Annotated in this window: 113 protein-coding genes (1 of these 113 running past the window's edge); 62 read left to right on the forward strand and 51 right to left on the reverse strand. The window is 73.9% G+C overall.

The window, feature by feature from the left end; genetic code table 11:
- Nucleotides 1–224: 224 nt before the first annotated feature.
- The 6 genes from AB0L25_RS03230 to AB0L25_RS03255 all read right to left on the reverse strand — a co-directional run bounded on the left by AB0L25_RS03230 (nt 225) and on the right by AB0L25_RS03255 (nt 7,553).
- On the reverse strand, nt 225–1,583 hold the full coding sequence (locus AB0L25_RS03230) for an erythromycin esterase family protein (protein WP_500168111.1): 1,359 nt from the start codon (nt 1,581–1,583) through the stop codon (nt 225–227).
- A gap of 417 nt (nt 1,584–2,000) precedes the next feature.
- On the reverse strand, nt 2,001–2,963 hold the full coding sequence (locus AB0L25_RS03235) for an oligopeptide/dipeptide ABC transporter ATP-binding protein (RefSeq protein WP_500168113.1): 963 nt from the start codon (nt 2,961–2,963) through the stop codon (nt 2,001–2,003).
- Nucleotides 2,963–3,934 carry an ABC transporter ATP-binding protein gene (locus tag AB0L25_RS03240; RefSeq protein WP_500168114.1) on the reverse strand — a complete coding sequence of 324 codons (972 nt, stop codon included), beginning with the start codon at nt 3,932–3,934 and terminating at the stop codon, nt 2,963–2,965. Before AB0L25_RS03240 ends, AB0L25_RS03235 begins: the two co-directional genes overlap by 1 nt.
- An 8-nt stretch (nt 3,935–3,942) precedes the next feature.
- Nucleotides 3,943–4,968: an ABC transporter permease gene (locus tag AB0L25_RS03245; protein ID WP_500168116.1), complete on the reverse strand. Its 1,026-nt coding sequence runs from the start codon at nt 4,966–4,968 to the stop codon at nt 3,943–3,945.
- On the reverse strand, nt 4,961–5,926 hold the full coding sequence (locus AB0L25_RS03250; protein ID WP_500168118.1) for an ABC transporter permease: 966 nt from the start codon (nt 5,924–5,926) through the stop codon (nt 4,961–4,963). Before AB0L25_RS03250 ends, AB0L25_RS03245 begins: the two co-directional genes overlap by 8 nt.
- 16 nt (nt 5,927–5,942) lie before the next feature.
- On the reverse strand, nt 5,943–7,553 hold the full coding sequence (locus AB0L25_RS03255) for an ABC transporter substrate-binding protein (RefSeq protein WP_500168120.1): 1,611 nt from the start codon (nt 7,551–7,553) through the stop codon (nt 5,943–5,945).
- Nucleotides 7,554–7,747: 194 nt separating this feature from the next.
- Here AB0L25_RS03255 and AB0L25_RS03260 point away from each other — a divergent pair, with 194 nt between their 5' ends.
- Nucleotides 7,748–9,454 (forward strand): AMP-binding protein, encoded by a 1,707-nt coding sequence (locus AB0L25_RS03260; protein ID WP_500168122.1) that lies wholly within the window; start codon nt 7,748–7,750, stop codon nt 9,452–9,454.
- Between the two features lie 55 nt (nt 9,455–9,509).
- Here the strand turns inward: AB0L25_RS03260 and AB0L25_RS03265 are convergent, their stop codons facing one another.
- The 5 genes from AB0L25_RS03265 to AB0L25_RS03285 all read right to left on the reverse strand — a co-directional run bounded on the left by AB0L25_RS03265 (nt 9,510) and on the right by AB0L25_RS03285 (nt 13,157).
- Nucleotides 9,510–10,019, reverse strand: coding sequence for a ricin-type beta-trefoil lectin domain protein (locus AB0L25_RS03265; protein WP_500168124.1), 510 nt, complete (start codon nt 10,017–10,019; stop codon nt 9,510–9,512).
- A gap of 142 nt (nt 10,020–10,161) precedes the next feature.
- Complete coding sequence (locus AB0L25_RS03270) at nt 10,162–10,956, reverse strand: SDR family NAD(P)-dependent oxidoreductase (RefSeq protein ID WP_500168126.1); 795 nt, start codon at nt 10,954–10,956, stop codon at nt 10,162–10,164.
- Nucleotides 10,953–11,765 (reverse strand): SDR family NAD(P)-dependent oxidoreductase, encoded by an 813-nt coding sequence (locus tag AB0L25_RS03275; protein WP_500168128.1) that lies wholly within the window; start codon nt 11,763–11,765, stop codon nt 10,953–10,955. Before AB0L25_RS03275 ends, AB0L25_RS03270 begins: the two co-directional genes overlap by 4 nt.
- Nucleotides 11,758–12,000, reverse strand: coding sequence for a hypothetical protein (locus tag AB0L25_RS03280; RefSeq protein WP_026400951.1), 243 nt, complete (start codon nt 11,998–12,000; stop codon nt 11,758–11,760). The genes AB0L25_RS03275 and AB0L25_RS03280 overlap by 8 nt, the downstream gene beginning before the upstream one ends.
- A complete protein-coding gene (locus AB0L25_RS03285) occupies nt 11,997–13,157 on the reverse strand; it encodes a 3-ketosteroid-9-alpha-monooxygenase, oxygenase component (protein ID WP_500168130.1) in 1,161 nt (386 codons plus the stop codon). Before AB0L25_RS03285 ends, AB0L25_RS03280 begins: the two co-directional genes overlap by 4 nt.
- A 158-nt stretch (nt 13,158–13,315) precedes the next feature.
- Between AB0L25_RS03285 and hsaA the strand changes: the two genes are divergently transcribed.
- The 4 genes from hsaA (at nt 13,316) to AB0L25_RS03305 (ending at nt 17,000) form a co-directional block, all read left to right on the forward strand.
- Nucleotides 13,316–14,482 carry a 3-hydroxy-9,10-secoandrosta-1,3,5(10)-triene-9,17-dione monooxygenase oxygenase subunit gene (gene hsaA, locus AB0L25_RS03290; protein ID WP_500168132.1) on the forward strand — a complete coding sequence of 389 codons (1,167 nt, stop codon included), beginning with the start codon at nt 13,316–13,318 and terminating at the stop codon, nt 14,480–14,482.
- 82 nt (nt 14,483–14,564) lie between these two features.
- Nucleotides 14,565–15,437, forward strand: coding sequence for an alpha/beta fold hydrolase (locus AB0L25_RS03295; RefSeq protein ID WP_500168134.1), 873 nt, complete (start codon nt 14,565–14,567; stop codon nt 15,435–15,437).
- A gap of 90 nt (nt 15,438–15,527) precedes the next feature.
- Nucleotides 15,528–15,770, forward strand: a complete 243-nt coding sequence (locus AB0L25_RS03300; RefSeq protein WP_378296587.1) for a DUF6411 family protein — start codon at nt 15,528–15,530, stop codon at nt 15,768–15,770.
- A gap of 27 nt (nt 15,771–15,797) precedes the next feature.
- Nucleotides 15,798–17,000, forward strand: a complete 1,203-nt coding sequence (locus AB0L25_RS03305) for a phospholipase D-like domain-containing protein (RefSeq protein WP_500168136.1) — start codon at nt 15,798–15,800, stop codon at nt 16,998–17,000.
- A gap of 40 nt (nt 17,001–17,040) precedes the next feature.
- Here AB0L25_RS03305 and AB0L25_RS03310 read toward each other — a convergent pair whose 3' ends face one another.
- The gene (locus tag AB0L25_RS03310; protein WP_500168138.1) at nt 17,041–18,213 is read right to left on the reverse strand and encodes an alpha/beta hydrolase family protein; all 1,173 of its coding nucleotides are present in this window, start codon (nt 18,211–18,213) and stop codon (nt 17,041–17,043) included.
- 2 nt (nt 18,214–18,215) lie between these two features.
- Nucleotides 18,216–19,733: an FAD-dependent oxidoreductase gene (locus AB0L25_RS03315; protein ID WP_500168140.1), complete on the reverse strand. Its 1,518-nt coding sequence runs from the start codon at nt 19,731–19,733 to the stop codon at nt 18,216–18,218.
- Between the two features lie 151 nt (nt 19,734–19,884).
- Here AB0L25_RS03315 and AB0L25_RS03320 point away from each other — a divergent pair, with 151 nt between their 5' ends.
- The 3 genes from AB0L25_RS03320 to AB0L25_RS03330 all read left to right on the forward strand — a co-directional run bounded on the left by AB0L25_RS03320 (nt 19,885) and on the right by AB0L25_RS03330 (nt 22,127).
- Nucleotides 19,885–20,499 (forward strand): TetR/AcrR family transcriptional regulator, encoded by a 615-nt coding sequence (locus tag AB0L25_RS03320; RefSeq protein WP_500168142.1) that lies wholly within the window; start codon nt 19,885–19,887, stop codon nt 20,497–20,499.
- Between the two features lie 63 nt (nt 20,500–20,562).
- Nucleotides 20,563–21,312: an SDR family NAD(P)-dependent oxidoreductase gene (locus AB0L25_RS03325; protein WP_500168144.1), complete on the forward strand. Its 750-nt coding sequence runs from the start codon at nt 20,563–20,565 to the stop codon at nt 21,310–21,312.
- Nucleotides 21,313–21,323: 11 nt separating this feature from the next.
- Complete coding sequence (locus AB0L25_RS03330) at nt 21,324–22,127, forward strand: SDR family oxidoreductase (protein ID WP_500168146.1); 804 nt, start codon at nt 21,324–21,326, stop codon at nt 22,125–22,127.
- Between the two features lie 55 nt (nt 22,128–22,182).
- Here AB0L25_RS03330 and AB0L25_RS03335 read toward each other — a convergent pair whose 3' ends face one another.
- A complete protein-coding gene (locus tag AB0L25_RS03335; RefSeq protein ID WP_500168148.1) occupies nt 22,183–23,106 on the reverse strand; it encodes a 3-oxoacyl-ACP reductase in 924 nt (307 codons plus the stop codon).
- A 170-nt stretch (nt 23,107–23,276) separates the two neighbouring features.
- Here AB0L25_RS03335 and AB0L25_RS03340 point away from each other — a divergent pair, with 170 nt between their 5' ends.
- Nucleotides 23,277–24,878, forward strand: coding sequence for an acyl-CoA synthetase (locus AB0L25_RS03340; RefSeq protein WP_500168150.1), 1,602 nt, complete (start codon nt 23,277–23,279; stop codon nt 24,876–24,878).
- Nucleotides 24,871–26,031 carry a steroid 3-ketoacyl-CoA thiolase gene (locus AB0L25_RS03345; RefSeq protein WP_500168152.1) on the forward strand — a complete coding sequence of 387 codons (1,161 nt, stop codon included), beginning with the start codon at nt 24,871–24,873 and terminating at the stop codon, nt 26,029–26,031. Before AB0L25_RS03340 ends, AB0L25_RS03345 begins: the two co-directional genes overlap by 8 nt.
- Here the strand turns inward: AB0L25_RS03345 and AB0L25_RS03350 are convergent.
- Nucleotides 26,015–27,259, reverse strand: coding sequence for an RNA-guided endonuclease InsQ/TnpB family protein (locus AB0L25_RS03350; protein ID WP_500168154.1), 1,245 nt, complete (start codon nt 27,257–27,259; stop codon nt 26,015–26,017). The genes AB0L25_RS03345 and AB0L25_RS03350 overlap by 17 nt on opposite strands.
- A 158-nt stretch (nt 27,260–27,417) precedes the next feature.
- On the opposite strand from AB0L25_RS03350, the gene AB0L25_RS03355 reads away from it, so the two are divergent.
- Nucleotides 27,418–29,583: an acyl-CoA dehydrogenase family protein gene (locus AB0L25_RS03355; RefSeq protein WP_500168156.1), complete on the forward strand. Its 2,166-nt coding sequence runs from the start codon at nt 27,418–27,420 to the stop codon at nt 29,581–29,583.
- Nucleotides 29,580–30,191 carry a PaaI family thioesterase gene (locus tag AB0L25_RS03360; RefSeq protein WP_500168158.1) on the forward strand — a complete coding sequence of 204 codons (612 nt, stop codon included), beginning with the start codon at nt 29,580–29,582 and terminating at the stop codon, nt 30,189–30,191. The genes AB0L25_RS03355 and AB0L25_RS03360 overlap by 4 nt, the downstream gene beginning before the upstream one ends.
- A 38-nt stretch (nt 30,192–30,229) precedes the next feature.
- On the opposite strand, the gene AB0L25_RS03365 is transcribed toward AB0L25_RS03360, so the two are convergent.
- Nucleotides 30,230–30,988 (reverse strand): class I SAM-dependent methyltransferase, encoded by a 759-nt coding sequence (locus AB0L25_RS03365; RefSeq protein WP_500168160.1) that lies wholly within the window; start codon nt 30,986–30,988, stop codon nt 30,230–30,232.
- A 44-nt stretch (nt 30,989–31,032) separates the two neighbouring features.
- Nucleotides 31,033–31,842 carry an alpha/beta hydrolase gene (locus AB0L25_RS03370; RefSeq protein WP_500168162.1) on the reverse strand — a complete coding sequence of 270 codons (810 nt, stop codon included), beginning with the start codon at nt 31,840–31,842 and terminating at the stop codon, nt 31,033–31,035.
- Nucleotides 31,843–32,073: 231 nt separating this feature from the next.
- Between AB0L25_RS03370 and AB0L25_RS03375 the strand changes: the two genes are divergently transcribed.
- Entirely contained in the window at nt 32,074–32,835 is a 762-nt protein-coding gene (locus tag AB0L25_RS03375) for a DUF899 family protein (RefSeq protein ID WP_500168164.1), read from the forward strand.
- 46 nt (nt 32,836–32,881) lie between these two features.
- Here the strand turns inward: AB0L25_RS03375 and AB0L25_RS03380 are convergent, their stop codons facing one another.
- Nucleotides 32,882–33,415, reverse strand: coding sequence for a YbhB/YbcL family Raf kinase inhibitor-like protein (locus AB0L25_RS03380; RefSeq protein ID WP_500168166.1), 534 nt, complete (start codon nt 33,413–33,415; stop codon nt 32,882–32,884).
- 79 nt (nt 33,416–33,494) lie between these two features.
- On the opposite strand from AB0L25_RS03380, the gene AB0L25_RS03385 reads away from it, so the two are divergent.
- From AB0L25_RS03385 to AB0L25_RS03395, 3 genes are all read left to right on the forward strand, one after another.
- Entirely contained in the window at nt 33,495–34,157 is a 663-nt protein-coding gene (locus AB0L25_RS03385; RefSeq protein ID WP_500168168.1) for a GntR family transcriptional regulator, read from the forward strand.
- 101 nt (nt 34,158–34,258) lie between these two features.
- The gene (locus tag AB0L25_RS03390) at nt 34,259–36,535 is read left to right on the forward strand and encodes a molybdopterin cofactor-binding domain-containing protein (protein WP_500168170.1); all 2,277 of its coding nucleotides are present in this window, start codon (nt 34,259–34,261) and stop codon (nt 36,533–36,535) included.
- Nucleotides 36,536–36,545: 10 nt separating this feature from the next.
- On the forward strand, nt 36,546–37,022 hold the full coding sequence (locus AB0L25_RS03395; RefSeq protein WP_500168172.1) for a (2Fe-2S)-binding protein: 477 nt from the start codon (nt 36,546–36,548) through the stop codon (nt 37,020–37,022).
- On the opposite strand, the gene AB0L25_RS03400 is transcribed toward AB0L25_RS03395, so the two are convergent.
- Complete coding sequence (locus tag AB0L25_RS03400) at nt 37,023–37,937, reverse strand: TIGR03854 family LLM class F420-dependent oxidoreductase (RefSeq protein WP_500168174.1); 915 nt, start codon at nt 37,935–37,937, stop codon at nt 37,023–37,025.
- Between the two features lie 32 nt (nt 37,938–37,969).
- Nucleotides 37,970–38,524 carry a TetR/AcrR family transcriptional regulator gene (locus tag AB0L25_RS03405; protein WP_500168176.1) on the reverse strand — a complete coding sequence of 185 codons (555 nt, stop codon included), beginning with the start codon at nt 38,522–38,524 and terminating at the stop codon, nt 37,970–37,972.
- Between the two features lie 139 nt (nt 38,525–38,663).
- Here AB0L25_RS03405 and AB0L25_RS03410 point away from each other — a divergent pair, with 139 nt between their 5' ends.
- Nucleotides 38,664–40,868, forward strand: coding sequence for an MMPL family transporter (locus AB0L25_RS03410; RefSeq protein ID WP_500168178.1), 2,205 nt, complete (start codon nt 38,664–38,666; stop codon nt 40,866–40,868).
- A 21-nt stretch (nt 40,869–40,889) separates the two neighbouring features.
- The gene (locus AB0L25_RS03415) at nt 40,890–41,441 is read left to right on the forward strand and encodes a nitroreductase family protein (RefSeq protein ID WP_500168180.1); all 552 of its coding nucleotides are present in this window, start codon (nt 40,890–40,892) and stop codon (nt 41,439–41,441) included.
- On the opposite strand, the gene AB0L25_RS03420 is transcribed toward AB0L25_RS03415, so the two are convergent.
- Nucleotides 41,438–41,635 carry a hypothetical protein gene (locus AB0L25_RS03420; RefSeq protein WP_500168181.1) on the reverse strand — a complete coding sequence of 66 codons (198 nt, stop codon included), beginning with the start codon at nt 41,633–41,635 and terminating at the stop codon, nt 41,438–41,440. The genes AB0L25_RS03415 and AB0L25_RS03420 overlap by 4 nt on opposite strands.
- Before the next feature lie 169 nt (nt 41,636–41,804).
- Nucleotides 41,805–42,383, reverse strand: coding sequence for a TetR/AcrR family transcriptional regulator (locus AB0L25_RS03425; RefSeq protein WP_500168182.1), 579 nt, complete (start codon nt 42,381–42,383; stop codon nt 41,805–41,807).
- A 91-nt stretch (nt 42,384–42,474) separates the two neighbouring features.
- Between AB0L25_RS03425 and AB0L25_RS03430 the strand changes: the two genes are divergently transcribed.
- Together AB0L25_RS03430 and AB0L25_RS03435 are read left to right on the forward strand one after the other, a co-directional pair.
- Nucleotides 42,475–43,854 carry an MFS transporter gene (locus AB0L25_RS03430; protein ID WP_500168184.1) on the forward strand — a complete coding sequence of 460 codons (1,380 nt, stop codon included), beginning with the start codon at nt 42,475–42,477 and terminating at the stop codon, nt 43,852–43,854.
- 44 nt (nt 43,855–43,898) lie between these two features.
- Nucleotides 43,899–45,434, forward strand: a complete 1,536-nt coding sequence (locus AB0L25_RS03435) for an SMI1/KNR4 family protein (protein ID WP_500168186.1) — start codon at nt 43,899–43,901, stop codon at nt 45,432–45,434.
- A gap of 37 nt (nt 45,435–45,471) precedes the next feature.
- Here AB0L25_RS03435 and AB0L25_RS03440 read toward each other — a convergent pair whose 3' ends face one another.
- Nucleotides 45,472–46,953: an MFS transporter gene (locus AB0L25_RS03440; protein ID WP_500168188.1), complete on the reverse strand. Its 1,482-nt coding sequence runs from the start codon at nt 46,951–46,953 to the stop codon at nt 45,472–45,474.
- 284 nt (nt 46,954–47,237) lie between these two features.
- On the opposite strand from AB0L25_RS03440, the gene AB0L25_RS03445 reads away from it, so the two are divergent.
- Genes AB0L25_RS03445 through AB0L25_RS03470 form a run of 6 tightly spaced genes read left to right on the forward strand, consistent with a single transcriptional unit; the run spans nt 47,238 to nt 52,457 of the window.
- Nucleotides 47,238–47,873, forward strand: coding sequence for an isochorismatase family protein (locus tag AB0L25_RS03445; RefSeq protein ID WP_500168190.1), 636 nt, complete (start codon nt 47,238–47,240; stop codon nt 47,871–47,873).
- Nucleotides 47,870–48,625 (forward strand): maleate cis-trans isomerase family protein, encoded by a 756-nt coding sequence (locus AB0L25_RS03450; RefSeq protein WP_500168192.1) that lies wholly within the window; start codon nt 47,870–47,872, stop codon nt 48,623–48,625. The genes AB0L25_RS03445 and AB0L25_RS03450 overlap by 4 nt, the downstream gene beginning before the upstream one ends.
- Nucleotides 48,622–49,440 (forward strand): alpha/beta fold hydrolase, encoded by an 819-nt coding sequence (locus AB0L25_RS03455; protein WP_500168193.1) that lies wholly within the window; start codon nt 48,622–48,624, stop codon nt 49,438–49,440. Before AB0L25_RS03450 ends, AB0L25_RS03455 begins: the two co-directional genes overlap by 4 nt.
- A 22-nt stretch (nt 49,441–49,462) precedes the next feature.
- Nucleotides 49,463–50,506, forward strand: coding sequence for a 2,5-dihydroxypyridine 5,6-dioxygenase NicX family protein (locus tag AB0L25_RS03460; RefSeq protein WP_500168196.1), 1,044 nt, complete (start codon nt 49,463–49,465; stop codon nt 50,504–50,506).
- Between the two features lie 32 nt (nt 50,507–50,538).
- Nucleotides 50,539–51,732 (forward strand): 4-hydroxybenzoate 3-monooxygenase, encoded by a 1,194-nt coding sequence (locus AB0L25_RS03465; protein WP_500168197.1) that lies wholly within the window; start codon nt 50,539–50,541, stop codon nt 51,730–51,732.
- 50 nt (nt 51,733–51,782) lie between these two features.
- Nucleotides 51,783–52,457, forward strand: coding sequence for a GntR family transcriptional regulator (locus tag AB0L25_RS03470; protein ID WP_500168199.1), 675 nt, complete (start codon nt 51,783–51,785; stop codon nt 52,455–52,457).
- A 4-nt stretch (nt 52,458–52,461) separates the two neighbouring features.
- Here AB0L25_RS03470 and AB0L25_RS03475 read toward each other — a convergent pair whose 3' ends face one another.
- On the reverse strand, nt 52,462–53,493 hold the full coding sequence (locus tag AB0L25_RS03475; protein WP_500168201.1) for a YeiH family protein: 1,032 nt from the start codon (nt 53,491–53,493) through the stop codon (nt 52,462–52,464).
- Between the two features lie 71 nt (nt 53,494–53,564).
- Between AB0L25_RS03475 and AB0L25_RS03480 the strand changes: the two genes are divergently transcribed.
- Nucleotides 53,565–54,566 carry a LysR substrate-binding domain-containing protein gene (locus AB0L25_RS03480; protein ID WP_500168202.1) on the forward strand — a complete coding sequence of 334 codons (1,002 nt, stop codon included), beginning with the start codon at nt 53,565–53,567 and terminating at the stop codon, nt 54,564–54,566.
- Here AB0L25_RS03480 and AB0L25_RS03485 read toward each other — a convergent pair.
- The 3 genes from AB0L25_RS03485 to AB0L25_RS03495 form a co-directional block, all read right to left on the reverse strand.
- Nucleotides 54,514–55,848, reverse strand: a complete 1,335-nt coding sequence (locus AB0L25_RS03485; protein ID WP_500168504.1) for a cytochrome P450 — start codon at nt 55,846–55,848, stop codon at nt 54,514–54,516. The two genes, AB0L25_RS03480 and AB0L25_RS03485, sit on opposite strands and share 53 nt — an antisense overlap.
- Before the next feature lie 113 nt (nt 55,849–55,961).
- A complete protein-coding gene (locus AB0L25_RS03490) occupies nt 55,962–56,771 on the reverse strand; it encodes an SDR family oxidoreductase (RefSeq protein ID WP_500168204.1) in 810 nt (269 codons plus the stop codon).
- Nucleotides 56,768–57,457: a hypothetical protein gene (locus AB0L25_RS03495; RefSeq protein ID WP_500168206.1), complete on the reverse strand. Its 690-nt coding sequence runs from the start codon at nt 57,455–57,457 to the stop codon at nt 56,768–56,770. The genes AB0L25_RS03490 and AB0L25_RS03495 overlap by 4 nt, the downstream gene beginning before the upstream one ends.
- A gap of 84 nt (nt 57,458–57,541) precedes the next feature.
- Between AB0L25_RS03495 and AB0L25_RS03500 the strand changes: the two genes are divergently transcribed.
- Complete coding sequence (locus tag AB0L25_RS03500) at nt 57,542–58,210, forward strand: TetR/AcrR family transcriptional regulator (RefSeq protein ID WP_500168208.1); 669 nt, start codon at nt 57,542–57,544, stop codon at nt 58,208–58,210.
- Nucleotides 58,211–58,321: 111 nt separating this feature from the next.
- On the opposite strand, the gene AB0L25_RS03505 is transcribed toward AB0L25_RS03500, so the two are convergent.
- The gene (locus tag AB0L25_RS03505; RefSeq protein WP_500168209.1) at nt 58,322–58,927 is read right to left on the reverse strand and encodes a TetR/AcrR family transcriptional regulator; all 606 of its coding nucleotides are present in this window, start codon (nt 58,925–58,927) and stop codon (nt 58,322–58,324) included.
- Nucleotides 58,928–59,042: 115 nt separating this feature from the next.
- Here AB0L25_RS03505 and AB0L25_RS03510 point away from each other — a divergent pair, with 115 nt between their 5' ends.
- The gene (locus tag AB0L25_RS03510) at nt 59,043–59,264 is read left to right on the forward strand and encodes a hypothetical protein (protein WP_500168211.1); all 222 of its coding nucleotides are present in this window, start codon (nt 59,043–59,045) and stop codon (nt 59,262–59,264) included.
- Nucleotides 59,265–59,267: 3 nt separating this feature from the next.
- Here AB0L25_RS03510 and AB0L25_RS03515 read toward each other — a convergent pair whose 3' ends face one another.
- Nucleotides 59,268–60,017: a class I SAM-dependent methyltransferase gene (locus AB0L25_RS03515; protein ID WP_500168213.1), complete on the reverse strand. Its 750-nt coding sequence runs from the start codon at nt 60,015–60,017 to the stop codon at nt 59,268–59,270.
- Nucleotides 60,018–60,096: 79 nt separating this feature from the next.
- On the opposite strand from AB0L25_RS03515, the gene AB0L25_RS03520 reads away from it, so the two are divergent.
- The 3 genes from AB0L25_RS03520 to AB0L25_RS03530 all read left to right on the forward strand — a co-directional run bounded on the left by AB0L25_RS03520 (nt 60,097) and on the right by AB0L25_RS03530 (nt 62,965).
- A complete protein-coding gene (locus tag AB0L25_RS03520) occupies nt 60,097–60,648 on the forward strand; it encodes a winged helix-turn-helix transcriptional regulator (RefSeq protein WP_500168214.1) in 552 nt (183 codons plus the stop codon).
- 122 nt (nt 60,649–60,770) lie between these two features.
- A complete protein-coding gene (locus AB0L25_RS03525; protein WP_500168216.1) occupies nt 60,771–61,454 on the forward strand; it encodes a DedA family protein in 684 nt (227 codons plus the stop codon).
- Nucleotides 61,455–61,582: 128 nt separating this feature from the next.
- Nucleotides 61,583–62,965, forward strand: coding sequence for a family 2B encapsulin nanocompartment shell protein (locus AB0L25_RS03530; RefSeq protein WP_500168218.1), 1,383 nt, complete (start codon nt 61,583–61,585; stop codon nt 62,963–62,965).
- A gap of 3 nt (nt 62,966–62,968) precedes the next feature.
- Here the strand turns inward: AB0L25_RS03530 and AB0L25_RS03535 are convergent, their stop codons facing one another.
- The gene (locus tag AB0L25_RS03535) at nt 62,969–64,069 is read right to left on the reverse strand and encodes a serine hydrolase domain-containing protein (RefSeq protein WP_500168219.1); all 1,101 of its coding nucleotides are present in this window, start codon (nt 64,067–64,069) and stop codon (nt 62,969–62,971) included.
- A gap of 119 nt (nt 64,070–64,188) precedes the next feature.
- Nucleotides 64,189–64,641 (reverse strand): GbsR/MarR family transcriptional regulator, encoded by a 453-nt coding sequence (locus tag AB0L25_RS03540; RefSeq protein WP_500168221.1) that lies wholly within the window; start codon nt 64,639–64,641, stop codon nt 64,189–64,191.
- 88 nt (nt 64,642–64,729) lie between these two features.
- On the opposite strand from AB0L25_RS03540, the gene AB0L25_RS03545 reads away from it, so the two are divergent.
- Nucleotides 64,730–65,632: an ABC transporter ATP-binding protein gene (locus tag AB0L25_RS03545; RefSeq protein ID WP_500168223.1), complete on the forward strand. Its 903-nt coding sequence runs from the start codon at nt 64,730–64,732 to the stop codon at nt 65,630–65,632.
- Nucleotides 65,633–65,643: 11 nt separating this feature from the next.
- Nucleotides 65,644–66,444 (forward strand): ABC transporter permease subunit, encoded by an 801-nt coding sequence (locus AB0L25_RS03550; RefSeq protein ID WP_500168225.1) that lies wholly within the window; start codon nt 65,644–65,646, stop codon nt 66,442–66,444.
- Between the two features lie 10 nt (nt 66,445–66,454).
- On the opposite strand, the gene AB0L25_RS03555 is transcribed toward AB0L25_RS03550, so the two are convergent.
- Nucleotides 66,455–67,060, reverse strand: coding sequence for a TIGR03086 family metal-binding protein (locus AB0L25_RS03555; RefSeq protein WP_500168226.1), 606 nt, complete (start codon nt 67,058–67,060; stop codon nt 66,455–66,457).
- A 64-nt stretch (nt 67,061–67,124) separates the two neighbouring features.
- Between AB0L25_RS03555 and AB0L25_RS03560 the strand changes: the two genes are divergently transcribed.
- Complete coding sequence (locus tag AB0L25_RS03560) at nt 67,125–67,901, forward strand: AraC family transcriptional regulator (RefSeq protein WP_500168228.1); 777 nt, start codon at nt 67,125–67,127, stop codon at nt 67,899–67,901.
- Nucleotides 67,902–67,910: 9 nt separating this feature from the next.
- On the opposite strand, the gene casG is transcribed toward AB0L25_RS03560, so the two are convergent.
- Nucleotides 67,911–69,536 (reverse strand): steroid-24-oyl-CoA synthetase, encoded by a 1,626-nt coding sequence (gene casG / locus AB0L25_RS03565; RefSeq protein ID WP_500168230.1) that lies wholly within the window; start codon nt 69,534–69,536, stop codon nt 67,911–67,913.
- Between the two features lie 243 nt (nt 69,537–69,779).
- On the opposite strand from casG, the gene AB0L25_RS03570 reads away from it, so the two are divergent.
- The 13 genes from AB0L25_RS03570 to AB0L25_RS03630 all read left to right on the forward strand — a co-directional run bounded on the left by AB0L25_RS03570 (nt 69,780) and on the right by AB0L25_RS03630 (nt 83,530).
- On the forward strand, nt 69,780–70,541 hold the full coding sequence (locus AB0L25_RS03570; RefSeq protein WP_500168232.1) for an SDR family NAD(P)-dependent oxidoreductase: 762 nt from the start codon (nt 69,780–69,782) through the stop codon (nt 70,539–70,541).
- Nucleotides 70,542–70,639: 98 nt separating this feature from the next.
- Nucleotides 70,640–72,055, forward strand: coding sequence for an ABC transporter substrate-binding protein (locus tag AB0L25_RS03575; RefSeq protein WP_500168234.1), 1,416 nt, complete (start codon nt 70,640–70,642; stop codon nt 72,053–72,055).
- 73 nt (nt 72,056–72,128) lie between these two features.
- The gene (locus AB0L25_RS03580; protein ID WP_500168236.1) at nt 72,129–74,357 is read left to right on the forward strand and encodes an ABC transporter permease; all 2,229 of its coding nucleotides are present in this window, start codon (nt 72,129–72,131) and stop codon (nt 74,355–74,357) included.
- Nucleotides 74,344–75,078 (forward strand): ABC transporter ATP-binding protein, encoded by a 735-nt coding sequence (locus AB0L25_RS03585; RefSeq protein WP_500168238.1) that lies wholly within the window; start codon nt 74,344–74,346, stop codon nt 75,076–75,078. Before AB0L25_RS03580 ends, AB0L25_RS03585 begins: the two co-directional genes overlap by 14 nt.
- The gene (locus AB0L25_RS03590) at nt 75,075–75,812 is read left to right on the forward strand and encodes an ABC transporter ATP-binding protein (RefSeq protein WP_500168240.1); all 738 of its coding nucleotides are present in this window, start codon (nt 75,075–75,077) and stop codon (nt 75,810–75,812) included. The genes AB0L25_RS03585 and AB0L25_RS03590 overlap by 4 nt, the downstream gene beginning before the upstream one ends.
- 7 nt (nt 75,813–75,819) lie before the next feature.
- Nucleotides 75,820–76,167, forward strand: a complete 348-nt coding sequence (locus AB0L25_RS03595; RefSeq protein ID WP_500168242.1) for a hypothetical protein — start codon at nt 75,820–75,822, stop codon at nt 76,165–76,167.
- 141 nt (nt 76,168–76,308) lie between these two features.
- Nucleotides 76,309–77,997, forward strand: coding sequence for a steroid-22-oyl-CoA synthetase (gene casI, locus AB0L25_RS03600; protein ID WP_500168244.1), 1,689 nt, complete (start codon nt 76,309–76,311; stop codon nt 77,995–77,997).
- A 12-nt stretch (nt 77,998–78,009) separates the two neighbouring features.
- Nucleotides 78,010–79,173, forward strand: a complete 1,164-nt coding sequence (locus AB0L25_RS03605) for an acyl-CoA dehydrogenase family protein (RefSeq protein WP_500168246.1) — start codon at nt 78,010–78,012, stop codon at nt 79,171–79,173.
- Complete coding sequence (locus AB0L25_RS03610; protein WP_500168248.1) at nt 79,170–80,108, forward strand: bifunctional MaoC family dehydratase N-terminal/OB-fold nucleic acid binding domain-containing protein; 939 nt, start codon at nt 79,170–79,172, stop codon at nt 80,106–80,108. Before AB0L25_RS03605 ends, AB0L25_RS03610 begins: the two co-directional genes overlap by 4 nt.
- A complete protein-coding gene (locus AB0L25_RS03615; RefSeq protein WP_500168250.1) occupies nt 80,108–81,163 on the forward strand; it encodes an acyl-CoA dehydrogenase family protein in 1,056 nt (351 codons plus the stop codon). The genes AB0L25_RS03610 and AB0L25_RS03615 overlap by 1 nt, the downstream gene beginning before the upstream one ends.
- The gene (locus AB0L25_RS03620) at nt 81,160–81,573 is read left to right on the forward strand and encodes a MaoC family dehydratase (protein WP_500168252.1); all 414 of its coding nucleotides are present in this window, start codon (nt 81,160–81,162) and stop codon (nt 81,571–81,573) included. Before AB0L25_RS03615 ends, AB0L25_RS03620 begins: the two co-directional genes overlap by 4 nt.
- The gene (locus tag AB0L25_RS03625) at nt 81,570–82,745 is read left to right on the forward strand and encodes a lipid-transfer protein (RefSeq protein ID WP_500168254.1); all 1,176 of its coding nucleotides are present in this window, start codon (nt 81,570–81,572) and stop codon (nt 82,743–82,745) included. Before AB0L25_RS03620 ends, AB0L25_RS03625 begins: the two co-directional genes overlap by 4 nt.
- Nucleotides 82,742–83,530: a MaoC/PaaZ C-terminal domain-containing protein gene (locus AB0L25_RS03630; protein ID WP_500168255.1), complete on the forward strand. Its 789-nt coding sequence runs from the start codon at nt 82,742–82,744 to the stop codon at nt 83,528–83,530. Before AB0L25_RS03625 ends, AB0L25_RS03630 begins: the two co-directional genes overlap by 4 nt.
- 44 nt (nt 83,531–83,574) lie before the next feature.
- Here AB0L25_RS03630 and AB0L25_RS03635 read toward each other — a convergent pair whose 3' ends face one another.
- From AB0L25_RS03635 to AB0L25_RS03650, 4 genes are all read right to left on the reverse strand, one after another.
- Nucleotides 83,575–84,405, reverse strand: a complete 831-nt coding sequence (locus AB0L25_RS03635; protein WP_500168257.1) for a maleylpyruvate isomerase family mycothiol-dependent enzyme — start codon at nt 84,403–84,405, stop codon at nt 83,575–83,577.
- Between the two features lie 73 nt (nt 84,406–84,478).
- Nucleotides 84,479–85,840, reverse strand: a complete 1,362-nt coding sequence (locus AB0L25_RS03640; protein WP_500168259.1) for an LVIVD repeat-containing protein — start codon at nt 85,838–85,840, stop codon at nt 84,479–84,481.
- A 68-nt stretch (nt 85,841–85,908) separates the two neighbouring features.
- The gene (locus AB0L25_RS03645; RefSeq protein WP_500168260.1) at nt 85,909–86,112 is read right to left on the reverse strand and encodes a hypothetical protein; all 204 of its coding nucleotides are present in this window, start codon (nt 86,110–86,112) and stop codon (nt 85,909–85,911) included.
- On the reverse strand, nt 86,109–86,663 hold the full coding sequence (locus tag AB0L25_RS03650; protein ID WP_500168262.1) for an ATP-binding protein: 555 nt from the start codon (nt 86,661–86,663) through the stop codon (nt 86,109–86,111). The genes AB0L25_RS03645 and AB0L25_RS03650 overlap by 4 nt, the downstream gene beginning before the upstream one ends.
- Before the next feature lie 12 nt (nt 86,664–86,675).
- On the opposite strand from AB0L25_RS03650, the gene AB0L25_RS03655 reads away from it, so the two are divergent.
- The 4 genes from AB0L25_RS03655 to AB0L25_RS03670 all read left to right on the forward strand — a co-directional run bounded on the left by AB0L25_RS03655 (nt 86,676) and on the right by AB0L25_RS03670 (nt 88,831).
- Nucleotides 86,676–87,485 carry a helix-turn-helix domain-containing protein gene (locus AB0L25_RS03655; RefSeq protein WP_500168264.1) on the forward strand — a complete coding sequence of 270 codons (810 nt, stop codon included), beginning with the start codon at nt 86,676–86,678 and terminating at the stop codon, nt 87,483–87,485.
- The gene (locus AB0L25_RS03660; protein WP_500168266.1) at nt 87,482–87,667 is read left to right on the forward strand and encodes a DUF397 domain-containing protein; all 186 of its coding nucleotides are present in this window, start codon (nt 87,482–87,484) and stop codon (nt 87,665–87,667) included. The genes AB0L25_RS03655 and AB0L25_RS03660 overlap by 4 nt, the downstream gene beginning before the upstream one ends.
- Before the next feature lie 2 nt (nt 87,668–87,669).
- Nucleotides 87,670–87,849, forward strand: a complete 180-nt coding sequence (locus tag AB0L25_RS03665) for a DUF397 domain-containing protein (RefSeq protein WP_500168268.1) — start codon at nt 87,670–87,672, stop codon at nt 87,847–87,849.
- A gap of 97 nt (nt 87,850–87,946) precedes the next feature.
- Entirely contained in the window at nt 87,947–88,831 is an 885-nt protein-coding gene (locus AB0L25_RS03670) for an alpha/beta fold hydrolase (RefSeq protein ID WP_500168270.1), read from the forward strand.
- A 122-nt stretch (nt 88,832–88,953) separates the two neighbouring features.
- On the opposite strand, the gene AB0L25_RS03675 is transcribed toward AB0L25_RS03670, so the two are convergent.
- Nucleotides 88,954–89,280: a rhodanese-like domain-containing protein gene (locus AB0L25_RS03675; RefSeq protein ID WP_500168272.1), complete on the reverse strand. Its 327-nt coding sequence runs from the start codon at nt 89,278–89,280 to the stop codon at nt 88,954–88,956.
- A gap of 40 nt (nt 89,281–89,320) precedes the next feature.
- On the opposite strand from AB0L25_RS03675, the gene AB0L25_RS03680 reads away from it, so the two are divergent.
- Nucleotides 89,321–89,950, forward strand: coding sequence for a TetR/AcrR family transcriptional regulator (locus AB0L25_RS03680; RefSeq protein WP_500168274.1), 630 nt, complete (start codon nt 89,321–89,323; stop codon nt 89,948–89,950).
- A 37-nt stretch (nt 89,951–89,987) separates the two neighbouring features.
- Here AB0L25_RS03680 and AB0L25_RS03685 read toward each other — a convergent pair whose 3' ends face one another.
- On the reverse strand, nt 89,988–90,590 hold the full coding sequence (locus AB0L25_RS03685) for a TetR/AcrR family transcriptional regulator (RefSeq protein WP_500168276.1): 603 nt from the start codon (nt 90,588–90,590) through the stop codon (nt 89,988–89,990).
- A gap of 50 nt (nt 90,591–90,640) precedes the next feature.
- Here AB0L25_RS03685 and AB0L25_RS03690 point away from each other — a divergent pair, with 50 nt between their 5' ends.
- Entirely contained in the window at nt 90,641–91,048 is a 408-nt protein-coding gene (locus tag AB0L25_RS03690) for a DUF4440 domain-containing protein (protein ID WP_500168278.1), read from the forward strand.
- Here the strand turns inward: AB0L25_RS03690 and AB0L25_RS03695 are convergent.
- A complete protein-coding gene (locus AB0L25_RS03695) occupies nt 91,045–92,010 on the reverse strand; it encodes a threonine ammonia-lyase (protein ID WP_500168280.1) in 966 nt (321 codons plus the stop codon). The genes AB0L25_RS03690 and AB0L25_RS03695 overlap by 4 nt on opposite strands.
- Nucleotides 92,011–92,190: 180 nt before the next feature.
- Between AB0L25_RS03695 and AB0L25_RS03700 the strand changes: the two genes are divergently transcribed.
- The 5 genes from AB0L25_RS03700 to AB0L25_RS03720 are packed head-to-tail and all read left to right on the forward strand — an operon-like array spanning nt 92,191 to nt 94,300.
- Nucleotides 92,191–92,535 (forward strand): DUF2089 domain-containing protein, encoded by a 345-nt coding sequence (locus AB0L25_RS03700; protein ID WP_500168281.1) that lies wholly within the window; start codon nt 92,191–92,193, stop codon nt 92,533–92,535.
- The gene (locus AB0L25_RS03705; protein ID WP_500168283.1) at nt 92,532–92,789 is read left to right on the forward strand and encodes a hypothetical protein; all 258 of its coding nucleotides are present in this window, start codon (nt 92,532–92,534) and stop codon (nt 92,787–92,789) included. The genes AB0L25_RS03700 and AB0L25_RS03705 overlap by 4 nt, the downstream gene beginning before the upstream one ends.
- Before the next feature lie 10 nt (nt 92,790–92,799).
- Nucleotides 92,800–93,225 carry an SHOCT-like domain-containing protein gene (locus tag AB0L25_RS03710; RefSeq protein WP_500168285.1) on the forward strand — a complete coding sequence of 142 codons (426 nt, stop codon included), beginning with the start codon at nt 92,800–92,802 and terminating at the stop codon, nt 93,223–93,225.
- On the forward strand, nt 93,222–93,674 hold the full coding sequence (locus AB0L25_RS03715; RefSeq protein ID WP_500168287.1) for an ABC transporter permease: 453 nt from the start codon (nt 93,222–93,224) through the stop codon (nt 93,672–93,674). Before AB0L25_RS03710 ends, AB0L25_RS03715 begins: the two co-directional genes overlap by 4 nt.
- A gap of 5 nt (nt 93,675–93,679) precedes the next feature.
- Nucleotides 93,680–94,300 (forward strand): DUF1707 SHOCT-like domain-containing protein, encoded by a 621-nt coding sequence (locus tag AB0L25_RS03720; RefSeq protein WP_500168506.1) that lies wholly within the window; start codon nt 93,680–93,682, stop codon nt 94,298–94,300.
- Here AB0L25_RS03720 and AB0L25_RS03725 read toward each other — a convergent pair.
- Together AB0L25_RS03725 and AB0L25_RS03730 are read right to left on the reverse strand one after the other, a co-directional pair.
- The gene (locus tag AB0L25_RS03725; protein ID WP_500168289.1) at nt 94,276–94,815 is read right to left on the reverse strand and encodes a putative immunity protein; all 540 of its coding nucleotides are present in this window, start codon (nt 94,813–94,815) and stop codon (nt 94,276–94,278) included. The genes AB0L25_RS03720 and AB0L25_RS03725 overlap by 25 nt on opposite strands.
- Before the next feature lie 113 nt (nt 94,816–94,928).
- A complete protein-coding gene (locus AB0L25_RS03730; RefSeq protein WP_500168291.1) occupies nt 94,929–95,489 on the reverse strand; it encodes a helix-turn-helix domain-containing protein in 561 nt (186 codons plus the stop codon).
- Between the two features lie 97 nt (nt 95,490–95,586).
- Between AB0L25_RS03730 and AB0L25_RS03735 the strand changes: the two genes are divergently transcribed.
- Nucleotides 95,587–96,747, forward strand: coding sequence for a pyridoxal phosphate-dependent aminotransferase (locus AB0L25_RS03735; RefSeq protein ID WP_500168293.1), 1,161 nt, complete (start codon nt 95,587–95,589; stop codon nt 96,745–96,747).
- A 25-nt stretch (nt 96,748–96,772) separates the two neighbouring features.
- Here the strand turns inward: AB0L25_RS03735 and AB0L25_RS03740 are convergent, their stop codons facing one another.
- The gene (locus tag AB0L25_RS03740; protein ID WP_500168295.1) at nt 96,773–97,351 is read right to left on the reverse strand and encodes an NAD(P)H oxidoreductase; all 579 of its coding nucleotides are present in this window, start codon (nt 97,349–97,351) and stop codon (nt 96,773–96,775) included.
- 19 nt (nt 97,352–97,370) lie between these two features.
- Entirely contained in the window at nt 97,371–98,390 is a 1,020-nt protein-coding gene (locus AB0L25_RS03745; protein WP_500168297.1) for an NADP-dependent oxidoreductase, read from the reverse strand.
- A gap of 97 nt (nt 98,391–98,487) precedes the next feature.
- Between AB0L25_RS03745 and AB0L25_RS03750 the strand changes: the two genes are divergently transcribed.
- Nucleotides 98,488–101,706 carry an AfsR/SARP family transcriptional regulator gene (locus AB0L25_RS03750; protein ID WP_500168298.1) on the forward strand — a complete coding sequence of 1,073 codons (3,219 nt, stop codon included), beginning with the start codon at nt 98,488–98,490 and terminating at the stop codon, nt 101,704–101,706.
- Here the strand turns inward: AB0L25_RS03750 and AB0L25_RS03755 are convergent.
- From AB0L25_RS03755 to AB0L25_RS03765, 3 genes are all read right to left on the reverse strand, one after another.
- Complete coding sequence (locus AB0L25_RS03755; RefSeq protein ID WP_500168300.1) at nt 101,703–103,973, reverse strand: FAD-dependent oxidoreductase; 2,271 nt, start codon at nt 103,971–103,973, stop codon at nt 101,703–101,705. The two genes, AB0L25_RS03750 and AB0L25_RS03755, sit on opposite strands and share 4 nt — an antisense overlap.
- Nucleotides 103,970–104,917: a cucumopine synthase-related protein gene (locus tag AB0L25_RS03760; RefSeq protein ID WP_500168302.1), complete on the reverse strand. Its 948-nt coding sequence runs from the start codon at nt 104,915–104,917 to the stop codon at nt 103,970–103,972. The genes AB0L25_RS03755 and AB0L25_RS03760 overlap by 4 nt, the downstream gene beginning before the upstream one ends.
- 262 nt (nt 104,918–105,179) lie before the next feature.
- Entirely contained in the window at nt 105,180–105,413 is a 234-nt protein-coding gene (locus AB0L25_RS03765; RefSeq protein ID WP_500168304.1) for a hypothetical protein, read from the reverse strand.
- Between the two features lie 246 nt (nt 105,414–105,659).
- Between AB0L25_RS03765 and AB0L25_RS03770 the strand changes: the two genes are divergently transcribed.
- On the forward strand, nt 105,660–106,139 hold the full coding sequence (locus AB0L25_RS03770; protein ID WP_500168306.1) for a DoxX family protein: 480 nt from the start codon (nt 105,660–105,662) through the stop codon (nt 106,137–106,139).
- An 89-nt stretch (nt 106,140–106,228) separates the two neighbouring features.
- Here AB0L25_RS03770 and AB0L25_RS03775 read toward each other — a convergent pair whose 3' ends face one another.
- The 4 genes from AB0L25_RS03775 to AB0L25_RS03790 all read right to left on the reverse strand — a co-directional run.
- Nucleotides 106,229–106,600, reverse strand: coding sequence for a cold-shock protein (locus AB0L25_RS03775; RefSeq protein ID WP_500168308.1), 372 nt, complete (start codon nt 106,598–106,600; stop codon nt 106,229–106,231).
- Nucleotides 106,601–106,707: 107 nt separating this feature from the next.
- The gene (locus AB0L25_RS03780) at nt 106,708–107,085 is read right to left on the reverse strand and encodes a hypothetical protein (RefSeq protein WP_500168310.1); all 378 of its coding nucleotides are present in this window, start codon (nt 107,083–107,085) and stop codon (nt 106,708–106,710) included.
- Between the two features lie 37 nt (nt 107,086–107,122).
- Nucleotides 107,123–107,917 carry a S1 RNA-binding domain-containing protein gene (locus AB0L25_RS03785; protein ID WP_500168312.1) on the reverse strand — a complete coding sequence of 265 codons (795 nt, stop codon included), beginning with the start codon at nt 107,915–107,917 and terminating at the stop codon, nt 107,123–107,125.
- 138 nt (nt 107,918–108,055) lie between these two features.
- Nucleotides 108,056–108,842, reverse strand: the 3' portion of a protein-coding gene (locus AB0L25_RS03790; RefSeq protein WP_500168314.1) for an ATP-binding protein. It continues 2,402 nt past the right edge of the window; only the last 787 of its 3,189 coding nucleotides appear in the window; its start codon lies off the right edge, out of view — the gene reads right to left on this strand; its stop codon occupies nt 108,056–108,058.

Below are 108,842 nucleotides of genomic sequence, written 5' to 3' on the forward strand. Positions count from 1 at the left end.
TTCTCCGCTGCCCGCCCCAGGTCCCGGCGCCCCGCACCCTCGGGGTGCGGGGCGCCGAGCGGTTCGGGCGGGACGGGCGCCGGTCGACGGCCCGCAGGTCCGCGCGGCGTTCCCCGTCTCCGGCGGCCCCCGTGTCCGGCGCCCCCTGGTCTCCGACGCCCTCGGTTCGGGAACAGGTCGAGCGTCCTCGATCTGCACGGAGCGCGGGTGCGGGGAGGCGAGGGTCAGCGGAGGGTGGCGGCTCGAATCCGGTCGAGGTGGATGAGGACGTCGTAGAAGGCGGCCAGGGCGACCGGGCGGGGTTCCGTCGGGTAGTCGGCGCCGATGTCGCGCGTGGGACGGGCCCGGTGCAACCAACCGCGGGCGGGCTCGGGGACCGTCCGCATGTCGAGCATGTAGTCCCGGTACCGGGCCCGGCCGAGGGTGTGTTCGTTGCCGCCTTCGGCGGCCGGGCCGATCGTGAAGGGCCGGAGCACGCCGTCGGGGTCGAAGGCGTTGAAGGACCCGTGGTCGAAGGAGAAGCCGATGCTCACGTAGCGGCGTCCGATCTGCTCCCGGATCAGGTCCCCTTGGATCCGGTGCGGGTGTTCGGGACGCGAGTTGCCGTAGGCGACGTGGCCGTTGTGCGCCGAGAGGAGGGTCCTGCCCGTGCGGCGGCTCCACCAGATGGTGTTGTCGGCCATGGCCTTCTCCCGGTGCTGGACGGCTCGCAGCAGTTCGGCCGGGTCGGTCAGGTCGTAGGCGTACATCTCGGCGACCTGCGCGATGAACGTGGCGTACCGGCGGACGGTGGCGTCCGCGCCGTGGTCGCGCAGCAGTTCGCCGACCCGGTTCGCGTCGGCCAGGGCCGCCTTCCGCTCGGTCAGGGGCCTGGCCGGATAGTCGCGCGACCAGGCGTCCATGCCGGCACCGGGGCGCAGGTCACGGTAGAGGTCCCGAACGGTCGGCAACAGGCCGGGGTGGTGCGCGGCGACGTACGTCTCGACCCGCTCGAAGAGTTCGGGGCCGGGGTAGTCGATGTCGTTCCCGACGTACCGGAGCTTGGCGCCGTGGCGGGCGTTGTAAGCGCGCATCCACTGGAAGAGGTCGAGATACTCGCGGGTGTTCCACAGGCGGGTGGCGCCCTGGAATTCTTCCCGCATGATCTGCCCGATGTCGCCGGTGCCGTTCACCACGTAGTCGTCGATGCGCAGGCCCGCCGCCACGTGCACTTCCTGGCTGAACGCCCGGAAACCCTTGGTTTCGACCAGGTACCGGAAGACGCGGTGCTTCATCGTGAAGAACTCCCGCGAGTTGTGGGTGGCCTCGCCCAGGCCGACCACGTGGGCGCCGTCCAGCATGCGGCCCAGGGCGTCGAGGTCGCTCCGGTCGCCGCCGGGCTCGGTGGAACGCAGCGGCTGCGCGTGCGCGTCGATGGCCTTCACCACCTCGCCGGTGGAGGCGTTCGGCGAATGCCGCGACGCGGTCCGGTCATGGGCGGCCGCACGCGCCGTTCCGACGCCCGCCCCGCCTGCCGCGAGCGGGACGGCCGTGAGCCCCGCGGCCAAGGTGATCGCGAGCCTGCTCCGCATGGATCCGCGCATGCCCTTCCTTCCGGTCGTCCGTCAGAAGCGGTTGATGCCTGCCGTGCGGGTCGCGACCGGTTGTGGTGTCGACTGACACGGCCGTGGTGGGCCGCGTCCTCGGTGGAAGCCGACCGGACGCGTCGCGGCGAGGTGATGACGACCTTAGAAAGCCGTCGGGCCGCCGAAATCCCTCCGCAGGACCATTCCGGCGCACCTTTCGATACACCTGGCCGGTGTTGTCCCTGGTCTCTTCGCCTGCCACGCACCTTCACGCCCATGCCACCGTTCGGCACGGTGCTGGTGCGGCTGCTCGACCATCGGCGGCTGTCCGCCGCGCAGCTGCGGCAGGTCTGCGCGCGGGCGGGACCATGCGGCGGGCGGTCCCCGAAGAGTCCATCGACCGGTTCCACCGGGTGGGGTCCTACTGGGGCTGAGTCACGCGTGGTGGCAGGCGATGTGGTGGCCGTCGGCGTGCTCGCGGAGTTCGGGTTCCTCGGCGGCGCAGCGGTCGGTGGCCAGGGGGCAGCGGGTGCGGAAGCGGCAGCCGCTCGGCGGGTCGAGGGGCGACGGGGGGTCGGTGCTCGCGGCGCCGGTCGCCGGTTCGGACGCCTCGGGGACGGACGCGAGGAGCAGCCGCGTGTACGGGTGCAGCGACTCGGTGGCGAGCGCGGACGACGGGACGACCTCGCAGACCTTCCCGAGGTACATCACGAGAACGCGGTCGCTGATGTTCTTGACCACCGCCAGATCGTGCGCGATGAAGATCATGCTCAGCCGGCGTTCGGTCCGGGTGCGTTCGAGCAGGTTCAGGATCTGCGCCTGCACGGAGACGTCGAGGGAGGAGACGGGCTCGTCGCAGATGAGGACGTCCGGGTCCGTCATGAGCGCGCGGGCGATGCAGACGCGCTGGCACTGGCCGCCCGACAGTTCGTGCGGCCGCCGGTCCCGGACGGTCGCGGGGTCGAGCCCGACGGACCGCAGGACCTCGTCGACGCGTTCGGCGGACGGGCGCTTCCCGCGGATCGTCGGGCCCTCGGCGACGAGGTCGCGGACGCGGCGGCGCGGGTTCAGCGCGGCGACCGGGTTCTGCAGGATCATCTGCAGGCGCGCGCGCTGTTCGCGGAGGCGCGCGCGGGGCAGTCCGGTGAGTTCGGTGTCGCCGAGGAGGACCGAGCCCGAGGAGGGCGGGGGCGCCTGCAGGACGGCGCGTCCGGTGCTGGACTTGCCGCAGCCGGACTCGCCGAGGATGCCGAGGGTCTCGCCGTCGAGGAGGTCGAAGCTGACGCCGGAGACGGCGTGCACGGTGCCGCGCCCGGCGGGGAACTCGACGGTGAGGTCGCGGACGGTGAGGACGGGGTCGGCGTCGGGGCGCAGGTGCGCGGTTCCGGTTCCGGCCATCAGGCGCCTCCTCGGGGATGGTGGCAGGCGAACGCGCGGTCGCCGGACGGGACGAGCGGCGGCGCGTCCGTGCGGCACAGGTCGGTGGCGTGCGCGCAGCGGGGCGCGAAGCGGCAGCCGGGCGGCGGCGCGGCCATGTTCGGCGGTGCGCCGTCGATCGCCCGCAGGATCGTGTGGGGCGGGTCGTCCAGGTGCGGGATCGAGGCGAGGAGGGCCTCGGTGTAGGGGTGGCGGGGGTCGTCGAACAGGGTGCGGGCGGGCGCGAGTTCGGCGAGGCGGCCCGCGTACATGACGGCGACGCGGTCGGCGCGGCCCGCGACGACGGCGAGGTTGTGGCTGATGAGGACGATCGCGGTGCCGAGTTCGGACTGCAGGCGGCCGAGCAGGTCGAGGATCTGCTTCTGCACGGTGACGTCGAGCGCGGTGGTGGGCTCGTCGGCGATGAGCAGGTCGGGTTCCCCGGCGAGGGCCATCGCGATGACGACGCGCTGCCGCATGCCGCCGGACAGTTCGTGCGGGTACTGGTCGAGGCGGCGGCGCGGTTCGGGGATGCCGACGAGGCGCAGCAGCTCCTCGGCGCGGGCGCGCGCGCCGGCGTGGGAGCGGCCGTGGCGGCGCAGGCTCTCGGTGAGGTGCCGGCCGACCTTCTTGACCGGGTTGAGGGCGGTGCCGGGGTCCTGGAACACCATGCCGACGCGGGCGCCCCACAGCGCGCGGCGTTCGGCGGGCGCGAGCGCGTGCACGTCCGTGCCGTCCAGCACGACGCGTCCGGACACGGTCATGTCCGGGCCGGTGGTGTAGAGGCCCATCACGGTGCGGCCGAGCACCGACTTGCCCGAGCCGGACTCGCCGACGACGCCGAACATCTCGCCGGCGCGGACGGTGAAGGAGACGCCGTCGACGGCTTGCAGCGGGCCGCGCGGGGTGGCGATCTCGGTGTGCAGGTCCTCGACCGTGAGGAGGGGGGTCATCGTGGCTCCTAGAGCTTCGCCTGCCGGGGGTCCCACCGCTTGCGGGCCTTCTCGCCGACGAGGTTGAACGCGAAGACGGTCAGGAAGAGGGTGACGCCGGGAACGAGCACGATGTGCGGATGGTCGGTGAACGCGTTGTTCTGCTCCCCTTCGGCGATCATGTTGCCCCAGGACGGGTCGGGCGGCTGGACGCCGAGCCCGAGGAAGCTCAGCGACGCCTCCGCGACGATCAGCACCGACACCATGACCATGCCGTAGGACAGCAGCGGCGGGACGACGTTCGGCAGCAGCTCGCGGGTCGCGACCCGCCACCGGGACGCGCCGAGCAGTTCGGCGGCGAGGACGAACTCGCGCTGCGCGAACGCGATGGTGTTCGCCCGCGCCATCCGGATCATGCCGGGGACGGCGAGCAGCGAGAGGGCCATCGCGATGTTGGGCAGGGTCGGTTCGAGGACGGTGCCGAGCGCGATCAGCAGGATCAGCGGCGGCACGGCCAGCAGGGAGTTCGTGAGGACGCCGACGGGCGGGTCGGCGCGCCGCAGGTAGCCCGCGGCGATCCCGACGGCCCCGCCGACGACCGTCCCGATGAGGACGGCGCCGAGCGCGACCACGAGCGACGAGCGGGCCCCGTGGACCAGGCGGGCGAGCAGGTCGAGCCCGAAGTTGTTCGTGCCGAGCGGGTGCGCGGTGGACAGGTCGGGGACGGCCATGCCGGGGGAGTCGAGGGTCGCGACGATGTCGCGGTGCTCGCCGAGCGGCAGCAGCGGCGCGAGGACCGCGGCCGTCACCAGGACGGCCAGCCAGGCGGTGCACAGCCAGAACAGCAGGTCGAAGCCGGGGCCGAAGAGGGCGCGGCCGGCGCGGTCGAGGCCGGCGTACGCCGCGGCGAGGCCGGCGAGGACGGCGCCGAGCTGCGGCCATCCGGTGCCCGCGAGCACGGTGACCGACGCGCCCAGCACGATGAGGCCGGGGACGGCGAGCGCGGCGCCGAGCAGCAGGGAACCGGACCGGGGGGACTTCGGGGCGTCAGACATGGGCCCGCCTGATTCGTGGGTCGAGGAGTGCGTAGGACGCGTCGATCAGCGCGTTCACCAGCACGTAGAGGAGGGCGATGACCAGCACCGCGCCCTGCACCGTGGGGACGTCCCCGGCGTCGGCCGCGCCGATGATCAGCGTGCCCATCCCGGGCAGCGCGAACAGGTGCTCGACGATCACGGTGCTGCCGACGAGCCTGCCGAGGCTGACGCCGAGCAGCGTGACGAGGGAGAACGACGACGGGCGCAGCGCGTCCCGCAGCAGCACGTGGACGGGCGGCATGCCCTTGGCGCGGGACGCGAGGATGAAGTCCTCCCGCAGGGTGGCGATGAGGTCGCCGCGCAGGACCCGCGTGAACGTGGCGACCTCGACGAGCGCGATCGTCAGCGCGGGCAGGAACGCGTGGTAGAGGTTGTCGCCGAGCCCGTCGGACAGCCGCGCCCACTCCAGCCGGGGGAACCAGCCGAGCCGTTCGGCGAACAGCGCGATGAGCAGCATCCCGGCGAGGAAGCTCGGCACCGACAGAATCGCGAAGGTACCCGCGCCGACGAGCCGGTCGACCCGTCCGCCCGCGCGGTACGCCGACCACATGGCGAGCGGGACGGCGACGGCCAGCGCGATGAGCAGCGCGAGGACGGCGAGTTCGAGGCTGACCGGGAGGGCGGCGCCGATCCGTCCGGCGACGTCGTCGTAGGGCGGGACGAACGAGGTGCCGAGGTCGCCGGTGACGGCGTCCCCGACCCAGCGCGCGTACCGGACGGGCAGCGGGTCGGTCAGCCCCATCTCCTCCCGCTGCGCCTGGTATTCGGCGGGCGTGTGGCCCTCGCCGAGGACGGCCACGGCGGGGTCGCCGGGCATCAGGTCGACGAGCGCGAACGCGCCCGTGCTGACGACGAGCAGGACGAGGACGAGCTCGACCAGCCGCCGCACCGCGTCGCGGACGTTCACCCTCGACACCCTCGACACCTCCGGTTCAGTCCCGCGCGAGCCACGCGTCGTCCAGCAGGACCATGCTGTTGACGGTTCCGGTGACGCCGCGCACGCGGTCGGGCCACGCGATCAGTTCGGGCTGCGGCCCGAACACGAGCGCGGGGACGTCCCGGTTCCACTGCTCCTGGATGCGGCCCATCACGGCGCGCTGCGCCTCCTCGCCGTCGGCGCCGCGCAGGTCCTCGATGAGCGCGGACATCTCCGGGGTCGTCGCCATGCCGACGGTGAGGTTGCCCTCGGCGTGCAGGGTCGCGTACATCCGCGCGAACGGGCCCGCCTCGCGCCAGCTGATTCCCCAGCCGGAGACGTCGTAGGTCTTCTTCACCGACACCTTGGTGATCTGGTCGGCGATGGACCGGACGAGGTCGAGTTCGACGTCGAAGCCGACGCTCTCCAGCATCGCCTTCGCGGCGAGGGCGGTGGTGCGGGACGCGGGGTCCTGCGCGTCCAGCCAGGTGACCTTGCCGTCGTAGCCGTCGGCCTTCGCCGCCGCGAGCAGCTCGCGCGCCCGGTCCGGGTCGTAGGGGAGCGGCTCGACGCCGGTGTGCCAGCGGGAGAACCCGGGGAACAGCGCGTTGCTCGCGAGGCCCGTCCCCGGGTAGGCGCGCCGGTAGATCACCTCGGGCTGGAGCGCGAGGTGCATGGCCCGGCGGACGCGCGGGTCGGCGCCGGGGTGGCCGGGGGTGGCGTTGATGACGGCGACGTTGCCGAGCGCGACCATGTTGAGGAACCCGGAGTGGCCGGCCTCGAGCGCGTCCCGGACGATGACGGGGTCGCGGAGGAACGCGGCCTGGATGCGTCCGCTGTCGAGGGTGGCGAGGGCGGCGTCGGGGTCGTCGACGTAGACGAGCCGGACGCGGTCGAGGTGCGGGCGCCCGTCCCAGTAGTCGTCCCGGGCCTTGAGGACCATCTCCTCGTCCGGGGCGTACCGCTCGAACTCGAAGGGGCCCGCGCCGACCGGCCGGAACTTCGCGCCGCCGTCGGACGACTTCGCGACGATCATCCCGGGCCCGCTCGTCAGCATGAACGGGAAGGTCGGCCAGGGGTGCGCGAGCTCGAACACCACGGTGCGCTCGTCCGGCGTCTTTACGGCTTGAACGTTCGCCTTCCACAACGCGGCCTCGTCGGCGCCCTTGCGCACGTACCGTTCGATGCTCCACTTCACGGCGGCCGCGTCGAGCGCGGTGCCGTCGCCGAACGTGACGCCGTCGCGGAGCCGCAGCGTCCAGGTCGTGTCGTCCGCGGCGGACTCGAGGCCCGCCGCGAGCTGCGGGACGACCTCGCCGCTCGCGGGGTCCCAGCGCATCAGGACGTCGTAAATCGCGGCCATCTCGACCCCGCCGGTGGACCCGGCGACGATCGTCTCGGCGGGGTCGAGGAGCCCGGCCTCGGCGTAGGCGGCGAACGTGAGGGTGCCGCCGTCCACGGGGGTTCCGCCGCGGTCCGTCCCGATCATCCCGACCCGGTACTCGGCGGGCTTCGCCTCCTCGCGGGGCGCGCCGCCGCCGGACTGCCAGGCGCACGCGGTCGCCGCCGTCGCGACGGCGAGGACCGCGGCCGCGTGCCGGAACCGTCTGCTCGCGGGTGTGCGCACATCCCTCCCCGGGCCGCCGTCCGGCCGCCGCTTTTTCGCGGGACCGAAACGCCTTCGCAAGTGCGACCGAGATAAACAGCACGGGCCGCGGCCGGCGGCGCGAGTCCCGCTCAGCGGGATCGGCCTGCGCCGCCTCCGGGCGTCCTGCCGGACCCTGCGTAGACGGCCGGCGCCGCCGGGCGGGGAGGAGGAGCATGACCGAGGGCAGGGTGCTGGGCGACGACCGTCCCGCCGACGACCCGACGTTCGCCGGGCTGGTCGCGGCGCGCGGCGAGGACGACCGGACGGGCCTGTCGTTCGAGGACCGGTCGTGGACGTGGCGCGAGGTCGTCGCGGAGGCGCGGCTGCGCGCGGGGCTCGTCCGCGACCTGGCGGGGACGGGGCCGGACCCGTGGCATGTCGGGCTGTTCCTGGAGAACGGGCCCGAGCACCTGTTCTGGCTGCTGGGCGCGGCGCTCGCCGGGGTGCCGGTGGTGGAGCTGAACCCGACGCGGCGGGGCGCCGAGCTGGCCCGCGACATCGCGCACACCGACTGCGGCGCGGTCGTCACCGAGACGGCGCGCGCGTCACTGCTCGACGGGCTGCTCGACGGGCCGGCCGGCGAGCGCGGCGGGACGGGCGAGCGCGGCGGGACGGGCGAGCGCGGCGGGACGGGCGAGCGCGGCGGGACGGGCGTGCCCGTCCTGGTCGTCGACGGCGGCGGGTACGCCGACCGGCTCGCCCGCACGGCGCCGCTCGGCGGCGTCCCGGGCGACGACCCGGCGACCGTGTTCTGCCTGATCTTCACGTCCGGGACGACGTCCGCGCCGAAGGCCGTGCTCTGCAGCCAGCGGCGGCTCGGGCGCATCGCCGTCCAGCAGGCCGCCCGCCGGAACCTCGGGCGCGACGACGTCTTCTACGTCGCGATGCCGATGTTCCACTCGAACGCGCTGATGGCGGGCATCGCCCCGGCCGTCGCCACCGGCGGGCGGCTGGTGCTGCGGCGCCGCTTCTCCGCGTCGGGGTTCCTCCCGGACGTCCGCCGGTACGGCGTCACGTTCTTCAACTACGTCGGCAAGCCGCTCAACTACATCCTCGCGACCCCGGAGAAGCCGGACGACGCGGACAACCCGCTGCGCATCGCGTTCGGGAACGAGGCGGCGCAGCACGACATCGAGGCGTTCGCCGCGCGGTTCGGATGCACGGTCATCGACTCCTACGGGTCGAGCGAGGGCGAGATCCGCATCGGCCGCGTCCCCGGGACGCCGCCCGGATCGCTCGGCGTCGCCGAGGACGGCGTGATCGTCGCCGACCCGGAGACGCTGCGCGAGTGCCCGCCCGCCGAGTTCGACGAGCACGGCCGGATGACGAACCCGGACGACGCCGTCGGCGAGATCGTCGACACTCGGGGCGCCGCGAAGTTCGAGGGCTACTACCGGAACCCTGAGGCCACGGCGAAGCGCGTCCGGAACGGCTGGGTGTGGTCGGGCGACCTCGCCTACCGCGACGCCGACGGCTACTGGTACTTCGCCGGGCGCGGCGACGACTGGCTCCGCGTGGACGGCGAGAACTTCGCCGCCGCGCCGCTGGAGCGGCTGCTCGCGCGGTTCGACGCGTTCGCCGACGTCGCCGTGTACGCGGTCCCGGACGAGCGGGTCGGCGACCAGGTGATGGCGGCGGTGACGCTCGCGCCCGGCCGCCGGTTCGACCCGGCCGCGTTCGCCGCGTTCCTTGCGGGACAGCCCGACCTCGGCACCAAGCAGGCGCCCAGGTACGTGCGCGTGATGGCGGAGCTGCCCCGCACCCCGACGAACAAGGTCGTCAAGCGGCCGCTGCGGGACGCGGCCTGGAACACCGGCGACCCGGTCTACGTGCGCCGGTCGGGCGCGTTCGTCCGGCTGGAGGCGTCCCCGGCCGGGTGACCGGCCGGGTGGCGGGCCGGACGCCCGCCGCGCGCCCGCCCGCTCGCAGTGTCCGTCAGTGCCCGGCGGGCTCGAACGTCCAGAGCTGGTGGTCGTGGTCGGGCCGCTCGGGCACCAGGAAGGCGTGCTCCTCGCCCTCGTTCCAGGTGAGGAGCTGCCCGTCGCTCGCGAGCGAGATGACATAGCGGCCGCCGCCCGCGTGCGTCGCGTACCAGAGCGTCGGCTCCTCGGCGCAGGAGCGCCACGCGACGTTGCGCGGCCACCCGGGGCGCGGGTCGACGCCCAAGCAGTCGTCCGTGGCGGCGTCGCCCGGCGTGGCGCGGAAGACCTGGATGCCGTCCGACATGAGCTCGAAGCGCCAGACGGTGCCGCACGCCCCGACCGTGCCGCGCGCGCCGGGCGCGGCGGGGCCGTTCAGGCAGCGGTCGCCGTGGTCGGTTCTGATCCGGTACTCGCCGGGCGGGTACGGCTCGGCGGACGCGGCGGGGCCCGTCAGGACGAGCGCGGCGCCGCCGAGACCGACCGAAAGGGCGGCGGAAAGGACTGCGGGCAGGCGAAAACGCATGGTGACACCTCCGGAATTGAATAGATGATCACCATGAATCACACCCCGCGGCGCCCTCAAAGTCAACACATAACGTGGTCAACCAATTGCGGTCAGTAAGCGTCGTGCTGGGCGCCCCGGTCGCCGGCCCGCGGCCCTCGGGCTACTTCCCGGACTCCTTCGGGAGCATCCGCTTCATCGCCTCGTGCGCGCCCGCGACCTTCGCCGAGCGCGGGAACCCGCTGCGCTTCTGCGCGGCCTCGTAGTTGCCGCCCGCGACCCAGACCGGCCCGTCGGCGAGGTGCTCGAGGCCCTCGCGGGCGACGTCGTCCGGATCGGCGACGTTCAGGCCCGGGATGTCCATGTTGAGGCCCGCGCGCTCCATCGCGGGCGTGCGGGTGACGCCGAGCACCAGCTCCAGGACGTCCACGCCGTGCTCGCGGAGCTCCAGCCACAGGCCCTCGGCGAACACCCGCCCGAACGCCTTGACCGCCGAGTACACGCTGATCTGCGCCTGCCCCATGTACCCGGCGAGCGACCCCACGAGCAGGATGCCGCCGCGCCCGCGCTCCTTCATCGGCGCGGCGAAGTGGCGGGTCAGCGCGAGCTGCGCGGTGATGTTGAGGTCGATGACGCCCTGGAAGCGGTCGAGGTCGCCGGTGACGAACTCGTGCCCGTAGCTGTTCGCGCCCGCGTTGAAGATCAGCAGCCCGACCTCGATGTCGTCGGTGACCTCCCGGATCGCCTTCAGCGGCTCCGGGGCGACGAGGTCGAGCTCCAGCGTCCGGACCTCCACGCCCTTCGCCCGGACGGACGCGGCGGTCTCGGCGAGCGGGCCGGGCTTGCGGGCGATGAGCACGAGGTTGATCCCCGCGTCGGCCAGCCGGTGCGCGAACGCGGAACCGACCCCCTCCGAACCGCCCGCGACGACGGCCCACGGCCCGTACTTCTCGATCATCCTTCTCCGTCCAGATCGGGGGTCCAGGCGACCCCGTTGATGTGCGAACCGCCGTCCGCGAACAGCGTGTTGCCGGTCAGGTAGCGGGCGTCCTCGCTCGCGAGGAACAGCGCGACCGGCGCGATGTCGTCCTCCGGGTCGCCGAGCCGGCCCATCGGGTTGGCGGCGTCGGCCGCGGCCTCGATCTCCGGGTGCTCGGCCGACATCCGGCGGAACGCGGCGCTCTTGGCGCCCGGGCAGATCGCGTTGACGACGACGCCCGTCGGCGCCCACTCGCGCGCCGCGGTCCGGGTCAGCGTCCGGAGCGCCTCCTTCGCGGAGTTGTACTCCAGCGTGCCCATGTGCGCGTTGACGCCGTTGAGCGAGCACATGTTGATGACGCGGCCCCAGCCGCGCGCCCTCATGTGCGGGAACGCGGCCTGCATCGCCCACAGCGGCCCGTAGTAGCCCATCGCGAAACCCCGCGCGAGCTGCTCGTCCGTCTTGTGCTCGACGCGCCCGACGGTGCCCGCGCCCCACGCGTTGTTCACCAGGACGTCCAGCGAGCCCCACGTGTCGACGGCCGCCGCGACCATCGCCTCGACCTGCGCCCGCACCGTCACGTCGGTGTGGACGAACCGGGCCTGCGCGCCGAACTCGTCCGCCAGCTCGGCGGCGACGCGCGCACCGGCGTCCGCGTCCAGCTCGGCGACGACGACGCGCGCGCCCTCGGCGGCGAACCGGCGCGCGACGCCCCGGCCGATGCCGTCGCCCGCGCCCGTCACCACCGCGACCCGCCCGTCCAACCGGCCGCGGGCCGGGTCAGTCATCGAGGACCTCGATGCCGCCGGTGAGCGCCGCCTCCTGGATGGCCGAACGCAGCGCCGGGCACGTCCCGTGCTCGTCCTCGTCCAGGCCCGTGCACGCGGCCCGCGCCTCCGCCGTCCACTGGATGCTGGTCTGCTCCCAGCTGGACTTGCGGGCCAGCACCTCCCCGGCGCAGCGGCGGCAGCGGACGGGACGCATCGGCGCCCCGTCCAGCCGCTCGTCGGACCGCACCGTCACGCCGTGGCCTCCGCCGCGTCCAGGCGGGCGAGGTTCTCCTCGACCTCCTTCTTCCACGACTCGACCGGACGGGTGGTGTCGATCTCGTACTCGAACCGGTCGGTCATCTCCGGCGCGACGTCGGCGACGTCCACGTAGAACTGCTCGTACCAGCGGCGGAGCTGGTAGACCGGGCCGTCCTCCTCGCACAGCAGCGGGTTGTCGATGCGGGTCTTGTTCTTCCAGATCTCGACGTCCTGCTGGAAGCCCGTCAGGATGAACGCCGACAGCTTCTCCGCGGTCGCCTCGGCCGCCGCGGGCGGCAGCGCGTCGCTGTGCTGGACGATGATCCCCGAGTGCAGCGAGAACGAGTTCTCGTCGATCGGGTAGTGGCAGTTGATCAGGATGGACTTCAGGTCGTAGCCCTCGTAGTGGTACGTCAGCTCGTCGATCATGAACGACGGCCCGTGGTACGTCGCGACCGAGGTGTTGCCGAGCATCCGCGGCCCGCCGCCCCCGCTGCCGCCCTCGCGCTGCCGGCGCGAGTCCTCCCGGGTCACGCCCTTCATGATCTGCGTGGCCGTGTGGCCCTCGAAGACGTTCTTGAAGTACGTCGGGAACGACTGGTGGATGTAGAAGAAGTGCGCCATGTCGACGACGTTGTCGATGACCTCGCGCGCGTTCGTGTGGACGATCTGCTCCGTCCAGCGCCAGTTCGTCCAGTCGTCGCGGGTGGCGCCCTCGATGACGGGGATCGTGACGTCCGCCGGGGGCTGCTTGCCCTCCGGGTCGTTCCAGACGAACAGGAGCTGGTCCTGCTCCATCGTCGGCCAGGCGGCCGTGCGCGCGCGCAGCGGCACCCGACGCGAGTACGGGATGCCCTTGCAGCGGCCGTCGCCGCCCCAGCGCCAGTCGTGGAACGGGCACGCGATCGTGTTGCCCTTGACGGTGCCCTGGGACAGGTCCCCGCCCATGTGCCGGCAGTAGCCGTCCAGCACGTTGATCTTGCCGTCCTCGCCCATGAAGACCACGAGCTTCTGGCCGAACCCGTTGATCGTGTGCGGCTTGCCGTCCTTGAACTTCTCGGCGAGGCCCAGGCAGTGCCATCCTCGGGCGAACCGGCTGGAAATCGCCTCGGCCTCGATGCGGCGGATCGCGTCCGACTCGGCAGCGGTCACGGTGGATCATCCCTTCGGCTATGGACGAGATGGTTCGCACGCTATGTCGCAGGTCACGCCGTCCGGGGTCCGGTCCCGCTGGCCGGGACGTCTCCGCGCGCCCGTCCGGCCCCCGTGGTGTCCTGCACGAACCGGACGAGGAGGACAGGAGCGGGCAGATGAGCAGTGAGGTCCTGGACGCCGTGCGCGGACTGCTGCCGGGCATCGCCGAGCGGGCCCGGACCGTGGACGAGAAGGGCCGCATCCCCGCCGACACCATCCGGAAGCTGACCGACGCGGGCATGTTCCGGCTGCTGCAGCCCGCCCGGTACGGCGGCGCCGAGGGCGACCCCGTCGAGTTCTACGCCGCCGTCCGGGAGATCTCCGGCGCCTGCGGCTCCACCGGCTGGGTGACGGCCGTCCTCGGCGTCCACTCGTGGCACCTCGGCCTGTTCCCCGACTCCGCGCAGCGCGAGGTGTGGGCCACCGGCCCGGACACGCTCGTCGCCTCCTCCTACGCCCCGATCGGCCGGCTCACCCCCGTCGAGGGCGGCTTCGAGATCTCCGGCCGGTGGGCGTTCTCGTCCGGCTGCGAGTTCGCGTCCTGGGTGCTGCTCGGCGGGCTCGTCGTCGGCGCCGAGGGCCGTCCCGTCGACTTCATGACCGTCCTGCTGCCCCGCGCCGACTACGAGATCCGCCAGGTCTGGGACTCGATGGGCCTGCGCGGCACCGCCAGCGACGACATCGTCGTCGAGCGCGCGTTCGTCCCGGCGCACCGCGCGATGCGCAACTACGACCAGGCGCGCCTGCGCGCCCCCGGCCGCAAGGTCAACACCGGCCCCCTCTTCCGGCTCCCGTTCGGCACGATCTTCACCACGACGGTGTCGTCCAGCGTCATCGGGATGGCCGCGGGCTGCTACCGCTCGTACGTGGCGCAGATGCGCGACCGGATCCGGCTGAGCCTCGGCGGCGGCCGCTTCGTCGAGGACGAGTTCGCGCAGGTCGCGGTGGCCCGCGCCGCCTCGGAGATCGACGCGGCCGTCCTGCAGACCGAACGCAACATGCGCGACGTGCACGCCCACGCGGTGCGCGGCGAGGAGATCCCGATGGAGCTCCGCCTGCGCGCCCGCCGCGACCAGGTGCGCGGCACCGAGCGCGCCATCGAGGCCATCGACATCCTGTTCAAGACCGCCGGCGGCAACTCGCTGCGCCGCGGCCACGTAATCGAACGCGCCTGGCGCGACGCCCACGCGGGCAGCGTCCACGTCGCCAACGACGTCGAGCGCGCCCTGTTGATGTACGGCCGGGGCGAGTTCGGCCTCGCCATCGAGGACAACCTCGTCTGACCGCCGCCCGTCCGCGGTCCCCGCGGCCCGCGCGTCCCCGCGCGCCACGATTGCCGGTGGGGACGGCGGGTAGTGCGCGTCAATGATCTTCAAAGGTTTCACCCTGGACAGGATCGATGTCGGCGAGGTCGAGCTGCGGGTCCGGCACGGCGGCTCCGGTCCGCCGCTCGTCCTGCTGCACGGCCATCCCCGCACGCACGCGACGTGGCACAAGGCGGCGCCGCTGCTGGCCGAACGCTTCAGCGTCGTGTGCCCGGACCTGCGCGGGTACGGGAGATCGGGCAAGCCGCCGACCGACGCCGAGCACGCGCCCTACTCCAAGCGCGCGATGGCCGGGGACGTCGTCGCGCTGATGCGCGTACTCGGGCACGACACCTTCGCGGTGGCCGGTCACGACCGCGGCGCGCTGGTGGCGTTCCGCACCGCGATGGACCATCCCGGTGCGGTCACCGCGCTGGTGGCGATGGACGGGCTGCCGGTCGTCGAGCACCTGGAGCGCTGCGACGCCCGCTTCGCCGAGGCCTGGTGGCACTGGTGGTTCTTCGGCCAGACCGCCAAGCCCGCCGAGCGGATCATCAACGCGGATCCCGACGCCTGGTACGCCACGACCGGCGAGCACATGGCCCCCGAGGCATGGGACGACTTCCGGGCCGCGATCCACGACCCGGCGACCGTGCACGGAATGCTCGAGGACTACCGGGCGGGCCTGGGCATCGACCGTCGGCACGACGAGGCCGACCGCGCCGCCGGTCGGCGCGTTCGGTGCCCGACGCTCGTGCTGTGGTCGCGTCGGGACGACCTCGAGGATCTGTACGGCGATCCGGTGAAGATCTGGCGCGCGTGGGCGGAGGACGTCCGCGGCGGGCCCATCGATTCGGGCCATCACATGGCCGAGGAGGCGCCGGCCGAGGTGGCCGCCGCGGTCGGCGGGTTCCTGGGCCGCCTCGCCGGGTGACGGGGGTGTGGTCAAGGTGGCGGAATGTCTTTGTTTGTCCGGGGTAAAGCGTCGCCAGACGTTGAAGGACACTCTGGAAGGGGCGAGAACATGGCGGTCGTCGCCATCGTGGGCGTTTGCGCGGTACTGCTGGTGCTGGCGTTCCTGCTGCCGCGGCTTTCGCGGCATCCGCAGCGGGGGACCCAGCGGGCGCTGGGGTTCGGATCGCGGGCGGGATCCTCGGCGCCGGGGCCGCTCGGGCGCCTGCTGAGCAAGCCGTTCCGGTCGTCGTCGCGGGCCGTCGGGCGCAGCGGGTCCGCGGGGCGCCGCGCCCGGTTCCGTTCGCCGTTCTGACCGTCGACCGATGACGCGGGAGGGCGCATGACGATCACCCACGACCAGGGCGCGCGGGACGGCGCCGGGGAGCCGGGCGGCGAGGCGGTGCGGCTGCGGCGGCGGCTGGAGCGGCTGCTCGGGGTCGCCGCGACCGAGGGCAACGCGGTGGAGCCGCTGCGCAACGGCGACGAGATCTTCCCGGCGATGCTGGACGCCATCGCGTCCGCCGAGCACACCGTCGACATGATGACGTACGTGTACTGGCGGGGCGACATCGCGCGCCGGTTCGCCCGCGCGCTGGCGGACCGCGCCCGCGCCGGCGTCCGGGTGCGGCTCCTGCTGGACGGCTTCGGCAGCCACCCGATCGAGAAGGAGCTGCTGGACGCCATGGACGCGGCGGGCGTCACGGTCGCGTGGTTCCGGAGGCCGCCGTACCTGTCGCCGTTCAAGCAGAACCACCGGTGCCACCGCAAGGTCCTGATCGTGGACGAGCACACGGCGTTCACCGGCGGGGTGGGCATCGCCGACGAGTGGAAGGGCGACGCCCGCAACAGCGGCGAGTGGCGCGACACCCACGTGCGGGTGCGCGGGCCCGCCGTGGACGGCATCGCCGCGGGATTCGCGCAGAACTGGGCCGAGTGCCACGACGACCTGTTCGACGAGCGCGACCGGTTCCGCCCGCACGACGCGGCCGGCGACGCGGTCGTCCAGGTGGTGCGGGGGTCGGCCAGCATGGGGTGGCAGGACATGCAGACCCTCATCCGGGTGGTGCTGGAGTCGGCGCGGCACCGCCTGCGGCTGGCGACGGCCTACTTCGCGCCGGACGCCTACTTCACCGACCTGCTGTGCCGCACGGCGCGCCGCGGCGTGGCGGTGGAGATCCTGCTGCCGGGGGAGCACGCCGACAAGCGGGTCAGCAGGCTCGCGGGGCAGCGGCACTACGACGAGCTGCTGGACGCCGGGGTGCGGATCGCGCAGTACCGGCCGTCCATGCTGCACACGAAGATCATCACGATGGACGGCGTGGCATCGCTGATCGGCTCCACGAACTTCAACCGGCGGTCCCTCGACCACGACGAGGAGATCATGCTCGCGGTCATCGACCCGGAGGTGACCGCGCGGCTGGACGACCACTTCACCCGGGACCTGGCGGTCAGCGACCCGATCGACCCGGTGCGCTGGCGGCGGCGGGGCGCCCTGCACCGGGTGAAGGAGGCGTCGATCGTTCCGATCCGCCGCTTCCTGTGAACCGCCGGGCCCGCGGTGCCGGCCGCGGGCCCGGGGACGGTCAGCAGCCGGACGGCGGGGTCTCGCCGTCGCGCAGGCGCTCGACGTACCGCAGGCCGTCGGTGAACGACGCGTCGAGCAGCGCGCGGTGGTCGGCGCCCTCGTACTCGCGGTAGGCGATCGTGTCGTGGCGCTCGCAGAGGTCGCCGAGCAGCAGCTTCGTCGCGTCCGGGGAGACCAGCGTGTCGGCGGTGCCCTGCTGGACGAGCGTCGGCACGCGCAGGTCGAGGCCCGTGGGCTCCTGCGAGCGCAGGTACGCGACGAGCGGGCCCAGATCGGCGTCGGGCTTGAAGACCTTCGTGGGGTCGAAGCCCTCGGCCATCTTCCGGAGCCCGTAGGTGCACGTGGACGTCCGGGCGGCGTCGAGCATCGGGAGGGCCTCGTCGGTCAGCAGGTCGTCCGGGACGATCGCCGGGTCGGCGGCCTCGGCGCCGGTGAGCAGGACGAACAGGAACGGCATCGCCGCCTGCGCGCCCGGGAGCCCGGACCGCACGTATTCGGGGGTCGCGCTGGTCTGCGAGCCGGGCGCGAGCGCGAGCGCCCCCTGCAGGCGCACGTCGCGGGGCGTCTGCCGCGCGGCGGCCGTGAACAGCGCCGCGTGCCCGCCCTGGCTGTGCCCGGCGACGTACCAGTTCCGGCCGATGCGGCGGTCGAGGCCGCGGGCGGCGCGGACGATGTCGACGACGGCGTTCGCTTCGCTGCGGCCGTGCATGTACGGGTGCCCGCCGGGGGTGCCGAGGCCCTCGTAGTCGGTCTGCACGACCGCGTACCCCTGCGCGACCCACCGGTCGAGGTACCGCTCGGTGAACGCGAGGTAGTCGTGCGCGGGGCCGTCCGCGGTGTCGGCGGAGGGGGCGCACACGTCGGCGGTGCCGGTCGTGCCGTGCGCCCAGCTCAGCACGGGCCAGCCGCCGCGCGGCGGCGTCCCCGCCGGGATCGCCACGGTGCCGGTCACGGTGATCGGCCGGCCGTTCGCGCCCTCCGACGTGTACGTGACCGTCCGGTTGGCGGCGGCGCTCGGCAGTGCCGCGGTGCCCGTGACCGGGCCCGCGGCCAGGAGGCGCCCGCGGTGGCCGGGCGGGACGTCCGCCTGCGCGGGCACGGCGGCGCCGAGCGTCGCGGCGCACGCCGCGGCGGCGGCGAGCCCGGCGGCCCGCGTCCTGATCGATGCCATGTTCACTTCTCCTCGGATGCCATGTGCTGCACGGCCCGGTACGCGAACGCCATCCCGGTCCCGATCGGGACGCCCGGGCCCGGGTAGACCGGGCCGGTGAAGGAGGCGGTGGTGTTGCCCGCCGCGTACAGGCCGGGGATCGGACGGTCCGACGCGTCGAGCACGCGGGCGTCGGGGTCGATGCGGAGGCCGCCCTTGGTGCCGAGGTCGCCGACCACCATCCGGGCCGCGTAGAAGGGGCCCCGGTCGACGGCGACGAGGCCGTGCCCGCCGCCGGTGAAGTACCGGTCGTAGGGGTCCTCGCCCCGGTGGAAGTCCGCGTCGACGCCCGCGGCGGCGAAGCCGTTGAACCGGTCGACGGTCGCGGCGAGGGCCGGGCCGGGCACGCCGATCTTCGCGGCGAGCTCGTCCAGCGTGTCGGCCCGCACCCAGGTCCCGGCGGCCAGGTGGGCGTCGGGGTCGGCGGCGGGGATCGTGATGGCCGGCGCCCCCGTCGACTTCGCGTCGAAGACCAGGTGCAGGGGGCCCTGCGCGGCGGCCATCTCGCGGCCCATCCGGTCGTAGGGGAGCGACTCGTTGGCGAACCGCCGGCCCGTCCCGTCGACGATGAGGCCGCCGCGGAACCCGAGGGTGAACGCGGCGCGGCCGTCCGGGTCGACGAGGCCGGGGCAGAACCACGCCTCGTCCAGGTCGCCGGTGGCGGCCCCGGCGGCGACGGCCGCCGCGATCGCGTCGCCGGTGTTCGCGCCGTCCGGCGCCATCGTCCACTCCGCCGACCCGGCCACCTTCCGCTCGGCCCGCAGCTCGGCGGACGACTCGAACCCGCCGGCCGCGAGCAGCACCCCGTGCCGGGCCCGCAGCCGCACCGGCCCGTCCGGCGTGTCGGCCTCGACACCGACGACCCGCCCGTCCTCGACGACCAGCGAGGTCAGCGCCGTCCGGGTGCGGACGTCGCCGCGCCCGGTGTTCGTGAACGCCAGCAGCAGCCGCCCGATCAGCGCCCGGCCCTGCACCAGCGGGGCCGACGGGTCGTGCGGCAGCCCGGCGCGGTCCCGGTCGACGGGCGGACGGACGAGCGCCGCGAGGTCGCCGAGCCGTTCGGCGGGCACGGGCAGCGGGACGAACGACCGGCCCCGCGCGGTGCGGCCCGGCGCGTCGTAGTACTCGGGGAACGCCTGCCATTCGAACTCGATCGCCGGGTCGCTCTCCAGGAACTCGACGACCCGGGGCGCGGCCTCGAGGAACGCCTCGCGCAGCGCGGCGGGCCCGTCCCCGAGCAGCGCCGTCAGGTAGGTGCGGGCCGACTCGGTCGAGTCGTCGTCGATCCCGGCGCGGCGCTGCACCGGGCTGCCCGGCAGCCAGATCGACGCGCCCGCGTAGGCGCTCGTCCCGCCCAGCAGCGCCGTCTTCTCCAGGACGGCCGTGCGCCGCCCGCCCGCCGCGGCGGCGAGCGCCCCGGCGAGCGCGCCCGCGCCCGATCCGGCCACCACCACGTCGTACTCGTCCGTCCATTCGCCCACGTGACGTCCCCTTCGCGATCTCGGCGCGGCAAACGTAAGCGCGGTGCGGCCGTGCGGGCCCGCGCGTCCCACTGAGCGGTATCGACGTGCGGCGGACCGTTCCGGGCGGCTAGATATGGTCGTGTCGGGACGCGAGTCGGAGGGGGAGATCGTGGCGAGGATCGCGGCGGCGAGGCTGTCGGCCGAGCCCAGCTCGCCGGAGCAGCACGACCGGCGGCAGCGCATCCTGCGCGCCGCCATGCGCATCGGCGGCGAGAAGCCCCTCGAACGCGTCCAGATGCACGAGGTCGCCAAGGCCGCCGGGGTGGCGATCGGCACGCTCTACCGCTACTTCCCCTCGAAGGTGCACCTGTTCACCGCGGTGATGGCCGCGCAGGTGGACCGGTTCGGGGAGGGCGTCGGGCCGCCGCCGCCCGGCACCGACCCGGAGGACGCGGTCGCCGACCTGCTCGTCGCCGCGAGCCGCACCCTGATGGCGCAGCCGCTGCTGTCGGCGTCGATGCTGCACGCGGCGAACAGCGCGAACGTCGCGACCGTCGTCGACACCGCCAAGATCGACACCACGTTCCAGGAGATCGTGCTGCTGGCGATCGGCATCGAGGTGCCGACGGCGCAGGACGTCCGGCTCGTGCGGCTGCTCATGCAGTGCTGGTACGGGGTGCTGCAGATGAGCCTGAACGGGCGCGCGTCCATGGCGGATGTGGAGAGCGACATCCGGATGGCGTGCCGGCTGCTGCTCGCGCCGCGCTCCAACGCGGCCGGCTGACGCGCGTTCCGCTGGCCGGGACCGCACCGGCCGTCCCGTCCGGGCCGTCGTTACCGTGCGGTCATGAAGCGCTATGACGGTGTGAAAGTACTGCTCACCGGGGCCGCGTCGGGCATCGGGCGGGCCACCGCGATCCGCCTCGCGAGCGAGGGCGCCGCCCTGTACGGGGTGGACCTGTCCGCGGACGGCCTCGCCGGGACGGCCGCCGCGATCACCGGCCCGGGGACGATCGCGACGCGCGTCGCCGACGTCACCGACGAGCCCGCCGTGATCGGCGCCGTCCGGGACGCGGTCGCGACGCTCGGCGGCATCGACGTCCTGGTGAACGTCGCGGGCATCCACAAGACCACGCCGCTGGGCGGCCTGACCGTCGCCGACCTGACCCGCCTCTTCCAGGTGAACCTGGTCGGCACCGCGCTGTTCTGCCGCGAGGCCGCGCCGCACCTGCCGGACGGGACGGGCGCGATCGTCAACGTCGCGTCCCTGTCGGCGGTGCAGGGCAACCCGTACATGTCGGCGTACTCGGCGTCGAAGGGCGCGGTGCTGTCGTTCTCGCTGAGCCTCGCCGCCGAGCTGAGCCCGCGCCGCGTGCGGGTGCTGTCGGTCTCGCCGGGCGGGATCGACACCCCGCTGACCAGGGCGCCCGACATGTTCCCCGCCGGGGTCGACCCGACGTACTTCGGGCGGCTCGCGCCCCCGTTCGGGCAGGGCCGGGCCGAGCAGATCGCGGCGGTGATCGCGTACGCGGGCTCGTCCGACGCCGCCTACCAGACCGGCGTCGACCTGCGGGTCGACGGCGGCTCCCACATGTGAAGGAGACCCCCATGACCGCAGCGACCACGACGTCAACGACGGGACGCACGATCGCGATCAGCGGCAGCGCCTCCGGCATCGGCCGGACCCTCGCGGAGACGCTGCGCGGCCGCGGCGAGGCGGTCATCGGCGTCGACCTGCGCGACGCGGACGTGTGCGCCGACCTCGGCACGCCGGAGGGCCGGGCCGCCGCCGTCGCCGGCGTCCTCGACCGGTCGGGCGGGACGCTCGACGGCGTCGTGGCGTGCGCGGGCGTGTCGGGTCCGACGCCGCTCACCGTCACGGTCAACCACTTCGGCGCCGTCGCCCTGCTGGAGGGCCTGCGGCCCGCGCTCGCCCGCGCCGCGCGGCCCCGCGCCGCCGCCGTCGGGTCGATCTCCGGGACGCAGCCGGTGGACGACGACGTCCTGCGGGCCTGCCTGGACGGCGACGAGCCCGCGGCGCTCGCGGCGGCGGCGAAGGTGATCGAGCGCGGCGCGGGCAACCGGCTGTACCCGTCGTCGAAGTCGGCGCTGGCCCGGTGGCTGCGCGCGGCGTCGGTCTCGCCGGAGTGGGCGGGCGCGGGCATCCCGCTGAACGCGGTCGCGCCGGGCGTCGTCCGGACGCCGATGAGCGAGCCGCTGTTCGCCGACCCGAAGATGCGCGAGGTGATGGACCGGGCCGTCCCGATGCCGCTCAACGGGTACGCCGACCCGGAGGTCGTCGCGGAGGCGCTCGCCTGGCTGATCTCCCCGGCGAACTCGCACATGGCGGGCCAGGTCGTCTACGTGGACGGCGGCGCGGAGGCGTCGCTGCGCGGGCCCGGGGCGTACTGACGCGCGGACGGCCGCCCCCGTCCGCGCGACGCGGGGGCGGCCGTCGGGCCGGGGGTCACCGCGGCCGGTTGGTGCCCGTCGTGTCGAGCGCGGCGACGTCCCACGCGGCGTACGTGCGGCGCGGGTCGCGCTCGTCGAAGTACGGCGTGACCTGCGCGGCGAACTCCTCCGGGGAGAACACGCCGCTCTCGGCCGTGAACTTCCGCTCCACGGTCGGCGCCGCCATCAGCGCGACCATGTCGCCGTACACGACGAACACCTGCCCGCTGATCTTCTCGGCGGCGGGGGACGCGAGGTAGCCGACGAACGTCCCGACCCGCTCGGGCGCCATGACGTCCAGGCCGCCGGGGGAGGTGCCCTCGCCGAACGACGCCTCGGTCATCGCCGTGCGCGCGCGGGGGCAGATCGCGTTCGCCCGCACCCCGTACCGGGCGAGGCCCTGCGCGGTGGACAGGGTCAGCGCGACGATCCCGGCCTTCGCCGCCGAGTAGTTCGGCTGCCCGGCGGACCCGAACAGGAACGCCTCGGACGCCGTGTTGATCACCCGTCCGTACACCGGCCCGCCCGCGGCCTTGCTCGCGGCCCGCCAGTGCACGGCGGCGGCGCGGGACACGGCCGCGTGGCCCTTCAGGTGCACGCGGATCACGTCGTCCCAGTCGGACTCGGACAGGTTGAACAGCATCTTGTCGCGCAGCACGCCCGCGTTGTTGACGACGACGTCCAGGCCGCCGAACGTCTCCACGGCCGTCTGCACCAGCTTCTCGCCGAGCGTCCAGTCGCCGACGTCCCCGGCGACGGCGACGGCGCTGCCGCCCGCGTCGCGGATCTCGCCGGCGACGTCCTCGGCGGCCGGGCCGATGTCGTTGACGACGACGGCCGCGCCCTGCCCGGCCAGCGCGAGGGCCTCGCTGCGGCCCAGTCCGGCGCCCGCGCCGGTGACGATGGCGGTGCGCCCCGCCAGGGTGAGGTCAGCGTTCATCAGGACTCCCGTCGGTGTTCGCGATGACCCGACGGAGGCTAGTACGAATTCTATTTTTGCGGCCGGTCAGATCCCGCTCAGCGGGCCGGGAACCCCCGCTCCGACCGCCGCGAACCACTCAGTGGGACTGATCTTGTCCGGCAACGAGAATCAATTCTAACTTCGGTCCCATGACGCTTCAGCTGGCGACCCTCTTCGAGGCCGTGGCGGCGGCCGTCCCGGACCGCCTCGCCCTCGTGTGCGGCGACCACCGGGCCACCTTCGCGGAGCTCGACCGCCGCGCCGACGCGCAGGCCGCACGGCTGCGGGCGTCCGGCATCGGGCCCGGCGAGCACGTCGGCCTGCACCTGCTCAACGGCCCCGAGTACGTCGAGGCGCTGCTCGCGTGCGTGAAGGCCCGGGCCGTCCCGGTCAACATCAACTACCGCTACACCGACCGGGAGCTGCACCACCTGTACACCGACGCGGGCCTCGCCGCCCTGTTCGTCGGCGCGGAGTTCGCGCCCGCCGCCGCCCGCGTCGCCGCCGACTGCCCCGCGCTCCGCCTCGCGATCGTCGCGGGGTCCGCCGACGGGGCGTCCTGGCCCGAACGGGTCGCCGTCGCCGCCTTCGCGGACGTCCCGGACGGCTCGGCCGCGCCGCGCGACGGGCGCTCGCCCGACGACCGGTTCATCATCTACACCGGCGGCACCACCGGCCCGCCCAAGGGCGTCATTTGGCGGCACGAGGACTTCTACATGGCCGCGCTGCGCGGCGGGAACCACTACGGCGAGCCGCACCGCACCGCCGAGGAACTCGTCGCCGCCGCCGCGTCCGGCCACCCCCTCACCTACCTGGTCACCGCGCCGCTCATGCACGGCGCCGCGACCTACAACCTGCTGACCGCGCTGCTCACCGGCTCCGCGACCGTGCTGATGCGCCGCTTCGAGCCCGTCGAGGCGCTCCGGCTCATCGACCGCGAGAAGCCGCTGATCGTCATGGTCGTCGGCGACGCCATCGCCCGCCCGCTCGCCGACGCGATCCGCGCGCACGGCGCCGCGTTCGACCTGTCGTCGTTCAAGGTGCTCGGGTCCGGCGGCGCGATCCTGTCCCGCAGCGTGCAGGAGGAGTTCGCCGAGCTGATCCCGGACCTGCACGTCAACAACGGGTTCGGCGCCTCCGAGTCCGGCGTGGACGGCACCATCGCGGTCGGCGCCGACGGCCTCATGCGGCTGTCGCCGAACCCCCGCGTCACCGTCGTCGACGCCGCGCTGCGTCCGCTCCCGCCCGGATCGGACGAACCGGGCTTCATCGCGCGCAGCGGGCACGTCCCGCTCGGCTACCACAACGACCCCGAGAAGACCGCCCGCACGTTCCCCGTCATCGACGGCGTCCGCTGGTCGATCCTCGGCGACATGGCCCGCGTCGAGGCCGACGGCACCGTCGTCGTCCTCGGCCGCGGCTCCGGCTGCATCAACACCGGCGGCGAGAAGGTCTTCCCCGAAGAGGTCGAGCAAGCCCTCAAGGCCCACCCCGCGGTGCTGGACGCGCTGGTCGCGGGCGTCCCCGACGAGCGGTTCGGCGAGCGCGTCGCCGCCGTCGTGGAGGCCCGCCCCGGCACGGCCCCGACCGCCGACGAACTCCGCGCGCACTGCCGCGACCACCTCGCCGGCTACAAGATTCCGGCACTGATCACGTTCACCGGCGCGGTGATGCGCTCGCCCAGCGGCAAGGCCGACTACCGCTGGGCCAAGCGCGTCCTGACCGGACAGGAAGGAAGCCCCCATGCCTGAAGCCGTCATCGTCGACGCCGCCCGCACCCCGGTCGGCAAGCGGCACGGCGCCCTGTCGGGCCTGCACCCGGTGCAGCTCCTCGGCGCGACCCAGAAGGGCCTCCTCGACCGGCTCGGCGTCGACCCGGCCACGGTCGGGCAGGTCGTCGGCGGCTGCGTCACCCAGGCCGGGGAGCAGGCGAACAACGTCACCCGCAACGCCTGGCTGTACGCGGGCCTCCCGTACACGACCGCCTGCACCAGCATCGACTGCGCGTGCGGCTCGTCCCAGCAGGCCGTCCACCTCGTCGCCGGGCTCATCGCCGCGGGAACGATCCACACCGGCATCGGCTGCGGCGTCGAGGCGATGAGCCGCGTCTTCCTCGGCCAGGCCCTCACCCCCGAGACCGGCAGCCCCATGCCGGACGGCTGGGACTTCGACTACCCCGACCAGTTCACCGCCGCCGAGCGCATCGCGAGGAACCGGGGGATCACCCGCGCGGACGCCGACGCGCTCGGCCTCGAGTCCCAGCGGAAGGCGGCCCGCGCCTGGGCCGAGGACCGCTTCGCGGGCCAGATCATCGAGATCGACGCGCCCGTCATGACCAAGGAGGGCCCGACCGGCGAGACCGCCACCGTCGTCCGCGACCAGGGCCTCCGCGAGACGTCCCCGGAGAAGCTCGCCGCCCTGAACCCGGTCATTCCGGACGGCATCCACACCGCGGGCAACGCGTCGCAGATCAGCGACGGCGCCGCCGCCGTCCTGCTGATGTCCCGCGAACGCGCCGCCGAACTCGGGCTGCGGCCCCGCGCCCGCATCGTCGCGTCCACCATGGTCGGCTCCGACCCGCACTACCACCTCGACGGCCCCATCGACTCGACCCGCGACGTCCTCGACCGCGCCGGCATGAAGCTGTCCGACATCGACCTCGTCGAGATCAACGAGGCGTTCGCGTCCGTCGTGCTGTCCTGGGCGGGCGTCCTCGGCGCCGACATGGACAAGGTCAACGTCAACGGCGGCGCCATCGCCCTCGGCCACGCCGTCGGCTCCACCGGCGCCCGGCTGATCACCCAGGCCGTCAACGAGCTGGAGCGCGCCGACCGCTCCACCGCCCTCGTCACCATGTGCGCGGGCGGCGCGCACTCCACCGCCACCATCATCGAACGGATCTGAGCTTGGCTTCCTCCCCCGCCTGAAGGCGGGGGAGTCCAGCGGTCGCCCGCTGGGTTTCCTGCTTCACCGACGACCGCCCCGTCCGGGAGGACTCCCGTTGAGGTCTCACACCGTCTCCACAGGCGGACACCGCCAGCCCGGCGGCCAGAATGTTGCGCGCCGCGTTCACGTCGCGGTCATGTACCACGCCGCAGTCGCACGTCCACTCGCGGACGTTCAGCGGCATCTTCGCCGCGACCGTGCCGCAGGCCCCGCACAGCTTGGAGCTGGGGAAGAAGCGGTCGATCACGACCAGTTCGCGCCCGTACCAGGCGCACTTGTACTCCAGCATCGTCCGCATGTCCCGCCACGCCGCGTCACCAATGGCGCGGGCGAGCGTGTGGTTTTTGACCATGTTGCGGACGTTGAGGTCCTCGAGCACGACCGTTTGGTTCTCACGGACGAGCCGGGTGGTCAGCTTGTGCAGGAAGTCGCGGCGCCGGTCGGTGATCCGGGCGTGGATTCTGGCGACCTTCCGGCGGGCCTTCTCACGGTTCGCCGAGCCCTTCGCCTTGCGCGACAGCTCTTGCTGCGCCTTCGCCAGACGGGTGCGGTCACGCCGCTCGTGCCGGGGATTGGTGATCTTCTCCCCGGTGGACAGGGTCACCAGGGACGTGATCCCGGCGTCCAGGCCGACAGCCGCGCCGGTGGCCGGGGCCGGGGCGATGGTGTCCTCGCACAGCAGGGACACGAACCAGCGGCCGGTCGCGTCGCGGGACACGGTCACCGTGGTCGGCTCCGCCCCTTCGGGGAGGGGACGGGACCAGCGGATGTCCAGGGGCCCGGCCATCTTCGCCAGCGTCAGCTTCCCGTCGCGCCATGTGAAGGCGCTGCGGGTGTACTCGGCCGACGCGCGGGATTTCTTCTTCGACTTGAAGCGCGGGTACTCGGCGCGCTTGGCGAAGAAGTTCCCGAACGCCGTCTGGAGATGGCGGAGCGCCTGCTGGAGCGGGACCGAGGACACCTCGGCCAGGAAGGCGAGTTCCCCGGTCTTCTTCCACTGCGTGAGAGCGGCGGAGGACTGCACGTAGGAGATGCGGCGTTGCTCGCCGTACCAGGCCCGCGTGCGCTCCTCCAGCGCCTTGTTGTATACCAGGCGGACGCAGCCGAACGTGCGCGACAGCTCGGCCGCCTGCTCGTCCGTGGGATAGAAGCGGTACTTGAACGCCCGCTTGACCTGCCGCGCCATGCCTCACAAGCTATCAGTTTCCATGTGAGCGGCCGGTGTCGGCCGGTGGGTGCAGACGCCGCATCGCTCTGGCGGCGATTCGTCTTTCCCTGCACTGCTCCGCAGGAGCTTCGTTTCCTCCCCGGCCTGAAGGCCGGGGTATCCACGAAGGGATCCCGATGACCATCGGACTGACCGAGGAGCACCGCGACCTCCGCGACGCCGTCCGCGCCCTCACCGCCCGGCAGGTCACGCTGGCCGCCGTGCGCGCCGCCGTGGACGCCGACCGCGAGAAGGTCCCGCCGTTCTGGGACGACCTCGCCGCCCAGGGCCTCCTCGGCCTGCACCTCCCCGAGGACGCCGGCGGCGCCGGGTACGGGCTGCTCGAACTCGCGGTCGTCCTCGAGGAGCTCGGCCGCGCGATGACCCCCGGGCCGTTCCTCCCGACCGTCCTCGCGAGCGCCGTCCTGCACCGCGCGGGCCACCGCGCCCACCTCGCGGGCCTCGCGTCCGGCGCGACGCTCGGCGCCGTCGGCCTCCGCCCCGGCGGGCTCGAACTGCGCGCCGATGGAACGTTGCACGGGACGTCCGAGCCGATCATGGGCGCGCACCTCGCGGACGTCCTCGTCGTCCCCGCCCGCGACGGCGACCGGACGGCGTGGGCCGTCCTGGCGGGCGCGTCCGCCGAGGAACTCCCGAGCCACGACCTGACCCGCCGCCTCGGCCGCCTCCACGCCGACGGCCTCGTCCCGGACGCGACGCTCGACATCGACGCCCGCGCCGTCCTCGACCTCGCGGCCGTCCTGTTCGCCGCCGAGTCCTCCGGCCTCGCCGACTGGACGACCGCGACCGCCGCCGAGTACGCGAAGGTCCGCGAGCAGTTCGGCCGTCCGATCGGCCAGTTCCAGGGCGTCAAGCACCGCTGCGCCCGCATGCTCGCGCACGCCGAACAGGCCCGCGCGTGCGCGTGGGACGCCGCCCGCGCGCACGACACCGCCGACCCCCGCGAGGCGTCCCTCGCCGCCGCCGTCGCCGGCGCGACCTCCCTGCACGCCGCCTTCACCACCGCGAAGGACTGCATCCAGACGCTCGGCGGCATCGGCTTCACGTGGGAGCACGACGCGAGCCTGTACCTGCGCCGCACGCAGACGCTCCGCGTCCTCCTCGGATCCACGGCCGACTGGCGCCGCCGCGTCGCGCGCCTCACCCTCGACGGCGTCCGCCGCGAACTGTCCGTCGAACTCCCGCCCGAGGCCGACGCGATCCGCGCCGAGATCCGCGCCGAACTCGAACCCGCGAAGGCCCTCACCGGCAAGGAACAGATCGACTACCTCGCCGGCCGCGGCTACACGTCCCCGCACCTCCCGGCCCCCTGGGGCAAGGGCGCGGACGCCGTCACCCAGCTCGTCATCGCCGAGGAGATGCGGGCCGCGGACCTGCGCGCCCACGACATGATCATCGGCAACTGGGTGGTGCCGACGCTCATCGCGCACGGCTCGCCCGCGCAGCACGAACGCTTCCTGCCGCCGTCCCTGCGCGGCGACGTCCGCTGGTGCCAGCTGTTCAGCGAGCCCGGCGCGGGCTCCGACCTCGCCGCGCTGAGCACCCGCGCCGAGAAGGTCGACGGCGGCTGGAAGATCAGCGGCCAGAAGGTGTGGACGTCCATGGCCCGCGAGGCCGACTGGGGCATCCTGCTCGCCCGCACCGACGCGTCCGTCCCCAAGCACAAGGGGCTGTCGTACTTCCTCCTCGACATGACGTCGCCCGGCATCGACATCCGCCCCCTCCGCGAGCTGACCGGCGACACCCTGTTCAACGAGGTCTTCCTCGACGGCGTGTTCGTCCCGGACGACCTCCTCGTCGGGCGTCCCGGCGACGGCTGGAAGCTCGCCCGCACCACCCTCGCGAACGAGCGGGTGTCGCTGTCGAACGACTCGTCCCTCGGCAGCGGCGGCGAGGCCCTCCTCAAGCTCGTCCGGACGGACGACGACGAGCGCCTCACCACCCTCGGCGGCATCCTCTGCGACGCCCAGTCGAGCAGCCTGTTCGGCCTCCGCACCACCCTCCGCTCGCTCGCCGGCGGGCAGCCGGGCGCCGAATCGTCCATCGGCAAGCTCATCGGCGTCGAGCACATCCAGCAGGTCTGGGAGACGGCCGTCGACTGGATCGGCCCGGACGCCCTCACCGGCGAGGGCCCCGGCGGCATGCAGGACCCCACGTGGATGTTCCTGAACTCGCGCAACATGTCGATCGCCGGAGGCACCACGGACGTCCAGCTGAACATCATCGGCGAACGCATCCTCGGACTGCCCCGCGACCCGCAGCCCACCGGGAGGCCCGCGTGACGATCGACCTCCAGGCGTCCCCCCGCCGCTGCGGCGTCGACGCCGCCTCCGCCGCCGCCCGCCGCGTCATCGCCGCGCTCGTCCGCGCCGGGGACATCTCCACCGCCGACATGGCGGACGTCGCCGACCGCCTCAACGCCGTCGCCGACGACCTCGAAGCATCGGCGCCACCGCTGGAGGACCGCCTCGTCGACATGTGGCGCGGCGACGGCAACACCCGCCACGACCCGGCCACCGGCCCCGAGAACCCCCTCGCCCCGCCCCTGGAGTACACGGGCACCCCGGACGGCGGCATCGAGGCCACCACCACCCTCGACCTCCCGTACCAGGGCCCGCCGTCGAGCGTCCACGGCGGCGTCTCGTCCCTCCTGCTCGACCACACCCTCGGCGTTGCGAACGGCTGGGCCGGGACGTCCGGCATGACCGCCGAACTCACCCTCCGCTACCACCGCCTGACGCCCCTGTTCGAACCCCTGACCGTCTCCGCCCGCCAGGTCTCCGTGGACGGCCGCAAGATCCGCACGATCGGAGCCATCCGCCACAACGGCCGAGACTGCGTGACCGCCGAGGGCCTCTTCATAGCCAAATACCCACCCCGCCCCCGCTGACCGCCCGGCTCCGAGCCCCGCTCGGAGCCGGTCGCCCGTCACCCGCCGGGCTTGCGGGCCTCGAAGAGGACGCGCGTCGAGTGGGCGACGAACGGGCCGTCGGCGCGGATGCCCGCGTCGAGTTCCCGCAGCCGCTCCCGGTACTTCTCGACCGTGAACCCCGGGACCGTCCACACGACCTTCCGCAGGAAGTGGACGACCGCCCCCACGTCGAAGAACTCCATCCGGAGCCGCTCCATCCGCAGGTCGACCACCTCGAGCCCCGCCGCCTCGGCGTCGGCCCGCTCGACGTCCGGGTGCCGCATCTGCTTCGCGTCCGGCTGCGGGCCGAGGAAGTACTCGACGAGCTCCCACACCGTCCCGGGCCCGACGTGCTGGGCGAAGTACGTCCCGCCCGGCCGGAGCACCCGCGCGATCTCGTCCCACCACACCGTCGCCGGATGCCGGCTGGTCACCAGGTCGAACGCCCCGTCGGCGAACGGCAGCGGCGGCTCGTCCGGGTCCGCCACCACGACGACCCCGCGCGGATGCAGCAGCCGGGTCGCCTTCGCGACGTTCGGCGGCCACCCCTCCGTGGCCACCATCGTCCGCGGGAACGCCTCGGCCCCGGCGAGCACCTCGCCCCCGCCCGTCTGCACGTCGAGCGCGGCCCCGACCTCCCGCAGCCGGCGGCTCATCGACCGCTGATACCCCCAGGAAGGCCGCTCCTCGGTGGCCCGCCCCTCGAACCAGGAGAAGTCCCACCCCTCGACGGGCGCCGCCTCGGCCTCCGCGACCAGATCATCGAACTCGCGCACCCGCCCATCATCCCCACCCCCGCAACGGGTTTATCGCGCGCCCGTCAGCCGTCGGTTCCGCGGGTCAGGCGGGGGCCGAGGAACGGTAGCTGGTGGGGGAGCATCTTGCGGCGGAACGCCGCGTCGTGGCAGCCCGGGTAGATCCCGCCCTCCGGGTGCTCGCCCGCGTCGCGCAGGGTCGCGAGGAGCCGCTCGGTCGGTTCGGCGAAGGAATCGTGGCTGCCGCACGCGGCCCACACCGGGATCCCCGTCAGCCGCCGTGCGTACGTGCGGGCGTCCGTGTCGTCGATGGCGGGTGACGTCGCCACGACCGCGGCCACCCGCGCGCGGCCCAGGTCCGCCGCCAGGCGCAGGGCGCCGTCCCCGCCCATCGACCAGCCGAGCAGGCCCAGGCGTCCGGTCTGCAACCCCTGGTCGGCCAGGAAGGGGAGCAGGTGGCCGGTGACGAGGCCGTCGAGGTACCAGCGGTCGACGGAGGCCACGGCGAACGGCGGCGTCCCCTTGGCCACCGCGTCGGCCAGGTAGTTCTGGATCGCGTACACGTCGAAGGGCGTGCGCGCGTTCCCGCCGCCGCCGTGCAGCAGGACGGCCACGGGCAGCGGCGAGCCGGGACGGGCGCCGGGCGGACGGCCGATCACGGCGCGAACGGACTCGCCGCCCGCGCGCAGGGTGTGCTCCTCCACCGGTCCCGTCGGCCCCGCAGGGGGAGCGGGCATCTCATCGCACCGGCCCAGCGCCCGCGCCGCGCGCTCCCTCCCGGGCAGAACGCCCGCTTCCACCAGCGCCGCGGTACCGCCTCCGGCCGCCAGCACGCCCGCCGCGACCAGGAAGCCCCGTCGCGATACGCCGCTCATGCCATGGCCCCCATGCCCCGAAAGTAGCCACTTTCGTGATCTAGTGCCGGAGAACGCTGCTTCCGAGGTCTTTGCGCATCACCGGCCATCCTTGCTCCTCTTCGGCCAGGGGCGCGTGCCCTTCGGACGTCCCGGACGGGTGATCGGAACCGAGTCGCCGGTCGCGATGAGTTCGGGGCGGGGTAGGAGTCTGCCCGAACGACCAATGCGCGAGAGATCACGGAGGACACCATGACCGACGAACTGCCCGGGCGTCCGCCCATTGTCGACATGGCCACCTGGCAGGCGGCCCGGGACGAGCTGCTGGTCCGCGAGAAGGCCCACACCCGCGAGGGCGACGCGATCGCCGCGGCGCGCCGCCGGCTGCCGATGGTGGAGTTCGACGGGACGGTCGAGATCGTCGGGCCCGGCGGCCCGGTGCCGTTCATCGACCTCTTCCAGGGCCGCGAGGAACTCGTCGTCTACAAGCACATGTGGTATGACGACGCGCCGCCCCAGGGGCAGTGCGAGGGCTGCACCACCACGGTGTGGCACATGAAGGACGCCGTCTACCTCAACGCCCGCGGCGTCTCGTACGCCGTCCTGACGACGGGCCAGTGGGACGAGGTCGCCGCCTACGTCGACTTCATGGGCTACACCGAGCCCTGGTACTCGGTGCGCGACGTGGACGAGCCGGTCGGCGGCCCGATGGGCTACGCCACCAGCTTCCTGCGCGACGGCGACCGCACGTTCCTCACCTACTCCACGACGGGCCGCGGCACCGAGCCGGTCAACGGCTCCATGGCCCTGCTCGACATGACGCCCTACGGCCGCGGCGAGGCGTGGCAGGACAACCCCGAGGGCTGGCCCGAGGGCGACGTCCCGTGCTGGTACTGGCGCTCGGACGCGGACGGCAACGCCACCTGGGGCCCGACCAGCCGTCCCGTACCGCAGTGGACGCGCCCCGGCGCGACCCCCGTCGAAACCCTCGGCCGCACCGGCCCGTACCACTAACCCCGCCGCCCGCCGCCGGAGGGAGGCGGCGGGCCGCGGGGTGGGGTCAGGCGGGGGTTTCGGCGGTGGCGATCAGGGTCGCGCGGCCGAGGATGTGGCCGGCCATCGTGAAGCCGAGGAGCGCCGGGGTGGCGTCGGACGGGACGCCGATGGACGCGACGTCGAGGGCGTGCACGACGACGAAGTAGCGGTGCGGGCCGTGGCCGGCGGGCGGGGCGGCGCCCATGTACCGGGCGGCGCGGGCGTCGTTGGGCAGCTGGTAGGCGCCTTCGGGGAGGCCGGAGCCGGTGTCGTCGCCCGCGCCCGCGGGCAGTTCGGTGACGGTGGCGGGGATGTCGGCGACCGCCCAGTGCCAGAAGCCTGATCCGGTTGGGGCGTCGGGGTCGTACACCGTGACGGCGTAGCTCTTGGTGCCCTCCGGGGCGCCGCTCCAGGACAGGTGCGGGGAGACGTCCGCGCCGCCGGGGACGCCCGCGGCCCACTGCTCGGCGGGCCAGGCGCCGCCGTCGGCGACGGTGTCGCTGGTGACGGTGAAGGCGGCGGCCTCGGGCAGGCGGGCGAAGGGGTCGTTGGCGCTCATCGTGAGTCCTCTCGATCGGGTGTGGAATCGACAGTAGCAGAAAAAATCGATTATTCGCGCGATCGTCTATGCTCGTGCCATGACACAGACAACCGCCGCGGGGAAGCAGATGCTGTCCGAGCAGGTCTACGCCCGCCTGCGGGACGCCATCATGCGGGGGGAGTACGCGCCCGGCGCGGCGCTCAAGCCGCAGGAGCTGGCCCGGCAGCAGGGCGTGAGCCTGGCCGTGGTGCGGGAGGCGCTGGTGCGGGTGGTCGGCGACGGGCTCGCCGACCGGCTGCACAACCGGGGCTTCGCGGTGCCCGCCTTCTCCGACCGGCGCTGGCAGGAGATCGCCGAGGCGCGGCGGACGATCGAGCCGGTCGTCCTGCGCATGTCGATCGAGCGCGGGGACGTCGACTGGGAGGCCCGCGTGCGGGCCGCGCACCACCGGCTGGCCCGGACCCCACCGTACGGGCCGGACGGCGGCCACTACACCGAGGAGTGGTCGGAGGCCCACCGGGTGTTCCACCGGACGCTGCTGGAGGGGTGCGGCAACCCCGTGCTGCTGGAGACCTTCGATCGGATGTGGACGGCGAGCGAGCTGGCCCGCCGCTGGTCGGCGCACCGCAATCCCGGGCGGGACGGCGTGGCGGAGCACCGCCGGCTGGAGGAGGCGGCGCTGGCCCGCGACGCCGACGGGGCCGCCGAGGTGCTCGTCCGGCACCTGACGCTGACGGCGTCCGGGCTGACCGGAGCGTGACGGGAGTGTTATTGGCGATCCGCCAATAAGGGTTCCCGGGGCGGGGCCCGGTGTGCGATGCTGCGCGCGTAAGTGGTCAGTTACCACACCGGGAGGCCGCCATGGAGGACGGACCGGGCCTGCGGCGCCGGAGGTTCCTCGGCTATCTGGTCACGGCGCCGACGCTGGCGGTGGCCGTGCAGTGGACGGGGGGTCCGGCGGCGGCGAGCCCGACGCCGCCGCAGCCGGAGGAGATCTTCGACGTCGGCGATCTGGTGAAGCTCGCGGCGGCGCCGACGTCCGGGCTGGTCGCCGTCCAGGTGGGCGAGGACGGGACGGTCTCGTTCGCGCTGCCGCGCGCGGAGGTGGGGCAGGGGATCACGACGGCGGTGGCGATGCTGATCGCCGAGGAGATGGACCTGCCGCTGGACAAGGTGCGGGTGTCGCTGTCGGACGCCCGGCCCGAGCTGCTGTTCAACCAGTTCACCGGCGGTTCGACGTCGGTCCGCTCGCTGTACGGGCCGGTGCGGACGGCGGCGGCGATCGCCCGGGAGCGGCTGGTGGCGACCGCGGCGCGGGCCTGGAACGTGGACGCCGCCGGGCTGACGACCGCGGACGGCGCGGTGCACGGGCACGGCCGCCGCGCGACCTACGGGTCGCTCGCGAAGGCCGCGGCGGTCACCCGCACGGTCCGGGTGTCGGCGACGCCGAAGGACGCCGCCCGGTTCGCGGTCGTGGGGACGCCGACGACGCGGGTGGACGCCCTCGACGCCGTGACGGGACGCAAGCGGTTCGCCATGGACCTGGACGTTCCGGGCGCGCTGCCCACGATGGTGCGGCGCGCCCCGACGATCGACGGGACGGTCGCGTCGGTGGGCAACGCGGCGGCGGTGGCGGCGATGCCGGGGATCACCGACGTCGCGGTGCTGGAGCACGGCGTGGCCGTGCGGGGACGGACGTTCGGCCAGTGCATCGACGCGGTGCGGGCGCTCGAGGTGGCGTGGCGTCCGGGGCCGGTGGCGGGGGAGTCGGACGACACGGTGCTGGCGAAGCTGCGGCGGGCGGTGCCGCGGGTGGGCGGGGCGCCGCTGTTCAGCCGGACGGTCGACGCCGAGTTCGCGTTCATGTTCGCGAGCAACTCGCCGCTGGAGCCGGACGTCGCGATCGCGGACGTCCGTCCGGGGAGCGCGGAGGTCTGGGCGAGCCTGAAGGTTCCGGGCGACGCGCAGGCGGAGATCGCGAAGCGGCTGGGCCTGCGGGTGTCCCAGGTGAAGGTGCACGTGGTGGAGGGCGGCGGGTCGTTCGGGCGGCGGCTGCACCCGGACGCGGCGGTCGAGGCCGCGGAGATCTCGAAGAAGATGGGCAAGCCGGTCAAGCTGTCGTGGTCGCGGACGGACAGCGTCCGGCAGGGGCGCGTGCATCCGATGTCGGTCTCCCGGGTGCGCGCCGCGTACCGGGGCGGGGACGTCGTGTCCTACGAGCAGCGGCACGTGAGCACCGAGACCAGCTTCAGCCACGGTTTCGGCGACATGGTCAGCGCCAACGCGGCCGACATCCCGGTCGTGGTGAACGACGCCATCGCCCAGGTCTTCTTCCACCTGAGCCAGTCGTCGCCGTACAAGTTCGGGTCGACCAAGCAGACGCTGACCGAGATCCCGCTGGAGTTCAAGACCGGCAGCATGCGCAACGTGTACTCGCCGAACGTCGTGTGCGCGCGGGAACTCGTCGTCGACCGGCTCGCCGCCGAGATGGGCAAGGACCCGGTCGAGTTCCGCCGCCAGTTCCTGGACGACGCCAAGCTGCGGGCCGTCCTGGACCGGGCGGCCTCCGAAGGCGAGTGGGGACGGGCGCTGCCCGCGGGCGTCGCGCAGGGCGTCGGCCTCGCCGGCGAGTACCGGTCGGCGTGCGCGGTGCTCGTCGAGATCGACTGCCGTCCCGAGACCGTGAACCGCCCGATCCGCAACGGCGTCACCGGCCCGCGCGTGACCCGCGCGCTGGTCGTGGTGGACGTGGGCCTGCCGATCAACCCGCGCGGCCTGGACGCGCAGATGATCGGCGGCCTCAACGACGGCATCGCGATGGCGCTGACGTCCAGCCTGCACATGCGGGACGGCGTCCCGCTGGAGGGCAGCTGGGACAACTACTTCTACACGCGGCAGTGGAACACCCCGCTGGAGACGCGCGTGATCGTCATGCCGCCGAGCGAGGACGAGCCGGGCGGCGCGGGCGAGCTGGCGGTGGCGCCCGCCCTCGCGGCCGTGGCCTGCGCGTACGCCCGCGCGACCGGGACGATGCCGACCCGGTTCCCCATCAACCACGAGACGCTCGCCTTCGAGCCCTTCCCGTTGCAGCCGTCCACCCCGCAGTCCCCGGTCGACGGCCTGGACCGCGCGTTCTAAGGAGCCCGACGTGCCGACCCATACCTTCCGGCTCAACGGCGAGCAGATCACCGTGGAGGCCGAGGACGACGTGCGCCTGCTGTGGGTGCTGCGCGACCTGCTCGGGGTCACCGGCCCCAAGTACGGCTGCGGCATCGGCGTCTGCCAGGCGTGCACGTCCCACGTGAACGGCAAGGCGGTCAACGTCTGCTCGGTGCCGGTGTCCCGGATCGGCCCGGACGACGAGGTCGTCACGATCGAGGGCCTGCCGGGCACGGTGGGCCGCGAGCTGCACCCGATGCAGGAGGCGTGGCTGGAGCACGACGTCGCGCAGTGCGGCTACTGCCAGCCGGGGCAGATCATGTCGGCGGTGGCGAAGGTCCGGCAGGTCCGCGCGGAGGGCCGCGACATCACCGACGCCGACCTGGACGAGCTGCGCAACATCTGCCGCTGCGGCACCTACGCCCGCATCCGCGACGCCATCAGGTCCGGCGCCGAGCGGATGTGATCAGCGGTTCTCGAGGGGGAGCAGTTCGGCGGCGAACGCGTCGAGGAAGTCGCGGCGGGCCGTGACCGGGCCCGCCGGGCGGACGACGAACTTCGACAGGCCGACGTCGACGAACCGGCGGACGCGGTCGCGGGCGTCGTCCCAGCCCAGGCAGAGGAGGGCGCGCGGGTCGGCGACGTCGGGGCGGTCCTTGCGGAGCCGCGCCAGCAGGGCGTCGACCGCGCGTTCGCCGGCGCCGTCCGGGACGACCGTGAGGTAGGTGCCGTAGTGGTCCTCCTCGATCGCCCGTCCGGCCCGGTCGGCGGCGCGCACGATCCGGGCGCGGCACGCCTCGGCGTCGGCCGGGGTGACGGTCGCGCCGAGCCAGCCGTCGCCGAGCCGTCCGATCCGGTCCATGGCGGCGGGGACGCGGCCGCCCAGCCACAGGTCGAGCGGCTTGGCGGGCAGCGGCGCGACCGACGCGTCGTCGAGGTGGAAGTACCGGCCGTGGTGGGTGACGGACGGTTCGGTGAGCAGCGCCCGCACCACGTGCAGGGCCTCCTCGAACACCTCTGCGCGGGGCCCGTCCGGCACGGGGTAGACGGGACGGTCGGCGCGCCGCGCGGGGCGGACGCCGAAGACCGGCAGGACGCGCCGGGGCGCGAGCGCGGCGAGCCCGGCGAGCTGCGCCGCGACGACCGCCGGGTTGCGTCCGGGCAGCACCAGCACGCCCGTCCCGACCTTCAGCCGTTCGGTGCGGCCGACGGCGTAGGCCATGCCGATCAGCGGATCGACGGTGTTCGGCGCGGCCGCCAGGTCCGACAGCCACAGCGAGTCGATGCCGCGCGCCTCCAGGTCGGCCGCGAGGCCGGCGAGCCCGGGGTCGTCCGGCGCGCCGCGTTCGGGCACGTCCCCCACACCGATGCGGATCTTCACCCCGCCATCAGACCTCCGCGCACGTCACACGGTCAAGGGGCCGTCCCGGTGGTCAGGCCGCGCAGGGCCAGCTCGACCCAGCGGCGGCGGGCGGGCTCGGGGACGTCGTCGTCCGGAAGGGTGCTCATCAGCAGCACCACGTCCCCGACGGTGACGTCGGGGCGCAGGGCGCCCTCCGCGCGCCCCGCCTCGATGACGCGGGAGAGCCCGGCGAGGGCGCGTTTCTCCAGGTCGGGGCGGTCGGCCATGCCGAGGTTGCGCAGGGCGGCCTTGACCCCGCGGTCCTGGCCGACGGCGTCGGCGGCCCACTCGAACAGGGTGGTCAGCTCGGTGACGGCGGCGCCGCCCGCGTCGACGCGCGCGACGGCGGCGTCGAGCGCCTCGAACATGCGGGCGGACATCTCCTCCACGATCGCGGCCACGAGGTCGGCCTTGGTGGGGAAGTGCCGGTAGAGGGTGCCCACGGCCACGCCCGCCTCGCGGGCGATGTCGTCCATCCCGGCGCGCTCGCCGCGGGCGGCGATCAGCGTGCGCGCGGCGCGCAGGATGTTGGCCCGGTTCCGCGCGGCGTCGGCGCGCAGCCCCATGGACTCACCGTCCCTTCACGGTCGCACTCAACATGAGCTATGGTTCACTATATATGGTGAACCTTGGTTCATGTTAGGCGTCCCCTCGGAAGCGCGGCCGAAAGCACGGCCTGCTTTCGCATGCCCGAATGAGGAGAACATGTCCGCACTCGCACGCTGGTGTTACCGGCGGCGGCTCGTCGTCGTCCTGGCCTGGCTGGCCGCCCTGGTCGGGCTGGGCATCGCGTCCCAGACGGCCGGCACCGCCTACAGCACCGACCTCGCGCTGCCCGGAACCGAGTCCAAGACCGCCCTCGACCTGCTCCGGCGGGCCACGCCCGAGCAGTCCGGATCCACCGCCACCGTCGTGTGGCGGGCGGAGCGCGGGACGGTCCGCGACGCCGCCGTCCGGGAGAGGATGTCCGCCGCGCTCGACGAGATCTCCCGCCTCCCCGAGGTCGGGGACGTGCGCGGCCCCTACGCGCGGGGCGGGGACGGGCAGATCAGCGAGGACGGCCGCACCGCCTACGCCCACGTCGCGTTCGGCGCGCAGACCGAGGCGCTCGCGCCCGAGGACGTCCAGCGGGTCGTCGACGCCGCTCGGGAGGGCGCCGCCGACGGCGTCCGCGTCGAACTCGGCGGCCCGGCCCTCACCCGCATCGACGAGCCCAGCACCGGCACCGCGGAACTGGTCGGCGTCGTCGCGGCGGCCGTGGTGCTGTTCCTGGCGTTCGGGTCGCTGTTCGCCATGCTCCTGCCCCTCGTCACCGCCGTCGCCGGGCTCGGCACCGCGATCCTGACGATGGGCCTGCTCAGCAACGCGTTCACGCTCGCCGACCTCACCCCCACGCTCGGCACCCTCATCGGGCTCGGCGTCGGCATCGACTACGCGCTGTTCATCGTCACCCGCCACCGCGCCGGGCTGCGGGCGGGACGCGGCGTGGAGGAGTCGGTCGTCGCGGCCGTGACGACGTCCGGACGGGCCGTGCTGTTCGCCGCCGCGACCGTCGTCGTGTCCCTGCTCGGCATGCTCGTCCTCGGGCTGTCCTTCCTGAACGGCGTGGCGATCGGGGCCGCGCTGACGGTCGCGCTCACCGCCGTCGCCGCCGTCACCCTGCTCCCGGCGATGCTGGGCTTCCTCGGCACCCGCACGCTCGCCCGGCGCGAGCGGCGCGCCCTCGCCGAGCGCGGTCCCGCCGCCGACACCGAGGCCGCCGGCCTGTGGGCGCGCTGGGCGGGCGCGGTGCGGCGCCGCCCCCGGGCGCTGTCCGCCGGGGCGCTGCTGGTCATGGCCGTCCTCACCGTGCCGGTGTTCGGGATGCGGCTCGGGTCGTCCGACCAGGGCAACGACCCGGAGTCCAGCACGACCCGCGCGGCCTACGACATGCTCGCCGCCGGGTTCGGGCCCGGGTTCAACGGGCCGCTCTACCTGGTCGCCGAGGTGCCGGACGAGCGCGGCCGCGCGGCGCTCGACGCGCTCGCCCGGGACGTGCGCGGCGCCGCGGGCGTCGCGAGCGCGACCGCCGTGCCGATGCGGGACGGCGCGTCCGTCGGCGTCGTCGAGGTGGTCCCGACGAGCGCGCCGCAGTCGCCCCGGACGTCCGAGCTGATCGAGCGGCTGCGGGACGACACGATCCCGGACGCCGAGCGCGGCACCGGCCTGCGGGTCCACGTGGGCGGCGAGACGGCCGTCAACGACGACTTCGCCGACGTCCTCGCGGGCCGGATGCCGCTCTTCGTCGGCGTCATCGTCGGCCTCGGGTTCCTCCTGCTGCTCTTGGCGTTCCGCAGCCTGGTCGTCCCGGCGACGGCCGCGGTGATGAACCTGTTCGCGGCGGGCGCCTCGATCGGCGTGGTCGTCGCGTTCTTCCAGTGGGGGTGGGTGTCCGAACCGTTCGGGCTCGGCACGGGGCCGGTGGAGACGTTCCTGCCCGTGCTGATGCTGCCCGTCCTGTTCGGGCTCTCCATGGACTACCAGGTGTTCCTGGTCAGCCGCATGCACGAGGAGTGGACGCGCCACCGCGACAACGGACGGGCCGTGATCGTCGGGCAGGCCGCCACCGGGCGCGTCATCACGGCCGCCGCCACCATCATGATCGCGGTGTTCGCGGCGTTCGTCCTGGGCGGCCAGCGGGTGATCGCGATGTTCGGCACCGGCCTCGCCGTGGCCGTCGCGCTGGACGCGTTCGTCCTGCGCACCGTGCTCGTCCCCGCCGTGATGCACCTGCTCGGCCGCGCCAACTGGTGGCTGCCGCGCCGGCTGGACGCGCTGCTGCCGCGCCTGTCGATCGAGCGGCCCGCCGGACCGCCGCCCGAGCCGTCCGTCCCGGCCCGGACGGACGCCGAGCCGCAGCGGCAGGCGTGACCGCGCCCGTAGGGTGGCGGCGTGACCGACTTCTTCGCCGGGGACACCCGCACCGACCGGCCCGCGCCCGGCCCGCTCGCCGCCCTCCGGTCGGTGCGGGCGACCCGCTGGTTCACCGGCGAGGACGTCGACGACGCCACCCTGCGGGAGATCCTCGACACCGCGCGGTGGACGGGGTCGGCGCGAAACCGGCAGCCGTGGCGGTTCCACACGGTCCGTTCCGCGGAGACCCGCCGCGAGCTGAGCGAGTGCGGCGCGTACGCGCTGCACCTGCGCGCCGCCCCGGTCGTCGTCCTGCTCGCCCTCGACCGGAGCGGCGCGGACGCCGAGTTCGACGGCGGCCGCGTCGCCCAGACGATCGTCCTCGCGGCCCACCTGCTGGGGCTCGGGTCGTGCCCGGTGACGTTCTTCCCGGAGGCCGACAGCGCGCGCGCCACCGTGATCGCCGGGTTCGCCGAGCCGTGGCGGGTGCGGACCGGCATCGCCCTCGGCCGCCCCGCGCCGCGCCCGTCCGGCACCTCGGCGATCCCGACCGGACGCCACGACCTCGGCACCCTCTGGACGTCCGACTAGCCGACGGTGACGACGAGCGCCACCGTCACCATCAGCGCCATGAGGGCCCCCATGGCCACCGACGCCGCGCACCCGTGGTCGCCCGCCGCGGCCACCAGCGTCACGATCGCCCAGGCGATGGCGGCGAGCCCGGCCACCTCCCACACGGTCCACGGGGGCTGGAACGGCGGTGCCGCCAGGATGCCGGAAGTCATGCGCGGCCTCGTTTCGGTCGTCTCGGGGACCAGACCCTAGGCCGCGGCGGGAAAGCGCGGGCGGCGCGGCGGTGAACATCGGCCGGTGGGGCCGCGGTCAGCGCCGCTCCTCGTCCATCTCCAGGTACGCACTCGCCACTGAGCCCTTCCACGGCCGACGGCGTCGAGGCTAGCCCGTGAGGACGGACAGGGCCGACTTCGTCACCGCGTCCGCGGCGTCCTCGGCGGCGAGGCGTCCCGCGCGCACCTCGTCGGCGGCGCCGTGCACGAGGTAGTGGACGGCGCCCACCAGCCACGCCTCGGGCAGGTCGGTGCGGATCACGCCCTCGTCGCGGCCCCGGCGGACGAGCTCGGCCACGCGCCGGGCGGGCGGATCGTGCAGCTCGCGCACCCGGCCCGCCGGGAGCACCCCCTCCGCGGCGGCCAGCAGCGAGCCCGACTCGGCCACCAGTTCCCAGCTCGACGCGAGCAGCCTGCCGATCGCCGCGCGGGCGTCCCCCGACAGGTCCACGGCCGCCAGGACCGCCTCGCCGTCGCGGAGCGCGTCGGCGAGCGCGGCCTCGACCAGGTCGGCGCGGGTGCGGAAGTGCCCGTACAGCGTCATCCGCCCGACGCCCGCCGCGCGGGCGATGTCGTCCGTGCTCGCGTTCGGGTCGGAGCCCAGCAGGGTGCGGGCGGCGGACACGATGCGGGCGATGCTGCGCTCGGCGTCGGCCCGGCGCCGCGGGCGGGCGGAGGGTGCGGTCATGGAAACACCCTAACTCGTACGGCCATGTTTGAGTTATGGTGGCCGCAGAACTCGTATTCAGATGTACGAGTTACTGCACCGGGAGGATCCGATGACCCAGTCGCCCGCGATCTCGCCGCATCCGGCACGGTGGCGCGTGCTCGGCTTCCTCGGGGTGGCGCAGCTCATGCTGATCCTCGACGTCACGGTCGTGGCCATCGCGCTGCCCCACATCGAGACCGACCTCGGCGTCGGCCGCGAGGCCCTGACCTGGACGGTCAGCGCCTACACCCTCACGTTCGGCGGGCTGATGCTGCTCGGCGGGCGCATCGCGGACCTGGCCGGCGCCAAGCGCGTCATGCTCGCCGGGCTCCTGCTGTTCACCGCCGCGTCCCTCGTCACCGGCCTCGCCGGATCCGCCGCCGTGCTGCTGGCCGGGCGCGTCGCGCAGGGCGTGGGCGCGGCGCTGCTGTCGCCCGCCGCGCTCTCCCTGGTCGTGGCGCTGTTCGACGGGGACGAGCGCAACAAGGCCCTCGGCGTGTGGTCCGCGCTCGGCGGCGGCGGGGCGGCCCTCGGCGTGCTGCTCGGCGGCCTGCTCACCGCGGGCCCCGGCTGGCCGTGGGTCTTCCACGTCAACGTGCCGATCGGCCTGGTGATCGCCGCCGCCCTCGCCGTCCTGCTGCCCGCGCCGCCGCCCGCCGCCGCACGGGGCCGCGTCGACGTGCCCGGCGCCGTCCTGGTGACCGCCTCGTCGGCCGCGCTGATCTACGCGCTCATCGCGGCCGGCGAGGACGGCTGGCTCACCGCCCGCACCGGATGGCTCGTCCTCGCCGCCGCCGTCGGCTACGCGCTCTTCGCGCTCTGGCAGCGGCGGGCCGCCTCGCCGCTGATGGACGTCCGGCTGCTGGTGCGGCGCCCGGTCGCGACGGGCGCGTTCCTCATCTTCATGGCGACGGCCCTGATGATCGCGGTGTTCTTCCTCGGCACGTTCTACTTCCAGCACGCCCGCGACTACGGCGCCCTCCGGACGGGCCTGCTGTTCCTGCCGGTCGCGCTCGCGACGATGCTCGGCGCGAACGCGACCGGGCGGGTCATCGGCCGGTGGGGCGGCCGGGCGCCGGCCGTCGCGGGCCTGCTGGCCGCGGCGGCGGGCCTGGCGGCCCCGGCGGTCTCGCTGAACCCGGCCGTCGTCGTCGCCGGGGTGGCGTTCGCGGCGGCGGGCACCGGCGCCCTGTTCGTCGTGGCCTCGGCGACCGCGCTCGGACGCGTCGCGCCCCACGAGGCCGGGATCGCCTCGGGCATCGTGAGCTCGTTCCACGAGTTCGGCGCGTCGTTCGGCGCCGCCGTCGTCTCGAGCGTCGCCGCGGCGAGCCTCGCCGGGACCACGCTCGACGGCTTCACCGAGGCGTTCACCCTCGCCGCGGTCGCCGCCGCCGTCGGCGCGGCCGCCGCGCTGCCGCTGACCCCCGGCCGCGCCCCCGAGCCCGCCTAGCGGGGACGGGGTGGTGTCGGGGGGAAGCGGTAGAACTGCCCGCCATGGACGATCACCAGAGGGAGGCCGTGTTCGGTGTGCTGCTGGACGCGGCCGAGAAGATCGTGCGGGACGCGCCGGACGGCTGGCGGCGGGCGTGGGTGCGCGAGTACGCCACGCCGACCGGGGCGGGGAGCACCGGCAGGTGGTACGAGACGGACGACGGCGACGCCGAGCTGCGGGGCTCCCTCCGCGTGCGGAAGCTGTACGAGCTGAGCGGCGCGGAGGGCGAGGTGATGGCCGACCTGCTCGTCGAGCCGTCGGGACGGTTCGAGGCGCTGTTCGGGCGGTCGGTCTCGCGCTCCCTGTACGAGCGGGACCGGGTCCGGTACGTGCTGCGGCCGGACGTCCTGCCGGCGCAGCCCGGCGCCCTCGAACCGCCCTGCGCCAACCCGACGTTCGCCGGGGACCCGGACGAGGCCGTCCGGCTGTTCCGGGAGTACGTGCGCAAGCGGGAGGAGATCCTCGGCGAGGAGGAGTTCCTCCCCGAGCCGCTGCCCGCCGGCGAGCGGGCCGCGCTGCTGGACGGGTTCGACGGCGGGCTCCCGCCCGACCTGCTGGCCCTGTACGGCGAGGCGGACGGGGACGAGGAGACCGGGATGTTCCACAACCATCCGTGGTTCGACCTGGAGTCCACGACGACCGTCCGGCACGACGAGCGGTGGACGTGGGCGGTGGACCCGCTGTGGTCGATGCCCGGCGGGACTCCGCCCGGGGCGATCCGGCGGTGGGTGAGCAGCCCGAAGTGGGTGCCGTTCGCGACGAGCACCGGCGGTGACTTCCTCGCCGTCGACATGGACCCGGGGCCGGACGGGCGTCCGGGGCAGGTCATCCGCATGGGGCGGAACTACGGGGGCGCGCCGATGCTGGTCGCCCCGTCCGTGACGCACATGCTGCGCGCCCTGGTGCGGGCGCTCGACCGGGGCGACTACTGGAACGACGACGGCCACCTCGACGTGAACGCGAAGCTCCCGAGCTACCTGGACCCGGACCGGTCGTTCTGGCGCGGGAACGCGCCGATCCCGGCGAAGCCGAAGCGGCTCGAGCACCTCGCCGTCGACAAGGTCCGCGACCTCGATCTGAGCGCCGTCCGCGACGCGCCGCACCTGCGGACGGTGACGCTGTTCGGCGACGGGCCCGCCGACCTCGGTCCGCTGCGCGACGTGCCGCTGGAGGCGCTGCGGGCCGAACTCGACGCGGTGGACCTGGACGTCCTCGCCGGGCACCCGACGCTGCGCGCGGTCCGGCTCCGGACGAGCGAGCCCGTCGACCTCGGCGTGCTGCGGACGTTCCCGCGCCTGGAGGGGCTCGACCTGTCCGGGGCGGTCGTCCGGGACCTCGGCGTGCTCGGCGACCTGGACGGGCTGCTCTCGCTGACGCTGTCGCCGGAGCAGTGGCGCGAGGTCGGCGCGGTGCCGGGCCCGGCCACGGCGGAGCTCGCGGGCGACCCCACCCCTGGGCAGGTGCGGGAATGGGCCGGACGGTTCGAGCCCGACGAGGGGCTCGGCGCCCCCGAATACTTCGAGGGACGCGTGCGGTGACGTCCCGGGCGGGGCGCCCGGCCCCGCCCGGAACGCGTCACGCGGGCTTGCCTCCGGCCATGGCCGGGACGGACGCGTCCGCCTGCAAGGGCCCGGTGCGGCGGACCCCCAGGTAGAGGAACGCGCTGCCGAGGACGAGCGCCGCGTCGAGGTAGATCGCGGTCGTCCAGCTCCCGGTGGCGTCGCGGAGGGCGCCGCTGACGACGGGGCTCGCGACGGCGCCGATCTCGGCGATGAGGTTCCACATGCCGAACGCCGAGCCGTGGTTCTCCGGCCGCACCAGGTCGGCGGTCAGCGCCTGCGACATCGGCTGGACGGCGTTGAGGAACAGGCCCGTGCCGAACATCAGCGCGCCCATGACCCACAGCGACGGCTCGCCCGCGATCTGCAGGTAGACGCCGAACAGCAGGACGAGGACGCCCTGCCCGATCGTCGCGCCGATGAGCAGGTTGCGGCGGCCGAGGCCGCGGCGCTGCGCGACGTCCGACAGCCAGCCGCCGACGGGGAAGCCGATGATGCCCGCGCCCGCGTTGAACGCGGCGGTGAGGCCGGCCTCGACGAGGGAGCTGTCGGCGGCGGACGACACGATCGCGACCGACCAGTAGCCGAACAGCCAGATGCTCCACAGGATGGAGATCGCCGCGATGTAGATCAGCATGGTGTCGCGGTCGCGGAGCGCGGACGCCATCTGGACGCCGCGGCGGCGCTGCATGACCGCGACGATCGCGAGGGCCAGCAGGATCTGCAGCACCGCGGCGAGCCACTCGGGGACGCCGAGCCGGTCGCTCGCCCAGAACAGCGCCATGATCAGCGCGCAGAACACGGCGGCCATGGCGGCGAGCCGGGCGAACGGGGCGCGCAGCCGCAGCGGGCGCTGCACGAGCCGCCGCATGAAGCGCCACATGAACGCCGAGAGGATCAGCGTCAGGCCGCCGAACACCAGGAACGGCAACTTCCACGCGTCGTTGCGGCCGAGGACGTCCTCGCCGAGGTCGAGCAGCGGCGGTGCGGCGATGTTCGCGACGGTCAGGCCGAAGGCGAGGCCGGTGATGGCGACGCCGAGGCCGAGGCTGCGCTTGTGCTCGGGGGTGTGGGTGACGACGAGGGAGCGGTCGTTGGAGTAGAACGCGCCCTCGCCGAGCCCGGTGATCACGCGCAGCGCGACGAACGTGAACAGGCCCGCGAAGATGCCGCTGACGACGGTGGCGACGCCGGCCCACACGAACGAGACGGTGAGGACGGCGGCGTGGCCGTAGCGGTCGCCGAGGTGGCCGCTCGGGAGCTGGGTGAGCATGTAGCCCGCGAAGAAGAGGCTGCCGATCAGGCCGCCGAGGGCGTGCGGGTTCTCCGCCGCCTGCAGGAAGTCGACGTCGTTGTCGATCATCCAGGTGACCACGGGGCCGGTGATCGCGCGGTCGGCGTAGGCGAACAGCCAGCCGGCGAACAGGACCAGCCACAGGGTCCGGTAGTGGGGGACGGACGGGGTGGGGGCGGGTGGACGGTCTTGAGCGTTCACCATGTCGACCTCGCTCTAGACGCTTGCCGGTGGACGCGTGCGGGGCGGCACGGCCATCCGGCCGATGGTTCCGAGGATGGTCGTATGTTTAATGCAATCCTGTCAAGAGTTCGTCGGGCTGGCTGGGTGAGGGGAAGTGAATTCGCCCTCTAAAAGGTCGTTTGAACTGCAAGTATGTCCCCATGTTGGGGCTCTGTCGTGGGTGGTCGTCCCGGCCCTTGACGGCTGGATTTAATTAAATCTATGGTGACGCTCGACCGAGGCGAGGGCTTCGGAGAGGAGCGTTGATGACCGACGACGCACACGACCGGGACGCACACGACCGGTACGTCCGCGCCGGGTTCGGCGGGACGGTCCGGCGCGGGCGCCGCCCGGCGCTCGTGGTCGTGGACCTGCAGCGGGGCTTCACCGACCCGGCCGTCCCGATCGGCGCCGACATGCCGGACGAGATCGCGGCGGCCGGGCGGCTCGTGCGGGCGTTCCACGCGGCCGGGGCGCCCGTCGTCTTCACGACCATCGCCTTCGCCGAGCACGCGCCGAGCGCGTGGCTGGACAAGGCGCCCGGGCTGGGCGTGCTGCGGCGCGGGAGCGCGCTGGTCGAGATCGATCCGCGGCTGCCGCGCCGGGCCGAGGACCCCGTGGTGACCAAGACGGCCGCGAGCGCGTTCTTCGGCACCGACCTCGCGGGGCTGCTGCGCGCCTACGGCGCCGACACCGTCGTGCTGTGCGGCGCCACGACCAGCGGGTGCGTGCGGGCGACGGCCGTCGACGCGGTGCAGTACGGGTTCCCGGCGCTGGTGGTCGCGGACGCCGTCGCCGACCGCGTCCGGTCCTCGCACGACACGGCGCTGGTCGACGTCCAGGCCAAGTACGCCGACGTCGTCTCGCTGGACCGGGCGCTCGACTATGTGGAGGGGCTGTGAACTACCGCCGGATCGGCCTGATCGTGCCGAGTTCCAACACGACGATGGAGACGGAGGTCCCCGAGCTGCTCGCCCGGCGGCCGGGGGACGAGCGGTTCACCTTCCACTCGTCCCGCGCCGTGCTGCACACGGTCGACGCCGCGTCGCTGCGCGCGATGGCGGGCCAGGCGGACCGGTGCGCGGCCGAGGTCGCCGACGCGGGCGTGGACGCGATCGCCTACGCGTGCCTGATCGCGGTCATGGCGCAGGGGCCGAAGGCCCACGAGGACGCGGAGCGGCGGCTGCGGGACGCGGCGGCGGAGGCCGGCTGCGACGCGCCGGTGACCAGCAGCGCGGGCGCGCTCGTCCGCGGCGTCCGGCGGCTCGGGCTGTCGAAGATCGCGATCGTCGCGCCGTACGCGCCGGAGCTGACCGACATGGTCGTCCGGTACTTCGACGCGTACGACATCGCGGTGACGGCCGTGCGGAGCCTGTCGGTCACCGACAACCGCGCGGTCGGGCGGCTCGACCCGCGCGCGCCGCTGCGGCACGCGCGCGACCTGGACCTCGGGGACGCGCAGGGCGTCGTCCTGTCGGCGTGCGTGCAGATGCCGTCGCTCGCCGCCGTCACCGAGGCGCAGGACTCCCTCGGGCTGCCGGTGTTCTCGGCCGCGACCGCCACCACCCGGGAGCTGCTGGACGCGCTCGGCCTCGACCCGCGGGTGCCCGGCGGCGGCGCGCTCCTCGACGGCCCGCTGGAGGCGGCGCCGTGATCGAGCCGAAGGGGACGAGCGAGTTCGTGACCGCGGGCGGGCTGCGGCACCACCTGCTCCGGTACGGCGACGGCGCCCCGCTCGTCATCGTCCCGGGCATCACCAGCCCGGCCCTGACGGCCGAGTTCGTCGCGCTCGAACTGGCCCGCGACCACCGCGTGTACGTGCTGGACGTCCGGGGCCGCGGCCGGTCGGACACGCCGCCCGCCGGGAACTACACGCTCCGCCACTACGCCGACGACCTCGCGGGCGTGATCGGCGCGCTGGGGCTCGCCGACCCGATCGTCCTCGGGCACTCGATGGGCGCCCGGATCGCCGCCGCGTGGCGGGTGCTGCACGGCGAGCCGTCCGGCGCGCGCGCCCCGCTCGTCCTGGCGGACCCGCCGCTGTCCGGCCCGGGGCGCGGCCCGTACCCGACGAGCTGGGAGTCGTTCCGGACGCAGCTCGACGAGGCGCGGCGCGGCACCACCCCCGAGGAGATGCGGCGCTTCTACCCGAAATGGCCGGAACGGGAGCTGCTGATCCGCGCGCAGGAGCTGCCGACCTGCGACGCGACGGCGGTCCGCGAGACGCACGAGGGCTTCGAGACCGAGGACTTCTTCCCGTACTGGGAGCGGATCCGGCGCCCCGCCGTGCTGATCCGCGGCGGCGCGAGCCCCGTCGTGACCGACGCGGGCGCCGCCGGGCTGCGCCGCGCGAACCCGGACGTCCCCGTCGTGGACGTGCCGGGCGCGGGCCACATGATCCCGTGGGACGAGTTCGCCGGGTTCGTCGCCGCCGTCCGCTCCTTCCTGCACGAGAACCGCACGCCATGAACCGCACGACGGGAGGCTCACGATGATCGACCAGGTGGCGTTCACCGACCTGTGCCGCAGGCAGCTTCAGCTGAGCGGCGTCCACGAGGGCGAGTCGGTGACCGTCCTGTCGCAGGGCGACGAGCGGATGAACTACGCGGACGCGTTCCTGAACGCGGCGCAGTCGCTCGGCGCGAAGGCGTACCACATGCGGCTGCCCGCGCCCGCCGCCGCCGGGGGCGCGTGGGCGGTCGGCGCCAGCGGGCTCGCGGGCAACCCGGAGGCCGTCGAGGCGCTGAAGAACTCCGACATGCTCATCGACCTGATCTTCCTGCTGTTCTCGAAGGAGCAGATGGCGATCCAGGCCGCCGGGACGCGCGTGCTGTCGGCCGTCGAGCCGCCGGAACTGCTCGCCCGCCTGTTCCCGACGGAGGAACTGCGCGAACGGGTCGAGGTCGGGCAGGAACTGATGCGCAAGGCGCGCTCCCTGCGGTTCACGAACGCGCTCGGCACCGACGTCACGTACCGGCTCGGCCGCTACGACGCGATCACCGAGTACGGGTACACCGACGAGCCCGGCCGCTGGGACCACTGGCCGTCCGGCTTCGTGTTCACCGGCGGCGACGACGACGGCGTGGACGGGCGCATCGTCCTCGCGCCCGGGGACGTCCTGCTCCCGTTCAACGGCTACGTGCAGAGCCCCGTCGAGATCACCGTCGAGAAGGGGTTCATCACCGACATCCGCGGCGACCTGGACGCGCGGATGCTCCGGTCCTACATCGAGTCGTTCGACGACCCGCGCGGCTACGGCATGTCGCACGTCGGATGGGGCCTCAACGAGAACGCGCAGTGGCACGGGCTGCTGCCCCCGGCGTTCCCGGGCGGCATGGGCATGGAACCCCGCGCGGTGTACGGCAACGTCATGTTCTCCATCGGGCCCAACAACGAGCTGGGCGGACCCAACGACACCGCCTGCCACTTCGACATCCCCATGCGGGACTGCAGCCTCTTCCTGGACGACGAACCGATCATCCTGGACGGCGACGTCGTCGTGCCCGAGATGCGGCCGGCGTCCCGCCGCGCCTGAGACCCCCAACAGAACCAGGAAGGAAGCCGTTCGTGGCTCGTGAACTGCACACCACGGTCGCCATCGTGGGCGCCGGTCCCGCCGGACTCACGCTGGCGAACCTGCTGCAACGCCGCGGGGTCCCCTGCGTCGTCCTCGACAAGTTCAGCCCCGAGGCCATCCGCGGACGCGCGCGCGCCGGCCTGCTCGAACACCGGACCGTCGAGCTGATGGACAAGATGGGGCTCTCCGAGCGCCTGCACAAGGAAGGCGCCGTCCACCACGGCTGCGAGTTCCGCGTCGAGGGCGAGAGCTTCTTCGCCGACTACTCCGCCATGTACGACAACAAGCCCCACTACGTCTTCCCGCAGCAGGAGGTCGTCTCCGACCTGCTGGACGGCTTCGAGGCCGGCGGCGGGACCGTCCTGTACGAGACGACCGCCACGAAGGTCCTCCAGTGGGAGGACTCCCCGCGCGTGGAGTGCGCGGACGGCACGGTCGTGCGCGCCGAGTTCGTCGCAGGGGCCGACGGCCAGCACGGCGCGACCCGGGCGTGCGCGCCGTGGGAGCTGTTCGAGGAATACCGGATGCAGCACGAGTTCCGCTGGCTGACGCTCCTCGCCGAGGCGCCGCCGTCCGCCGACTCGACGATCTACGCCGTCCACCCCGCCGGGTTCGCCGGGCACCTGCTGCGCTCCGACACCGTCACCCGCTTCCACCTCCAGGTCCCGTTCGACGACACCGTCGACGACTGGCCCGACGACCGCATCTGGCACGAGCTGCGGATCCGCCTCGCGCAGCCCGGCTGGACCCTCAACGAGGGGCCCGTCTTCAGCAAGAACATGCTGGAGATGCAGAGCAAGGTGTGCGAGCCGATGCGGCACGGGCGCGTGTTCCTGCTCGGCGACGCCGCGCACATCATCACGCCGTCCGGCGGCAAGGGCATGAACCTCGCGATGGCCGACGCCGCCGAACTCGACGCCGTCCTCGCCCGCTTCGCCGAGACCGGGGACGAGGCGGACCTCGACGTCTACTCCGCGCGGCGCCTCCCCGACATCTGGAAGGCGCAGGAGTTCAGCCACGCGCTCATCCACATGATGCACACCTACGAGCCCGGGTCCCCCGACGCGGCGTTCCGGCAGAAGCTCCAGCGGTCCCGGCTGTGGCAGCTCCAGCACTCCACCGCGTACGCCCGCAACTTCGCCGAGAGCTACATCGGCCCGCCGCTGGGCTGGCCGTTCACGTGAGGCGCCCGTGGGATCATGGGGGAGGTGAGCCGAACCGCTGAGGAGGTCCCGTGGGGTCGACCGGGTCGGGCCGCGCGACCGGCCCGCACGAGACGCTGACCGACTTCGCCGCCGACGAGATCCGCAAGCGCATCGTGCTGGGCTGGCTGCCCCCGGGCGCCAAGCTGCGCGTCGACCCGCTCGCCGCCGAACTCGACGTCAGCCGCGTCCCCGTCCGGGAGGCGTTCCGCGAACTCCTCGCCGAGGGCCTCGCCGAGGTCTACCCGCGGCGCGGCGCCGTCGTGTCGGACATCCGCCGGCACGACGTCGAGGACGGCTACCGCATGCTCGAGGAGGTGGAGGTCATGGCGGCCGAACGCGTCGCCGCCACGGCCTCCGCCGAGACCGCCGCGCGGATGCGCCCCCACCTGCTGCGCCTCAAGGAGCTCGCCGCCGACCCCGACCCCCTCGACCACCTCCTCGCGCACCGCGCGTTCCACTTCGAGGTGTTCGCCGCGCTCGGCCCCGGCATGCTCCGCCGCACCTCGCAGATGCTCTGGCACGCCTGCGAGCGCTACATCAACGCGTCCGCCCGCGGCGACCGCCTGCAGCAGGCGTACCAGGAGCACGCCGAGCTCGTCCGGTTCTTCGAGGCGGGCGACACCGTCGGGGCCGTCGCGATGACCCGCATGCACGTCGCGCACGGCTGCCAGGCCGCCCTGCGCGGGCTCGGCTTCGACGAGTAGCCCGTCACGCGCCGAGGACGGTCAGCGCCCCGAGCGACACGCCGCCCACCAGGGCCGTCGAGAGCGCGCCGAGCACGAGGCCGCGCCGTCCCGCCCGCAGCAGCGTCCCGATGCGCACGGACGTCCCGAGCCCGAACATCGCGGCGGCCAGCAGCACCGTCGAGACGTCCTTCGCGCCCGCCAGGGCGGCGTCCGGCAGGACGTCCGCGCTGCGCAGCGCCATCGCCGCCAGGAACCCGACGACGAACGGCGGCACGATCGGGGGCCGCGCCCCCGCGCCGCCCGACCGCCGTTCCAGGACGCCCATTCCCGCGACCATCGGCGCGAGCAGCACCACGCGGGTGAGCTTCACGATCACGGCCGTCCCCACCGCCGCCGCGCCCGCCGGCGACGCGGCCGCCACCACCTGCGCGACCTCGTGCACGCTCAGCCCCGCCCACATCCCGAGCGCCGCGCCGTCCAGCCCGAACACCCGGGTGCCGAGGAACGGGACGAGCGCGATCGCCGCGCTCCCGTAGACCGTCACGAGCGCGACACCGCCCGCGACGTCCTCCCGCTCGGTCCGGGTGACGCCGTCCATCGCCGCGATCGCCGACGCCCCGCAGATCGAGAACCCCGTCGCGACCATCAGGCCGAGCCCCCGCGACACCCCGACGAGCCGCCCGAGCGCGATCGTCCCGGCGAACCCCGCCGCGACCGTCACGACCACGACGGCGAGCATCCCGGGGCCGAGCCGCAGCACCTCCGCGAGGCTGAGCTGCAGCCCGAGGAGCACCACCCCGGCCCTGAGGAACCTCCGCGTCGCCCACTCCAGGCCGTCCGCCGTCGCCGCCGGCAGCGCCCCGCCCACGGCGACGCCCAGCAGCACCGCGATCGTCAGCGCGCTCACCGCGGGCACGAACCCGCCGAGCACCATCGCCGCGCCCGCCCCGGTCGCCGCCACCGACACCCCCGGCCCGGCGGCGGCCCACCGGGCCCGCGCGCCGCGGGCGCCCGTCGTCCGGCGGTCTTCGGCCCGTTCGCGTTCGGTGTCCATGCAGCCGAGCCTCCGCCCGTCCGGACGATCCCGGTACCGGGCGGTTCGACCTCACGTCATAGCCTGGGGGCATGACCGCGCCGCCGGACGTCGAATCGCTGCGGCTGCTCGTCCTGGTCGCCGAGCACGGCAGCCTCACCGCCGCGGCCGCCGAACTGCGCGTCAGCCAGCCGTCCGCCAGCAAGCGGCTGTCGCGCCTCGAACGGCGGCTCGGCCTCCGCCTCGTCGACCGCACCCGCCGCGGCTCCGCCCTCACCCCCGCCGGCCGGCTGGTCACCGGGTGGGCGCGGCGCGTCCTGGACGACCTCGCCGCGCTCACCGACGGCGCCGAGGCCCTCCGCCGCGAGCGCACCGGACGGCTCACCGTCGCGGCCAGCCTCACCGTCGCCGAGCACCTCCTGCCCGCCTGGATCGGCGACCTCCGCCGCGACGACCCCGACCTCCACGTCGGCATGCAGGTGACGAACTCGACCCGCGTCTGCGAACTCGCCCGGCACGGCGACGTCGACATCGGCTTCATCGAGTCGCCCGGACGCCCGTCCGGCCTGCGCAGCCGGGCCGTCGCGGGCGACCGGCTCGTCCTCGTCGCGCCGCCCGGGCACCGCTGGGCCCGCCGCGCCCGTCCGGTGCCGCCCGCCGAGGTCGCCGCGACCCCGCTGATCAGCCGGGAGGCGGGCTCCGGCACCCGGGAGGCCGCCGTCCGGGCGATGGCCGCCCGCGACCTCGAACTCGCCCCGCCGCTGCTCGAACTCGGCTCCGGCACGGCCGTCCGCAACGCCGTCGCCGCCGGCGCCGGACCCGCCCTGATCAGCGAGCTCGTCGTCGGCCCCGACCTCGCCGCCGGAACCCTCGCCGAGATCCCCATCGAGGGCATGACGCTCGAACGTTCGCTCCGCGCGGTCTGGCGCACCGGCACCACACCCACCGGCCCCGCCGCCGCCCTCCTCGCCCGAGCCCGCCGCCCCCGCCGGTCCGGCGCAGGCCGTCAGAGCGAACCGTGCCCGGGGGTGGACCGATCGATCACCGGCCGCTCTCCAGCGGGGCGGGGGTCCGAGCCGCCCTGGGCGGGGTGAAGGTGCAGGGCAGGCGTTTGTAGCCGTTGATGAATCCGGACAGGAGCCGGTCGGGTTCACCGACGGTGATGTCGGGGATGCGGGTGAACAGTTCGCGGAACATGACGGTGATCTCGCGGCGGGCGAGGTTGGCGCCGAGGCAGAAGTGCGGGCCGGGACCGCCGAACCCGAGGTGGGGGTTGGGAGAGCGGGTGATGTCGAAGCGGTCGGGGTCGGGGAAGACCGTCTCGTCGCGGTTGCCGGACCCGTAGAACAGCATGACCTTGTCGCCCTTGCGGAACCGGTGCCCGCCGAGCTCGTGGTCGCGGGTGACGTTGCGGCGCATGAAGATGACCGGCGTGCTGATCCGGACGATCTCTTCGACCGCGCCGCCGATGCGCCGGTCGAAGTCGGCCAGGAGCAGGGCGCGCTGGTCGGGGTGGTCGGTGAGAAGCTTCAGGCCGTGGGCCAGGGCGGTGCGGGTGGTCTCGTTCCCCGCGACGACCAGGAGCAGGAAGAACGCGGCGAACTCGCGCGGTGACAGTCGCTCCCCGTCGATGTCGGCGTTGACCAGGGCCGAGGTCAGGTCGCCGGTGGGGTGGTCGCGGCGCCGGCGGCCGATCCGGGCGGCGAGGCGGTGCAGTTCCCAGCCCGCCCGGGCGACGGTGCCGAGCATCCGGACGGTCCCCGCCCGGCTCATGGTGAGGGTGTCCCGGTCATAGGCCACGGCGGTGCCGACGTACTCGGGATCGGTGTAGCCGACGATGATGTTGGTGAGCGCGACCACCCGCCGGTGGTGGCGGGCCGGGATGCCGAGCATGTCGCAGATGACCTCGACCGGAAGCCGGACGGCGGCGTTGGCGACGAAGTCGCACGGTCCCCGCGCGATGAGTTCGTCGACGATGCGGGTGGCGCGGCGGGCGATGTCGTCCTCGGTCTTCGCGAGCATTCTGGGGCTGAAGGCGCGGGCGACGACCCGGCGGATCTTGGCGTGCCGCGGGTCGTCCATGTCGATCATCGAGGTGAAGTACCTGCCCATCCAGGCGGGCATGTCGGTCGGGCTGGTGGCGCTGGGCTCGCTGCTGAACACCTCGGGGCGCCGGCTGATCTCCACGATGTCGGCGTGCCTCACCACCGCCCAGTAGCCGGGGCTCCGCCGCAGGAACGGCACCTTGGGCAGCGCGTACCGCGTGAGGCCGGGACGGCTCCGCAGGTCGCGGAACGCCGCGTCCCGTTCGGCGAGCGGCCTGGCCCAGAACCGCAGATCACTGAGGTCGCCGGGTGCGGGGTCGGTCATCGGCATCGGCATCGCCGCTCCTTGTTCGTGTTCATCGTCGATGGCCCGGGGTCCGGTCGGGCCGTGCTCCATCGGCGGTCGGGCAGCCGGCCGTCCGTCCCGGCCGGGCGGTCGGCCGGTCAGGGCCCGGCGCGGTCGAGGTAGGGCTTGCGCAGGTCCGCGTCGTGGTCACCGGGTGGACGGTGGCGGGTGACGACCCGTTTGAGGGTCTCCAGAGCGGGTTCGGGGAGGGCCTGCTCGAGCACGCCGACGGGGGCTAGCCAGCGCGGCACGGTGACCTCGCGGCGGCGGTGCCGGGCGCTGGCGACGATCGCTTCGGCGACGTCCTCGGGGGCCAGGATCGGCTGCAGATCCAGGGACACGCCCGCGGTCAGTTCGGTCCGGGTCGCCGCGGGCAGGATCGTGGTGAGGGTGACCCCGGTACCGCGCAGTTCTGCGCGCACCGCCCGTGACAGCGCCACCACCGCGACCTTGGTGGCGCAGTAGACCGCGATCCCCGGAGTGGTCACCTTGCCCGCCATGGACGCCACGTTCACGATGTGGCCGCGCCCGCGCGCGGTCATCGCGGGCAGGGCGAGATGCACACCGTTGACGACCCCGGTCAGATTGACGGCGATCTCGCGGTGGTGGCCGGCCAGCGCCTGGTCGGTGAAGGGCCCCAGCCGCATGATCCCGGCATTGTTGACCAGCATGTCGATCGGCCCGTCGGTGCGGGCGGCGTCCAGGAAGGCACGGAAGGACGACGGGTCGGTGACGTCCAGGTGGCGGCCGGTGACGCCGAGGTCGGAGGCGGTCGCGGCGGTCGCGTCGGCGTCCACGTCACCGATCCACACCCGGGCGCCCTCCGCGGCCAGCAGGGCGGCGGTGGCGCGGCCGATCCCCCGGGCGCCGCCGGTCACGCACACGACCGCGCCGTTCAGGGCGATCATGCCCGCAGCCCGGCGACCGGCTCGCGCAGTGCGAAGTGGGCGATGGTGCGGATCTCGCCGCCGCGCATCGTCAGCAGCGCACGGCCCAGATACAGGCCCGGCAGCAGCTCGACGATCTCGTCGCGGGTGCGTTTGATCGGGAACGTGCGCACGCCGGGGTTGCGGTACTCCGGGACGCCGTAGTCCAGCGCCACGACGGGGATGCGGGGCTCGATCAGTCCGGTGCCCGGCGCGTAGGTGAAATCGAACCCCTCCATCGCGTCGCCGACCCTGCGCAGCCCGCCGTAGGCGGGGGCGACCACCCGCATCGCGTACCGGGCCAGCGGGACCAGCCGGTTGAAGCCCTTCCCGGACGCCGCGTCGAAGGTCTTGCCCGTCCAGGTCGGGTTGATCGCGATGAGCGGGTTCGCGAGCGCGGCCTCCGGCACTCCGAACAGCCGGCCCACGATGAGCCCTTCCAGCTTCCCATCGATCTCTCCTGGGGGAAGGCCGCGGGAGAACAGCGCGGAGATCGCGGCCCTGTCGTCCTTGCGCGACAGTTCCCGCAGGTAGTCCCATCCCGCGACGCGGGCACGGGACGGCGAGTCGGCCGCGAGCCCCCGCAACTCGTCCAGCAGCGGATCACCCGACGCCACGGCCGCGCCGCCCGGGCGGGGCACGGCGGCGGGGACACGTCCAGCGGTCATGCGAACCTCCAAGTCCTTATCTGGTACTTTTTTGTACCAGATAAGGATCCGGAGCTGTCAAGGCCGAGCCCGCCGGATGCGAGCATGGACCACGTGGCATACGAGACGGCTCGGCCGCGCGCCTACGGGGGGCGGTCCGGGGACGAACGCAAGACCGAACGGCGTCTGCGGCTCATCGACGCGGCCCTCACCTCCATGGCGGCCGGTGAATGGCGGTCGGCGACCGTCGCCCACCTGTGCACCGCGGCCGGGCTCAACAAGCGCTACTTCTACGAGAGCTTCACCAGCCTCGACGAGCTCGCCTCGGCCGCGCTCGACCGGATCGCCGAGGAGGTCGGCCACGCCGCCGTCACCGCCTTCGCCGCATCCGCCGACCGCCCGCTGCGCGACCAGGCCCACGCCAGCATCGGCGCCGTCGTGCACGCTCTGGCCGACGACCCCCGCAAGGCCCGGGTCCTGTTCGGCGCCACCGCCGGGCCGCCGGAGGTCCTGCGGCACCGCACCGCCGTCGTGCAGGGCCTGACCCGGATCCTCCTCGATCACGCCCGCACCATCCACGGCGTCGAACTCGCGGTCGACAGCCTCGCCCGCGTCGCGCCCCCGTTCGTCGTCGGAGGCACCGCCGAGACCATCCTCGCCTGGGTCAACGGCACCCTCGACGTGCCCCTCGACACCCTCATCGACGACCTCACCACCCTGTGGCTCATCACGGGGAACGGCGCCGCCGAACACGCCCGCCACCGCAGTTCGTAGCGGCGGCGCCCGGCCCGTCCGGGGCAGGGCCCCGGACGGGGATGTCCCGGCTCATGACCCGGGCCGCACGCCGGCTCGGCATCGGCGGGCGCCGGCCCGCGGCGGGCGCGGTCAGCCGGGCTGGGTGAGGACGGTGTCGATGTGGTGGTCGAGCACCGCCTTGGCGGCGTCGGGGGAGCGGTGGCCCAGCGCGACGTCGACGCCGAGGCCGGTGGCGAGCGTCCAGCAGATGTCGGCGGCGACGCGGTCGTCGCCGCGGGCCGGGGCGCCGCGGGCGGCGCGGGCGGCGGCGATGAGGCCCGCCGTGAACGACAGCAGCGCGTCGTCGCCGGGCGCGAGCACGGCGGCCATGGCCGGGTCGGACACCGCCTGCCCGAGCACCGCGACGGACAGCCGCAGCAGCCGCAGGCCCTCCTCGTCGCGGGCGAGGATCGCGTAGAGGCACTTGCGCAGGATCGTCTCCGGGTCGCCCTCGGCGCCCGCCGCCCGGATCGACGCCTCGATGCGGGCGTCGAGCGCCCGGACCGCGCGGGCGACCGCGTCCGCGACGAGGTCCGCCCGCGTCGCGTAGTAGTGCTGGACCTGCCCCATGGAGACGCCGGCCTCGGCGGCGACCCGCCGCAGCGTCACGCTCTCCAGCCCGCCGCGGACCGTCAGCGACCACACCGCCTCCGCGAGCCGCCCCCTGCGCTCCTCGTGATCGACGACCTTCGGCACGCGCCCTCCCGTTTTCGCAATGCACGCGCATTGCGACCGCTCTCCCCGCCGGTTACCATGCAGGTGCATTGTAACCGTGGGCGCGGCTCGCGTCCCGTGCCACCAGGGGGTTCCGATGAAGTTCGACGTGCTGCAGATCGCCGGGATGCTCCTCCTCGTCCTCGGTGCCCAGGGGGCGATCCGCCTGCTCGCCGACCGCGACGAGGCGGGTTTGCTGGGCGGGCTGCCCGGCGGGTTCCCGGCGGCCCTGACCGCCTACCTCGCCGCGACCCTCGCCGGGATCCTGCTCGCGGGCTGGGCGCACGGCCGGGCCAAGGCGCTCGGCCGCCGCCGGTGACCGTCAGGCGCGCTTGCGGGCGTGGCCGAGGTAGGTGACGACCGGCGGGCCGTCCGGGTCCAGGACGAACCCGGCCATCGCCGCGCCCTCGTCGTCGCCGACGGCGCCGCGGCGGCGGGCCAGCACCGTGCGCACGAGGCCGACGGCGCTCGCGGGCTTGAAGCCGCAGACGTCCTCGGGATGCAGGCCGTGCCGGGACAGGACGGCGGCGACGTCGGACGGGCGCCGCAGCCGGGCGCTCGCGTAGCGGCCGGGCGGCATGATGCGGGTCCACGGCAGGCGCTGGAAGGCGCCGAGGTAGACGAGCTTCGCCGGGACGGTCCGGTTCACGGTGTCGTACGCGAGCGCGCCCCCGGGCCGGAGGGCGCGGGCGGCCAGTTCGACGACGCGGCCGAGGTCGCCGGTGATCTCGAAGGTGTCGGCCGCGTACACGAGGTCGAAGGACGCGGGGGGCACGTCGAAGTCCTCGGCGCGCGCGGTGCGGTGCACGACGGTCAGGTCCCCGGCGGCGGCCTCGGCGATGCGGGTCGCGGCCGGGGACGGGTCGAGCGACGTCACGTCCATGCCGGCGCGCGCCATGCCGCGCGGCAACTCGCCGGTGCCGCCGCCGAGGACGAGCGCGCGGCCCCGGGCGAGCCCGTGCTTCGCGAGGTAGGCCATGCGCACGTCCTGGAAGGCGACGGCGCGCAGGCGGCGCCCGTCGACGGCCCCGGGGCGGGTCGAGTCGAGTTCGATGAGCGGTGCGGTTCCCATGCCGGACGTCCTCTCGATCGTGAGTTCCCTCAGGATACTCACTGAGTTCCCTCAGGGAACTTCGGGTAGCCTGCGGGGCATGACCCGCACCCCGCTGTCCGACGCGGCCTGCTCGATCGCCCGCGCGACCGACCTGTTCGGGGACGCCTGGACCGCGCTGATCATGCGCGACGTCCTGATCGGGATCACCCGGTTCGACGACCTCGCCCGCGACCTCGGCATCTCCCGCAAGGTCCTCGCCGCACGCCTCGCGCGCCTCGTCGAGGAGGACGTCCTGACCCGCGAGCAGTACCAGGACCACCCGCCCCGCGCGCACTACCGGCCGACCGAGAAGGGCAAGGAGCTCTACCCGGTCCTGCTGGCGCTGATGAACTGGGGCGACCGCTGGTACGCGGGCGAGGCGGGCCCGCCCGCGCGCGTCCATCACCGCGACTGCGGGCACGACACCGCGCCCGTCCTCGCCTGCGCGCACTGCGGGGAGCCGCTCACCGTGGACAACACCGACCAGCGCCCCGGCCCCGGCGGCCGCATCGGCCCCGCGACGCGCGTCCTCGGCCCCCTCCTCCTCGAACGCGCCGCCGCCGCCGGGCGCCCGCCCGCGGACCCGGGAACTCGTCCGGCAGGGGGGTGACGCGGGCCCGCGACCCCGCCTTTGGTCGGGGATCGGGCGAGGCCGGTCACCCTTCCGGCCGAGACGGAACATCATCTTCCCGGCGGATTCCGGCAAGCCCGGCTTCGCGGACGATGGGATGAATGGAATGGATCACGGAGTGGGTCCAAGGGCTGAGCGACCTGCCCTTCCCGCTGCTGCTGGCGGTGGCGGGGGTGCTGGCGTTCGCCGAGTCCGGCCTGGGCGTCGGATCGGTCGTCCCGGGGGAGACCGCCGTCGTGATCCTCGGCGCCGCGTCCGCCGACCCGGCCCGCTACCCGCTGATGCTGCTCGTCGTCGCGCTGGGGGTGACGGCGGGCGACCACGTCGGGTACTGGCTCGGCCGCTCGAACGGCGAGCGGATGCGGGAGACCCGCGCGGTGCGCCGCCTCGGCGTCCGCCACTGGGACCGCGCCACGGCGGCCCTCCGCCGGTACGGCGCCGCCGCCGTGTTCGTCACCCGGCTCGTCCCGGTCGTCCGGACGCTCACGCCCGCGGCGGCCGGGGTCGCGAACGTCCCGTACCGCCGCTTCCTGCTCGCGTCGCTCGCCGGGTCGCTGCTCTGGTCCGCGGCGTTCGTCAGCCTCGGCGCGTTCGCGGGCGCCTCGGCGTCCCGCCTGGAGCAGCTCCTCGGCTGGGGCGCCTGGATCCTGTTCGGCCTGGCCGCGGCCCTGGCCGCCGCGGTGCTCCTGATCCGCCGCCGCACCCGCCGCACCGAGCCTCCCGAGCCGGTCGGGGAACCGGTCGCGGTCGTGGAGGTGCCGTGCTCGGACGCCGCGTCCGCCTGACGGCCGTCCCCGCGGTGACATGTGGGTGTCCCGCGGGTGCGCCTGCCCGCCCCGGTCGGCCATAGAGGCCCCGCGAACGCGCAGCGTAGCTTCTCGGTGGCACATCGTGATGCGACGGAGGGCGACCGATGACGAACGGTGGGACCGGCACGCGGCTCAGCCTGGGGACGGACGCCGCGCGGAACCTCGCGACGACCACCAAGACGCGGCCGCAGATGCAGGGCGTCTCGTCCCGCTGGCTGCTGCGGGTCCTGCCGTGGGTGCAGGTCTCGGGCGGGACGTACCGGGTGAACCGGCGGCTCGCCTACCAGGTGGCGGACGGACGGGTGACGTTCGTCAACACGGGCGCGCAGGTGCGGGTGATCCCGGCGGAGCTCGCGGAGCTGGCGCCGCTGCGGGGGTTCGCGGACGCGCGGGTGCTGGAGGTCCTCGCGGGACGGTGCGTGCAGTCGGAGTACGCGGCCGGCGACGTGATCGCGGAGGCGGGGCGCCCGGCCGACCGGGTCCACCTGATCGTGCACGGGAAGGTCGTCCGGCTGGGCGACGGCGCGTACGGGACGCCCGCGCGGCTGGGCGCGCTGGCCGGCGGGGAGTACTTCGGCGCCGAGGCCCTCACCGACGAGGACGCCGTGTGGGGCGCGACGGCGAAGGCGGCGACGGGCTGCACGGTGCTGTCGCTGACCCGGGAGGCGTTCGCGGAGGTGACGCGGAACTCGGCGGCGCTGCAGGAGCAGCTCGAACGGTTCCGGGAGTCGGGCCCGCCGGCGGTGAACAAGCGCGGCGAGGCGTCCGTCGACGTCGCGTCCGGGCACGCGGGGGAGCCGCGGCTGCCCGGCACGTTCGTCGAGTACGAGGCGGAGCCGCGCGAGTACCCGCTGAGCCTGGCGCAGACGGTGCTGCGGGTGCACACCCGCGTGGCGGACCTCTACAGCAGGCCGATGGACCAGGTGGAGCAGCAGCTCCGGCTGACGATCGAGGCGCTGCGGGAGCGCCAGGAGCACGAGATGGTCAACAACCGGGACTTCGGCCTCCTGCACAACGCCGACCCCCGGCAGCGCCTCACCACCCGGAGCGGCCCGCCGTCGCCCGCCGACCTGGACGAGCTGCTCGCGCGGCGGCGCGGGACGCGCGTGCTGCTCGCGCACCCGAAGGGCATCGCGGCGTTCCTGCGCGAGTGCACCCGCCAGGGCGTCTACCCGGCGCAGACCGAGGTGGACGGCACCCGGGTGACGGCCTGGCGGAACGTGCCGCTGCTGCCGTGCGACAAGATCCCGGTGAGCCGCACCGGGGTCAGCTCGATCATCGCGATGCGCACCGGCGAGGACGACCAGGGCGTCATCGGCCTGCACAAGACCGGCATCCCGGACGAGCGCGAGCCGGGGCTGTCGGTCCGGTTCAAGGGCGTCGACGACCGCGCGATCAGCTCGTACCTGGTCGGCGTCCACTTCTCGGCGGCCGTCCTCGTCCCCGACGCGCTCGGCGTCCTGCACGACGTCGAGACCGCCCGCTGACCGCTAGTCGTCGCAGAGGGCCGCGTCGAAGGCGTCCTTGACGCGCTGCTCGCCGGTGTCGCTCAGGCCCGGCTTGACGTTCACCATGACGGTCGCGGTGCGGCCGTCGCCGGTCGCGCCGGTGAGGGTGCTGAAGCCGATGATGTCGCCGGCGTGCCCCCAGCCGGGCGCGCCGCACGACCTCGGGAAGCGCCGCAGGCCGAGGCCGTACTCCGGGCTGACCTCGGTCGTCCGCTTCATCTCGCGCAGCGTCTCGGGGCGCAGCACCCGGCCGCCGAGCAGCGCGGCGTAGAACCGGTTGAGGTCGGAGGCGTCCGACACGATGTCGCCGCCGCCCCAGGCGGGGGACGTGTTCAGCCGCGTCCGGTCGAGCAGTGTGCCGTCCATCCGGACGTACCCGCGGGGGTGCGGCGACGGCAGCCCGGTCGCGTCGCCGGGTGCGCCGGTGTCGTCCAGCCGCAGCGGGTCGAGGACGCGCCGCTCGACCACGTCGGCGAGCGGGTCGCCGGTGACCTTCTCGACGATGAGCCCGGCGAGGAGGTAGCCGGTGTTGGAGTAGGACCAGCCGGTGCCGGGCGCGAACTCCGGCGGGTGGGCGAGCGCGAGGGCGAGCAGGTCGCCGCGGTCGTGCTGTTCGAGGGGGTTCTCGACGACGTGGCCGATGCCGAGGTGCTCGAGGAAGTCGGGCAGGCCGCCGGTGTGCTGGAGCAGCTGCCGGACGGTGATGTTCCGCCCGTCGTTGCCGTTGCCGCGCACCGTTCCGGGCAGGTACCGCTCGACGGGCGCGTCCAGCTCGATCAGGCCGTCCTCGACGAGCAGCAGCACCGTCGTCGCGGTGAACGTCTTGGTGATGCTGCCGACCCGCCAGTGGCCCCGCTCCGGCATCGGCGCGCCGGTCCGGACGTCTCCGACGCCGCTGGTGAGGACGGTGCGTCCGTGCCGGTCCCGGATCGCGGCCAGCGCGCCGGGCGCCCCGTCCCGCGCGGTGAGGGTGTGCAGCAGCCGGCGGAGCCGGGGCCGGTCCTCGCCGGCCGCGGCGGGCACCGCGGTCCCGGCCGCGACCAGCCCGGCGAGGCCGGCGACGGCGATCGCCTTGCGCAGCATGGTGTTCTCCTGTCGCTCGGGGGAGCATCACGCTACGAGCGGCCGGGGCGGACGGTCGTCCCGCGCGGGTACCGGTTCCGGTCTGGCTCCGCGGGTGGCGGTGCCGCGCGGGGCGGGTATCAGCCGTCGCGTTCGGCGCGCCAGCGGTCGATGAGCGCGGGCAGCTCGCGGAACATGTACCCGTAGAAGTCGCGCATCTCGTGCAGGCGGCGCGCGGCGGGGGTGTCCTCGCCGGCGGCCTCGATGCCCCGGTCGGCGGCCTCGAACATGGCCTGCACCATGCCGTTCTGCGACGACATGAGGGTGGCCCAGGCGCCCTCGCGCATCCGGTAGTGCTCGCGGCGGCTGCCGGGCGCGGGCGCGCGCTCGATCAGCCCGACGGTCGACAGCATCTTGATCGCGCCGGACACCGAGCCGGAGCTGATGCCGAGCCGCTCGGCGAGCTCGCCCGCGGTGACGCTGTCGGCGTCGGCGAACATGAACGCGGCCAGCACCCGCGCGGTCGACTTCTGCAGGCCGCCCTGCGTGAGGACCAGGGCGAGCCGTTCCGCCGCCTCCGTCGTGTCCGCCAAGGTCGTCCCCTCTTCGTTCCGGTGCATACGGAATCTTAACACCTTGGAATCTTCAGAAATTTCTGAAATCAATGCTATCGTCGGCGGCATGGACACGGTGATCGACATCGACCGGCTGACCAAGACCTACGGCTCCCGGCGCGGCCTGGACGACCTGACGCTGAGCGTGCGCGCGGGGGAGGTCTTCGGCTATCTCGGCCCGAACGGCGCCGGAAAGTCGACGACGATCCGCCTGCTGCTGGACCTGATCCGCCCGACGTCCGGGACGGCGCGCGTCCTCGGCCTCGACCCGCGCGCGGACGCCGTCGCGCTCCACCGCCGCATCGGCTACCTCGCGGGCGACTTCGTCGTGGACGGGCGGCAGAAGGCCGGCGAGTGCCTGACGTTCCTCGGCAACCTGCGCGGCGGCGTCCCCGCCGTGCGGATCACCGCGCTCGCCGACCGCCTCGAACTGGACCTCGGCGCCCGCGTGAAGAGCCTGTCGAAGGGCAACCGGCAGAAGGTCGGCCTGATCCAGGCGTTCATGCACGAGCCCGAGCTGCTGATCCTGGACGAGCCCACGTCCGGCCTCGACCCGCTGGTGCAGCAGACGTTCCTCGACATGGTCGCCGAGGCGCGGGCGGACGGCCGCACGGTGTTCATGTCGAGCCACGTCATGAGCGAGGTGGAGGCCGTCGCGGACCGCGTCGCGATCGTCCGCGAGGGACGGCTCGTCGCCCTCGACACCGTCGCCGACCTGCGCGCCCGCTCGTACCTGCGGGTCCGGATCACGTTCGCCGACCCGGTGCCCGCCGCCGAGTTCGCGCTCCCCGGCGTCACCGGCCTCCGGGTGGACGGGACGGTCCTCACCTGCGACGTCGACGGATCACCGGACGCGCTCATCAAGGCGGCGGCCCGGCACACGGTCGTCGGGCTGCGCGCCGACTCCCAGGACCTCGAAGAGCTCTTCCACACCTACTACGCGCGGGGCGAAGCCGCCCCCGCGGCCTGAAAGGCACGACGATGACCACCCTGGCCGGCACGTTCAGCCGCTCGGTCTTCTCCAAGACCCTGTACGACAACCGGCGCGTCTTCGCCGTGTGGGCCCTGGCCACGGCCCTGCTCGCGACGATGTACGCGGCGTTCTACCCGCAGATGACGGCGGACACCGCCGCCACGGTGCCGGACGCGATGAGCGGGTTCGGCATGGACGACCTGTCCTCGGCCGCCGGATACCTGCAGGGCCCGGTGTTCGGCCTGCTCGTCCCGCTGCTCGCGACGTTCTACGGCGCCGCGACCGGCGCCCGGATGATCTCCGCCGACGAGGAGAGCGGGCAGCTGGACCTGCTGCTCGCGCACCCGGTCGGCCGGACCCGGCTGCTGCTCCAGCGGTTCGCCGCGCTCGCCGCGGGCGCGGTGGCGATCGCGGCGGCCGTCCTCGCCGGGCTGCTCGCGGTCCGGACGGGCGCCGGCCTCGGCTCCGTGGGCACGGGCGGGTTCGCGGCGCAGGCCGCGCACCTCGCCCTGCTCACGCTGCTGTTCGGCGGCCTCGCCACCGGCATCGGCGCGGCCACGGGCAAGGGCCGGGCGCCGGTCTTCGGCATCACGGCGGGGATCGGCGTCGCCTCCTACGCGGTCAACGGGTTCGCCCCGCAGATCGGCGCGGAGTGGCTGCGGAACCTGACGCCGTTCCACTACTACATCGGCGGCGAGCCGCTGAAGAACGGCTTCCGGCCGGCCGACGCGGCCGTCCTCGCCGCCGTGACGCTGCTGGTCATGGCGGTGGGCGCGTGGCGCTTCACCCGCCGCGACCTCGCCCGCTGACCCGTCCCGGTCAGGCGGCGCGCCACCCCGGGTCCCGGCCGGACGCGCCGAGCGCGCGCTCGAACGCGGGGGCGTCCGCCGGCACCGGCACCGGGTCGGCGAACCCGTCGTACTTCCGGTAGAGGTCGCCGTGCTCCTCGACGACGCCGAGGACGAACTCCCCGGCTTCGGGCGACACGCGGATCTCCGCCCCGACGCTGCGGGCGACGTCCCACCCGTGCACGGCCATCTCCTTGATGACCATGGACGCGACGTCGACGGCGGGCGCGGCGCCGCCGCCGAAGTCCACGTCGCCCTCCCACACGGCCGGGTCGGCCCAGGCGGCGACGGCCCGGTCGAGCTGGGCGGCGTACTCCTCGGCCCACGACGCGCCGGCGGTGAAGTCCCGTTCGGTCAGTTCCTCGGGAAGCGGCTTGCGGAGCGCCCGGTGCTCCAGGCCGTGGGAGGTGTAGAGCACCCAGTGGTTCACCAGCGTCCGCAGGTCGTAGTCCGCGCACGGGGTCGGGTCGCCGAGCCGGTCCGGACCGGCGGCGGCGACGGCCCGCGCGACGCGCGCGGCCTCGGCCGCGCACTCCTTCATGTACGCGTGGAAGCGCTCGATGTCCTTTTCGTTCATGTGTTCGACCCTAGGTGCGCGCGGGCGGCGGTCTCTTGGAGAAAAGCGCCAATATCCTGGGCGCATGGGCGAGTTCGGACGGGGCGTGCTGTACCCGCACAGGCAGGCGTCCATCGTCGACCTGCAGCGGCGGCCGCCCGGCGCGGGCCTGCGGGGGATCGTGGAGCACTACTGGCACGTCCGGTGGCGCACGCCGGAGCCGTACGACACGAAGGTGCTGTCGCACCCGAGCGTCCACCTGGTGTTCGAGGAGCCGGAGCCGCTGGTCTACGGCGTCGACCGCGACCTGTTCGTCCGCCGGCTGGAGGGGGAGGGGCAGGTCCTCGGCGTGAAGTTCCGGCCGGGGTGCTTCCGGCCGTTCGCCGGACGGCCGGTGATCGGGCTGGCCGACGGCCGGTTCCCGGCCGCGGAGTTCTTCGGGCCCGAGGTCGGCGACGCGAACCGGGAGATCCTCGGCACGACCGACACCGACCTGATGGCGAAGGCGGCCGGGGAGTTCCTGCTGCCCCGGCTGCCCGCCCCCGACCCGGTCGCCGCCGAGGTCGCGGAGATGGTCGAGCGGCTCACCGCGTCCCCGGCCGTGTTCCGCGTCGGGCAGGCCGCCGACCTGCTGCACGTCTCGCCCCGGACGCTCCAGCGGCTCTTCGCCGAGTACGTGGGGGCGAGCCCGAAGTGGGTGCTGCGGCGGGCGCGCCTGCACGAGGCCGCGACCCGCGCGGACCGGGGCGTCCCGGTCGACTGGGCCGCGCTGGCCGAGGAACTGGGCTACTACGACCAGGCGCACCTCGTCCGCGACTTCACCGCGGCGGTCGGGGAGCCCCCCGCCCGCTACGCGCGCTGACCCCCGGGCTCAGCCGGACGTCTCGATCTCGCGCCGGACGACCTTGCCCGTCGCGTTCCGGGGCAGCGGCTCGGTCGTGAGGCGCCACCGCGACGGCACCTTGTAGTACGCGAGGCGCTCGCGGGCGAACGCCGCGACCTCGTCCTCGGCCGGGACGGCGTCCGCGAACACGACCACGGCCATCACCTCCTGGCCGAGGTCGGCGTGCGGGACGCCGAGGACGACGCACTCGCGCACGCCCGGGAACTCGGCGAGGACGTTCTCGATCTCCGCCGGGTACACGTTCTCGCCGCCGCGCAGGATCAGGTCGGAGCGGCGGGTGGTGAGCCGCAGCCGCCCGCCCTCGACCATGCCGATGTCGCCGGTGTGCAGCCACCGGTCCGCGCGGATCGCCTGGTCGGTGGCCTCCGGGTCCTTCCAGTAGCCGAGCATGTTGTAGGCGCTGCGGACGCACACCTCGCCCTCGACGCCCTCCGGCAGCGCGTTGCCGTCCGGGTCGCGGATCTCGAGCCGGACGCCGATGACCGGACGGCCGAGCGTCCCGGGGGCCTCGGCGAGGTCGGCGGGCGTCGCGGTGGCGACGCCGGTGCACGACTCGGTGAGCCCGTAGCTGTCGACGAGGGCGTCCTTCGCCGGCGGGAACACCGCCCGCAGCCGGTCCTTGAACGCGGGCGACGACGGGGCCGTGGCCAGCGAGAACGCGGTCAGCGACGACAGGTCGTACTTCGTCGCGGCGCCGTGCTCGACGATCCGGTGCGCCATCGTCGGCACCGCGCCCCAGTTCGTCACGCGCTCGCGCTCGATCAGCCCGAGGACGGCGTCCACGTCGAACCGGCCCTCGTGCATGATCACGGCGGAGCCGGTGGCCAGCCGCGGGACGGCCAGGTTGTGCAGGCTCGCGATGTGGAACAGCGGGAGGACCAGCAGGTAGCGGCGGTCGGCGGGGTCGCCGGGGACGCCCATCGCGCGCATCAGCGCGTCGTTGAACCGGTGGTACTCGATCACCGAGGTGAGGTTGCGGTGCGTGTGCACGGCCCCCTTCGGGCGTCCCGACGTCCCGCTCGTGTAGAGGATGACCGCCGGGTCGTCCTCGGCGGCCTCCGGGACGCCCAGCGCGGCGAGGGTCGCGTCCGGGTACCGGGCGGCCAGCGCGGGGACGTCGTCCTCGACGGTCAGCACCCGCGCCCCGGTGGTGCGGGCCGCGCGCTCGGCGTCGGCGATGACCAGCACGGGCTCGGTGTGGCCGAGCGCGTACTCGATCTCGGCGGGCGTCCACCAGGCGTTGTAGGCGACGACGATGCCCCCGGCGGCGAGCACGGCCCAGAACGCGAGGATCCACTCGGGGGAGTTCGCGGCGTTGATCGCGACGCGGTCGCCGGGCCGCACGCCGTGGTCGTCCCGCAGGGCCTTGGCGAGCGACGCGGCCCGCGCCGCGTGCTCGGCGAAGGAGATGCGGCGGGTCGCGGTGACGATGTAGTCGCGGTCGCCGTACGCGGCGGACGCGGCCAGGACGGCGCCGAGGTTGCGGGCCCGCCCGGTGAAGACCGGCAGCCGGGTGCCCAGCACCTCCTCCTCGCGGAGCTCGAACTCGCCGCCGGGGCCGGTCAGCCGCTGCACGATCTCCATCGCCGTCATGGGTCCTCCTCGCTCGCGTTGCCGCAGATTCTCATCCGCCCGGCCGGAGGCACCAGAGCATTCCGCTGAGCGGGACCGGCGTTTCCGCAGGGGCGCGCACCGGGTTCCCGGTGAGCGGGACTGGGCGGCCCGCGTGGCGCGCCTCACATCACGATGGCCGCTACCAGGGCCGCGGCTCGCCGGAACCGCGGGTCACCTGGTCCATCGCCACACACCAGGGTCATCGAACCGCGGGAGCGCAGCATGGGAACCCTCGACGACAAGGTCGCGATCGTGACGGGCGCCGGGCAGGGCGTGGGGCAGGGCATCGCGCTGGCGCTCGCGTCGGAGGGCGCCGCGATCGCGGTGCTCGGCCGGACCGCGGCGAAGCTCGAGACGACGTGCGAGCTCGTGCGCGAGCGCGGGGCGCGCGCCGAGCCGTTCGTCTGCGACGTCGCCGACACCGACGCGATCCCGGGGCTCGTGGACGCGATCGCGGAGCGGCTGGGCGGCGTCGACATCCTGGTCAACAACGCCTACTCGGGGAAGTACGGGCCGCTGCTGGAGATGAGCGACGCCGACTTCCAGAAGGGCTTCCGCACCGGCCCGTTCGCGGCGTTCGCGTTCATGAAGGCGTGCCACCCGCACATGAAGGCGCGCGGCGGCGGCAGCATCGTCAACCTCGTCACCTCCGCGATGGTCCGCTGGGACCCGCAGACGTACGGCGCGTACGCGGCGGCCAAGCAGGCGCTCCGGTCGCTGACCAGGACGGCCGCCGCCGAGTGGGGCCCGGACGGCGTCCGCGCGAACTCGATCGCGCCGCACGCCCTCTCGCCCGGCCTGCGGAAGTGGGCCGACGCGTTCCCCGAGGCCGCCGAGGAGTTCCGCAAGACGATCCCGCTCGGCTACATCGGCGACTGCGAGCAGGACATCGGCCGGGCGGTGCTCGCGCTCGTCCAGCCCGACCTGCGCTACCTGACCGGCGCCACGATCCCGCTCGACGGGGGCCAGGCCTTCTTCGGCTGACGCCGGCGCAGGGACGGCCGCGCCGGGACGCGCCGAGGACGCGCCGAGGACTTCGCCCCCCGCCATCACCACCCCCACCCACTAAAGGAGACGACCGGATGAAGGTCGACAAGATCGGACGCCTCGCGGCGGGTGCCCTCGCCGTGGCGCTGGTGGCGTCCTGTACCAGCGAGCGGTCCGGGACCGCGCTGATCCAGGGCGGCGGCGCGGACGGCGGCGGGCAGGCCGCCGCGTCCGCCGAGAAGTTCGGGACGCTGCCGTCGCCCTGCGGGCCGGGCGACGCGAAGGGCGCCACCGACCAGGGCGTCACCGACGACGCCATCACGATCGGCTACGGCGACGACCGGGGCTTCGCGTCCGCGCCGGGCCTGTCGAAGGAGATGGGCGACGCCGTCTCCGCGCTGATCGACTGGTGCAACGGGCAGGGCGGCATCAACGGCCGCAAGATCGAGGGCAACCAGTACGACGGCGCCTACATGCACGCCGCGAAGGTGATGCAGGAGTCCTGCAAGCAGGACTTCATGCTCGTCGGGCAGGGCTTCGCGATGGACGACGCCGCCGAGCAGTACCGGGTGGCGTGCAAGCTGCCGACGGTCGCGGGCTTCACGGTGGGCCCGAACGCGGCGATGGGCCCGATGAAGTTCGAGGCCGTCCCGTACCCGGTGGACCGGATGAACATCGGGTCGCTGCGCATCGCGCAGGAGATGTGGTCGGACTTCGACGGGAAGACGGACGTGCTGCTGTCGACGTCGCCCGCGGTGACGACCGGGACGAACAAGGTCAAGTCGGCGATGAAGCAGGTCGGCGTGGAGCCGCTGGAGTGCGGCGTCCGGCTGAACGACGCGGGCGAGAGCGGCTACATGCCGTTCGCGCAGAAGATCAAGGAGTGCGGCGCCGGGTACCTGTGGTCGTCCGACAGCCCCGACCCGGGCCAGTTCAGCCTGCTGGAGTCGGTGAAGCGGGCGGGCGCCGAGCCGAAGTACCTGATGGAGGCGACCTGGTACAGCACCAAGGTCTCCGAGTGGAACAAGGGCTCGGGTGCGGGCGACAACCTGCACGCGGGCATGATCTTCCAGCCGTTCGAGAACGCCGCCGAGGTGCCGGCGGTCGAGCAGTACATGGACCTCGTCGAGGCGAAGGACGGCAAGGTCGCGCTGCTGGGCATGCAGGCGACGTCGTCGTTCCTGCTGTGGGCGACGGCCGCCGACGAGTGCGGCTCCGACCTCACCCGGCAGTGCGTCGTCAACGAGCTGGCGAAGATCCACGAGTGGACGGGCGGCGGGCTGCACGCCCCGACCGACCCGGGCGCCAACAAGCCCGCGAGCTGCGCGCTGGTCGTGAAGCTGACCGGCGAGAAGTGGGAGCAGGTCTTCCCGAAGGAGGCCGGCGAGTTCTCCTGCGGTGACGACTACGTGGTGGAGACCGACCCCAAGACGTGGGGCACCGAGCTGAACGACGACCGGACCTCCACGAAGTTCCTGACGGACGACGTCATCAAGCCGCAGACCTCGTGAGGCGCACGGTGACACGACCGGCGCCACGACCGGTGGCGCGACCGGTGGCACGACCCACGGGAGGGACTCGCGCATGACGACGTTCCTGACGTACACGATCCTGGGGCTCGTCCTGGGCGCGGTGTACTTCATCGCGGCCTCGGGACTCGTCCTTACCTACAACACCTCGGGCATCTTCAACTTCGCCCACGGCGCACAAGCCATGTTCGGAACGTTCCTCTACTGGCAGTTCACCAACGTGTGGGGCTGGCCGGTCTGGCTGGCGCTGGTCATCGTGGTGGGCGTGGTCGGCCCGGCGATGGGCGCCGCGCTGCACGCGGTGATCATGCGGGGGCTGCGCGGCACCGCGGAGGTCACGAAGATCATCGTGACGGTGGCGGTGCTCCTTGGAACGGTCTACCTCGCCCAGTGGGCGTGGAACCCGGACGAGGCGTACACCGTCGACATGTTCTTCGGCGGCGGCGCGAAGATCACCGTCGCCGGGGTGGTGGTCCGCTGGCACGAGATCGTCTGCCTGGCCGCCGCCGTGGCGATCGCGGTCGGGCTGCGGATCCTGTTCACCCGCAGCCGGACGGGCGTGGTGATGCGCGCGTCCGTCGACGACCCCGACCTCGTGCGGCTGAACGGGCACGACCCCGAGCGGGCCGCGATGCTCGCGTGGGCCCTCGGGTCCACGCTGGCCGTGCTCGCCGGCGTCCTGATCGTCCCGATCAGCGGCGGCGGCCTGGACGCGAACATGCTGACCCTGCTGGTGATCGACGCGTTCGCGGCGGCGATGTTCGGACGGCTGCGCAGCATCCCCCGGACGTTCGCGGGCGCGATCGTCCTCGGCCTCGCGGCGAACTACGTGCTCGCGTACATGCCGTCCGCCGGGACGTTCGCGGGCAACCTGCGGGTGTCGCTGCCGATGATCCTGCTGTTCGTCGTGCTGGTCGTGCTGCCGCAGGACCGGCTGCGGGGCGCGGCCGTCCGGACCCGGGAGCGGTACCGCCCGCCGACGGTCCGGTCGGCGGCGGTGTGGGGCGCCGTGCTCGTCGCGGTCGTCTACCTGTACAGCCTGCTGCTGTCGGACGGCGGCGTCTCGACGCTCGCGCTCGGCATGTCGTTCGCGATCATCGCGCTGTCGCTGACCGTCCTCACCGGCTACGCGGGCGAGCTGAACCTCGCGCCGCTGGCGTTCGGGGCGGTCGCCACGGTCGTCGCGTTCCACTTCGGGGTGCGGGGCAGCGGCCTCGCGGCGCGGCTCGGGGTGCACGGCGTGCTGCTCGGCGTGCTCGCCGCGGCCGTCGTCGGCGGGCTGATCGCCCTCCCGGCGCTCCGCCTGCGCGGCCTGTACCTGGCCCTGGCGACGATGGCGTTCGGGGTGTTCCTGTCGAACATGGTGCTGCGCGACACCACGCAGCACGAGCTGTTCGGGGTGACGTTCACGCTGTTCCCCGGCGGTTCCCTCGTGATCCCGCCGCCGAAGCTCGGCCCGGTCGACCTGCGGGACGGCACCACGTTCCTGATGACGGCGACCGTCCTGTTCGCGCTCATCGCGATCGGCCTCGCGGCCCTGCGCGCCGGCGGGTACGGGCGGCGGCTCGCGGCGATGAAGGACAGCCCGGCGGCGACGGCGATGCTCGGGCAGAACCTCGTCCGGCTCAAGCTCGGCGTCTTCATGATCTCCGCGGCGATCGCGGGCCTCGGCGGCATCTTGATGTCGGCCGCGACCGGCACCGTCGCGCAGGAGAACTTCACCTTCACCGTGAGCCTCAGCCTGCTGATGCTCGTCGTCGTCGCGGGCATCGGCTACATCAGCGGCGCCCTGTTCGGCGGGCTGATGGCGGGCGTCGGCGGCGCGGTGCTGGTGGGGACGTTCGGCGACCTCGCCCTGGAGCACGAGGGCCCCGCCGAGATCTTCACCGCGCTCAGCCACCTCGTGATGGTGCTGACGGCGCTGGTGGGGATGGGCGTCGGCAAGAACCCGAGCGGCGTCGTCCACGACATCGTCGAGGGCTACCGGGCGATGCGCGGCGCGAAACCGCTCCTCTACGGGGCGGCCGCGTTCGGGGCCGTCCTCTACGTCCTCGCGGTGACCGGCGTGATCGGCTCGTGGACGTTCTCCCTCATCGCCCTCAGCGTGGTCATGCTCCTGCCGGTCGTCGGCCGCATGGTCCTGGAAGAGGGACGCAAGCGGGAGACGCCGCTCGAACTGCTCGGCGTGGACGAGCCCTACACCGACGACGTGCGCGCGCGCCTGGACCAGGAACTCGGGCTGCCCGTCACCAGCGTGAAGGGAGAGGTCAGTGCCACTGCTTGAGACACGGGGCGTCACCGTCCGGTTCGGCGGCAACACCGCCGTGGACGACGTGAGCCTGACCGTCGCCGAAGGGCAGATCACCGGGCTGATCGGCCCGAACGGCGCGGGCAAGACGACGATGTTCAACACCATCACGGGCCTGCAGAAGCCCGCGTCCGGACAGGTTCTGCTGGACGGCGCCGACATCACCAAACTGCCCCCGGCCAAGCGCGCGCGGCGCGGCATGGCGCGCACGTTCCAGCGGCTGGAGCTGTTCCTGTCGCTGTCCGTGCGCGACAACGTGCGCGTCGCCGGGGACGTCCGGCGCAGCACCGGACGCCGCAGGCGGTTCGACCTCGAAGCGGAGACCGACCGGATCCTGGAGCGCACCGGCCTGACCGACATTGCGGACCAGGAGGTGTCGGACATCCCGATCGGGCGGGCCCGCGTCGTCGAGGTCGCCCGCGCGCTGATGACGTCCCCGCGCGTCCTCCTCCTGGACGAGCCCGCGTCCGGGCAGACGGAGCAGGAGACCGAGGCGTTCGCCGAGATGCTCACCGGCCTCGCCGCCGACGGCCTCGCGATCTGCCTCGTCGAGCACGACCTGCCGCTCGTCATGGGGCTGTGCTCGATGATCCATGTCCTCGACTACGGCGCCCTGATCGCGTCCGGCACCCCGGCCGAGATCAAGGAGTCCCCCGAGGTCATCGCCGCCTACATCGGGACGGAGGAGGCCGCATGACGGACATGGAGGCCGAGGTGGGAACGGCGGCCGTCGCGGAACCCCTGCTCGAACTGCGGGGCGTCCACGCCGCCTACGGCGCCATCGAGGTGCTGCACGGCGTGGACCTGGCGCTGCGGCCGGGGTCCCTGCTCGCGCTGCTCGGCCCGAACGGCGGCGGCAAGTCCACCACGATGCGCGTGTGCGGCGGCCTGCACGCGCCGTCCCGGGGCGAGCTGCGGTTCGCGGGCCGGAAGATGAACGGCGTCACCGCGCAGCGGGCGGCGCGGCTCGGCGTGTGCTCGATCCCGGAGGGGCGCGGCGTCTTCCCGAACCTGACCGTGCGGGAGAACCTGTGGGCCGCCACCGGGACGGGCGCCCGCCGCGAGGACGTCGAGGAGAAGGCGTTCGCCCGCTTCCCGATCCTGGCGAAGCGGCGCGACCAGCTCGCCGGGTCCATGTCCGGCGGCGAGCAGCAGATGCTCGCGCTGTCGCGCGCGCTCGGCACCGACCCCGCGGTGCTGCTGCTCGACGAACTGTCCATGGGGCTCGCGCCCATGATCGTCTCGAAGATGTACGAGACGGTCGCCGAACTGGTCGAGGGCGGCCTGTCGGTGCTGGTGGCCGAGCAGTTCGCCCGCGCGGTGCTGCCGATCGCCGACACCGCCGCCCTCATGCTCCACGGACGGGTCGTCGCGGCCGGCGCGCCCGCCGAGATCGAAGACCGGCTGTCCAGCGACTACCTGGGAGGTTGACGCGACCATGCTCACCGAGGAACGACGCGAGCAGTTCAAGAAGGACGTGGCGGACGAGCGGCTGAGGACCGACCAGTCCCGCCACGACGGCGCGCTGCGCATCGTCGGCGCGCTGCTGATGATCACCGGGGTCGTCGGCGCGTTCGTCTGCTACAACATCTCGCTCGCGCAGGACGACATCCGCAACGTCGGGTCGCTGCACATCATGGCGACCGGCTTCGTGGGCGTAACCGTGCTCGGCGCCGCGCTGTACGTCGCCGCCGTGCTCGCGCGCGTCCTGCGGCTGTGGCTGCTGCGCCAGCTCGTCGAGTCGCAGGCCCGCGCCGACCAGCTCACCGCCGCCCTCAAGGGCTGACCGGCGGGGCCGCGCGGCGGCGCCCGTCGCTCCCAGTGAGCGGGATGTCCGGACCGTCCGGGCATCCCGCTCATTACGTTCGAGCCAGTCGCATCACGTGTTGACGGAGGATCCATGACATCGCCAGTTCCCGGAGCGCGCGTGTCCGAGGGGGCCGTGTCCGAGGGGACGGGGCGCACCGAGACGATCGCCGGACTGCTGCTCGCACGGCTGGGCGACGACCGTCCCGGCCTGCGCAGCCGCGACCGGACGTGGACGTGGGACGAGGTGGTCCGGGACGGCGCGGCCCGCGCGGCGCTCGCCCGCGAGCTGCGCCTGGACGACCGGCCGTTCCACATCGGCGTCCTGCTCGACAACGTGCCCGAGTACGTCCTGTGGCTCGGGGCCGCCGCGCTGAGCGGCGCGACCATCGTCGGCATCAACCCGACCCGCACCGGCGCCTACCTGGAGCAGGAGGTCCGGCACACCGACCTGCAGCTCGTCGTCACCGACGCGGCGGGCGCGAAGCTGCTCGACGGCCTCGACATCGGCGTCCCCCGCGACCGGTTCCTGCTGGTCGACGACGACGCGTACGCGTCCCGCGTGGCCGCGCACGCGTGCGAGCCCGCGGCGGACCCGTCCGTCACGCCGACCACCCAGATGCTCCTGCTGTTCACCTCCGGGACCACGGGGGCGTCCAAGGCGGCCCGCTGCTCGCAGGGGCGGCTCGCCGAACTGGGCCGGAACAACTCCGCCAAGTACGACATCAAGCGCGACGAGATCTCGTACTGCCCGATGCCGCTGTTCCACGGCAACGCCCTCATGGCCCTGTGGGCGCCCACGCTCGCCGCCGGCGGCTGCGTCTGCCTGACGCCGAAGTTCTCCGCGTCCGGCTTCCTCCCGGACGTCCGGTTCTACGGCGCGACGTTCTTCACCTACGTCGGCAAGGCCATCGGCTACGTCCTCGCCACCCCGGAGAAGCCGGACGACGCCGACAACACGCTCACGCACGGGTTCGGCACCGAGGCGTCCCCCGAGGACAAGGCCGAGTTCCACCGCCGCTTCGGCGCCCGCCTCGTCGAGGGCTACGGCTCCAGCGAGGGCGCCGGGATGATCAAGCGCGACCCGGCCACGCCGCCGACCGCGTTCGGCAGACCCGCCCACGACGGCGTCCGCATCGTCAACCCGGAGACCCGCGAGACGTGCGCCCCGGCCGTCCTGGACGAGCACGGCCGCGTCCTCAACGCCGAGCAGGCCGTCGGCGAGATCGTCGACGTGCACGGCGCCGCGAAGTTCGAGGGCTACTACAAGAACCCCGAGGCCGACGCCGAACGCGTCCGGCACGGCTGGTACTGGACCGGCGACCTCGGCTACGTCGACGGCGACGGCTTCCTCTACTTCGGCGGCCGCTCCGGCGACTGGATCCGCGTCGACTCCGAGAACATCTCCGCGCTGCTCACCCAGCTCGTCGTCCGCCGCCACCCGAAGATCGTCGACGCGGTCGCGTTCGGCGTCCCCGATCCGCGCTCGGGCGACCAGGTCATGGCCGCGATCGAGATCCCCGAGGGCGTCGCGTTCGAGGACCTCGACCTCGCCGCGTTCCTCGCCGCGCAGGACGACCTCGGCACGAAGGGCGCGCCCCGGTTCGTCCGCGTGTCCCACGCCCTGCCGACCACCGGCTCCGGGAAGCTGCGCAAGAAGGAGATGCAGCTCGAGGGCTGGCGCACCGCCGACCCCGTCTACCGGTGGACCGGGCGGGGCGCCCCCTCCTACGTCCTGATGACCGACGACGACAGGACGGCGCTGCGCGAGGAGTTCGTCGCCAACGGCCGCCGCCGCTTCCTCCCCTGAAAGAGAGCCGCCATGGACCTGCGCGAGACCGCCGAACATCGGAAACTGAGGGCCGAGCTGCGCGCGTACTTCGCGAACCTGCTGCCCCCGGACGTCCGCCGCCGCGCCGGCGAGGAGGGCGTCGGCGGCGACCGGTTCCGCGAGATCGTCAAGCGGCTCGGCGACGACGGCTGGCTCGGCTACGGCTGGCCGGCCGAGTACGGCGGCCAGGGCCGCTCGACCGCCGAGCAGTACGTCTTCTTCGACGAGGTGCAGCGCGCCGGGCTGCCGTTCCCGTTCGTCACCGTCAACACCGTCGGCCCCACCCTGATGCGGTTCGGCACCGACGAGCAGAAGAAGACGTACCTTCCGGGCATCCTGTCGGGCGACGTCGTCTTCGCGATCGGCTACACCGAACCCGACGCCGGCACCGACCTCGCGTCGCTGCGCACCCGCGCCGTCCGCGACGGCGACTCCTTCGTCGTCGACGGCGGCAAGGTCTTCACGAGCGGCGCGAACACCGCCGACCACGTGTGGCTCGCCGCCCGCACGAACCCGGACGCGCCGAAGCACAAGGGCATCTCGATCCTGATCGTGCCCACCGACGCCGACGGGTTCTCGTGGAGCCCGATCCAGTGCGTCGGCGGCATGGTCGTCACCGCGACGTACTACAACGGGGTGCGCGTGCCCGCGTCGTCCGTCGTCGGCGACGTCGACGGCGGCTGGGGCCTCATCACCACCCAGCTCAACCACGAGCGCATCGGCCTCGCCGCGCTCGGCGGCCGGATGATCCGGCTCTGGGAGGACGTCGCCGCGTGGGCCCGCGAGGAGGGCGTCATCGACGTGCCGTGGGTCCGCCGGGACCTCGCCCGCACCCACGCGAAGCTCGAGGCGATGCGGCTGATGAACTGGAAGATGACGATGGCCGTCGAGCACGGCACCCTCACCGGCGCGCAGGCCGGGGCGGCGAAGGCGTACGGGACGGAGACGCACATCGACGTCCAGCGGACGCTGACGAACGTGCTCGGCGCCGCGGGCCGGATCCGTCCCGAATCGCCGGGCGCCGCGCTGCACGGGCAGATCGAGCAGCTCTCCCGGCAGGGCATCGTCAACACGTTCGGCGGCGGCGTCAACGAGGTCCTGCGGGACATGGTCGCCGTGCAGGGCCTCGGCCTCCCCCGGGGGAAGCGCGCATGAGCGCCGCCGACGAGTACGAAGCGCGCCTCCAGGCGTTCGTCGGCCGCGAGCTGGTCTCCCGCCGGCCCGGCCAGGACCCCGTGAACGTCCCCATGATCCGCCACTGGGTCGAGGCGATGGAGGACGACAACCCGGTCTACCTCGACGACGAGGCGGCCCGCGCCACCGGGCGCGACGGGATCGTCGCGCCCGCCTCGATGGTCCAGGCGTGGACGATGCGGGGCTACGCCGCGACCGTCCGTCCCGACGCGGACCGCTCGCCGTTCGACGAGCTCGTCGACCTGCTCGCCGAGGGCGGGTACACGTCCGTCGTCGCGACCGACTCCGACTTCGAGTTCGTCCGGGAGCTGCGGCCCGGCGACCACGTCAGCGTCGAGGAGCGCGTCGAGTCGATCTCCCCGGAGAAGAAGACCGCCCTCGGCACCGGCCGGTTCGTCAGCACGGTCAAGACGTACCGGGACGCGGACGGCGAGGTCGTCGCGACGCAGCGGTGGCGGACGCTCCGGTTCCGCCCGGCCGAGAAGAAGGCCCCGAAGCCGCCGCGCCCGCGGCCCGCGATCAACCCCGACAACGCGTTCTGGTTCGAGGCCGCCCGCGAGCACCGCCTCGTCATCCAGCGCTGCGCCGAGTGCAAGTCGCTGCGGCACCCGCCCGGGCCCGCCTGCCCGCAGTGCGGCTCGTTCGCGTGGGACACCGTCGAGTCGTCGGGCGACGGGCACGTCTACACGTTCACCGTCAACCACCACCCGCGGCACCCCGCGTTCGACTACCCGCTGGTCGTCGCCGTCATCGAGCTGGCCGAGGGCACCCGCCTCATCGCGAACATGGCGGGCGTGGCCCCCGCGGACGTCGAGGTCGGCATGCCCGTCGTCCTCGACTGGCTCGACGCCGACCCCGACCTGTCCCTGCCGATCTTCCGCCCGAAGGAGAGCTGATGGACTTCACCCTTGGCGAGGAACTGGAAGCGGTCCGGGACCTGGCCCGGCAGATCCTCACCGACCACACCGCGCCCGAACGGCTCCGCGCCGCCGAGGCGACCGGCGTCGACGAGCCGCTCTGGAAGGAGCTCGCCGCCGCGGGCCTGCTCGGCGTGGCGCTCCCCGAGTCCGCGGGCGGCGCGGGCCTCGGCGTCTCCGGCCTCGCGATCCTCCTGGAGGAGCAGGGCCGCACCGTCGCGCCCGTCCCGCTGTGGCCCGCCCTCGTCGCGGGCCTCACCCTCGCCGAGCACGGCACCTGCCCCCCGGAGATCGTCGACGGCACCCTCCGGTACACGCTCGCGCTCGAGGAGTTCGGCCTGCGCGAGCCGTCCGAGCCGTCCTGCCGGGCCGTGCCGGACGGCGACGCCTGGCGGCTCACGGGCACGAAGGCCGTCGTGCCGTCCGCGTCCGCCGCGCAGCGGATGCTCGTCTCCGCGACCGCCCCGGACGGGCCCGCGCTGTTCGCCGTCGACACCGCCGCGCCCGGCACGGCCCGGGAGGACGCCCGCACCACCGCGCACGACGTCGCGGGCACCGTCACCCTCGACGGGGCCCCGGCCGAACGCCTCGGCGACGGCGCCCTCGGCACCGCGCTGCGGCTGTCCCGGATCGCCCTCGCCGCCGTCCAGCTCGGCGTCGCCGAGGGCGCCCTGCGGCTGACCGCCGACTACCTCGCGGGCCGCGAGCAGTTCGGCCGTCCGCTCGGCACCTTCCAAGCCGTCCAGCACCAGCTCGCCGACTCCTACATCGAGATCGACGCCCTCCGCGTCTGCCTCTGGCACGCGATCTCCCTCGCCGCCGCCGGGGAGGACGCCGAGCAGGCGACGCTCGTCGCGAAGTGGTGGTCGGACGAGGGCGGCCTCAACGTCGTGCACCGCACCCAGCACCTGCACGGCGGCATCGGCGTCGACGTCGACTACCCGATCCACCGGTACTTCCTGTGGGGCAAGCAGATCTCCGGCACCCTCGGCGGCGCCTCCGCCGACCTCGCCCTCCTCGGAGCCGCCCTGTGACCTCGAACGCCGCGAACGCGTCCGTCGGCGACGAACTGCCGCCCCTCGACGTCCCGCTCACCCGCACCATGATCGTCGCGACCGCCATCGCGAGCCGCGACTACCAGGACGTCCACCACGACCCGTTCCTCGCCGCCGAGCGCGGCTCGAAGGACGTCTTCATGAACATCCTCACGACGAACGGCCTCGTCGACCGCTACGTCACCGCCTGGGCCGGGCCCGCGTGCACGATCAAGGCGATCCGCATCCGCCTCGGCGCGCCCAACTACCCGGGCGACACGATGCGGCTCACCGGCACCGTCACGGCCCGGGACGGCGACGACGTCGAGATCGCCGTCAAGGGCGTGAACGGGCTCGGCCCCCACGTGACCGGCACGGTCGTCGTCCGACTGCGAAGGAACGAGGCATGAGCGTCCTGCCCGGGGCCGCCGCGATCGCCGGCATCGGCGCCACCGAGTTCTCCAAGGAGTCCGGCCGCAGCGAGCTGCGCCTCGCCTGCGAGGCCGTCCTCGCCGCGATCACCGACGCCGGCCTCCAGCCGTCCGACGTGGACGGCATGGTCACGTTCACCGCCGACACCAGCTCCGAGATCCACATCGCCCGCAACCTCGGCATCGGCGAGCTGAAGTTCTTCTCCCGCATCGGCCACGGCGGCGGCGCCGCCTGCGGCACCGTGCAGCAGGCCGCGATGGCCGTCGCGACCGGCGTCGCCGACGTCGTCGTCTGCTACCGCGCGTTCAACGAGCGCTCCGGCGTCCGCTACGGCCTCGGCCAGGCCGACCGTCCGATGGACGTCAGCGCCGACCGCGCCGCGTACTCGTGGATGACGCCGTTCGGGCTCAACACCCCGGCCCAGTGGGTCGCGATGTTCGCCCGCCGCTACATGCACGAGTACGGCGCGACCAGCGAGGACTTCGGCCGCGTCGCCGTCGTCGACCGCAAGCACGCCGCGAAGAACCCCGCCGCCTGGTTCTACGAGCGCCCCATCACCCTGGAGGACCACCAGGCGTCCCGCTGGATCGCCGAGCCCCTCCGCCTCCTCGACTGCTGCCAGGAGAGCGACGGCGGCCAGGCCATCGTCGTCGTGTCCGCCCAGCGGGCCCGCGACCTCCCGCACCGCCCCGCCCTCATCTGGGGCGCCGCGCAGGGCTCGGGCAACGACCAGCACATGATGACGAGCTACTACCGGTCCGAGATCTCCGGTATCCCCGAAATGGGTCTCGTGGGCCGCCAGCTGTACGCGCAGAGCAAGCTGACGCCGTCCGACATCCAGGCGGCGATCCTCTACGACCACTTCACCCCGCTCGTACTGCCGCAGCTCGAAGAGCTCGGCTTCTGCGCGAAGGGCGAGGCGAAGGACTTCATCGCCGACGGCAACCTCGAAGTCGGTTCCCGCCTACCGGTCAACACCCACGGCGGCCAGCTCGGCGAGGCGTACATTCACGGCATGAACGGCATCGCCGAGGGCGTGCGGCTCCTGCGCGGAACCTCCCCGAACCAGCCCGGCGACGTCCACCACGTCCTGGTCACCGCCGGCACCGGCGTCCCGACCAGCGGCCTGATCCTGGGAGCGGACGGATGAGCGACTGGCGCGGCCGGACCCTCGGCACCCGCGAGGCGGCCTACGACGAGACCCGCGCGATCCTGTACGCCCTCGCCGTCGGCGCCCCCGCGAGCGCGCTCGACCTCGTGTTCGAGAAGGACCTGCGCGTCCTCCCCACGTTCGCGCTGACCCTCGCGCAGTGGGCGCCGGACGAACTCGGCCCCGCGGGCGCGTTCGACATGACCACCGCCGTCCACGGCTCGCAGCGCCTGCGCGTCCGCGAGGCGCTGCCGTCCGCGGGCGCCGTCGCGATGACGGCCCGCGTCGGCGAGGTCTGGGACAAGGGCCGCGCCGCGGTCTTCGAGGTCGTCGTCGAGAGCGAGTACTTCGACGCCACGTGGTCGATCTTCGCGCCCGGCGCGGGCGGCTTCGGCGGCGAACGGGGCCCGTCCTCCGGGCGGCGGCCGTCCGGCGACCCGGACCGCGCCCTCACCCTGCGGACGTCCCCGAACCAGGCGGCGCTCTACCGGCTCCTGGGCGACCGGCACCACATGCACATCGACCCCGAGGCCGCCAAGGCGGCCGGCATGCCCCGCCCGTTCATGCACGGCCTGTGCACGCTCGCCGCGATCGTCCTGCCCGTCGCGGACGCCTACGAGAAGCACCCGGCCGACCTGGCCGAACTCGACGGCCGCTTCGCCGCCCCGGTCTTCCCCGGCGACGAGCTGACGATCGAGACGTGGCGGGAGCCGGACGCGATCCTGTTCGAGGCCACCGCCGGCGACCGCACGGTCATCTCGGGAGGCCGAGCCGTCTTCGCCTGATCGGCGGCGTCGACCGGGCGACCATGTTCGATGCCGGGCGGGTACTAGGCGACGACCGCGAGCAGGGCCGTGGCGGCCGCGGTGAGCTCCGCGTCGCCGCTCGCCTCCGATCGGCGGCGGGCCTCCTCCACCGTGATGCCTCTGGTCGCCAGCCGCCAGAAGGCGTCCTGGTCCATCGAGACGCGTGCGGTCGGCTCCTCCTCGGGGTCGGCGATCCGCCATCGTCCGTCCCGCCGGACCGCGTCCCACCGTCCGCCCGCCGGGCCGAGCACGTCCAGGCGGACGGTGCTGCCTTCGGGCCGGTCGTGCATGCGCAGGGCGTGCGGCAGGCCGCGCGCGAAGACGTCCAGCACCGGAGCCATGAGCTCGGGTTCGGTGGCGCCCGGAACCGCGACGGCGTCGCGGACCTGCTGCTGGTGGACCCAGAACTCGGTGTACTCGCGGCCGATGTCCAGCCAGGCGGGGCTGTCGACGTCGGCGGCGGCCCAGGAGACGTTCAGGTCGGCGGCGGCCTGGAGGTCGCGTTCGGCCCACATGGCGTCGATCCGCGGCCCCAGCTGATCCAGCAGTTCGATCATCAGCTGCGGGCTGAGCTGCCGGGACGCCCGGACGAACTCGTCGTTCGTGCGCTCCAGGTACGCGGGAAGCGTCTCGTCATCGGCGAAGATCGCGCCGCCGTACCCGTCGCGGCTGCCCGACAAGCGCCGCATGTAGTCGTTGAGCACGTGGCCGACGACGTCGTGCACGTCCCACCCGGGGCATACCGTCGGCACGGCCCACTCGTCGGGACCCAGGCTCCGAAGCAGGTCGAGCATGGCCTGCCGCTCGCGCGGGAAGAGCGGACGGACGTCGATGACCGGACCGAAGATCATCATGACGCGACCCTACCGGCCGGCCGCCGTCCTCCACACGCCGTTTCCGGCACGCGCGCCCGCTGAACCACCGTGGTCAGGTGCGGGGGCCGGTGTAGCGCAGGATCCACAGGCCCTGGTTCTTGTCGGAGATGTAGATGTGGCCCCGGCGGTCCACGACCACGTCCTCGGTCTGCGCCACCAGGTCGCCCTCGGGCATCGGCCCGTACCGGCGGGCCGGGTCCGGCGGCACGAAGTAGCCGACCTCGCGCGGCAGCCGGACGTTCGAGACGTCGTAGACGCGCAGCCCGGCGTTGAAGTGCGCGATGTAGAACAGGTCGCCCTGCCGCTGCACGTCCGGATGGTGCTGGTGGTGGTTGATGTTGTGGGGGCCGCTCCAGCCGCCCCGCGTGGCGAAGTCGTCGTACGGCGCGTCCGGCGGCGGGACCGGGACCGGCAGCGTCGACAGCAGCCAGGGCTCGGCCGGGTCGGAGATGTCGACGATGGACGCGTGCGGCGCCGGGCCGGCGCCGTAGGAGACGTCCTCGGAGTTGGCGAACGCGATCTTGCGCCCCGGCACCGGCAGCACCCCGTGCACGCCGAACCTCGAATGGAACGGCGGGCTGAAGCTCAGCCCGCCCACCCGGCGCGGCCGCGAGACGTCCGAGATGTCGAGGACCACCAGGCCCGCCCCGCCGTACGGCAGGTACACGTGCCTTCCGGCCGGGTACGCGGGCCCGTGCAGCGACACGTCGCCCGCGTCGCCGCAGCAGAACCCGTGCGAGTGCGGCTCGCGGTCCGTGGGGTCCCCGGCCTCCCCGTCGCGCTGCCCCGGCACCCACCAGCGCCCGACCTCACGCGGACGCCGCCGGTCCGCGATGTCCAGGATCACGTAGATGTTCCCCGAGAACCCTTCGAGGCCCGCGGCCAGATGCACGTACCGCCCGCCCGGGTACAGGTTGCGGTGCGTGCCGGTGCCGCCCGTCCGGTAGTGGCTCAGCCTGCGCGGACGCACCGGGTCCGCGATGTCCCAGATGTAGACGCCGTCCTCGAAGTCGGCGCCCGGGTCACCGCCGAAGTCGGGGAAGACCCGCTCCAGCGCGGTGACCATCGTGTCGCCCGACAGGTCGACCTGGAGCGTCCAGGTGTCGTCCGGCCCCTCGACGAACTGCACCACCTCGGGGCGCCGCGGGTCGGTGACGTCGACGACGCTCCACCCGCTGTGCCAGAAATGCCCGGTGTAGAGGTACCAGCGGCCCCGCACCTGACGCACCGCCATCTTGAACGCGGGCCGGTGCTCGAGGTCGTTGTACCCGATCGCCTCCACGTTGTGCGCGTACGCGCCGCGCGGCGGCCTCGGCGCCGACGCCGCCGCCGGTTCGATCCCGCCCATCCCGAGCGCGGCGGCCCCCGTCAGCGACGCCTGCAACGCGCGCCGCCGTCCGATCTCCTTCGCCATGATCAGCCTCCTCGCAGGCCATCGAAGGGGCCGCGGCATAAAACCCCCTTAAAACCGCATCCGGCGCGTCATGCGGGCCACCGCGTCGGCACCATCCGGTGCGTCGGCGGAGGAAGGGAATCCGCGCGGCCGATCGCGTCGACCAGCCCCCCGACGGACGAGGCCGCGACGTGCGTCCGTCCGATGGCCCGCCAGACGCCGTGGACGTCCCGGGTGATCGCCCATCCGGGGAGCAGGTGCCGCAGGAGTTCGAGGACGAGGCCGTCGCTCACTCCACGTGAAGCTTCGCCCACGCGACCTTCCCGCCCTCGTTGAGCTCCCGAACGCCCCACGAGTGGACGAGCCCCGACACCAGCAGCAGCCCCCGCCCCGACGTCCCGCCGTGGTCCGGGGGCCGAACGACCGGGCGTCCCGCACCCGCGTCCCAGACCTCGATCACCACGAGCCCGTCCCGTTCGTCCCGGAACACCCGTACGACGATCGGCCCCTCCCCATGCCGATAGCCGTTCGTGACGAGCTCGCACACCACGAGCCGTCCGGTGTAGTCGTCCCGAACGCCCCATTCGCGGAATTGCTCCGCCACGAACCTCCGCGCCACCGAAGCCGCCCGCTCGTCCGCCTGCAAAACGAGCGTGGGAACCTCGGGTGCCGGTGTTGTGAGTGTCATCGATGAGCCCTTCTGCTCGCGCTCCATTTCGCACGCCATTGAGCCACCAGGCGTGTACCGTGCGTAACAAAGCACTGGAGTCCTGGCCCCAAGTCGCGCAGTCGGCTCCCTCCGCGGTTGAGTCTGGTTGAGGCGTGCTTGGGCCCGTGCCCCCATGGGAGACGCCGCATGAGCAGTCGACGTAGAAGGAGCTCGACCAGTCCGACGCTGGTCGCCTTCGGAAGGCGCTTCCGGCGCTTCCGCGACGCGAAACACTTGACGCAAGAGGCGCTCGCGGCGCGCGCGCACAGCGGCGCCGGTGTTAAGGCCCAGTACATTGGGGCGATCGAGAATGGACGGGCGAGATGCACCGAGAAGTTCGCCGCCGAAATGGATGAAGTTCTCGATGCGCAGGGGGAACTGCTCGGGCTATGGCGCGATCTCGCCATGGACTCGGCGTTCCCCGTATGGTTCGACTGGGTGGCCGTCGAAGGTGAGGCCGTCGTGCTCACCTCCTACAGCCTCGCCGTCGTCCATGGGCTGCTGCAGGTGCCGAGCTACGCAGCGGCGATGCTGCGCGGCGACAATGACGCGGTGAGCGCACGCATGTCCAGGCAGGCGATCTTCACGCGGTCGGATCCGCCACCCCCGGACGTCTCATTCCTCCTGGACGCGCAGGTGCTCACGCGGCCGGTCGGGGAGCCGTGGGTGATGGTGGAGCAGCTCGAACACCTCGCCGCGAGGATCGAAGACGGAATGCAGATACAGATCGTCCCCTCGGACGGGACGCACCTCGGCAACACCCATTCGTTCACGATCGCCACGCTCGAAGACATGCAGCAGGTGGCGTACGTGGAGACGATCGCGCGGGGATACACCATGTCCGAACCGTCCGATCTTGTAGCCTTCGGCAGGGCGCTCCGACAGGTCCAGGGCCTTGCGCTCCCGGTGGCGCAGTCGTTGGACGAGATCCGTACCAGGGTGGAGGCGTGGAAATGAGCGACGTCGTCTGGCGCAAGGCGAGCCAGAGCACCTCGACCGGAGGCGAATGCGTCGAACTGGCCGATTTTCCTGGGAAAGTCGCCGTCCGTGACAGCAAGGACCCGGACGGGCCGAGGCTCGTCGTCCGCCGGGAGGCGTTCGCGGTGCTTGTGGCCGACTTGAAGCGCTCGGGGACGTGAATATGTACCGGGGAGCCTGGCGAAAGTCGAGTCACAGTAGCACCAGCGGTCAGTCCAACTGCGTAGAGGTTGCGGACGTCCTCGGCAACATCGCCGTTCGTGACAGCAGGGACCCTGACGGGCCGATGCTCGTCGTCTCCCGGGAGGCGTTTGCGGGGCTGGTGGCTGGTCTGAAGCGGTGACCTGTCGTTCTGGATGCTCTGGCTCTGTGGGCGGGGGCCAGGGTGTCCGGTGGGTGGAGGCGCGTGAGCGAGGTGCCTTGCTCGTGGGGTGGTGGTGATGGTGGGGGCGCGGGTCGAGTTGCCTGTTGGCGATGGTGTGCTGGCGGGGGTGGACTTCGGGGGCCGGGGGCCCGGGGTGTTGCTGGTCCACGGCAGTGGCCACAACGCGGCGGTGTGGGCCGATGTGGCGGCTCGTCTGGTGGGGCACTGCCGTCCGGTCGCGGTGGACCTGCGCGGGCATGGGCGCAGCGCGCCGACGTCGAGCACGCCCGAGCAGTACTGGCGGGACCTCGGCGAGGTGCTGACGGCCTTGGGGTGGGACCGTCCCGTGCTCGTGGGGCACTCCACCGGCGGGTACGCCGTGACGGCGGCGGCCGCCGGGCCGGTGGACGCGGCGGCGTTGTGCGTGGTGGACGGCATGGTGCTCGACGACCGGGACACGGTGATGCTCGGGCGGGACCGGTGGCGGAGCCCGGAGGCGGCCGAACGGCTGCGGGAGATGTTCCGGTACGGCTGGCGGGCCGACGAGCAGGAGATGCACGCGTACGTGGAGCAATGCGTGCGCGAGGCCGGGACCGACTGGCTCAACGCCGGGGCGCGTCCGGAACTGGTGCGCGAGGTCGCGCGGCGAAGCTTCCTGCGGGGTGCGGACGGGCTCTGGGAGCGCCGTCCGACGGTCGAGGAGATCGCCGTCGTCAGCGCTTCGGACCCTCGCGCGGTCGTCCATCCGAGCGTGGACGTGTACGCGCGGGTCGGGTGCCCGATCACGTTCGTGCTGCCCGGCAAGGGCTTCTACGCCGAGCGGCGGGACGAGGTGCGGGCCGTGGTCGACGCCGCCCCGGACCGCGAACTGGTCGAGATCGAGGCCGGCCACAACGTGCCGATGACGCGGCCGGACGTTCTGGCCGAGGTCATCGTCGATCTGGTGCGCCGCCACGCCTGACCGGCGTGCTCCAGACGGCCGATCCTCGCCGCGCCCCGCAACGCGGTGAGAGGACCGGCCGTCCGTGAGACAAAAATACAGCACCGTCTTTTTGGTTGAGGTCGACTTGCGCGGGTTCGCCGTCAGGCGGACTCGGTGGGGAGGCCGGCGGCCACCCAGTCCTCGATGCCCTCGCGGTACTTGCGCACGTCGGTGTAGCCGAGGGCGGTGAGGCGGTCGGCGACCTGGCCGCTGTTGGGGCAGGCCGGGTTGGAGCAGTAGGTGACGATCGCGGCGTCGCGGTCGGGGAGCAGCGCCGGAGCCTGCGCGTCCACGTCGTCCCGGACGAGCGGGACGGCGCCGGGCAGGTGCTGCTTCGCGTAATACTCGCCGCCGAGCGCGTCCACGACGGTGACGGCGCCCGCGTCGATCGCGGCCTTCAGTTCGTCGCGGGTGATGAGTGCGGTCATGGCAATACCTCCAGAGCGAGAACGGACTATAGTCCGGTTCATGGCTCAGGACAGTACCGGACCGCAGTCCGCTTCCGCAATGCCGCTGGAACTGCTGCGCACGCCGCCGCCCAAGGAGCGGGCGGACGCGGCGCGGAACCGGGCGGCCGTGCTGGACGCGGCCGCGAGGCTCTTCGCCGAGCGGGGCGTGGAGGCCGTGACGATGGACCAGGTGGCGACCGCGGCGGGGGTCGGCAAGGGCACCCTGTTCCGGCGTTTCGGGGACAAGGCGGGGCTCGCCGCCGCGCTGCTGGACGCCCGGGAGCGCGTGTTGCAGCAGGCGGTGCTGGAGGGGCCCCCGCCGCTCGGCCCGGGCGCGCCGAACGCGGAGCGCGCCGTCGCGTTCGTCGACGCCTACCTCGACTACCTGCTGGAACACGTCGCGCTCGTCCGCATGTCGGAGACGGCGGCGCCCGGGGCCCGGTACCGGATCGGCGCCTACCGGTTCTGGCACCGGCACCTGGCGATCCTGCTGGACGGATCGCCCGACCCCGAGCACGCGTCGCACGCCGTCCTCGCGGCGCTGGCGGCGGAGCACGTGGCGTCGATCCTGCCGGACGTCGGCGAGGAGCGGCTCCGCGCGGGCGTCCGGCGGCTCGTCGCGAGCGCCGGAACCGCGGACCCCGCTTAGCGGGACCGACGCGGCGCGCCGGCCACCCGGAGTTCGGCTATGCCTCTCCGGCCGCGGTGGTGAGCGCGGCGAGGTGGGCGTCCAGGAGGCGGGTCTGCCGCTCGGGCGGGAAGTCCTCCGGGCTGAACAGCGCCTGCACGATGAGTCCGAGGGTGAACGACTGGAGGGCCGCGGCGAGGTCGTCCGGGTCGGAGGGGGGCAGTTCGCCCAGGCGTTGTGCCGCCTGCACCTGGCGCCGGATCCGCTCGCGCGAGCGTGCGTAGCGGGCCGCGTGCGCGGCGGCGAGGTCGGGGGCCGCCAGCGCGGTGTCCCACGAGCTGATCCAGATCCGGTTGTCCGCGGCGGCCTCGGGGGTGGACGGCAGCATGTCCAGCAGCATCGCGCGCAGCGCGCCGAGGCCGTCGGGCCCGGCGTGTTCCCTCCGCGTCGCCGTCCGGTGCTCGTCCAGCAACGTCAACGCGTACGAGACCAGGTCCTTCTTGCTCGGAAAGTAGTGCGTGAGGAGGCCGGTCGTCGCGCCCATCTCCGTGGCCACCGCCCGCAGCGTCAGGCCGCCGAACCCCTGCGCGGCCAGGACCCGCCACACCGCCCCGGACACGTCGCGGCGTCGTGCTTCGTGGTCTCCCTTGTGGCGCGGCATGGCGCCAGGGTACATTCACATAACGCTTGTTACGGAAACCTGGAGGCCCCGTGGACGCCGACGTCAAGGACGAACTCGACCGGATGATGCGCACGCTCTTCGGCGCGTTCGCGAACACCGGCGGCAGCGGGCCGAACCTCGGCGTCATCCGGGAGATGTTCATCCCGCAGGCCGTGATCATCAAGAACGTCGGGGGCGAGACCGAGGTCTACGACCTCGACTCGTTCATCGCCCCCCGGCAGGAGATGCTCACCGACGGGACGCTGACCGAGTTCTCCGAATGGGAGATCACCGAGCAGACGGAGATCTTCGGTTCGATAGCGCACCGGTTCAGCGCCTACGGCAAGTCCGGCTTTCGTGACGGCGAATGGTTCGAGGGCTCCGGCCGGCAGACGACCCAGTTCGTCCGGACGAACGCCGGCTGGAAGATGACCTCCGCGGCCTGGGACGACGTCTAGAGCCCGCCGGGCCCGATCCAGCGGCGGTAGGCGTCCATGTCGACGTTGCCGCCGCAGACGACGGTGACCACGTGCCGGCCGGCGAAGCGGGCGCGGTCTTCGAGGATCGCCGCGATGCCGAGCGCGGCGGACGGCTCGACCACGAGGCCGGCGTGGTCGAACAGCAGCCGCATGCCGGCGACGATCGACGACTCCCGCACCAGGACGGCGTCGTCGGCCACCGCGAGGAGGTCGTCCAGGACGGCCGGGATCGGACGGCGGCCCGCGACGCCGTCGGCGATGGTGTCGGTCGCGTCGGTGGTGACGACGCGCCGCCGGTGCCACGAGTACGTCATCGCCGGTGCCCCCAGCGGCTGGACGCACACCACTTCGGCCTCCGGGGCGCGGGCCTTCACCACGTGACCGACGCCGGTGGCGAGCGCTCCGCCGCCGAGCGCGATGAGGACGGCGTCGAACGGCGCGTCCGCCAGTTCCAGGCCGATGGTCGCGGCGCCCTCGCAGGTCTCCAGGTCCAGGCTGTCCTCGACGAGACGGACGCCGTCGTGCCGCGCGATGGCCGCCGCGCGGTCGCGGGCCGTGTCGAAGTCGCCGTCCACCAGTTCGAGCCGGGCGTCCAGCGCGCGGATGCGGTCGAGCTTGGCGGCGGGCGCGAAGCGCGACGCCACCACGGTCACGTCGAGTCCCCGGGCGCGGCCCGACCACGCGAGGGCCTGGCCGAGGTTGCCCGCGCTCGCGCAGACGGCGGCTCGCGGGCCCTCGGCGGCGAGCCGGCTCGCGACGACCTCGGTGCCGCGCGCCTTGAAGCAGCGCACCGGGTTCGCCGTCTCGAGCTTGATGCTCACCGCGCACCCGAGGACGCGCTCCAGCGCCTCGCAGCGGTACAGCGGACTGTCGAGGAAGACAGGATCGATCACCCGGCGAGCGGCCCGGATGCGGGCGCCGTCGAGGCGCGTCTCGCTCACGGTGCGACAGCGTAGCGCCGGTGGAGGCCGGTGGACCTCGTGGCACGGTTGTCGATGTTGAGTTCTTGAAGCCTCGGGTTGATATTCTTAAGCTCCTCGCGTTGACTCCTTCAAAAACTCAAGATACAACTGAACCACGCGCAGGCTGCGAGAGGGGGGACGCGGGTGGAGTGGCAGGAGTTGACGGACCTGACGCGCGGGCGGGCGTTCGTGGTGGAGCGGGTTCGGCTGGTCGACAACGGGGTCGCGGTCGAGGGGGAGTTCGAGCCGCCGCAGCTCGCCCAGCTCGACGTGGACGACCAGGTGTTCGTCGCCGCGTTCGTGCGGGCGCACGGCTCGATCAAGGAGATGGAGCGGATCTTCGGGGTGAGCTACCCGACGGTGAAGGCCCGGCTGAACCGGATCTCCGAGCGGCTCGAGTTCGTCGACACCGATCCGGCGCCCTCCGGCGCCGACGTCGTCGAGCGGCTGCGGCGGGGCGAGATCGGCGTCCAGGAGGCGCTGGACGAGTTGGAGGGGCCGTGATCCCGCAGCTGGTGTCGGTGCGGTATCGCGGGCGCGGCCGTCCCCGGCGGCTGTACGTCCCGGTCGTGCCGGTGGCGCTGGTGCTGTCGCCGCTGCTGCTGCTCGCCGTGGCGGGCGGGCTGGTCGCGTGCGTGATCTTCCGGGTGAGCCCGGTGGGCGCGCTGTGCGGCGCCGGGCGGCTGCTGTGGGCGCTGCCCGGCACCCGGGTCGAGTTCGAGCAGGGCGGAACGGCCGTGCTGGTGAGCGTCAGGTGAAGGAGAGACGATGAACGAGCAGCGCCGCCAGATCCTGGAGATGCTGGCCGAGGGCAAGATCAGCGCGGACGAGGCGGAGCGGCTGATCGACGCGCTCGAGCGGGCACGGCCCGAGCCGCCGGCGGCCGAGTCGCGTCCGAAGGGCCGCCCCAAGTACCTGCGCGTGGTGATGAGCTGGACGGACGACGCGGGCGGCGAGCCGGGCCGCATCAACCTCCGCGTCCCGCTGCGGCTGCTGCGCGCCGGGGTCCGGCTGGCGAGCCTCGTCCCGCCGCAGGCGCTGGACAGGGCCAACGCGGAGCTGGACAAGGCGGGCGTGCCGATCGACCTCGCCGAGCTCAAGCCGCAGCACCTCGAAGCGCTGATCGACGAGCTCGGCGACGTCCTCGTCGACCTGGACGACCCCGGAACGAAACTGAAGGTGTTCTGCGAATGACGACGCATGCGATTCACGTGCGGGGCCTGGAGAAGTCCTACAAGGACCTGAAGGTGCTGCGCGGGCCGGGGATCACGGCGATCCACGTCAGCGTGAACGTCACCAGGACCAGCAGGCCCGCGACCGCGAGCGACACCAGGTTGGCGACCAGCGAGGTCAGCACGTGCGGCCTCTCGGCGAGTTCCCCGGACGGGGCGTCCGCGTTCGCCTACCCGATCATCTTCCTGCCGTTCCTCAGCTCGGCGTTCGTCCCCACCGACACGATGCCCGGCCCCGTGCGGGCGTTCGCCGACAACCAGCCGGTGACGTCCATCATCGACACGATCCGCGACCTGTTCGCGCAGCAGCCGGTCGGCGGCGAGATCTGGACGGCCCTCGCCTGGTGCCTCGGCGTCCTCGCCGCCGCCTACGCCCTCGCGAACGCCGCCTACCGCCGGAAGATCGCGTGAGCCCGATGCTTCCGGAACTCCCCGAACCCCCGGCGCCGCGCGCGTCCGACGCCGACCGCGACCGGGCCACCGAGCTGCTGCGCGCCGCCGTCGCCGACGGCCGGCTCGCCCCGGACGAGTTCGACGAGCGGCTGGGCGCGGCGCTGACCGCCCGCACCGTCGACGCGCTGGCCCCGCTCACCGCCGATCTGGTCGCGGCGCCGGGCGGCGCGCTCGTCCCGGCACCGGCCGAGGTGCCCGACCTGCTCACGATCACCGAGAAGCACGGCACCGTCCGCCGGGACGGCCGGTGGACGCTGCCGCGCCGGCTGGTGCTGCACACCGCGTGGTGCGCGGTGCGGCTCGACCTGACGAGCGCGCTGCGCGGCGCGTCCGAGCTGGTCGTCGAGCTGCGGGTGCGCGGCGGCGACGTGGAGCTGCTGCTCGCGCCCGACATGCGGGTGGACGCGAACGACCTGTCGGTGCGGCACGGCGCGCTGACGATCGACAGGGACGCCGGCGGCTACACGCCCGAGGCCCTGCACGTCCGCCTGGTGGGCCGGATGCGGCACGGCCGCGTGCACGCCGGGTGGCGGGCGCCGCGGCCCGCCGCCGGGGACGGTCAGCGGAGCGACGCGTCGAGCTGACGCATCAGCTCGCCGGGCCGCGCCCCGCCCGGGGGCGCGGCCGGGTAGCGGCGGAGGACGTCCACCACGGCGGGACGGGCGAGGGCCCGCGCCGCCGCGAGGTGCTCGGCCCCGGCGGCGGGATCGTCGCCCGCGGCGAGCTCGAACGCCCGCGCCGCGTGGGCGGCGGCCCCGAGGATGTGCTTGACCTGCGTGGCCTTTGCCAAGGGGTGCAGGTAGGCGGCGCCGGCCGCGGCAAGTGCGGCGCGCGCGGCCTCGCCCGCCGCGGCCTGCCCCGCGTCGCGGGCCTCCTGCGCCGCCCGGTGCGCCGCCCACGCCGTGTCGCGCAGCACCTTGGCCCGCCGGGCCCCGTCCGCGAACGCCCGCGCGGCGTCGAGCGCGGCGCGCGGACGCCCGTCGCCGGGACGCGCGCACTCGAAGATCGCCAACGCGGGGGCCGCGCACGCCGCCGCGAAGCCCGTGACCTCGCGGAGTTCGGACATGGAGAGTTCGATCGACGCGGCATCGTCCGCCATGGCACCGGCCTTCAACGCGGGGAACGGGGGCACTTCGACCGTATCGTTGAACCCCCGGTGTAACCTTCGGCGGCGTTTTCGGCGTCTGTCGGCGACGAACCTTAAAACGGGAGTCACTCGGGAGGTGGCGCACCAACCGGGTGGCGCACCACCAGGACCGCCTCCACGTGCCCGTCCGGCGCCGCGTACAGGTGCGGGACGTCCGCGGGCCACCGCGCGTGGCCGCCCGGCCCCACGGCGACGGGCGCGGCGGTCGCGCCGACCCGCGCCGTGCCCGCCAGGACGATGATGTGCTCGGTGCTCCCGGGGGTGTGCGCGGCCGACTCCTGGACCGTCCCGGCGCGGATCCTGATCCGGTACACCTCGCTGACCGCCGTGCCGTCCTCGAAGCGCTCGGTCAGGACGGCCTCGACCGCGTCCCCGCTGATCGGCGCGCTCATCGGGACGCTCAGGACGGCGCTCAGCGGCAGGCCGAGCGCGGACGTGAGCGCGTACAGCGTCTCGAGCGTGGGGTTGCGGCGGCCCGCCTCCAGCTCCGACAGCGTCCCCTTGCCGATCCCGGACCGGCGGGCCAGTTCCGACAGCGAGAGGCCCCGCCCGGCGCGCAGGTCCCGCAGCCGGTTCCCCACCCGGCGAGCCGGGTCGTGCCTCTCCTCGCTGGTGTCTCCCCGCACCGCCGTTCCCCTCACCGTTGACCGCCGCGCCGCGTCGACCTAGTGTTCCACATACGGAACGTTCTGTTTATGGAACGACGGCGAGAGGGAGGGCATCGTGAGCGTGTCGCGGCTGCGTCACATCCCGGGGATCGGCGTGGACCGGATGGGGGACGCGGCCGACGCCGCCGCCGACCCCGACCTTCTCCGGCTGGAGAACCTCGACACCGACGTCCGCCCGCCGCGGGTGGCGCTGGACGTCACGCGCGCGGCGATCGACGACGACGACGCCAACAGCTACCTCCCGTTCCAGGGGCACCCGTCCCTGCGGGAGGCGGCGGCCGCGCACGTCGGGCGGATCGCCGGGCGCGCCTACGACCCGGTCACCGAGTGCGTCAGCGTGGCGGGCGGCCTCAACGGCGTGCTGAACGTGCTGCTCGCGACGGTCGAGCCCGGCGACGAGGTGGTGATTTGCGATCCGGTCTACGCGGGGCTGGTCAACCGGATCCGGCTGGCGGGCGGCGTGCCCCGGCACGTGCGGTCGGTGCCCGGCCCGGACGGCTGGAGCGTCGACCCGCGGGAACTCGCGGACGCCGTCGGGCCGCGCACCGCGGCCGTCCTGGTGATGGCCCCGTCCATGCCGACCGGCGGCGTCCTGGACCGGACGCACTGGGACGCGCTCGCCCCGGCGGCGGACGCGCAGGACTGCTGGGTCCTGTACGACGCCGCGATGGAGCGGATCCGCTTCGACGGCCGGGCCCCGGACCACCCGGCCGCCCACCCCGGGCTCGCCGACCGCACGATCACCGTCGGGTCGGCGTCCAAGGAGCTGCGCCTCATCGGCTGGCGGGTCGGCTGGGTCACCGGCCCGGCGCCGATCATGGCCGACGTCGCGCTGGTCGGCATGGCCAACGTCGTCTGCCAGGTCGGGATCGCGCAGCGCGCCGTGGCCGCCGCCCTGTCCGCCCCGGACGCCGACGCCGACGTCGCCGCGGCCACCCGGACGTGGCGGGAGCGGTGCGAGCTCGTCCTCGACCGGCTCGCGGGCTACCCGTGCGTCCGCCCGCACGGCGGCTGGTCGCTGCTGCTGGACGCCGCCGCCCTGGGGCTCTCGCCCGAGGAGGCGTCCGACCGGCTGTTCCACCGGGGCCGGGTGGCGGCGACCCCGATGACCGGCTGGGGCCCGAGCGGCGACCGGTACCTGCGGCTGGTGTTCGCCAACGAGCCCGCCGACCGCCTCGACGACCTGGACGAACGCTTCCGCGCCGCGTTCGGCTGACGGGACGCCCGGGCGCAGGGGCGGATCAGGCCGGTGCGAGGAACCCGTCGACCGCCTCGTCGGCGGCCGTCAGCGGCGCCGGGCCGCCGCCCGCCACGGTGTCGTGGACGAACCGGACTTCGGCGTCCTCGATCCCGCAGTAGTTCGAGATGCCGACCCTCAACTGGTGGGCGAGGGCGTCTCCGAGGCCGTGCCCGGCGTACTCCGCGCGGGACTGGCCGGCCAGCGCCAGCCACAGCATGCGCTTCCCGCCGAGACGTGCCGTGCGGTGGCCGTAGGCGAAGCCGTGGTTCCAGACGCGGTCGATCCAGCCCTTGAGGACGGCCGGGAGGCCGTACCACCAGACGGGGAAGACGACGACGATGAGGTCCGCCGCGTCGATCCGCCGCATGTGGGCGCGGACCTCCGCGGAGTAGGTCTTGTCGCGGTCGCCCCAGTCCGGTTCGTCCGCGCCGGTCATCCGCGGGTCGAAGCCCTCGGCGTGCAGGTCGAGGACGTCGACGGTGGTTCCGGACTTCTCGAGCCGCACGCGCGTCCGGTCGGCGATGCGGGCGGTCAGGGAGTCGCCGCGGTGGTGGGCGACGACGAGCAGGGCGGTGGTCATCGGGGTGCCTTTCCGGAGGTCAGAGACGGACGAGCGTCTTGCCGGTGTTGGCGCCGCGCAGGTTGCCGAGGAGCGCGGCGGGGGCCCGGTCGAGACCGTCGAAGACGGTCTCCTCGGTGCGCAGGGTGCCGTCGGCGAGCCACCCCGCGGCCTTGGCGATGTACTCGGGGAAGAGGTGCAGGTAGTCGCCGACCTGCATGCCGCGCAGGGTGAGCCGCTTGTAGACGATGTGCGTGAGGTTGGCGGGGCCCGGGACGGGCGCGGTCGCGTTGTAGCCGCTGATGGCGCCGACCAGCGCGGCGCGGCCGCCGACGTTCAGCGCGTCGATCGCGGCTTCCAGGTGGTCGCCGCCGACGGCGTCCAGGTAGACGTCGATGCCCTCCGGGGCGGCGTCCGCGAGCTGCGCGGCGATCGGCCCGGCGCGGTGGTCGAGGGCGGCGTCGTACCCGAAGTCGGCGAGCAGCCGCTTCGTCTTCTCCGGCCCGCCCGCCGAGCCGATCACCCTCGCGGCGCCGAGCCGGCGGGCGAGCTGCCCGGCGACGCTGCCGACCGCGCCCGCCGCCGCGGACACGAAGACGACGTCGCCCTCCCGGACGGGCGCCACGTCGGTGAGCGAGGCGTACGCCGTCAGGCCGGTCGTGCCCAGCGGTCCCAGGTACGCCTGGACGGGCGCGAGCCCGGTGTCGACGACGGTCGCGGCGGCCGCGTCCAGCACCGCGTACTCCCGCCAGCCCAGGAAGTGCGAGACCGTCGCGCCGACCGGGACGTCCGCGGACCGGGAGGCGATCACCTCGCCGACCGCCGCGCCCTCCAGCGGCGCGCCGATCTCGAACGGCGGCAGGACGGGCGAGGGGACGTCGTCCATCCGCCCCCGCATGTACGGGTCGACCGACATCCACGTGTTGCGGACCAGGATCTGCCCGTCGCCCGGCTCCGGCACGGGCGCCTCGGCGAGCGCGAAGTCGGCCGGGGCCGGTTCGCCGACCGGACGGGCGGCGAGGCGGATCTCACGGCCGGTGAGGGTGCTGTGCGAAGTCATCGGAACTCCCATCGGGGTGGTGCTTCGGTCGATGACCCCACTCTGCGGAGCGGCGCTTCGGATCTTCTGCAGGTCCGCTGTCGGTAGCCTTCCGGTCATGCGTTTCGGGGTGCTCGGTCCGCTCGCCGTGTGGACGGACGAGGGGGCGGCGGTGCGCGTCCCGGAGCTGAAGGTCCGCGCGCTGCTGGCGCACCTCCTCGTCCATCGGGGCCGCCCCGTCCCGGTCGACCGGCTCGTCGACGATCTGTGGCGCGAGCGGATGCCGCGCAACCCCGTCGGCACCCTCCAGACGCGCGTGTCGCAGCTGCGCCGGGCGCTCGACGCCGCCGAGCCCGGGGGCCGTGAGCTGGTCGTGTCGCAGGCGCCGGGCTACCTCCTCCGCGTCGACCCCGGCATGGTGGACGGCGACCGGTTCCACGCCCTCGCCGCACGCGCCCGCGCCGCCGACGACCCGCGCGTCCGGGCCGCCCTGCTGGCCGACGCGCTGGCGCTGTGGCGGGGACGGGCGTACGCCGACTTCGCCGACGAGGAGTTCGTCCGTACGGACGCCGCGCGGCTGGAGGAGGAGCGGCTCGCCGTCCAGGAGGAGCACGCGGAGGCCCGGCTGGAGCTCGGCGAGCACGCCGTGCTGGCGGGCGAGCTGGGCGACCTGGTGGCGCGGCACCCGCTGCGGGAACGGCTGCGGGCGGTGCAGCTGCGCGCGCTCTACCGGGCGGGCCGGCAGAGCGAGGCCCTCGCCGGGTTCGACGATCTGCGGCACCGGCTGGCCGAGGAACTCGGCGTCGACCCGAGCCCCGAGCTGGCCGCCCTGCACCGGGCGATCCTGAACCAGGACCCGGCCCTGGAGGCACCGCGGACGGCCCCGCGCGCCGCCCCGGCGGCGGCGCCGCCCACGAACCTGCCCGCGCCCCTGACCGGCCTCGTCGGACGCGAGGCCGCCGTGGCGGACGTCCGCGCGCTCCTGGACGAGTCGCGGCTGGTCACCCTGACCGGGCCGGGCGGCGTCGGCAAGACGCGGCTCGCCCTGGCGACCGCGCGGGCGCTGACCGGCGCGGACGCGGGGGAGCGGTTCCCGGACGGCGTCTGGCTGGTGGAGCTGTCCGGACTCGACCGCGCCTCCGGTGCGAGCCCGGCCGACGCGATCGCGATGGTGCTCGGCGTCCGGGACGACGACGCCCCCGCCGTCGAGGCCGTCCGGCGGACGCCCGTGGAGCTGCTCGCCGGTGCGCTCGCCGCCCGGCGGCTCCTGCTCGTCCTGGACAACTGCGAGCACGTGATCGACCAGGTGGCGGTGCAGGTCGCGGCCCTGCTGCGGGCCGCGCCCGGCGTGTGCGTGCTCGCCACCAGCCAGGAGTCGCTGGCGCTGTCGGGCGAGCGGCTGTGGCCGGTGCCGCCGCTGGGCGAGGCGGACGCCGTCCGGCTGTTCACCGAACGGGCGGCCGCCGCCGCGCCCGGGTTCGCGCCGGGACCGGACGACACGGCGGCGATCGCCGCCGTCTGCCGCAGGCTGGACGGCATCCCGCTCGCCGTGGAGCTGGCCGCGACCCGCGTCCGGGCCCTCGGCGTGGCCGGGCTCGCCGACCGGCTCGACGACCGGTTCCGCCTGCTGACCTCGGGGAACCGCGACGCGCCCGCCCGCCAGCGGACGCTCCGCGCGATGATCGACTGGTCGTGGGAGCCGCTGACGGCGGACGAACGCGCCGTCCTGCGGCGCCTCGCGGTGCACGCGGACGGCTGCACCCTGCGGGCCGCCGAGGACGTGTGCGCGCAGGACGGGCTCGACGGGCTCGACGTCCTGGACGTCCTGGCACGGCTCGTCGACCGGTCGCTGGTCGTGCGGGCGGACGGAACCGGAGGCCCCCGCTACCGGCTCCTCGAATCGGTCAAGGCGTACTGCCTGGAGCGGCTGGACGAGGCGGGGGAGTCCGCGGAGGTCCGGGCCCGGTTCGTCCGGTATCATGTCGCCCTCGCCGTCCGGGCCGAACCGTACCTCTACGGGCACGACCAGCGGCGGTGGCTGGAGCTGCTGGACGCCGAGGCGGCCAACCAGCGCGCGGCCCTGGAGGACGCGACCCGCCTCGGGCTCGCGGCGGAGGCGCTGCGCCTGGTGAACGCGCTGGCCTGGCACTGGTACCTGCGCGGGCGGCTGACCGAGGCGCTGCGGTCGCTCGATCTGGCGCTGGCCGCCGCGGACGGGCCGTCCGAGGAGCGCGCGAAGGCGACGGCCTGGCGGGACGGCTTCGGGCTGCTGACGAACACCGACCGGGCCGCCGCTGCGCCGACCTCGCACCAGGGCATCACCGACCCGGGCGCGCGGGCGTGGGCGCAGTGGTTCCTCGCCTTCTCCCATCGCGGCTTCGGCGACCTGGAAGTGACCGCCGACCTGGTGGAACGCGCGCTGGCGGAGTTCCGCCGGCTCGGTGAACGCTGGGGGACGGCGGCGGCGCTGAGCGTCCGCGCGACCGTCCACCGGGCGCGCGGCCGGCTCGACGCGGCCCGGCGCGACGCCGCGGAGAGCGAGACGCTGTTCCGCGGCCTCGGTGACCGCTGGGGGCGGCTGAAGGCGACCAACACCCTCGGCGAGCTGGCCGAGATCGCCGGGGACTACGACCGGGCCGCCCGGCTGCACGCGGACGGCCTGCGGATGGCCGAGGAGCTGGGGCTCTGGGCGGAGGCGTCGTTCCGGCTGTCCGGCCTCGGCCGGATCGCCCTGCTCACCGGGGACTTCGCCGCGGCCGACGACCGGCACCGCCGGGCGCGGGCGCTCGCCGCCGACCAGTCGAACACGGTCGCCGAGCACTTCGCCGCGGTCGGCCTGGCGCTGTCCGCCCGCCGGCGCGGCGACCTCGACGCGGCCGAGGCGCTGCTGCTGCCGTGGCTCGACTGGATCCGGACGGTCGACGGGGAGCCGGGGCACGCGCTCGTCCTGGCCGAGCTCGGCTTCGCCGCCGAACTGCGCGGCGACGCCGGCGCGGCGCTCGCCCGGCACCGCGACGGGCTCGCCGCCGCCCGCCGGATCGGCGACCCGCGCGCCGTCGCGCTCGCCTTCGAGGGCGCCGCCGGGGCCCGGTCGCTCGCGGGCGACGCCCGTCCCGCGGCGCGGCTGCTGGGCGCGGCCGCCGCCCTCCGCGCCGCCGTGGGCGCCCCGCTGCCGGACGCCGAACGCGGCGACGTCGACCGCATCACGGCCCGGGCGCGGGCCGCCCTGGGGGACGCGGCGTTCGCCGCCGAGTTCGCCGCCGGGGAAGCGGACCCGGACCCCGTGTCCGGTGGCTCCGCGCTCGTCCGGGCGCCGGAGCGCGGCGCGTCCGGCTAGCGGGACGCCGGGTCGCCGAGCAGGACGGGCAGCGTCCGGACGCTGTTGCTCAGCGGGGTCGCCAGCGGTTCCGGCTCCTCAGGCGGCGCGGCGGGCGCGAGACCGGGGAACGCCGTGAACAGGGATTCGAGGGCGATCTCCGCCTCCATCCGGGCCAGCGCGGCGCCCAGGCAGAAGTGTTCGCCGTGCCCGAACGACAGGTGGTCCGCCGCGGGATCGGACGGCCGGAACTCGGCCGCGTCCTCGTAGCGGCGGTCGTCGCGGCCCGCGGCGGCGTAGCACGCCACGACGGCGTCGCCCGCGCCGATGCGGACGCCGTCCAGGTCGACGTCCCGGGTGGCGTAGCGCATCGGGAAGTAGGCGACCGGGGAGTCCCAGCGGAGGGTCTCCTCGACGGCCGCGCTCCACGGGAGCGTCCCGGAACGCAGCCGGGCCAGCTCGCCGGGATGCGCCAGGAGGGCGCGGGCGGCGTTCGTGATCAGGTTGACGGTCGTCTCGTGCCCGGCGATGAACAGCGTCATCACCATGTCGTGCAGCTCCCGCTCGGTGAGGCGGTTCCCCTCCTCGTCGCGGACGGCGATCAGCGCGCTCGTCAGGTCGTCGCCCGGCTCGCGCCGGCGCAGCGCGATCACCTCGGCGAACAGCGCCCGCAGGGTGCCCATGCGGGACGCCGCGTAGTCGGCGTCGTCGGTGACGCGGATCAGCGAGTCGGTGAGCTTGTGCAGGTCGGCGTGCCAGGACTCGGGCATGCCGACGAGCTCGCAGATGACGTTGCGGGGCAGCGGGTAGGCGTAGTGCAGGCGGAGGTCGACCGGGCCGGGCGCGCGGTCCGCCAGGGCCGCGATGAGCGCGGCGGCGTGGTGCGCGACGCGGGGCCGGAGCCGGTCGACGCGCCGCGCGCTGAACGCCTTGCCGACGAGCGCCCGGAGCCGGCGGTGCTCCGCGCCCTCCTTGGTGATCATGGACTCGGCGGTGACGATGTTGTTCAGCGGCCAGTCGCGCGGGACCCGTCCGGCCGACCAGTCCGCCCAGTGGCACAGCTCCTTGGACAGGTCCGGATGGACGAGCGCCGCCTGCAGGGTGTCGTGGCGGGTGACGGCCCACGCGCGCACCGGCCCCGGCAGCTCCACCGGGACGACCGGGCCCGCGCGGCGCAGCCGCTCGTTCTGGGCGTGCACGTCGCGCATCCGGCCGTCGATGACGATCCGTTCCGGGCGCAGCCGGGAGGCGGCGAGCCGCTCCGCGGGGACGCCGGTGTCGCGGCCGTGGTACAGGGCGCTCACCAGCTCCCCGGCGGCGGGCGCCTGGCACAGCCCGTGGCCGGAGAAACCGGCGGCGTACAGGAACATCGGGGTGCCGGGGCGGCGGCCGATGAACGCCGACCGGTCCGGGCTGGCGTCCCTGGGGCCGGTCACGGCGGTCCGCAGGTCCGCCGGGTCCGCGGTGGGGTAGGTGCGGGCGAGCTGCGACTTCACCCGCGCGAGCCACTCCTCGCGGTCGGTCCCCGGATGGCCCATGCCGATCAGCAGCGCGCCCTCGCGGGCGCGGGTCAGCAGCCCGCTGGCGGCGTGCAGCGTCACCGGGATCTCCGGCAGGCCGGGGACCGGGCCGGTGAGCAGGAGCTCCTGCACGGCCGCGCCCGTCATGGCGACGTCCACCCCGGCCGCCGACGCGATCCACGGGGACCACGCTCCGGCCGCGCACACGATCGCCCCCGCCGTGACGGGGCCGTCCGGCGTCTCGACGCGTCCCGCGTCGGCGTCCACCGCGGTGACCTCGCAGTGCGTGCGCAGCACCGCGCCCGCCCGCCGGGCCTCCTCCGCGAAGTGCCGGACGATCCGGCGCGTGTCGCTCACGAAGGCGTCCGGCGACCAGGCGGCGGCGAGCAGGCCGGGCTCCTCGACCAGCGGGTTGCGCCGCCGCGCCTCGTCGGCGCCGATCAGCTCCACCCGGACGCCCGCGTCCCGCTGCGCGGGCAGCTCCGCCTCGAACGCCGCCACCTGCTCGGGCTCGGTGAACAGCACGAGGTACCCGACCCGCCGCATCGGCACCCCGGCCGCCGCGTAGGCCCGCAGGCTGCGCGCGGCGAGGCGGGAGCCGTCCGGATCGCCGGCGAAGTAGGAGCGCAGCACGTCGGCGGTGGCCCGCGAGGCCCCCGAGCCGAGTTCGCCGCGCTCGAGCAGCGTCGTCCGGGCGCCGTCCCGGGCGAGGTGCGCGGCGATCGACAGGCCGATCACCCCGCCGCCGATGACCACGACCTCGGTCATGCCGGGCACGCCTCCCGGCGCAGGTGGTGGCCCACGCTCCACGGGAACAGCTGCAGGTTCCAGCCGCCCAGGCAGTTCACGTACAGGGCCATCTGCGCCATGAGGGCGAGGAAGTCCGCGCGCCGCTCCATCCGGTCGGCGGCGTCGAGCGCGCTCTCGGTGAACTGGTGCAGCGTCTGCAGCCCGCAGTAGCCGAGGAACTCCGCCGGGGTCGCGGTGAGGATGCGGGCCATCTGCCGCAGGCAGTCCAGCGGCATCTCCTCGGCCGCCGCGCGCACCAGGCCGCCGTAGGCGCAGTAGCCCAGCGGCCGGGTCTCGCCGTTGACGAACAGCAGCGTGGTCAGGACGGTCTCGAAGCTGCCCGCGCGGGAGGCGATCCGGCCCTCGTGCAGCTCGACCAGCTCCTCCGGCGGGTGCGTCCAGACGCGTTCGGTCTCCGCGTGCACCTTGCCGATCAGCGCGTCGACGGTCGGGTCCTCGGCCTGCAGCCGCGGCACCCGGCACTCGCCCTCGCCCTGCTCCCCGTGCCGGGTCACCTCGGCGAACACGTGCCGCTTGGACGAGTACACCGCGTCCCACACCGCGCGGCCCGCCTCGGCGAGCGCGTCCATGTCCGCCGCCCGGACCCGCCCGACGGGCGTCGCGGGCATCGGCTCGGTCAGCTCCCCGTACTTGATGCCGAGGTGCTGGAGGCGCGAGCAGAACACGGTGCCGTCGGGGACGGTCCGCCGGTCCACCTTCTGCTCGGCGGGCAGGTACAGGAGTTCGTGCACCGGCGCCACGTGGAAGAGGTGGTGCCCGGCCACCAGGGCGTGGCCCTGAAGGGTCCGGTACGGCAGCGCGTTCCACAGCGCGTCGGCGAGCGCGGGGTTGCGCCCGTCCAGCTCCGCGCTCACCGCGATGCCGAGCTCCGCCCATTCGATCTGGATCCGTCTGTCCCGCACGCCTGCCCCCAGGTGAAGTACCGCCGAACATTCCTCGCACGCGGGATGTAACCGAAAGTGTGTGATTGATTACGGAATCGAGGTAAAATGCGCATAGATCAGTAACCGGTGCACGATGCCGTCACCTGCTTCGCGCCCGACGGGACGCGCCGCCGGCCGGCGATCGTCACGTGGCCTCCGGGCCGCCGCGCGACGCGGGCGCGGCGGAGGCCGCCCCCGCCGACGCGAACGGGGACGGCCTCCGGTCATCCGGGAGCGATGATCAGTACAGGCCCCACAGCTCGTAGCTGGCCCACGGCGCGGAGCTGCCCTTGCAGTCGTAGGCCTGCCAGCCGGAGCGCACGCCCGCCTCGCCGGCGGCCTTGCAGCTCGCGTACCAGTAGAACGTCTGCCCGGTGTTGTGCCAGCTCGCGGCGTGGGCGGGAGCGACGAACGCCCCCGCCGAGAGCGTGGCGCCCGCGAGCGCGGCGACGACGGCGGCCTTCTTCAGGCTCATGAACCCTCCATGTGACGATCCACATCGGTGTGACTACATTGTGTGACGGGCGGTCGATGTGCCGGTATCCGTGTAATCACGTACAGCTACGAGAGTTCAACTCAGGGTGACCGTGAGGTAAGGCGGAGCCCACCTCTTGTGCCGGATTTCGCCATCGTGCCCGCGGATCCCAATCTAGGCATTGACAAGATGGCGCCGCGCGAGCAAATCTAGACAGTGACAAGTTCGAGTGAAGGAGGCACTGAGATGGCACCGTTGATGTTCCTGATCGGAGGCACGCTGGCGGGTCTGGTCGCGGGCCGGTCCGGGGTCCGGCGGCTGCGGCCGTGGCCGGTGGCCGTGCGCGGCGGGCTGGCGCTGATGTTCACCGTGACCGGGATCGCGCACTTCGTCGGCATGCGCGACGAGATGATCCAGATGGTCCCGCCCGCGCTGCCCGCACCGGAGTTCCTGGTCGATGCGACCGGCGTCCTCGAACTGGCCGGCGCCGCGGCGCTCCTGCGCGGACGGACGGCGCCGTGGGCGGCCGGCGGGCTCGGCCTGATGATGATCGGGATGTTCCCGGCGAACGTGCACTGGGCGCTCAGCCGGTCCGACCTGCCGTGGGAGGACCAGCTCGTCCCGCGGACGCTCATGCAGGTGATCTTCGTGGGGGCCGCGCTCAGCGTGCCCGCCCACCACCTGCGCGCCGCGCGCCGGCGGGCGATCGAGCCTGAGCCGGCTTAGGTCCGTCTACCTGACCCGGCGGGCCGGGACGGGCGCGGGCCTCCACGGAGGCGCGGGCCCGCCGCCCGCCGACGTCCCGCGAAAGACGCTCAGCCGACGTCGAGCCGTTCGAGCGCGAACCCCACCCCGACGAGCGTGAACAGGAACAGCGCCGACAGCCCGCTGCCCTGGACCACCAGGACGACGAACGTCACGGCGCACGCCAGCGTCAGCACCACGAGCACCCCGACCGCGACCCGGACGGCCCGGCCCGGCGGGACCTCGGGCGTCCCCAGCGGCACGACCTCGACGGCCTCGCCGCGCTCGACGGTGAACCGCACCCGCGCACCGTCCTCGAGCGGCCCCCGGCCGGGACTCCGCACGAAGCAGGACCGGACGCGCACGTCCGGTCCGCCGTCGTCGGGCACGATGAACCCGTAGCCCTGCTCGTCGTTGAACCACCTGACGCTGCCCTCGGCCATCGCACACCCCCCGCGGTACGCCCGCGAGAGTAGCGGCACGGTCGGTATCACTCGGGGCGACGAAGTGGACGCGCAACGGCGCGTGAATTGCGGGTCGGTGACGCCGATCAGCCGGCCGCGTCCCGCCGCTCCGCGCGCAGCGCCAGCACCCCCGTCGCCGCGTAGGCACCGGTGATCGCCGCCAGCCCCGCCGCGGTCGCGCGCGGCACGTCGCCGCGGATCACGTGCACGGCCCCGGCCGCGGTGTCGCAGACGTCCACCACCAGGCACAGCCGCCGCCACCGCCGCCGCGCCTCGGCGTCGCCGAGCAGGTAGCCGAGGCCGAGCGCGAGCGCCCGGCTCCCGAAGACCCGGATCATGTACCGCAGCTCGGGGGTGTCCCGGTCGCCGATGCCCGCCAGCCTCAGGTTGAGGCCCGGCGCCGCCAGCGCGAGCGTCCCCCACAGCACGCGGCCGCCCGCCGTCACTTCCAGTGCGCGTTCCATGCCGCCGACCCTGTCACCCTCCCCGCACCCGCTTCGATTACCTCCGAGGTAACGCCCGCCCGCCCGTCCCGAGCCGCACCCGCCGCCGCACACGGTCCACCTCGATGACCACGACCTCGACGTCGTCCCCCACCCGGGCGAACCCGTCCGGACGGTCCGTGCCGAGTTCGTCCACGTGCAGCAGCCCCTCGACGCCGTCCGCGACCTCGACGAACACCCCGAACGGGACGATCTTCGTGACCCGTCCGGTGATCGGCCCGCCCGCGAACGCGTCGGCGAGCGCCTGGAGCGGGTCGGGCAGCAGCGCCCGCAGCGACATCCGCGCCTCGCCGTTCCACGTGTCGAACTGCAGGAACTCGCCCCGGACGCGCTCGCCCACCGCGACGACGTCGGTCGGCGCGTCGAACCGGCGCCACGACAGCTCCGGGATCGTCACGAAGCCGACCCCCGGGTAGATCGGATGCGGCGGGCAGTCGTCGAGCGCCACGAACACCCCGAAGTTCTGGACGTCCGCGACCGTCCCGCCGAGCACCTCACCGCGCTTCCGCGCCTTCAGGAACGCCCACAGCTCCGGGTGCGCGGTCGCCGCCGTCGACAGAACGACCGACCCCCGCTCGGCGTCGACGGCGATCACCTCGGCGGTGACCCGCCGCCCGATCCGGGCGTCCGCGTCCCCGCGCCTGCTCCATGTCAGGTCCAGCTCCCCGATGGTCGCCCGCACCGGCGCGAGCTCCCCGTCCAGCCGCACCACGATGCCGCCCGCCCCGCGCTCGAAGGCCACCACCGTGCCCGACACCACGTCGCCCACCCGCACCGATTCCACCCGTCCCATGCCGGACAGCCTCCCGCGCGCGACCCTCCCGCGAAAGCCCCGCGCGTCCGCCCGGGATCGGTGCGAGCGCCGTGCCGGGCGGCGCGTGACCAGCCGCCATGCCGCCGTCCGCGACCTCGGGCCGAGGCCGGGCCGTGGTCACGGCTCGTCGGGGGTGGTCCAGAGGGTGGTGATCTCGGTGGCGCGGGCGAAGTGGGGGGTCGGGTCGCGGCCCAGGAGACGGGCCAGTTCGCCGAGGGTGCGGGCGGGCGGGGGCATCGCGATCGAGAGGCTTTCCAAGCCGGCGGGCGGGCCGTCGCGGTAGGGGAGGAGGGCCTCGTAGACCTCCGCGGCCCCTTCCTCGTCGCCGAGGGCGATCGCGGTCAGCGCGCGGAACGTGGCGAACGTCGTGAAGAAGTACTCGGGATGGACGGCCGAGGCGGATCGGCGCAGCCGCCGCGCCTCGTCGGGCCGTCCGGCGGCGGCCAGCGCGGCGGCGAGGACGTCGGCGACGATGGGGACCAGGTCGGACGGGACGTGCGGTACCTCGGCCGCGAGTTCGTGCAGGGTCCCGCGGGACGCGGCGAGGGCCGCGCGGGCGAGCAGTGCGATGCCCGCGGCGTGCAGGGAGCCGTGTTCGGCCATCGAGCCGGTCGCCGCGCGGTACCGGCGTTCGGCGTCGTCGAGGCGCCCGGCGGCGTGGGCGAGCGCGGCCTGCGCGGCGGCGGAGACGGCCGCCGCCCCGGGCATCCGGTACCGGCGGGCCAGCGCGGCGGCGTCGGCGATGTGGCGGCGCGCATCGGCGGGGCGATGGTCCCGGACGGCGATCGCGGCGAGGTTGTAGGAGCCCGACCACCGCGCGGCGGGCATGTCGTGCCCGGTGCCGAGGGCGTGCAGGTCGCGGGCGCACGCGGCCCAGCCGTCGAGGTCGCGGGCGTCGAACTCG

The organism is Spirillospora sp. NPDC052242 (assembly GCF_040679555.1).
Classification (GTDB): Bacteria; Actinomycetota; Actinomycetes; order Streptosporangiales; family Streptosporangiaceae; genus Spirillospora.

What these genes read in the sequence shown, in the direction of transcription:
- AB0L25_RS03715 (WP_500168287.1), top strand. Translation starts at nt 93,222, where the DNA reads ATGACGACGCATGCGATTCACGTGCGGGGCCTGGAGAAGTCCTACAAG.
- AB0L25_RS03380 (WP_500168166.1), bottom strand. Translation starts at nt 33,415, where the DNA reads ATGAGCGCCAACGACCCCTTCGCCCGCCTGCCCGAGGCCGCCGCCTTC.
- AB0L25_RS03475 (WP_500168201.1), bottom strand. Translation starts at nt 53,493, where the DNA reads ATGGACACCGAACGCGAACGGGCCGAAGACCGCCGGACGACGGGCGCC.
- AB0L25_RS03445 (WP_500168190.1), top strand. Translation starts at nt 47,238, where the DNA reads ATGACCGACGACGCACACGACCGGGACGCACACGACCGGTACGTCCGC.
- AB0L25_RS03515 (WP_500168213.1), bottom strand. Translation starts at nt 60,017, where the DNA reads ATGGGAACCGCACCGCTCATCGAACTCGACTCGACCCGCCCCGGGGCC.
- AB0L25_RS03740 (WP_500168295.1), bottom strand. Translation starts at nt 97,351, where the DNA reads ATGACCACCGCCCTGCTCGTCGTCGCCCACCACCGCGGCGACTCCCTG.
- AB0L25_RS03680 (WP_500168274.1), top strand. Translation starts at nt 89,321, where the DNA reads ATGGCTCAGGACAGTACCGGACCGCAGTCCGCTTCCGCAATGCCGCTG.
- AB0L25_RS03485 (WP_500168504.1), bottom strand. Translation starts at nt 55,848, where the DNA reads ATGCCGATGACCGACCCCGCACCCGGCGACCTCAGTGATCTGCGGTTC.
- AB0L25_RS03240 (WP_500168114.1), bottom strand. Translation starts at nt 3,934, where the DNA reads ATGACCCCCCTCCTCACGGTCGAGGACCTGCACACCGAGATCGCCACC.
- AB0L25_RS03405 (WP_500168176.1), bottom strand. Translation starts at nt 38,524, where the DNA reads ATGGGGCTGCGCGCCGACGCCGCGCGGAACCGGGCCAACATCCTGCGC.
- AB0L25_RS03300 (WP_378296587.1), top strand. Translation starts at nt 15,528, where the DNA reads ATGGCGGTCGTCGCCATCGTGGGCGTTTGCGCGGTACTGCTGGTGCTG.
- AB0L25_RS03595 (WP_500168242.1), top strand. Translation starts at nt 75,820, where the DNA reads ATGCTCACCGAGGAACGACGCGAGCAGTTCAAGAAGGACGTGGCGGAC.
- AB0L25_RS03335 (WP_500168148.1), bottom strand. Translation starts at nt 23,106, where the DNA reads ATGAACGCTGACCTCACCCTGGCGGGGCGCACCGCCATCGTCACCGGC.
- AB0L25_RS03610 (WP_500168248.1), top strand. Translation starts at nt 79,170, where the DNA reads ATGAGCGCCGCCGACGAGTACGAAGCGCGCCTCCAGGCGTTCGTCGGC.
- AB0L25_RS03265 (WP_500168124.1), bottom strand. Translation starts at nt 10,019, where the DNA reads ATGCGTTTTCGCCTGCCCGCAGTCCTTTCCGCCGCCCTTTCGGTCGGT.
- AB0L25_RS03630 (WP_500168255.1), top strand. Translation starts at nt 82,742, where the DNA reads ATGAGCGACTGGCGCGGCCGGACCCTCGGCACCCGCGAGGCGGCCTAC.
- AB0L25_RS03560 (WP_500168228.1), top strand. Translation starts at nt 67,125, where the DNA reads ATGGGCGAGTTCGGACGGGGCGTGCTGTACCCGCACAGGCAGGCGTCC.
- AB0L25_RS03625 (WP_500168254.1), top strand. Translation starts at nt 81,570, where the DNA reads ATGAGCGTCCTGCCCGGGGCCGCCGCGATCGCCGGCATCGGCGCCACC.
- AB0L25_RS03420 (WP_500168181.1), bottom strand. Translation starts at nt 41,635, where the DNA reads ATGACTTCCGGCATCCTGGCGGCACCGCCGTTCCAGCCCCCGTGGACC.
- AB0L25_RS03770 (WP_500168306.1), top strand. Translation starts at nt 105,660, where the DNA reads ATGGCACCGTTGATGTTCCTGATCGGAGGCACGCTGGCGGGTCTGGTC.
- AB0L25_RS03305 (WP_500168136.1), top strand. Translation starts at nt 15,798, where the DNA reads ATGACGATCACCCACGACCAGGGCGCGCGGGACGGCGCCGGGGAGCCG.
- AB0L25_RS03660 (WP_500168266.1), top strand. Translation starts at nt 87,482, where the DNA reads ATGAGCGACGTCGTCTGGCGCAAGGCGAGCCAGAGCACCTCGACCGGA.
- AB0L25_RS03535 (WP_500168219.1), bottom strand. Translation starts at nt 64,069, where the DNA reads ATGCTGCGCAAGGCGATCGCCGTCGCCGGCCTCGCCGGGCTGGTCGCG.
- AB0L25_RS03605 (WP_500168246.1), top strand. Translation starts at nt 78,010, where the DNA reads ATGGACCTGCGCGAGACCGCCGAACATCGGAAACTGAGGGCCGAGCTG.
- AB0L25_RS03635 (WP_500168257.1), bottom strand. Translation starts at nt 84,405, where the DNA reads ATGATGATCTTCGGTCCGGTCATCGACGTCCGTCCGCTCTTCCCGCGC.
- AB0L25_RS03675 (WP_500168272.1), bottom strand. Translation starts at nt 89,280, where the DNA reads ATGACCGCACTCATCACCCGCGACGAACTGAAGGCCGCGATCGACGCG.
- AB0L25_RS03230 (WP_500168111.1), bottom strand. Translation starts at nt 1,583, where the DNA reads ATGCGCGGATCCATGCGGAGCAGGCTCGCGATCACCTTGGCCGCGGGG.
- AB0L25_RS03410 (WP_500168178.1), top strand. Translation starts at nt 38,664, where the DNA reads ATGTCCGCACTCGCACGCTGGTGTTACCGGCGGCGGCTCGTCGTCGTC.
- AB0L25_RS03525 (WP_500168216.1), top strand. Translation starts at nt 60,771, where the DNA reads ATGGAATGGATCACGGAGTGGGTCCAAGGGCTGAGCGACCTGCCCTTC.
- AB0L25_RS03500 (WP_500168208.1), top strand. Translation starts at nt 57,542, where the DNA reads ATGGACCACGTGGCATACGAGACGGCTCGGCCGCGCGCCTACGGGGGG.
- hsaA (WP_500168132.1), top strand. Translation starts at nt 13,316, where the DNA reads ATGAGCAGTGAGGTCCTGGACGCCGTGCGCGGACTGCTGCCGGGCATC.
- AB0L25_RS03480 (WP_500168202.1), top strand. Translation starts at nt 53,565, where the DNA reads ATGACCGCGCCGCCGGACGTCGAATCGCTGCGGCTGCTCGTCCTGGTC.
- AB0L25_RS03235 (WP_500168113.1), bottom strand. Translation starts at nt 2,963, where the DNA reads ATGGCCGGAACCGGAACCGCGCACCTGCGCCCCGACGCCGACCCCGTC.
- AB0L25_RS03435 (WP_500168186.1), top strand. Translation starts at nt 43,899, where the DNA reads ATGGACGATCACCAGAGGGAGGCCGTGTTCGGTGTGCTGCTGGACGCG.
- AB0L25_RS03325 (WP_500168144.1), top strand. Translation starts at nt 20,563, where the DNA reads ATGAAGCGCTATGACGGTGTGAAAGTACTGCTCACCGGGGCCGCGTCG.
- AB0L25_RS03385 (WP_500168168.1), top strand. Translation starts at nt 33,495, where the DNA reads ATGACACAGACAACCGCCGCGGGGAAGCAGATGCTGTCCGAGCAGGTC.
- AB0L25_RS03665 (WP_500168268.1), top strand. Translation starts at nt 87,670, where the DNA reads ATGTACCGGGGAGCCTGGCGAAAGTCGAGTCACAGTAGCACCAGCGGT.
- AB0L25_RS03245 (WP_500168116.1), bottom strand. Translation starts at nt 4,968, where the DNA reads ATGTCTGACGCCCCGAAGTCCCCCCGGTCCGGTTCCCTGCTGCTCGGC.
- AB0L25_RS03545 (WP_500168223.1), top strand. Translation starts at nt 64,730, where the DNA reads ATGGACACGGTGATCGACATCGACCGGCTGACCAAGACCTACGGCTCC.
- AB0L25_RS03575 (WP_500168234.1), top strand. Translation starts at nt 70,640, where the DNA reads ATGAAGGTCGACAAGATCGGACGCCTCGCGGCGGGTGCCCTCGCCGTG.
- AB0L25_RS03270 (WP_500168126.1), bottom strand. Translation starts at nt 10,956, where the DNA reads ATGATCGAGAAGTACGGGCCGTGGGCCGTCGTCGCGGGCGGTTCGGAG.
- AB0L25_RS03260 (WP_500168122.1), top strand. Translation starts at nt 7,748, where the DNA reads ATGACCGAGGGCAGGGTGCTGGGCGACGACCGTCCCGCCGACGACCCG.
- AB0L25_RS03295 (WP_500168134.1), top strand. Translation starts at nt 14,565, where the DNA reads ATGATCTTCAAAGGTTTCACCCTGGACAGGATCGATGTCGGCGAGGTC.
- AB0L25_RS03725 (WP_500168289.1), bottom strand. Translation starts at nt 94,815, where the DNA reads ATGGCGGACGATGCCGCGTCGATCGAACTCTCCATGTCCGAACTCCGC.
- AB0L25_RS03350 (WP_500168154.1), bottom strand. Translation starts at nt 27,259, where the DNA reads ATGGCGCGGCAGGTCAAGCGGGCGTTCAAGTACCGCTTCTATCCCACG.
- AB0L25_RS03375 (WP_500168164.1), top strand. Translation starts at nt 32,074, where the DNA reads ATGACCGACGAACTGCCCGGGCGTCCGCCCATTGTCGACATGGCCACC.
- AB0L25_RS03510 (WP_500168211.1), top strand. Translation starts at nt 59,043, where the DNA reads ATGAAGTTCGACGTGCTGCAGATCGCCGGGATGCTCCTCCTCGTCCTC.
- AB0L25_RS03720 (WP_500168506.1), top strand. Translation starts at nt 93,680, where the DNA reads ATGCTTCCGGAACTCCCCGAACCCCCGGCGCCGCGCGCGTCCGACGCC.
- AB0L25_RS03765 (WP_500168304.1), bottom strand. Translation starts at nt 105,413, where the DNA reads ATGAGCCTGAAGAAGGCCGCCGTCGTCGCCGCGCTCGCGGGCGCCACG.
- AB0L25_RS03345 (WP_500168152.1), top strand. Translation starts at nt 24,871, where the DNA reads ATGCCTGAAGCCGTCATCGTCGACGCCGCCCGCACCCCGGTCGGCAAG.
- AB0L25_RS03655 (WP_500168264.1), top strand. Translation starts at nt 86,676, where the DNA reads ATGAGCAGTCGACGTAGAAGGAGCTCGACCAGTCCGACGCTGGTCGCC.
- AB0L25_RS03780 (WP_500168310.1), bottom strand. Translation starts at nt 107,085, where the DNA reads ATGGAACGCGCACTGGAAGTGACGGCGGGCGGCCGCGTGCTGTGGGGG.
- AB0L25_RS03755 (WP_500168300.1), bottom strand. Translation starts at nt 103,973, where the DNA reads ATGACCGAGGTCGTGGTCATCGGCGGCGGGGTGATCGGCCTGTCGATC.
- AB0L25_RS03460 (WP_500168196.1), top strand. Translation starts at nt 49,463, where the DNA reads ATGATCGACCAGGTGGCGTTCACCGACCTGTGCCGCAGGCAGCTTCAG.
- AB0L25_RS03550 (WP_500168225.1), top strand. Translation starts at nt 65,644, where the DNA reads ATGACCACCCTGGCCGGCACGTTCAGCCGCTCGGTCTTCTCCAAGACC.
- AB0L25_RS03390 (WP_500168170.1), top strand. Translation starts at nt 34,259, where the DNA reads ATGGAGGACGGACCGGGCCTGCGGCGCCGGAGGTTCCTCGGCTATCTG.
- AB0L25_RS03745 (WP_500168297.1), bottom strand. Translation starts at nt 98,390, where the DNA reads ATGACTTCGCACAGCACCCTCACCGGCCGTGAGATCCGCCTCGCCGCC.
- AB0L25_RS03425 (WP_500168182.1), bottom strand. Translation starts at nt 42,383, where the DNA reads ATGACCGCACCCTCCGCCCGCCCGCGGCGCCGGGCCGACGCCGAGCGC.
- AB0L25_RS03340 (WP_500168150.1), top strand. Translation starts at nt 23,277, where the DNA reads ATGACGCTTCAGCTGGCGACCCTCTTCGAGGCCGTGGCGGCGGCCGTC.
- AB0L25_RS03530 (WP_500168218.1), top strand. Translation starts at nt 61,583, where the DNA reads ATGACGAACGGTGGGACCGGCACGCGGCTCAGCCTGGGGACGGACGCC.
- AB0L25_RS03670 (WP_500168270.1), top strand. Translation starts at nt 87,947, where the DNA reads ATGGTGGGGGCGCGGGTCGAGTTGCCTGTTGGCGATGGTGTGCTGGCG.
- AB0L25_RS03685 (WP_500168276.1), bottom strand. Translation starts at nt 90,590, where the DNA reads ATGCCGCGCCACAAGGGAGACCACGAAGCACGACGCCGCGACGTGTCC.
- AB0L25_RS03640 (WP_500168259.1), bottom strand. Translation starts at nt 85,840, where the DNA reads ATGGCGAAGGAGATCGGACGGCGGCGCGCGTTGCAGGCGTCGCTGACG.
- AB0L25_RS03440 (WP_500168188.1), bottom strand. Translation starts at nt 46,953, where the DNA reads ATGGTGAACGCTCAAGACCGTCCACCCGCCCCCACCCCGTCCGTCCCC.
- AB0L25_RS03520 (WP_500168214.1), top strand. Translation starts at nt 60,097, where the DNA reads ATGACCCGCACCCCGCTGTCCGACGCGGCCTGCTCGATCGCCCGCGCG.
- AB0L25_RS03570 (WP_500168232.1), top strand. Translation starts at nt 69,780, where the DNA reads ATGGGAACCCTCGACGACAAGGTCGCGATCGTGACGGGCGCCGGGCAG.
- AB0L25_RS03370 (WP_500168162.1), bottom strand. Translation starts at nt 31,842, where the DNA reads ATGAGCGGCGTATCGCGACGGGGCTTCCTGGTCGCGGCGGGCGTGCTG.
- AB0L25_RS03430 (WP_500168184.1), top strand. Translation starts at nt 42,475, where the DNA reads ATGACCCAGTCGCCCGCGATCTCGCCGCATCCGGCACGGTGGCGCGTG.
- AB0L25_RS03330 (WP_500168146.1), top strand. Translation starts at nt 21,324, where the DNA reads ATGACCGCAGCGACCACGACGTCAACGACGGGACGCACGATCGCGATC.
- casG (WP_500168230.1), bottom strand. Translation starts at nt 69,536, where the DNA reads ATGACGGCGATGGAGATCGTGCAGCGGCTGACCGGCCCCGGCGGCGAG.
- AB0L25_RS03310 (WP_500168138.1), bottom strand. Translation starts at nt 18,213, where the DNA reads ATGGCATCGATCAGGACGCGGGCCGCCGGGCTCGCCGCCGCCGCGGCG.
- AB0L25_RS03775 (WP_500168308.1), bottom strand. Translation starts at nt 106,600, where the DNA reads ATGGCCGAGGGCAGCGTCAGGTGGTTCAACGACGAGCAGGGCTACGGG.
- AB0L25_RS03275 (WP_500168128.1), bottom strand. Translation starts at nt 11,765, where the DNA reads ATGACTGACCCGGCCCGCGGCCGGTTGGACGGGCGGGTCGCGGTGGTG.
- AB0L25_RS03490 (WP_500168204.1), bottom strand. Translation starts at nt 56,771, where the DNA reads ATGATCGCCCTGAACGGCGCGGTCGTGTGCGTGACCGGCGGCGCCCGG.
- AB0L25_RS03615 (WP_500168250.1), top strand. Translation starts at nt 80,108, where the DNA reads ATGGACTTCACCCTTGGCGAGGAACTGGAAGCGGTCCGGGACCTGGCC.
- AB0L25_RS03495 (WP_500168206.1), bottom strand. Translation starts at nt 57,457, where the DNA reads ATGACCGCTGGACGTGTCCCCGCCGCCGTGCCCCGCCCGGGCGGCGCG.
- AB0L25_RS03555 (WP_500168226.1), bottom strand. Translation starts at nt 67,060, where the DNA reads ATGAACGAAAAGGACATCGAGCGCTTCCACGCGTACATGAAGGAGTGC.
- AB0L25_RS03750 (WP_500168298.1), top strand. Translation starts at nt 98,488, where the DNA reads ATGCGTTTCGGGGTGCTCGGTCCGCTCGCCGTGTGGACGGACGAGGGG.
- AB0L25_RS03355 (WP_500168156.1), top strand. Translation starts at nt 27,418, where the DNA reads ATGACCATCGGACTGACCGAGGAGCACCGCGACCTCCGCGACGCCGTC.
- AB0L25_RS03650 (WP_500168262.1), bottom strand. Translation starts at nt 86,663, where the DNA reads ATGGGGGCACGGGCCCAAGCACGCCTCAACCAGACTCAACCGCGGAGG.
- AB0L25_RS03590 (WP_500168240.1), top strand. Translation starts at nt 75,075, where the DNA reads ATGACGGACATGGAGGCCGAGGTGGGAACGGCGGCCGTCGCGGAACCC.
- AB0L25_RS03580 (WP_500168236.1), top strand. Translation starts at nt 72,129, where the DNA reads ATGACGACGTTCCTGACGTACACGATCCTGGGGCTCGTCCTGGGCGCG.
- AB0L25_RS03785 (WP_500168312.1), bottom strand. Translation starts at nt 107,917, where the DNA reads ATGGGACGGGTGGAATCGGTGCGGGTGGGCGACGTGGTGTCGGGCACG.
- AB0L25_RS03710 (WP_500168285.1), top strand. Translation starts at nt 92,800, where the DNA reads ATGAACGAGCAGCGCCGCCAGATCCTGGAGATGCTGGCCGAGGGCAAG.